The 115,343-nt window shown below is 63.8% G+C and carries 91 protein-coding genes, 1 tRNA gene and 1 riboswitch (1 of these 93 running past the window's edge); of the genes, 55 read left to right on the forward strand and 37 right to left on the reverse strand.

Annotated elements, in window-relative coordinates; all coding sequences use genetic code 11:
• Both CKJ84_RS08305 and CKJ84_RS08310 read right to left on the reverse strand, forming a co-directional pair.
• A partial coding sequence (locus tag CKJ84_RS08305; protein ID WP_143340345.1) for an alpha-(1->3)-arabinofuranosyltransferase family protein occupies positions 1-498 on the reverse strand: 498 nt, incomplete at its 3' end.
• Between the two features lie 3 nt (positions 499-501).
• Positions 502-711: a DUF2613 family protein gene (locus CKJ84_RS08310; RefSeq protein WP_095275761.1), complete on the reverse strand. Its 210-nt coding sequence runs from the start codon at positions 709-711 to the stop codon at positions 502-504.
• A 71-nt stretch (positions 712-782) separates the two neighbouring features.
• Here CKJ84_RS08310 and CKJ84_RS08315 point away from each other — a divergent pair, with 71 nt between their 5' ends.
• The gene (locus CKJ84_RS08315) at positions 783-1,994 is read left to right on the forward strand and encodes a glycoside hydrolase family 3 N-terminal domain-containing protein (protein ID WP_095546752.1); all 1,212 of its coding nucleotides are present in this window, start codon (positions 783-785) and stop codon (positions 1,992-1,994) included.
• 67 nt (positions 1,995-2,061) lie between these two features.
• Complete coding sequence (locus CKJ84_RS08320; protein ID WP_369801177.1) at positions 2,062-3,765, forward strand: VanW family protein; 1,704 nt, start codon at positions 2,062-2,064, stop codon at positions 3,763-3,765.
• Positions 3,766-3,772: 7 nt separating this feature from the next.
• Here the strand turns inward: CKJ84_RS08320 and CKJ84_RS08325 are convergent, their stop codons facing one another.
• Complete coding sequence (locus CKJ84_RS08325; RefSeq protein ID WP_233125619.1) at positions 3,773-4,600, reverse strand: serine aminopeptidase domain-containing protein; 828 nt, start codon at positions 4,598-4,600, stop codon at positions 3,773-3,775.
• A 115-nt stretch (positions 4,601-4,715) separates the two neighbouring features.
• A riboswitch (SAM riboswitch) is annotated at positions 4,716-4,827 on the forward strand.
• Positions 4,828-4,843: 16 nt separating this feature from the next.
• Between CKJ84_RS08325 and CKJ84_RS08330 the strand changes: the two genes are divergently transcribed.
• Entirely contained in the window at positions 4,844-5,389 is a 546-nt protein-coding gene (locus CKJ84_RS08330) for a hypothetical protein (RefSeq protein ID WP_095546629.1), read from the forward strand.
• 816 nt (positions 5,390-6,205) lie between these two features.
• Here the strand turns inward: CKJ84_RS08330 and CKJ84_RS08335 are convergent.
• Positions 6,206-6,279, reverse strand: a tRNA-Gly gene (locus CKJ84_RS08335).
• A 90-nt stretch (positions 6,280-6,369) separates the two neighbouring features.
• Between CKJ84_RS08335 and dcd the strand changes: the two genes are divergently transcribed.
• Positions 6,370-6,933: a dCTP deaminase gene (dcd, locus tag CKJ84_RS08340; RefSeq protein ID WP_095536034.1), complete on the forward strand. Its 564-nt coding sequence runs from the start codon at positions 6,370-6,372 to the stop codon at positions 6,931-6,933.
• A gap of 34 nt (positions 6,934-6,967) precedes the next feature.
• On the opposite strand, the gene CKJ84_RS08345 is transcribed toward dcd, so the two are convergent.
• Complete coding sequence (locus CKJ84_RS08345) at positions 6,968-8,173, reverse strand: Fic family protein (RefSeq protein ID WP_095537480.1); 1,206 nt, start codon at positions 8,171-8,173, stop codon at positions 6,968-6,970.
• A 201-nt stretch (positions 8,174-8,374) separates the two neighbouring features.
• Here CKJ84_RS08345 and CKJ84_RS08350 point away from each other — a divergent pair, with 201 nt between their 5' ends.
• Both CKJ84_RS08350 and CKJ84_RS08355 read left to right on the forward strand, forming a co-directional pair.
• On the forward strand, positions 8,375-9,694 hold the full coding sequence (locus CKJ84_RS08350; protein WP_095537481.1) for a UDP-glucose/GDP-mannose dehydrogenase family protein: 1,320 nt from the start codon (positions 8,375-8,377) through the stop codon (positions 9,692-9,694).
• A gap of 32 nt (positions 9,695-9,726) precedes the next feature.
• Entirely contained in the window at positions 9,727-11,262 is a 1,536-nt protein-coding gene (locus CKJ84_RS08355; RefSeq protein WP_095275696.1) for an FMN-binding glutamate synthase family protein, read from the forward strand.
• Between the two features lie 91 nt (positions 11,263-11,353).
• Here the strand turns inward: CKJ84_RS08355 and CKJ84_RS08360 are convergent, their stop codons facing one another.
• The 10 genes from CKJ84_RS08360 to CKJ84_RS08405 all read right to left on the reverse strand — a co-directional run bounded on the left by CKJ84_RS08360 (position 11,354) and on the right by CKJ84_RS08405 (position 23,082).
• Positions 11,354-12,877 carry an ABC-F family ATP-binding cassette domain-containing protein gene (locus tag CKJ84_RS08360; RefSeq protein WP_095275695.1) on the reverse strand — a complete coding sequence of 508 codons (1,524 nt, stop codon included), beginning with the start codon at positions 12,875-12,877 and terminating at the stop codon, positions 11,354-11,356.
• A 230-nt stretch (positions 12,878-13,107) separates the two neighbouring features.
• On the reverse strand, positions 13,108-14,406 hold the full coding sequence (locus tag CKJ84_RS08365; protein WP_095546630.1) for a pyridoxal phosphate-dependent aminotransferase: 1,299 nt from the start codon (positions 14,404-14,406) through the stop codon (positions 13,108-13,110).
• A 9-nt stretch (positions 14,407-14,415) separates the two neighbouring features.
• The gene (locus CKJ84_RS08370) at positions 14,416-15,051 is read right to left on the reverse strand and encodes a DUF1707 domain-containing protein (protein ID WP_095546631.1); all 636 of its coding nucleotides are present in this window, start codon (positions 15,049-15,051) and stop codon (positions 14,416-14,418) included.
• A 66-nt stretch (positions 15,052-15,117) separates the two neighbouring features.
• Positions 15,118-16,068: a substrate-binding domain-containing protein gene (locus CKJ84_RS08375; RefSeq protein WP_095546632.1), complete on the reverse strand. Its 951-nt coding sequence runs from the start codon at positions 16,066-16,068 to the stop codon at positions 15,118-15,120.
• 16 nt (positions 16,069-16,084) lie between these two features.
• Positions 16,085-16,381, reverse strand: coding sequence for a hypothetical protein (locus CKJ84_RS08380; RefSeq protein WP_095546633.1), 297 nt, complete (start codon positions 16,379-16,381; stop codon positions 16,085-16,087).
• Positions 16,382-16,391: 10 nt separating this feature from the next.
• A complete protein-coding gene (locus CKJ84_RS08385; RefSeq protein ID WP_095546634.1) occupies positions 16,392-17,687 on the reverse strand; it encodes a Na/Pi symporter in 1,296 nt (431 codons plus the stop codon).
• Between the two features lie 111 nt (positions 17,688-17,798).
• Positions 17,799-19,679: an ABC transporter ATP-binding protein gene (locus CKJ84_RS08390; RefSeq protein ID WP_095546635.1), complete on the reverse strand. Its 1,881-nt coding sequence runs from the start codon at positions 19,677-19,679 to the stop codon at positions 17,799-17,801.
• The gene (locus CKJ84_RS08395; RefSeq protein WP_095546636.1) at positions 19,676-21,379 is read right to left on the reverse strand and encodes an ABC transporter ATP-binding protein; all 1,704 of its coding nucleotides are present in this window, start codon (positions 21,377-21,379) and stop codon (positions 19,676-19,678) included. The genes CKJ84_RS08390 and CKJ84_RS08395 overlap by 4 nt, the downstream gene beginning before the upstream one ends.
• A gap of 28 nt (positions 21,380-21,407) precedes the next feature.
• Entirely contained in the window at positions 21,408-22,202 is a 795-nt protein-coding gene (locus CKJ84_RS08400; RefSeq protein ID WP_038592731.1) for an ABC transporter permease, read from the reverse strand.
• Positions 22,183-23,082: an ABC transporter ATP-binding protein gene (locus tag CKJ84_RS08405; RefSeq protein WP_095537489.1), complete on the reverse strand. Its 900-nt coding sequence runs from the start codon at positions 23,080-23,082 to the stop codon at positions 22,183-22,185. The genes CKJ84_RS08400 and CKJ84_RS08405 overlap by 20 nt, the downstream gene beginning before the upstream one ends.
• A gap of 178 nt (positions 23,083-23,260) precedes the next feature.
• Between CKJ84_RS08405 and CKJ84_RS08410 the strand changes: the two genes are divergently transcribed.
• Positions 23,261-24,724, forward strand: coding sequence for an integrase core domain-containing protein (locus tag CKJ84_RS08410; protein ID WP_095546637.1), 1,464 nt, complete (start codon positions 23,261-23,263; stop codon positions 24,722-24,724).
• A gap of 94 nt (positions 24,725-24,818) precedes the next feature.
• Here CKJ84_RS08410 and CKJ84_RS08415 read toward each other — a convergent pair whose 3' ends face one another.
• From CKJ84_RS08415 to CKJ84_RS08425, 3 genes are read right to left on the reverse strand one after another with little or no spacing between them, the layout of a single operon-like run.
• Complete coding sequence (locus CKJ84_RS08415; RefSeq protein WP_133064030.1) at positions 24,819-25,283, reverse strand: hypothetical protein; 465 nt, start codon at positions 25,281-25,283, stop codon at positions 24,819-24,821.
• Positions 25,280-25,705 carry a hypothetical protein gene (locus CKJ84_RS08420; RefSeq protein WP_095537491.1) on the reverse strand — a complete coding sequence of 142 codons (426 nt, stop codon included), beginning with the start codon at positions 25,703-25,705 and terminating at the stop codon, positions 25,280-25,282. The genes CKJ84_RS08415 and CKJ84_RS08420 overlap by 4 nt, the downstream gene beginning before the upstream one ends.
• 11 nt (positions 25,706-25,716) lie before the next feature.
• Positions 25,717-26,115: a hypothetical protein gene (locus tag CKJ84_RS08425; protein WP_095537492.1), complete on the reverse strand. Its 399-nt coding sequence runs from the start codon at positions 26,113-26,115 to the stop codon at positions 25,717-25,719.
• Positions 26,116-26,507: 392 nt separating this feature from the next.
• Between CKJ84_RS08425 and CKJ84_RS08430 the strand changes: the two genes are divergently transcribed.
• Together CKJ84_RS08430 and CKJ84_RS08435 are read left to right on the forward strand one after the other, a co-directional pair.
• Positions 26,508-27,524: a sensor histidine kinase gene (locus CKJ84_RS08430; protein WP_133064823.1), complete on the forward strand. Its 1,017-nt coding sequence runs from the start codon at positions 26,508-26,510 to the stop codon at positions 27,522-27,524.
• A 12-nt stretch (positions 27,525-27,536) separates the two neighbouring features.
• A complete protein-coding gene (locus tag CKJ84_RS08435) occupies positions 27,537-28,187 on the forward strand; it encodes a response regulator transcription factor (RefSeq protein ID WP_095546638.1) in 651 nt (216 codons plus the stop codon).
• Positions 28,188-28,477: 290 nt separating this feature from the next.
• Here CKJ84_RS08435 and CKJ84_RS08440 read toward each other — a convergent pair whose 3' ends face one another.
• Positions 28,478-29,854, reverse strand: a complete 1,377-nt coding sequence (locus CKJ84_RS08440) for an FAD-dependent oxidoreductase (RefSeq protein WP_095537495.1) — start codon at positions 29,852-29,854, stop codon at positions 28,478-28,480.
• A 283-nt stretch (positions 29,855-30,137) separates the two neighbouring features.
• On the opposite strand from CKJ84_RS08440, the gene CKJ84_RS08445 reads away from it, so the two are divergent.
• From CKJ84_RS08445 to CKJ84_RS08475, 7 genes are read left to right on the forward strand one after another with little or no spacing between them, the layout of a single operon-like run.
• Positions 30,138-31,811 (forward strand): nitrite/sulfite reductase, encoded by a 1,674-nt coding sequence (locus tag CKJ84_RS08445; RefSeq protein ID WP_095546639.1) that lies wholly within the window; start codon positions 30,138-30,140, stop codon positions 31,809-31,811.
• On the forward strand, positions 31,808-32,074 hold the full coding sequence (locus CKJ84_RS08450; RefSeq protein WP_095546640.1) for a hypothetical protein: 267 nt from the start codon (positions 31,808-31,810) through the stop codon (positions 32,072-32,074). The genes CKJ84_RS08445 and CKJ84_RS08450 overlap by 4 nt, the downstream gene beginning before the upstream one ends.
• Positions 32,071-32,853, forward strand: coding sequence for a phosphoadenylyl-sulfate reductase (locus CKJ84_RS08455; protein ID WP_095546641.1), 783 nt, complete (start codon positions 32,071-32,073; stop codon positions 32,851-32,853). Before CKJ84_RS08450 ends, CKJ84_RS08455 begins: the two co-directional genes overlap by 4 nt.
• A gap of 36 nt (positions 32,854-32,889) precedes the next feature.
• Positions 32,890-33,822 (forward strand): sulfate adenylyltransferase subunit CysD, encoded by a 933-nt coding sequence (gene cysD, locus CKJ84_RS08460; protein WP_095546642.1) that lies wholly within the window; start codon positions 32,890-32,892, stop codon positions 33,820-33,822.
• Positions 33,822-35,111, forward strand: coding sequence for a sulfate adenylyltransferase subunit 1 (locus tag CKJ84_RS08465; RefSeq protein ID WP_095546643.1), 1,290 nt, complete (start codon positions 33,822-33,824; stop codon positions 35,109-35,111). The genes cysD and CKJ84_RS08465 overlap by 1 nt, the downstream gene beginning before the upstream one ends.
• 12 nt (positions 35,112-35,123) lie before the next feature.
• Positions 35,124-35,813, forward strand: a complete 690-nt coding sequence (locus CKJ84_RS08470; protein WP_095546644.1) for a sirohydrochlorin chelatase — start codon at positions 35,124-35,126, stop codon at positions 35,811-35,813.
• Positions 35,806-36,747, forward strand: a complete 942-nt coding sequence (locus CKJ84_RS08475) for a sulfite exporter TauE/SafE family protein (protein WP_095546645.1) — start codon at positions 35,806-35,808, stop codon at positions 36,745-36,747. The genes CKJ84_RS08470 and CKJ84_RS08475 overlap by 8 nt, the downstream gene beginning before the upstream one ends.
• A 3-nt stretch (positions 36,748-36,750) precedes the next feature.
• Here the strand turns inward: CKJ84_RS08475 and CKJ84_RS08480 are convergent, their stop codons facing one another.
• Positions 36,751-37,275, reverse strand: a complete 525-nt coding sequence (locus CKJ84_RS08480; protein ID WP_095546646.1) for a type 1 glutamine amidotransferase domain-containing protein — start codon at positions 37,273-37,275, stop codon at positions 36,751-36,753.
• Between the two features lie 70 nt (positions 37,276-37,345).
• The gene (locus CKJ84_RS08485) at positions 37,346-38,710 is read right to left on the reverse strand and encodes an AI-2E family transporter (RefSeq protein ID WP_369801178.1); all 1,365 of its coding nucleotides are present in this window, start codon (positions 38,708-38,710) and stop codon (positions 37,346-37,348) included.
• 244 nt (positions 38,711-38,954) lie between these two features.
• On the opposite strand from CKJ84_RS08485, the gene CKJ84_RS08490 reads away from it, so the two are divergent.
• The 7 genes from CKJ84_RS08490 to CKJ84_RS08520 all read left to right on the forward strand — a co-directional run bounded on the left by CKJ84_RS08490 (position 38,955) and on the right by CKJ84_RS08520 (position 47,655).
• Entirely contained in the window at positions 38,955-40,682 is a 1,728-nt protein-coding gene (locus tag CKJ84_RS08490) for a DUF5635 domain-containing protein (RefSeq protein ID WP_095546647.1), read from the forward strand.
• Positions 40,683-40,784: 102 nt separating this feature from the next.
• Complete coding sequence (locus CKJ84_RS08495; RefSeq protein WP_095546648.1) at positions 40,785-42,305, forward strand: aldehyde dehydrogenase family protein; 1,521 nt, start codon at positions 40,785-40,787, stop codon at positions 42,303-42,305.
• An 87-nt stretch (positions 42,306-42,392) separates the two neighbouring features.
• Positions 42,393-43,193, forward strand: coding sequence for a hypothetical protein (locus CKJ84_RS08500; protein WP_095546649.1), 801 nt, complete (start codon positions 42,393-42,395; stop codon positions 43,191-43,193).
• Positions 43,194-43,384: 191 nt separating this feature from the next.
• On the forward strand, positions 43,385-45,232 hold the full coding sequence (gene dnaK / locus CKJ84_RS08505) for a molecular chaperone DnaK (RefSeq protein ID WP_095536061.1): 1,848 nt from the start codon (positions 43,385-43,387) through the stop codon (positions 45,230-45,232).
• Between the two features lie 18 nt (positions 45,233-45,250).
• Complete coding sequence (gene grpE, locus CKJ84_RS08510; protein ID WP_095546650.1) at positions 45,251-45,907, forward strand: nucleotide exchange factor GrpE; 657 nt, start codon at positions 45,251-45,253, stop codon at positions 45,905-45,907.
• 137 nt (positions 45,908-46,044) lie between these two features.
• The gene (gene dnaJ / locus CKJ84_RS08515) at positions 46,045-47,229 is read left to right on the forward strand and encodes a molecular chaperone DnaJ (protein WP_095546651.1); all 1,185 of its coding nucleotides are present in this window, start codon (positions 46,045-46,047) and stop codon (positions 47,227-47,229) included.
• Between the two features lie 15 nt (positions 47,230-47,244).
• Positions 47,245-47,655, forward strand: coding sequence for a heat shock protein transcriptional repressor HspR (locus CKJ84_RS08520; protein WP_095275666.1), 411 nt, complete (start codon positions 47,245-47,247; stop codon positions 47,653-47,655).
• A gap of 63 nt (positions 47,656-47,718) precedes the next feature.
• On the opposite strand, the gene CKJ84_RS08525 is transcribed toward CKJ84_RS08520, so the two are convergent.
• Together CKJ84_RS08525 and CKJ84_RS08530 are read right to left on the reverse strand one after the other, a co-directional pair.
• Positions 47,719-49,488 (reverse strand): pyruvate dehydrogenase, encoded by a 1,770-nt coding sequence (locus tag CKJ84_RS08525; protein ID WP_095546652.1) that lies wholly within the window; start codon positions 49,486-49,488, stop codon positions 47,719-47,721.
• 48 nt (positions 49,489-49,536) lie between these two features.
• Positions 49,537-50,700, reverse strand: a complete 1,164-nt coding sequence (locus CKJ84_RS08530) for an alpha/beta hydrolase (RefSeq protein WP_095546653.1) — start codon at positions 50,698-50,700, stop codon at positions 49,537-49,539.
• Positions 50,701-51,021: 321 nt separating this feature from the next.
• Here CKJ84_RS08530 and CKJ84_RS08535 point away from each other — a divergent pair, with 321 nt between their 5' ends.
• Entirely contained in the window at positions 51,022-51,852 is an 831-nt protein-coding gene (locus CKJ84_RS08535; protein WP_095546756.1) for a carbon-nitrogen hydrolase family protein, read from the forward strand.
• Between the two features lie 414 nt (positions 51,853-52,266).
• The gene (locus CKJ84_RS08540) at positions 52,267-53,424 is read left to right on the forward strand and encodes an HNH endonuclease signature motif containing protein (RefSeq protein WP_158221687.1); all 1,158 of its coding nucleotides are present in this window, start codon (positions 52,267-52,269) and stop codon (positions 53,422-53,424) included.
• Here the strand turns inward: CKJ84_RS08540 and CKJ84_RS08545 are convergent.
• Positions 53,421-54,629 carry a hypothetical protein gene (locus CKJ84_RS08545; RefSeq protein WP_143340346.1) on the reverse strand — a complete coding sequence of 403 codons (1,209 nt, stop codon included), beginning with the start codon at positions 54,627-54,629 and terminating at the stop codon, positions 53,421-53,423. The genes CKJ84_RS08540 and CKJ84_RS08545 overlap by 4 nt on opposite strands.
• A 52-nt stretch (positions 54,630-54,681) precedes the next feature.
• Here CKJ84_RS08545 and CKJ84_RS08550 point away from each other — a divergent pair, with 52 nt between their 5' ends.
• The 5 genes from CKJ84_RS08550 to panC all read left to right on the forward strand — a co-directional run bounded on the left by CKJ84_RS08550 (position 54,682) and on the right by panC (position 61,391).
• Positions 54,682-56,007: a sodium/glutamate symporter gene (locus CKJ84_RS08550; protein ID WP_095536069.1), complete on the forward strand. Its 1,326-nt coding sequence runs from the start codon at positions 54,682-54,684 to the stop codon at positions 56,005-56,007.
• Positions 56,008-56,128: 121 nt separating this feature from the next.
• Positions 56,129-58,684 carry an ATP-dependent chaperone ClpB gene (gene clpB / locus CKJ84_RS08555; RefSeq protein ID WP_095275747.1) on the forward strand — a complete coding sequence of 852 codons (2,556 nt, stop codon included), beginning with the start codon at positions 56,129-56,131 and terminating at the stop codon, positions 58,682-58,684.
• A gap of 232 nt (positions 58,685-58,916) precedes the next feature.
• Positions 58,917-60,071 (forward strand): ImmA/IrrE family metallo-endopeptidase, encoded by a 1,155-nt coding sequence (locus tag CKJ84_RS08560; protein ID WP_095546656.1) that lies wholly within the window; start codon positions 58,917-58,919, stop codon positions 60,069-60,071.
• On the forward strand, positions 60,071-60,565 hold the full coding sequence (locus CKJ84_RS08565) for a DUF4411 family protein (RefSeq protein ID WP_095536071.1): 495 nt from the start codon (positions 60,071-60,073) through the stop codon (positions 60,563-60,565). The genes CKJ84_RS08560 and CKJ84_RS08565 overlap by 1 nt, the downstream gene beginning before the upstream one ends.
• A 28-nt stretch (positions 60,566-60,593) precedes the next feature.
• Entirely contained in the window at positions 60,594-61,391 is a 798-nt protein-coding gene (gene panC / locus CKJ84_RS08570; RefSeq protein ID WP_095546657.1) for a pantoate--beta-alanine ligase, read from the forward strand.
• A 3-nt stretch (positions 61,392-61,394) separates the two neighbouring features.
• Here the strand turns inward: panC and panB are convergent, their stop codons facing one another.
• Together panB and adhP are read right to left on the reverse strand one after the other, a co-directional pair.
• Positions 61,395-62,216, reverse strand: coding sequence for a 3-methyl-2-oxobutanoate hydroxymethyltransferase (gene panB, locus CKJ84_RS08575; RefSeq protein ID WP_095546658.1), 822 nt, complete (start codon positions 62,214-62,216; stop codon positions 61,395-61,397).
• Positions 62,217-62,286: 70 nt separating this feature from the next.
• On the reverse strand, positions 62,287-63,318 hold the full coding sequence (gene adhP / locus CKJ84_RS08580) for an alcohol dehydrogenase AdhP (RefSeq protein ID WP_095546659.1): 1,032 nt from the start codon (positions 63,316-63,318) through the stop codon (positions 62,287-62,289).
• Between the two features lie 150 nt (positions 63,319-63,468).
• On the opposite strand from adhP, the gene CKJ84_RS08585 reads away from it, so the two are divergent.
• From CKJ84_RS08585 to CKJ84_RS08620, 8 genes are all read left to right on the forward strand, one after another.
• On the forward strand, positions 63,469-63,882 hold the full coding sequence (locus CKJ84_RS08585; RefSeq protein ID WP_095546660.1) for a DUF4265 domain-containing protein: 414 nt from the start codon (positions 63,469-63,471) through the stop codon (positions 63,880-63,882).
• A 48-nt stretch (positions 63,883-63,930) separates the two neighbouring features.
• On the forward strand, positions 63,931-64,773 hold the full coding sequence (locus tag CKJ84_RS08590) for a sulfurtransferase (protein WP_095546661.1): 843 nt from the start codon (positions 63,931-63,933) through the stop codon (positions 64,771-64,773).
• Between the two features lie 58 nt (positions 64,774-64,831).
• Entirely contained in the window at positions 64,832-66,085 is a 1,254-nt protein-coding gene (locus CKJ84_RS08595) for a hypothetical protein (protein WP_198949264.1), read from the forward strand.
• Positions 66,078-66,611 carry an orotate phosphoribosyltransferase gene (gene pyrE / locus CKJ84_RS08600; RefSeq protein ID WP_095536078.1) on the forward strand — a complete coding sequence of 178 codons (534 nt, stop codon included), beginning with the start codon at positions 66,078-66,080 and terminating at the stop codon, positions 66,609-66,611. Before CKJ84_RS08595 ends, pyrE begins: the two co-directional genes overlap by 8 nt.
• The gene (locus tag CKJ84_RS08605) at positions 66,604-67,284 is read left to right on the forward strand and encodes a TrmH family RNA methyltransferase (protein WP_095546662.1); all 681 of its coding nucleotides are present in this window, start codon (positions 66,604-66,606) and stop codon (positions 67,282-67,284) included. Before pyrE ends, CKJ84_RS08605 begins: the two co-directional genes overlap by 8 nt.
• Positions 67,285-67,457: 173 nt before the next feature.
• Positions 67,458-68,579, forward strand: a complete 1,122-nt coding sequence (locus CKJ84_RS08610; protein WP_095546663.1) for a glycoside hydrolase family 76 protein — start codon at positions 67,458-67,460, stop codon at positions 68,577-68,579.
• Between the two features lie 53 nt (positions 68,580-68,632).
• Positions 68,633-69,667, forward strand: coding sequence for a class II fructose-bisphosphate aldolase (fbaA, locus tag CKJ84_RS08615; RefSeq protein WP_095546664.1), 1,035 nt, complete (start codon positions 68,633-68,635; stop codon positions 69,665-69,667).
• Between the two features lie 97 nt (positions 69,668-69,764).
• Positions 69,765-70,958: an aromatic acid exporter family protein gene (locus tag CKJ84_RS08620; protein ID WP_095546665.1), complete on the forward strand. Its 1,194-nt coding sequence runs from the start codon at positions 69,765-69,767 to the stop codon at positions 70,956-70,958.
• A gap of 92 nt (positions 70,959-71,050) precedes the next feature.
• On the opposite strand, the gene CKJ84_RS08625 is transcribed toward CKJ84_RS08620, so the two are convergent.
• Both CKJ84_RS08625 and CKJ84_RS08630 read right to left on the reverse strand, forming a co-directional pair.
• On the reverse strand, positions 71,051-71,929 hold the full coding sequence (locus tag CKJ84_RS08625; protein WP_095546666.1) for a PRC and DUF2382 domain-containing protein: 879 nt from the start codon (positions 71,927-71,929) through the stop codon (positions 71,051-71,053).
• A gap of 381 nt (positions 71,930-72,310) precedes the next feature.
• Positions 72,311-73,234 carry a hypothetical protein gene (locus tag CKJ84_RS08630; protein WP_095546667.1) on the reverse strand — a complete coding sequence of 308 codons (924 nt, stop codon included), beginning with the start codon at positions 73,232-73,234 and terminating at the stop codon, positions 72,311-72,313.
• Between the two features lie 50 nt (positions 73,235-73,284).
• Here CKJ84_RS08630 and CKJ84_RS08635 point away from each other — a divergent pair, with 50 nt between their 5' ends.
• The 10 genes from CKJ84_RS08635 (at position 73,285) to CKJ84_RS08680 (ending at position 99,893) form a co-directional block, all read left to right on the forward strand.
• Positions 73,285-74,574 (forward strand): adenylosuccinate synthase, encoded by a 1,290-nt coding sequence (locus tag CKJ84_RS08635; protein WP_095537527.1) that lies wholly within the window; start codon positions 73,285-73,287, stop codon positions 74,572-74,574.
• A gap of 64 nt (positions 74,575-74,638) precedes the next feature.
• Entirely contained in the window at positions 74,639-75,721 is a 1,083-nt protein-coding gene (locus CKJ84_RS08640) for an ATP-grasp domain-containing protein (RefSeq protein WP_095546668.1), read from the forward strand.
• Between the two features lie 658 nt (positions 75,722-76,379).
• Positions 76,380-83,492, forward strand: a complete 7,113-nt coding sequence (locus CKJ84_RS08645) for a hypothetical protein (protein ID WP_143340347.1) — start codon at positions 76,380-76,382, stop codon at positions 83,490-83,492.
• Between the two features lie 28 nt (positions 83,493-83,520).
• The gene (locus tag CKJ84_RS08650; protein WP_095546670.1) at positions 83,521-85,080 is read left to right on the forward strand and encodes a hypothetical protein; all 1,560 of its coding nucleotides are present in this window, start codon (positions 83,521-83,523) and stop codon (positions 85,078-85,080) included.
• Between the two features lie 723 nt (positions 85,081-85,803).
• Positions 85,804-91,251, forward strand: coding sequence for a putative Ig domain-containing protein (locus CKJ84_RS08655; RefSeq protein WP_095546671.1), 5,448 nt, complete (start codon positions 85,804-85,806; stop codon positions 91,249-91,251).
• Positions 91,252-91,482: 231 nt separating this feature from the next.
• A complete protein-coding gene (gene pta / locus CKJ84_RS08660; protein WP_095546672.1) occupies positions 91,483-92,838 on the forward strand; it encodes a phosphate acetyltransferase in 1,356 nt (451 codons plus the stop codon).
• Positions 92,839-94,044 carry an acetate kinase gene (locus CKJ84_RS08665; protein ID WP_095546673.1) on the forward strand — a complete coding sequence of 402 codons (1,206 nt, stop codon included), beginning with the start codon at positions 92,839-92,841 and terminating at the stop codon, positions 94,042-94,044.
• A gap of 168 nt (positions 94,045-94,212) precedes the next feature.
• Positions 94,213-96,945 carry a YPDG domain-containing protein gene (locus CKJ84_RS08670; protein WP_095546674.1) on the forward strand — a complete coding sequence of 911 codons (2,733 nt, stop codon included), beginning with the start codon at positions 94,213-94,215 and terminating at the stop codon, positions 96,943-96,945.
• On the forward strand, positions 96,846-97,430 hold the full coding sequence (locus CKJ84_RS08675; RefSeq protein ID WP_095546675.1) for a Rib/alpha-like domain-containing protein: 585 nt from the start codon (positions 96,846-96,848) through the stop codon (positions 97,428-97,430). The genes CKJ84_RS08670 and CKJ84_RS08675 overlap by 100 nt, the downstream gene beginning before the upstream one ends.
• 36 nt (positions 97,431-97,466) lie before the next feature.
• Positions 97,467-99,893, forward strand: a complete 2,427-nt coding sequence (locus tag CKJ84_RS08680; protein ID WP_095546676.1) for a hypothetical protein — start codon at positions 97,467-97,469, stop codon at positions 99,891-99,893.
• A gap of 16 nt (positions 99,894-99,909) precedes the next feature.
• On the opposite strand, the gene CKJ84_RS08685 is transcribed toward CKJ84_RS08680, so the two are convergent.
• The 4 genes from CKJ84_RS08685 to CKJ84_RS08700 all read right to left on the reverse strand — a co-directional run bounded on the left by CKJ84_RS08685 (position 99,910) and on the right by CKJ84_RS08700 (position 106,002).
• Entirely contained in the window at positions 99,910-100,869 is a 960-nt protein-coding gene (locus CKJ84_RS08685) for an endonuclease domain-containing protein (protein ID WP_095546677.1), read from the reverse strand.
• 215 nt (positions 100,870-101,084) lie between these two features.
• Complete coding sequence (locus tag CKJ84_RS08690; protein WP_233125621.1) at positions 101,085-103,505, reverse strand: serine/threonine protein kinase; 2,421 nt, start codon at positions 103,503-103,505, stop codon at positions 101,085-101,087.
• Positions 103,502-104,500 (reverse strand): glutamate ABC transporter substrate-binding protein, encoded by a 999-nt coding sequence (locus tag CKJ84_RS08695; protein ID WP_095536330.1) that lies wholly within the window; start codon positions 104,498-104,500, stop codon positions 103,502-103,504. Before CKJ84_RS08695 ends, CKJ84_RS08690 begins: the two co-directional genes overlap by 4 nt.
• The gene (locus CKJ84_RS08700) at positions 104,497-106,002 is read right to left on the reverse strand and encodes a hypothetical protein (RefSeq protein WP_095546679.1); all 1,506 of its coding nucleotides are present in this window, start codon (positions 106,000-106,002) and stop codon (positions 104,497-104,499) included. The genes CKJ84_RS08695 and CKJ84_RS08700 overlap by 4 nt, the downstream gene beginning before the upstream one ends.
• Positions 106,003-106,037: 35 nt before the next feature.
• Here CKJ84_RS08700 and CKJ84_RS08705 point away from each other — a divergent pair, with 35 nt between their 5' ends.
• The 3 genes from CKJ84_RS08705 to CKJ84_RS08715 are packed head-to-tail and all read left to right on the forward strand — an operon-like array spanning position 106,038 to position 108,151.
• Positions 106,038-106,499: an NUDIX domain-containing protein gene (locus CKJ84_RS08705; protein ID WP_095546680.1), complete on the forward strand. Its 462-nt coding sequence runs from the start codon at positions 106,038-106,040 to the stop codon at positions 106,497-106,499.
• Positions 106,492-107,430, forward strand: coding sequence for an ABC transporter ATP-binding protein (locus CKJ84_RS08710; protein ID WP_095546681.1), 939 nt, complete (start codon positions 106,492-106,494; stop codon positions 107,428-107,430). The genes CKJ84_RS08705 and CKJ84_RS08710 overlap by 8 nt, the downstream gene beginning before the upstream one ends.
• A complete protein-coding gene (locus tag CKJ84_RS08715; RefSeq protein WP_158221688.1) occupies positions 107,423-108,151 on the forward strand; it encodes an ABC transporter permease in 729 nt (242 codons plus the stop codon). Before CKJ84_RS08710 ends, CKJ84_RS08715 begins: the two co-directional genes overlap by 8 nt.
• A gap of 333 nt (positions 108,152-108,484) precedes the next feature.
• Here the strand turns inward: CKJ84_RS08715 and cls are convergent, their stop codons facing one another.
• The 5 genes from cls to CKJ84_RS08740 are packed head-to-tail and all read right to left on the reverse strand — an operon-like array spanning position 108,485 to position 113,511.
• The gene (gene cls / locus CKJ84_RS08720; RefSeq protein WP_095546683.1) at positions 108,485-109,999 is read right to left on the reverse strand and encodes a cardiolipin synthase; all 1,515 of its coding nucleotides are present in this window, start codon (positions 109,997-109,999) and stop codon (positions 108,485-108,487) included.
• Positions 109,996-110,787: an exodeoxyribonuclease III gene (locus CKJ84_RS08725; protein WP_095546684.1), complete on the reverse strand. Its 792-nt coding sequence runs from the start codon at positions 110,785-110,787 to the stop codon at positions 109,996-109,998. The genes cls and CKJ84_RS08725 overlap by 4 nt, the downstream gene beginning before the upstream one ends.
• A 60-nt stretch (positions 110,788-110,847) precedes the next feature.
• Positions 110,848-111,825, reverse strand: a complete 978-nt coding sequence (locus CKJ84_RS08730) for a GNAT family N-acetyltransferase (RefSeq protein ID WP_095546685.1) — start codon at positions 111,823-111,825, stop codon at positions 110,848-110,850.
• Positions 111,825-112,919 (reverse strand): hypothetical protein, encoded by a 1,095-nt coding sequence (locus CKJ84_RS08735; RefSeq protein WP_095546686.1) that lies wholly within the window; start codon positions 112,917-112,919, stop codon positions 111,825-111,827. The genes CKJ84_RS08730 and CKJ84_RS08735 overlap by 1 nt, the downstream gene beginning before the upstream one ends.
• A 19-nt stretch (positions 112,920-112,938) precedes the next feature.
• Entirely contained in the window at positions 112,939-113,511 is a 573-nt protein-coding gene (locus tag CKJ84_RS08740) for a peptide deformylase (RefSeq protein ID WP_207758789.1), read from the reverse strand.
• Between the two features lie 16 nt (positions 113,512-113,527).
• Between CKJ84_RS08740 and CKJ84_RS08745 the strand changes: the two genes are divergently transcribed.
• The 4 genes from CKJ84_RS08745 to CKJ84_RS08755 all read left to right on the forward strand — a co-directional run.
• Complete coding sequence (locus tag CKJ84_RS08745; protein WP_233125623.1) at positions 113,528-113,755, forward strand: DUF3263 domain-containing protein; 228 nt, start codon at positions 113,528-113,530, stop codon at positions 113,753-113,755.
• 87 nt (positions 113,756-113,842) lie between these two features.
• A complete protein-coding gene (locus CKJ84_RS12080) occupies positions 113,843-114,307 on the forward strand; it encodes a hypothetical protein (RefSeq protein WP_143340348.1) in 465 nt (154 codons plus the stop codon).
• The gene (locus CKJ84_RS08750) at positions 114,219-114,923 is read left to right on the forward strand and encodes a LytR C-terminal domain-containing protein (protein ID WP_143340349.1); all 705 of its coding nucleotides are present in this window, start codon (positions 114,219-114,221) and stop codon (positions 114,921-114,923) included. The genes CKJ84_RS12080 and CKJ84_RS08750 overlap by 89 nt, the downstream gene beginning before the upstream one ends.
• A 74-nt stretch (positions 114,924-114,997) precedes the next feature.
• Positions 114,998-115,343 carry the 5' end (the start) of a glutamate--cysteine ligase gene (locus CKJ84_RS08755; protein ID WP_095546688.1) on the forward strand. It continues 791 nt past the right edge of the window, so 346 of the gene's 1,137 nt are visible here — the first part of the coding sequence; its start codon is at positions 114,998-115,000; its stop codon lies beyond the right edge, outside the window.

Consider the following 115,343-nt stretch of genomic DNA (forward strand, 5'->3'; position numbering starts at 1 on the left):
CGCGACCGCGAGCACCGCGCCGACGACGCGCGGGCGGGCCCGGGCGAGCGGGACCAGCGTCCACGGCACGAGCGCCACCGGCCACGCCTCCGAGGAGATCGCGGTGAGCGTGGTGAGGATGCGCGGCGACAACGCGTAGAGCAGCGCCGCCGTGACCTGCGGGAAGCGGCCGCGCACCCCGGTGCGGCGCGCCAGGATCAGTGCGCCCGAGTACGCCAGGCACACAAGCAGGGTCCACCAAGCACGCTGCGCCACCCACTCCGGCACCCCGGCGAAGTGCGTGAGCAGGAAGAACGGGCCCTGCGGGAAGAGGTAGCCGTAGGCCTGGTTCTGCACCTGGCCCAGCGGGAATTCGTCGGTGTAGGCGTGCGTGGCTCGGGCGAGGAAGCGCGCCGGGTCGACGGAGAGGTCCAGCTTGGTGTCGGCGGCGACCCGGCCGGGCGGCTGCAGCAGGACGGTGAGCGCCAGCAGCACCCAGCCGCCAATGTGTGCGCGCAACGGCTACTCCCGGGAGCCGTACTCCGGCCCGCCGAGTACGGCATCGTCCGCAGCCACGGCCCCGCCCTGGGGCACGGTGCTCTGCCCGGAGACAGAGGCGACGCCCAGCACGCCGACCACCCCGAGCACGGCGCCGACGACCGCGGAGGCGATCACCGGGTTGGCGGCACGGCGCGGCAACGATGCAGGCAGGCGCAGAACTTGGTGGGACATGCGCATGAGCCTACCAGCACGACTACACTAGTAGCGTTTCTTCCAACTCGAAGGGGGCGGGCGTGTCCAAGATGCCGCAGCGGAACCGGGCGGTCGCCGTGTGCGTCGGCGGCGTGCTCGCCGTGGCGCTGCTTGTCGCCGCCCTCACCGCGTGCTCCGAGCACGACGACACGGCCCCGCAAGAACCCACGCAGACTGCACAGGGAGGGGATCCAGCCGACGAACCCGCCGCCGTCGTCCCGCCCGCCCCGCAGCCGGCCCCGAGCGCGCCGCAAAGCCCGGCGCAGCAGCGCGTCCCCGCGGACTTGCGCGCGCGGGTGGCGTCGCTGATGGTGGTCGGCGTGACCAACGAGGCGCAGGCCCGCGCGGCGCTCGACCAGGGCGTCGGTGGCCTGATCATCCCCAGCTGGGCCGACCCCGCGCTGCTCACCGCGGAGGGCCACAACATTGAGGCGCTGCGCGCGCAGTACCACCACCCGTTCTCCGTGGCCATCGACTTCGAGGGCGGCCGCGTCCAGCGCCACACCGACGTGATGGGCAGCTTCATGGCCCCGCGCGAGCTGGCCGCCCGCCCGCCCGAGGTCATCCAGGGCACCGGCTACGACATCGGCCGTTCCCTGCGCGGGCGCGGCGTCAACGTGGATTACGCCCCGCTCCTGGACCTTGACGTTTCCGGCCTGGACATCGTCGGCGACCGCGCGTTCAGCGGCCACCCGGACGAGGTCGTGCGCGTTGGCACGCTGTTTGCGCAGGGGCTTATCGACGCCAACGTCACCCCCACCTTCAAACACTTCCCCGGCCACGGCCGCGCCTCCGGCGACACGCACCACCAGCTCGCCGTGACGCCGCCGCTGGACCAGGTACGCGAGCTGGACATGCGCCCGTTCGGCCCGCTCCTGCAGCGCTTCCCGCGCTCGAGCGTGATGATGGGCCACATGATCGTCCCCGGCATGGGACCGGAAGGCGTGCCCAGCTCCCTGAACCCGGAGGCGTACCGCATCCTGCGCGACGGCGACTACCCGGGCGGCGTCCCGTTCGAGGGCGTCGTGGTCACCGACGACCTCTCCGGCATGCGCGGCATCCTGGACTACGCACCGACGCCGGAGGCGGTCAAGCGCGCGATCGCGGCGGGCGCGGACCAGGCGCTTTGGTCCTCGGGCGCGGACGTGCCGCAGGTGATCGACGGGGTCGTCGCCGCCGTGCAGTCGGGCGAGCTGCCCGAGGCGCGCGTGAACGAAGCCGCGGCGCGCGCCCAGCAGCAGCTGATCAACACCGGCCTGTAAGTCAGCGGCCAGCCACGCATGCGAATTCGTTGCTACATCTACTACCCCATCTACTACCCTGTGGCAGGTGACTACTTCCCACAGGCAAACTTCGTCGCACCGCCGCGCCGGGTCGTCCGGTAAGGCGGGCAAGATCGCGCTCGGCGCCGTCCTTGGCCTGCTCGCCGTCGTCCTGGCCGTATACCTGGCGGATCTGGCGCTCAACCGCGGCAACGTCCCCCGCGGCACCACGGTCGGCGGCGTGGCCATCGGCGGCATGTCGCCGGACGAGGCGCGCGAGCGCCTGCAGGGGGAGCTTGGCGACGTCACCGAGCAACCCGTCGAGGTCATGGCGGCAGACAAGCGCGCCCAACTCGTGCCGGCGGCGGCGGGGCTGGGGATCGACTGGCAGGCGACTGTCGACGCGGCGGGGATCCAGTCCGCAAACCCGATCCCGCGGCTGACGGGCCTGTTTACGCAGCACGAGGTGGACGTGCAGGGGAGCGTCGATAAGCACAAGCTCGACCCAGAACTGGCACGGGTGAAGGACGAGCTGTACGTGGCGCCGGTAGACGGCGCGATCCACGTCGACGGCGGCAAGGCGAATGTGACCGACCCGAAGCTGGGGCAGGAGGTGAACCCGGCAGACCTCGAGGCTGCGGTGACGGACGGCTGGCTCGACCCGGAGGGCGTGGACGTGGAGCCGCAGCCCGTGGAGCCCGCGATCAATGACGCGGTGATTACGCAGGCGATGGACGGCCCGATCAAGGCTGCGCTGGGCGGGCCGCTGACCGTCAACGGCCGCGACGGCGTGACGGCGACCATTCCGCAGGAGCGGATGGGCGAGGTCGTGCAGTTCAACAACGTGGAGGGGCGCATCCAGCCCGACGTGCACCGCGACGTGGCGGGCGCGATCCTTGGTGAGGCGCTCGGCGGGACGCAGACCGAGATGCGCAACGCGCGCGTGCTCGAGGGCGGCGGGGTCGAGCCCTCACAAGACGGCACCGAGGTGGACTGGGACGCGACCTTCGACGGATTCGAGGACCGCCTCCTTGGCGATGGGGAGCGTACCTGGGACGCCGCGTACCGCCCGGTCGAGGCCGACTTCACCACCGAAGACGCGCAGAACGCCACGTTCAACGAGGAGGTCGGGTCCTTCACCACCGGCGGCTTCTCGGGGCCGTCCGGCACCAATATTGCGCTGGTGGCGCAGACCGTCAACGGTGCGATTGTGAACCCGGGCGAGACCTTCTCGCTCAACGGCTACACCGGGCCGCGCGGCACGGCCCAGGGCTACGTGGAGTCCGGCATCATCCTCAACGGCCACTCCGACATGGCCGTGGGCGGAGGCATCTCCCAGTTCGCGACAACGCTCTACAACGCCGCGTACTTCGCGGGCATGACTGACATCGCGCACACGCCGCACTCCTACTACATCTCCCGCTACCCGGCGGGCCGCGAGGCCACCGTCTACGAGGGCGCGATCGACCTGCAGTTCCGCAACGACTCGAACCACCCCGTGCGCATCCAGACCGGTGTGAGCGGCGGCGAGCTCACCGTGAGCCTCATGGGAGTGAAGACGGTGCGCGTCGAGTCCGCCAACGGCGGGCGCTGGGCGCAGACCCAGCCGAACACGATGAACCTTTCGGGCGCGACGTGCAGCCCCTCCAGCGGCTCGCCCGGGTTCACCACCTCGGACACCCGGAGCATTTACGACCTCTCCGGCAACCTCATCGACCAGGAGACCCAGACCACGGTCTACGACCCCGAGCCGATTGTGAAGTGCGGCTAGGTCCCGTTTATGCCCACGGGATGCGCGGCGGGGTGTGCTCCCCGCGCTTGCGGGTGAGCCCCCACAGCGTGAGCTCGGTGAAGACGGGGTCGCGCTCCATCAACGCGTGCCGCGGGGCGTAGCCGTCATAAGCGTCGGCGACGTTGATGTTCACCACGTCCGCCCCGTCGACGGCGGCCAGCATGGACGTCGCATTGGGTGTGACCAGCACGTCCGCGGGCGAGTACAGCGACGTGTACACGATACCCGGCACCGTATCGGGCACGTTGAGGCGCGTTTGCACCCACGGCGAGTCCGCGAGCTGCTGGATCACGCCTGGCGACGCCAACGCCGACGCCGTCCGCGGGTGTCGCGTAATGAACGGAGTGAAGCGGGGAGCGCGGCCGCGCACGTCGGTGCCGTGGAAGTTCGCTCCCATGGCGACCACGCGTCGCACCTTCGGCGCGCCCCCGTTGGCGATGAACAGCTTGGTCATGAGCCCACCCTGCGAGTGCGCCACGATGTCTAACTTCGCAGCCCCGGTCTGCTCCAGGACGTGGTCCACGTTCGCGTGCACGTCCTCGATGATGCTGTCCAGGTTGCCCATGCCGTAGAAGCCGGGGGCAAGCATGTCGCCGTAGTCGGCGCCCCACACCCAGAAGCCCTCGTCGCGCAGGCGCTCCGCGTTGGGGCGGAACGCCCGGGCGCGGCTGGTTACGCCGTGGATGTACATGACTGGGGTGGTGTACGAGGGCGAGAAGTCCGGGTCGTTGAAGGGCAGCGGTGGTCGGTTGCGCGCGGCGTTGGCCGCGCCGAGTGCGGCCGAGCCGGCGACGATCATGGTGGCGAGCTTCATGCGTATCCAGCATATGTGGTTGCGCGCTTCCTTGACCGGGAGTTTTCGCTCCGATACGCTGGTCGACGGATCAAGAAGTCCGACGCGCTCTTTCTAGTGACTGCTGTTGCAGTGTGATTTGAGCAAGGCCTCCCGGCCCGTCGGCTGGCAACCGCGCAGATCGCGCACGGTGCCCCCGGGAGAAGATCTGTCGGCGTTTGCAACACCGCGCGCCGAAAGTGCGACCTTCCAAGGAGAGCCCTCATGGCTTTGACGTCCTGGCTTCCCGCCACTTTGGACAACATCAACCAGACCGTACTGGCCTTTTCCGCTGGTGGTGAGCTGCACGTCCGCGTGTTTGGCACCCAGCTCGCGGCCTTCGACGTGGTTCAGCGGGTGGGTACGAACTTTGAGTACTCGCCGGAGCGCAACCGTCTGCGCGCGGCCGCTGCGGAGGGAGGCGTCCCCGGCGAGGAGGTCCCGCTGCCGCCCGCCCGCGATTACGCAGCGGTGGATCACACCCGCTGCGGGCTCGTTGCCGATGGCCACCGCCCGCACTGGATCCCGGTCACCCGCGCCGCGAGCTCCCGCGACGGCAAGGCCGGCGGGTGGACACGGGTGGAGATCCTGCAGGTCGAGGGCACGCGCGTGACGTTCGCTACCGACGACGGCGTGGTCCAAGGCTGGTTCCACAACCCCGACGTGCTGGCCACCGGGTGGCGCTACCACCCGAAGTGGCGGGTGCTGGAGGCCGCGTCGGGCGAGGTCGCCGTGCTCGCCGCCCAGCCGATCGGGGCGTGCTGGGCGTAAGCTGACGGAGCTCTGGCGGTTGGGCGCCTCCTTCTGAGTACCTACATGACGAAGGCAGGGTGACGAGGATGCGACAAAAAGGGACCGCGGACAAATAGTTGGAGTGTCCCCGGGGGCGGAGAGGGTTTCTGATGTCCGCGCATTTTCCCCGTGAGATCCGGGAGCAAGCAGTTGATAAGTTTCTTGAAGGCATGCCGTACAAGCGCATCGGCGATTGGCTGGAAGAAAGCTATGGGAGAGTGTCCGATTGTTTGTGTGCGGGGGCTTGGTTTACAAGTAGTCCGCGAATCGGTCGGGGTAAGCCACGGCTAGTTGGTTGATGGCTTGTTTCCACCCGGTGGCTTTCGCTCCTTCAATATAGCCGTTGCGCTCAATGTCGCGCTTCGCTTTCTTCGNCTGCACACCCAGCACCACGATGACCCGCTGGCACTAGCAATCGAGCAAAACTTCGGCCACGTCGGCTACGCACGCGCCCGCCAGGCACACATGCGCCAACGCGACCAAGCCAACTCACCCGACGGCCGGCCGAAAGTCTACGACACCGGCATCGACACCGACTTCAACCCCTCCTGGGCCATCCGACACGGCTGGGCAGGACGAACATAACCCCAGCACAACACACCCAAAAACCACCCATCCCACCCCCAAAAAAGCACACATTTTGTCGCTTAAGTCGACACGCCGAGAAAAGCACACATTTTGTCGCTTAACCCTCAAACAGGCCAAACCAGCCCCCAACCCACGTCCCGAGCCAAACTCACCGCACACAAAAAGCCCGCCTCCCGGTACGAAGCGGGGAAGCGGGCCTGACCAACGTGGAGCCGGCGACGAGAATCGAACTCGCACTCTCAGCTTGGGAAGCTGATGTTCTACCACTAAACTACGCCGGCATTCTGCCGCGCCGAATCAGCGCGACAATGGCAATACTTTAGCACCGTCCCGCGCTGAAACGGAAAACGAGCCTGCCGTATGCTTGTGGCGTGCTTCTTTCAGACCATGACATTCGCGACGCTATCGACTCCGGCAAGCTCGGCATCGACCCCTACGATGCCGCCCTGGTGCAGCCGAGCTCGATCGACGTGCGCATGGACAAGTTCTTCCGCGTCTTCAACAACTCGAAGTACACACACATCGACCCGAAGCTGGAGATGCCCGACCTCACTACGGCTGTCGAGGTCCCGGAGGGCGAGGCCTTCGTCCTCCACCCCGGCGAGTTCGTCCTCGCGTCCACGCTCGAGTGCTTCACGCTTCCCGCGGACCTGGCCGGCCGCCTGGAAGGCAAGAGCTCGCTCGGACGCCTCGGCCTGCTCACGCACTCCACCGCGGGCTTCATCGACCCGGGCTTTTCCGGCCACATCACCCTCGAACTGTCCAACGTGGCCAACCTGCCCATCACGCTCTGGCCCGGCATGAAGGTGGGCCAGCTCGCGATCTTCAACATGTCGTCGCCGGCCGAGGTCCCGTACGGTTCGGGCGCGCTGGGGTCGAAGTATCAGGGCCAGCGCGGGCCGACGCCGTCGCGCGCGTACCTAAATTTCCAGTAGGGCTTTTCGCTTTTCGACGCCCACCGTGCAGGAGTTACATCAGATCCAGGTGCCTTCTGCCTAGTTCCGTCAGCTCAAGGGTGAGTGGGCGCTTTGATACTGAGTGCAGCAGTCCCTCAGATTCGAGTTTGTCTGCAACGGGGCGGAGGGTGTTCCAAGACCTTTCCATGGCGGCTGCTGCCTCCTTCAGTGGAATGGGGAGGTCTGGTCCAAAAAGCAGTGCTTGCGCCGCTAGGAATAGGAGACCGCGTTCATACTGATCACGCTTTAACGCCGATAGAGTGTCTTGCAAACTCCTCAGTTGGGCGTGTTTTTGGTCAAGAGATGATTCTAAGTCTTCTTGGGCATCGACCAGCATTTCGAGCATTGCCTTGAGAAAGAATGTCGCTTCTCCAAAGTTCATACTATTTTCTGCATCTATGAAGGCCGCGTAGTACTTCTTCCGTTGCAGCGAGAACTGATGAGACAGGGACATTGAAGTGGGTGGGGAGAGAATCTCGAGCGCCTTGAACGCAAGCAAAAATCGCCCCATGCGTCCGTTTCCGTCGTAGAACGGGTGAGTGTACTCGAATATGAAATGACCGATGAGCGCATTCACGAGGACATGCGTTTCACGGAACTGAGAGTCGAGGAAGGTTTGCATCCGCGTTTCAATGTCGTGTTCGCTGCGCGGGGCCCTGTGCACCTCTCTTACGCCGTCGTGGATTTCTACGGAGTCGGCTCGGAAGAGCTCGCCATCGGGTAGGTCGTCGCTGCTGATCTCCTTCGAGAGCAGTTTGTCGTACTCTGCGCGCAGTGCCTCCGACGAATCTGGAAAAGCCGGGCGTTCGTTGGGGTCCAACAGTGATTTGTAGAAGGCAACCATTTCCCGGAAACGCTTGTGGGGTCCGCTCTTAGGGCTGGTAAGGGCATCGACGATTTCCTTGCGCGTCGAGTAAACACCTTCGATTTGGTTCGTAGCTTTAATTTCTCCAATGAGAAGGCCGGTAAGGTAGTGACTACGTGCTACGCCGGGAAGCGTCACCCACTTGTGAGCTATTTGGAGCTCAGTGCGCCAAACTTGTTCGAGGAGCGACTGGATCTCACCGGTAAGCACCACGAACAGTTCGTGTTCACCAACCTGGAAGTTCCAATGGAGGGTTGCAGGGGATTTAAACCTGGATGTGTACTCCGCTTGAGCAGCACGGCGGCCGTCTGAAGACATGTGAAACAGCGTCTTCAGTGATTTGTAATCGCTCACTTCGGCCGTCCTTTGCGGTTCGTTTTTTGCAATTCTGCAAGCGTAGCAAAGATCTGCGTGGTCTATTTTTCAAAAACAGGGGTTTTTGCAAAATAGGATCGCGTCGTGCGCTGCTTCTTCGCAAATTTGAAAGAATAGCAGCCGCGTCCCGCGTCCCCCTCACCCTGCCCCGTCTCACAGGAACGGGCATAATAGGCAGTTATGCGGATGACAGTAATTGGCACCGGCTACCTCGGTGCAACCCACGCGGCATGCATGGCTGAGCTTGGCCATGAGGTGCTTGGCGTAGACGTAGACGAAGCAAAAATCGATCGACTCAAGGCAGGAAAGGTCCCGTTCTACGAGCCGGGCTTGCCCGAGGTCCTTGAGCGCAACATGGCGGCCGATCGCCTGGACTTCACCACCTCGTACGAGGAGGCAGCGGCGTTTGGCAACGTACACTTCATCGGCGTGGGCACCCCGCAGCAGCGTGGTTCCTACGCGGCGGATACCCGTTACGTCGAGGCCGTGATCGATTCGTTGGTGCCGCACCTGGAAGGCGAGCACGTCATCCTGGGGAAGTCGACGGTGCCGGTGGGCACGGCCGCGGAGCTGCAGGCCCGCGCCGATGCGCTGGCCGCGCCGGGCACGTCGGTGGAGATCGCGTGGAACCCGGAGTTCCTCCGCGAGGGCTACGCGGTGAAGGACACGATCGAGCCGGACCGCATCGTGCTGGGCGTTCGCCCGGAGCACTCCCAGGCGGAGGCTATCGCGCGCGAGGTCTACGCCACCCCGCTGTCCAAGGACACGCCGTTCATCGTCACCGACCTGCAGACCGCTGAGCTGGTGAAGGTGAGTGCCAACGCGTTCCTGGCCACCAAGATCTCCTTTATCAACGCGGTGAGCGAGGTCTGCGAGATCGTCGGCGCCGACGTCACCAAGCTCGCCGACGCCATCGGCTACGACGACCGCATCGGCCGCAAGTTCCTGGGCGCCGGCCTTGGCTTCGGCGGCGGCTGCCTGCCCAAGGACATCCGCGCGTTCATGGCGCGCGCCGGCGAGCTGGGCGCCGACCAGGCGCTCACGTTCCTGCGCGAGGTGGACGCGGTGAACATGCGTCGCCGCGAGCGCGTGGTGGACATGGCGCGCGAGGAGCTCGGCAGCCTGATCGGCCGCCGCATCACCGTCCTCGGCGCGGCGTTCAAGCCGAACTCTGACGACGTGCGCGATTCGCCCGCGCTCGCCGTCGCCGGCCAGCTCTCGCTCGCGGGCGCCGCGGTGCGCGTCTTCGACCCGGAGGCGATGGACAACGCCCGCCGCGTCTTCCCCACCCTCGACTACGCCGACACCCTCGATGACGCGCTGACCGGCGCTGAGCTGGTCATCCTCGCCACCGAGTGGAAGCAGTTCAAGGAGATGGATCCGGTCGCCTCGGCCAAGCTCGTGGAGCAGCGAGTGCTTATCGACGGCCGCAACGTCCTCCCCGTCCCCGCGTGGCAGCAGGCGGGCTGGACGATCCGGGCGTTGGGACGCAGCTTGTAGAACTCGCCACGAAACGGGGGCATGATGGAGGTATGCCTAATAAGAAGTCTCCACACCTTGTTCAGAGCGCCCTCGGTGCCGCTGCGGCGGCCCTCGGCGGGGTCGCCGTCCACGATCTGAAGCAACAAAAGTACCCGGTACTGCGGAACTATCCAGTGCTGGGGCACATGCGCTACCTGCTCACGGATATTGGCCCAGAGCTGCGCCAATACTTCATTGAGCGGGACTGGGACGGCCGACCCTTCAACCGGGACCAGCGCAACGCTATCTACGAGCGCGCAAAGGGTATCCAAAGTGAGACCGCTTTCGGCACGGTGCAAGACGTGCGCGAGCCGGGCCACGAGTACCTCGTGCACTCGGTCGCACCCGTCGCGCAGCCAGATGAGCCACCGCGCACGCTCATTGGGGGCAAGGACTGCGCGAAGCCCTATTCGATGTCGCTGCTCAACGTATCCGCGATGAGCTTCGGCTCGCTGTCGCGTAACGCGATCCGATCGCTGAACAAGGGCGCGGAACTCGGCGGGTTCGCCCACGATACTGGCGAGGGCGGGCTGAGCCCGTACCACATGGAAAATAACGGTGACCTGATCTGGGAGCTGGGCACCGGCTACTTCTGCGCACGCACTCCGGACGGCGACTTCGATCCCGCACAATTCCGAGAAAAGGCTGCGGATGACCAGGTCAAGATGGTGGAGCTCAAGCTGAGTCAGGGTGCGAAGCCAGGCATTGGCGGGGTGCTGCCGGCGGACAAGATCACCGAAGAAGTCTCGCAGATCCGTGGGGTTCCGCGTGGCCAGGATTGCATAAGCCCGGCCAGGCACCGCGTCTTTTCCACGCCGACGGAGCTGATCGAATTTATTGCGCAGATGCGCGAGCTGTCCGGCGGCAAACCCGCAGGCTTCAAGCTGTGCGTGGGCAGCCGTCGAGAAGTGCTCGCGATCTGCAAAGCGATGCGGGAGGTGGGCACTACCCCGGACTTCATCGTGGTCGACGGCTCCGAGGGCGGTACGGGTGCGGCACCCATCGACTTTGAGGACCACGTGGGCATGCCGCTTACCGACGGGCTGATGACGGTGCACAACGCGCTTGTCGGCACAGGCCTGCGCGACCAGGTCAAACTCGGCGCATCCGGCAAGGTCGCCGGCGGTGCGGATATTGTGATGCGCATGATTCAGGGTGCCGACTTTACCAACGCCGCTCGCGCCATGATGATGGCGCTTGGCTGCATCCAGGCGCAGCGCTGCCATACCGGCAAGTGCCCCTCGGGTGTGGCGACGCAGGATCCGCGCCGCACTCGTGCGGTCGTGGTGGAGGAGAAGTCGCGGGCCGTCTACAACTTCCAGAAGGCGACGGTGCAGCAGGCGGTGCGGCTCATGGCATCGATGGGTGTCAGCGACCCGGCCGAGCTGAACCCGGCGATGCTGCGTCGCAACGTCTCGCCGACCGAGGCCCGCTCGTATGCGGAGCTCTACGAGTGGCTCGCGCCCGGCCAGCTGCTCGACGACGCCCCGCAGGGCTGGGCCGAGGACTGGCAGGCGGCTTCGGCGGACACCTTCCGGCCGGTGTAGGGCCGCAACGCCCGAGGTAGGCGGGAGTTGCAAAATAGTTCCCGGGTTCGCCTTGAAACCGGGAACTATTTTCGGGAAGAGGCCCATAACATCAGGTCAAATCATCGATGGAAACTTCCCTGTCAAGGTTCATACGCTCACAGAAGTCTTCGTCGTGGCTGACGAGAAGAAGCGCACCTGCATAACTCTCAAGAGCGGAGACAAGCCAGTTCACGGTTGAGATATCGATGTTGTTGGTGGGCTCGTCGAGAAGCAATAGCTGCGGAGCAGGCGACGAAAGAAGAACACGGGCAAATTCAACGCGGAAACGCTCACCACCCGAAAGCGTTCCGATAGGCGCGTGCACAGTCTCATTCTGAAACAACAATTGCGCGAGTTGGTCCCGAATATACTGCGGATCAGCAGACGCGTTGGCCTCCGAGACCAACTCCAAAACTGACCGGTTGGGATCAAGAACAATGCGCTGCCGGAGGTACCCCACATTCCTAATCGCGTACCCCGCGTCTCCGTCTGCAACAGAGTTGAGCAGGGTCGTCTTTCCGCTGCCGTTCGGTCCAGTGATCCGGACACGCTCGGGGCCCACAACAGTGAGTCCTGGGATCTCCACAACGCGGGTTCCGTTCGGAAGCGCCGTACCGGGAAGCTCAATGTACACGTGTTGGTCGTCGCGTACCTTGTCTTGCGCGTGACGATACTCAGCGAGAGACGACTCCACAGACTCGGCATGAGCCGAACCACGCCGAGCAGCAGTCTTCTCAGACCGATCCTTGTCCAGCCCCATCGCCATGCCAGGTTTACGATTGTTAGCAGCGAACTTCTTTCCGCGACGAGCGTCCCGAGCAATGCGAGTTTGCATTGCCTCACGCTCTCGAACCTGCCTACTGTGAATCGTCTTCTTGTCCCGCACCTCCCGCATCGCTGCTTCCTGTTCATTGGCCAGAGCTTCACGGTAGACGGAGTAGTTACCGGGGAAAAGACGAAGCTTCCCGTCGTGAAGTTCTGCAATTCCGTCCACGGAATCCAACAAGTCGCGATCGTGGCTCACCACAATCGCAGGAACAGTGGATTTGGAAAGAGAGCGGATTAGCTGGGCTTTCGCTTCCGCATCGAGGTTGTTCGTGGGCTCGTCCATGACAATGAAATCGGGGTTGTCAGCCATGAGCGCAGCTAGTGCAACACGAACAGCCTCTCCACCGGACAGGGTAGACAGCGGCCTAGCCAGGTTAAGCTCGAGTCCATGAGCTGACAACACAGCCCGAGTCTCTTCGGCAGCATCCCACCGGTCACCGATGAGCTCGAACAATTCGGGATTGAACTGGCCACCTTCGATGGCGTTGATTGCCTCGATGATTTCGGTGATCCCAAAGACGTCTGAAACTGTAGTGTCCGGTTGCAGTCCAAGATCCTGAGGCAGGTAAGCGATTTTCGACGGGCGCTCGACCGAACCAGTGCTCGGTTGCAGCTCGCCGAGGATGACCCTGATCAGACTCGTTTTTCCGGAACCGTTATCGCCGATCAGGCCGGTCAGGTGACTTGAAAAAGTGGCGTTCAAGTCCGAGAAGCAGGGGGATCCGTTAGGCCACTCGAGGGAGACGTTATTCAGGGAAATAGGCATGCTCATTCAACTTTCTGTTTCGTGTTAGGCGGAAACACGGAACTTGAGCACGGCCTATTCCTTCCTTCGGGGACAGTTCCTCGTCGATACTATGACAGTGTCCGTCGGGGGTCAAGGGTTTGCGCTGCTGTAAGTCGGGATAGGTGATGGTTTGAAGGTGGACCGCGGCTGACAGATTGCGGCGGAAGCGGAAGGACCGGCAGCGGCACCCAACCACCAACAAACGACCCCTAGTGCTGGTGGTAGTCGGCGAGGAAGTTCCCCAGCCGCTCTAGGGCGTTTTCCAGCTGCGATGCCCACGGCAGCGTGACCACGCGGAAGTGGTCTGGGGTGGGGTAGTTGAAGCCGCGGCCCTGGACCATGAGGATCTTCTCGGACTTGAGCAGGTCGAGCATGAAGCGCTCGTCGTCGTGGATGCCGTACATCTCCGCGTCGATCTTGGGGAAGCAGTACAGCGCGCCTTTCGGCTCGACGACGGAAACGCCAGGGATCTCGCGGAGCTTCCGCACGGCGACGTCGCGCTGCTTGTGCAGGCGGCCGCCCTCGGCGGTCAGCGAGTAGATGGACTGGCGGCCGCCGAGCGCCACCTGGATGGCGTGCTGACCAGGCACATTGGCGCACAGGCGCGTGCCGGAGAGCAGGTCGATGCCCTCGATGAAGCCCTTCGCGCGGCGGCGCGGTCCGGTGATGACCATCCACCCGGCGCGGTAGCCGCAGACGCGGTACGCCTTGGACAGTCCGTTGAAGGTGATGGTGATGACGTCGGGGGCGACCTCGGCCATGCAGGTGTGCTGGGCGCCGTCGTAAAGGATGCGGTCGTAGATCTCGTCGGCGAAGATCATCAGCTCGTGCTCGCGGGCAATGTCAGCGATGCCCTCGAGGGTCTCGCGGGAGTAGACGGCGCCCGTCGGGTTGTTGGGGTTGATCACCACGATGGCCTTCGTTTTGTCGGTGACCTTAGAGCGGATGTCCTCCAGCGACGGGTTCCAGTCGTCCTCTTCGTCGCACAGGTAGTGCACGACCTTGCCGCCGGCGAGGGTGGAGGCCGCCGTCCACAGCGGGTAGTCCGGGGCGGGGATGAGGATCTCGTCGCCGTCGTTGAGCGCGGCTTGCGTGACCATGCTGATCAGCTCGGAGACGCCGTTGCCCAAATACACGTCGTCGATGTCGCAGGGCGGGAAGCCGTCGATAAGCTCATAGCGCGTGACCACGGCTCGGCGGGCGGAAGTGATGCCCTTGGAGGTGGTGTAGCCCTGGGAGGTGGGCAGGTTGGCGATCATGTCGCGCATGATCACGTCCGGCGCCTCGAAGCCGAACACGGCGGGGTTGCCGGTGTTCAGCTTGAGGATGGTGTGGCCGTCGCGCTCCATCTCCTCCGCGGTCGCGGAGACGGGCCCGCGGATGTCGTAGAAGACGTTCTTGAGCTTGTCGGCCTGGTCGAAGTGGCGGTGGGGGCGCTTGGTGCGTGTCGACGCCACCGTCTCGGGAATGGCTGGCTGGTCTGGGGTTTTGGGATGTTTCTTGGACATAGGGCCATATTAGTCGCGGCGGCGGAACCTGTTGAGGGATTCTTGAGCAAAGTTGAGGGTATCGCCGGTGAGTTGGTCGATCTGCTCGCGGCGCTCCGCCTTCCTGTGCGCCCTGTCATAGGCGCGGTCCGCCTCCAGCTCCAGCTGCTTGGCGCGCACGAGGCGGCGCTTGGAGCGCTCCATGTCGCGCAGCGACGGCGAGTACCAGGAGTCCGGCCCCACCTTCATCACGTAGAGCAGGATGAACAGCACCGGGATGACCGCGAGCACGGCGGGGTGCGAGGCCGCCGTCCCGGCGAGGGTGATGCTGCCGATGGTGCCCAGCAAGAAGATGCCGGCGCGGGTGCGGCGGCCGGAGCGGCGCGCCTCGACAAGCTCGCGGGCGGTGAAGACGGGCACGTCGTGCTGGGCCGCCGGCATGCCGGCGCTGGAGCCCATGACGGGTGCCTGGGGGATGTCGGCGAACAGCGGCACGAGGTCCGCACGGGTCTGCGCCTGGGTGCAGCACTGGCAGCGCTCGTCGTACTCCCCGAGGGTGAGGCGGCCCTCGCTCAGCGCCTCCCCGAGAGCGGACATTGCCTCGGTGCGGTCCGCGTCAGAAAGCCGGATGTGCTCCGGCTGGGAGGGCTGGAAAGCGCTGCTCATCGGGGAAATGCTCCTTACAGTTCACAGAGAGAGTAACGGCCCCATCATAGCACCGTAGGTGGTGCTTTAGGTGTTCCAGCGTTCGTCGGCGCCGGTGACGCGTTCGTCGAAGCGCGTGCGGGCGGCGTCGTAGTCCTGCTCGGGCAGCTGGTAGAAGTACACGCGCGGCAGTACTCCCTCGACGCGGTCGAGGTAGGTGCCCATGAAGTCCGCGAGCGCGTCGTTGCCGTCGAGGGCCTCGGCGCTGACGTAGACGAACAGCGGCCTGGACAGCGGGTACTCGCCCTCCTGCGTGGCTTCGCGGGAGGGGGAGACGCCGTCGACGAGGACGTTGTCGATCAGGTCGCGGGTTTCGCCGTCGGTGGCCAAGTAGTTGCCAACGCCCATGAAGCCGATGCCGTTGGGGTCGTCGGCGATCCAGCCGGACAGCTCGTCGATGTCGTCGGTGGCCTCGTAGTCGTCGCGGATCGTGTCGCCGTCCAGCACCTTGTCCTTGAACACCTCGAGGGTGCCTGAGCCGTCCGGGCGACCGTAGAGTGCGATCTCCTCGTCCGGCCAGGACGGGTCGATGTCGGACCATTTGCTCACGGAGGAGTCCTTCGACCAAATGTCGTGGAGCTGCTCGGTGGTGAGGTCCTGGGCCCAGGTGTTGTCGGCGTGCTTCACAATGGTCACTGCGTCGAGCGCGATGGGCAGCTCGATGAACTCGATACCATTGTCGCTGCACTGCTGCTGGAACTCCGCCGGGATGGCCACGGAGGAGTCGTTGAGGTCGGACTTGCCGTCGCAGAACGCCTCGAACCCGTCGGTGGAGCCGTCGGCGGAGATGCGCACGTCGTGGTCGGTGCGGTCCGCGATGAAGGAGGTGATCGGCTCGACGGTGGCGGAACCGGTGACGCGGATCGCGCCGCCGGAGACCGTGTCGTTGCCGCTCTCGGCGTCGCTGCCCGCGCAGGCGGTCAGGCCGGTCGCCGCGAGGGAGAGCGCGGCGGTCAGTGCGATGAATTGCTGCTTCATACGTGCTGTGCCTGCCTTACTGGTGCTTCTTGTTGGCTTCGTTGCGGAACTCACGGAAGAAGGTGAGCACGTCGCGCCAGCGCGGGCGGGTCATCTCCAGGTACTCCGGGATGCGGTTAAGCTCCTCCAGCTGTTCCGGCGTGAGGCGCTCGTGGTCCGTCTTGCGGCGCATCTCGAGCTCGGCGCGCAGGACGCTCGTGGTCTCTTCGAGTTCGTCGATGAGCTGCTGGAGTTCGTTGTTTGGCGCGTCGGCGTCGATAAGCTTCTGGGCGCGCTGGCCGGACTTGGACTGGGCGTTGTCGGGGGTGGTCATGGTGGGTTCCTTAGAAGAAGACGTTGGTGATCAGGACGGCGAGCAGCGGGAGGGCGAAGAAGACGCCGCCAACCCAGATGAAGACGTACCACTTGTTCTTGTCGGCCAGGGTGGCCAACCAGTCCGCGCCCTTCGGTGGCAACGCGCGTAGGAACGGCAGGGACATGATGACGAGTGCGCCGAAGACGTTGAACATGGTGTGCACCAGCGCGCCCTGCATCGCGGACTCTGCCTCCACGCCGGAGGCGGAGAACGCGGCGATGAGGCCGGTGATGGTGGTACCGATGTTGGCGCCGACCACGAACGGGAACAGCTCCTTGACCTTGAACTTGCCGGAGGCAGCGAGCGGGACGGTCAGGGAGGTGGTGGTGGAAGAGGACTGGACGGCGGTGGTGATCACGGCACCGGAGAGGATGCCGGTGACCGGGCCGCGGCCCAGCGCAGCGTGCAGCATTTCCTGGGCGCGGCCGACCAGCAGTGCGGAGAGCATCTTGCCGATGAAGCCGATGACCACCAGGATCAGGGCCACGCCGCCGACGGCGAGGACGATGCCGCCCCACACGTCGCCCAGCGGGCTGACGATGAGCTTGGCCAGGTTGACCAGCGGCTCGGTGATCGCGTCGACACCGTTGCCGATCGCGTCGAAGATGCCGGCGAGCACGCCGTCGCCCTCACCCGAGAGAGAGCCGGCGAACACACCGGAGACCTTGGACAGGAAGCCGGTGAAGATTTCCAGCGGGAAGAAGATGGCCAGCGCGAGCAGGTTGTAAAAGTCGTGCACCGTGGCCATGGAGAAGGCGCGGTGGAACTGCTGCTTGTTGCCGGACAGGCCGAGTGCCACCAGCGTGGAGGTGACGGTGGTGCCGATGTTGGCACCGAAGAGCATGGGCACCGCCACCTCCAGCGGCAGGCCACCGGCGATCATGCCGACCGTAATAGAGGTGGTGGTGGAGGAGGACTGCATGATGGCGGTGGCGAGAATACCGACCGCCAGGCCCACGAACGGGTTCTCGGCGAAGGAGAACAGTTCCTTCGCCTGGTCGCCCGCGGCCATCTTGAAGCCGGCGCCGATCATGCCAACGGCGTTGAGGAGCAGCCAAATCGCCAGGATGACGGAGATCCACTCTGCGGCCTTCTTGGCGGTGCCGCTCAGCGGCAGCCAGCCGAGCGGGTCGGCGGTCGGCTCGTCGTCCGCGTTCTTTGGCGCGTCCGCTTCCGCGTCGGGTTTCGTCTTGGTGGCAAGGGCGGTGCTGCCGGTTGCCGCCTCGCGCGCGCCGGTCTCGGCGTGCTTGGCATCTCTGCTCATGTGCGCTCTCAATCAACGTCGTATGGACTTGGTCGAGAGTGCACCTTAGGAGCAAGAAGCGGAATTGCTGTGTATTTCTGGTTAACTTCCGGGGAATTGTATAAAGGTAGTCTAGCTATGTGAGAACTGGCTCTGGTACAGCTCGTAGTACGCGCCCTTGCGTTCGAGCAGCTCCACGTGCGTGCCCTGCTCCACGATCCGCCCGGCCTGCATCACCAGGATCATGTCCGCGTCCCGGACGGTGGACAGGCGGTGCGCGATGACAAAGGATGTGCGCTGGGCCCGCAGTGCGTTCATCGCCCGCTGCACCAGCACCTCGGTTCGCGTATCCACCGACGAGGTTGCCTCGTCCAGGATGAGGATGTCCGGCTGCGAGAGGAACGCGCGCGCAATGGTGATCAGCTGCCGCTCGCCCGCGGAGATGGAGCCGCCGTCCTGGTCCACGATGGTGTCGTAGCCGTCGGGCAGCGCGTGCACGAAGCGGTCCACGTAGGTCGCCTTCGCGGCCTCGATGACCTCCTCGTCCGTCGCGTCGAGGCGGCCGTAGCGGATGTTTTCCATGATCGTGCCCTTGAACAGGACCGCGTCTTGCAGCACCATACCGATCTGGCTGCGCAGGTGGGGGCGCGTGAAATCGCGGATGTCGTGGCCGTCGATAAGGATTGCCCCCTCGTCCACGTCATAGAACCGCATGATGAGGTTGACCAGCGTCGTCTTGCCCGCGCCGGTCGGCCCCACGATCGCGGCGGTCTGCCCCGGCGCGACGCGCAGCGAGAGGTCCTGGATCAGCGGCTCGTCGGTGTAGGAGAAGGACACATCGCGGAACTCCACCAGGCCTTCGGGCCGCGCGCTTGTCGACGCCCCCTCGACATCCGCCACCTCTTCCTCAGCGTCGAGCAGCTCGAAGATGCGCTCCGCCGACGCGACGCCGGACTGGACCATCTGCATCATGCCGGCGATCTGGCCGAGCGGCTGGTTGAACTGGCGGGAGTACTGGATGAACGCGGTGGCGTCGCCAAGCGTCATGTGTCCGTTGGCCACGCGCAGGCCGCCGAAGACGGCGATGGCCACGTAGGAGAGGTAGGACACGAACTGCATGATGGGCTGCATCGAGTTGGACAGGAACTGCGCCTTCTGCGCGGCGCCGGTGAGCTCCTCGTTGCGCGCGTCGAAGGTGCGGCGCAGCTCCTCGGTGCGGCCGAAGATGAGCGCGACGTCGTGGCCGGAGAAAGCCTCCTCAACCTGGCCGTTCACGGCGCCGGTGGCCTTCCACTGTGCGGCGAACTGCTTCTGCGAGCGGGTCCCCACCACGCCCATCGCCACCGCGGTGAGCGGGATGGCCAGCAGCGCGAGCAGGGCGAGCTGCCAGGACAGCCAGAACATCATGACGATGATGCCCACCAGGGTGATCACCGCATTGAACATCTGCGACAGCGCCTGCTGCAGCGCCTGCTGGACGTTGTCCACGTCGTTGGTGGTGCGGCTCATCACGTCGCCGCGCTGGCGGGAGTCGAAGTAGTTGAGCGGCAGCCGGTTCAGCTTCGTCTCGACCCGCTCGCGTAGGTCGTAGACGGTGCGCATGGTCAGGCGGTTGAGCAGCGCGCCCTGCGCCCACATGAGGACGGAGGAGCACAGGTACAGGGCGAGGATGACAATGATCAGCTCGCGCAGGTGGTCAAAGTCGATGCCCTCGCCGGGCCGCAGGTCCATCGCCTCCGCCATGTCGGCGAAGCGGTCCTCGCCGGCGGCGCGCATGCCCTCCACCGCCTGCTCCTTGGTCACCCCGCCCGGCATGCGGGCGGAGATCGCGCCGGAGAAGATCACGTCCATCGCCCGGCCCATCACGCGGGGCGCGTACACCGACAGCACGACCGATGCGGCGTTCATCACAAAGACCGCGATCAGCGCGATCTTGAACGGCGCCAGCAACCCGATCAGCCGCTTCGCCGAGGGCCAAAACTGTTTCGCCTTCCGAGGCTCTTGCTCACTCATGCCTGCACCGCCTTCTGGCTCTGCTCAATTTCCCGATACGTCTGGCTGCTTTCCAGCAGCTCTTCGTGGGTGCCGCGTGCCACGATCTCGCCGGCTTCCATCACGAGGATCTGGTCGGCACCGCTAATCGACGCCACCCGTTGCCCCACCACAATCACAACCTTGCCCGCGGTGTACTCGGTCATCGCGGCGCGCACGCGCGCGTCCGTGGACGCGTCGAGCGCGGAGAAGGAATCATCAAACAGGAACACGTCCGGCTGCGCCACCAGCATGCGCGCGATGGAGAGGCGCTGGCGCTGCCCGCCGGAGACGTTCGTGCCGCCCTGCGAGATCTCCATGTCCAGGTCGTCGACGAAGTCGGCCTGCGCCGCGCGCAGCGCGTTCCACAGCTCCTCGTCCGTCGCGTCCGGGTTGCCCATCCGCAGGTTCGAGGCGACGGTGCCGCTGAACAGCCAGGGCTTCTCCGGGACCATGGAGACACGCTCGACGATGTCGGGGCGGGCCAGGTTGTCGATGGGGGTGGCGTCGAGAAGCACTTGCCCCTCGGTGGCCACATGCAGGCGCGGGATGAGGCTGAGCAGCGTCGTCTTGCCCGAGCCGGTGGCGCCGATGATCGCCGTGGTCGTGCCCGGGCGGGCGGTGAAGCTCACGCGCTTGAGAACGGGTGCGTCGGCGCCGGGGTAGGTGAAGGTGACGTCGCGGAACTCCACCTCACCGGTGCGGGCGGTGGGGGAAGTAGGGCGCGCCGGCTCGACGATCTGCGGGGCGTGGCCCAACACCTCCGCCACGCGGCGGGCGCACACGATCGCGCGCGGCAGCATCATCAGCATGAACACGCCCATCATCACCGCCATGAGGATCTGCATGAGGTACTGCATAAACGCGGTGAGCGCGCCCACCTCTACCAGGCCCTCGTCCACGCGGTGGCCGCCGAACCAGAGCACCGCTGCTGTCGCCAGGTTCAGGATGAGCATGATGACCGGGAACATGGTCACGAATACCCGGCCGATATTCAGGCTGAGTTTAGTGATCTGCTGATTCGCGTCTGTGAACCGCTCGGTCTCGTAGTCCTCGCGGGCGAACGCGCGGACCACGCGGATGCCGGCGATCTGCTCGCGCAGCAGGACGTTGATTGCGTCCAGCCGCTTCTGCATCTGCTTGAACAGCGGCATAAGAATCGCCACGATGACGCCCACCACGACGGCGAGCACGACCACCGCCGTGACAACGAGCCAGGACATCCCCGCATCCTGGCGCAGGGCCATGATGATGCCGCCGATGGCCATGATGGGTGCGGCGACCATGAAGTTCATGAACAGCAGGAATGTCATTTGCACCTGCTGGACGTCGTTGGTGCCGCGGGTGACTAGGGTGGCGGTGCCGAAGCGGGCCATGTCCTCGCTGGTGAAGCCCGATACTCGGTCGTAGACGGCGGCCCTGATGTCCCGGCCGGTCTTCATGGCCACCTGGGAGGCGAACCACACCGCGCCGATGGCCGCCACGATCTGGATGAGTGCGACGATGAGCATGCGCAGGCCCACGTTCCAGATGTAGGGCACGTCTGCGCGCGCGACACCGTTATCAATAATGTCTGCGTTGAGGTCCGGTAGGTACAGCGTGGCGAGGGTGGTAACCAGCTGGAGTATGAGCACCGCGAAAATCTCACGACGATAGCGAGCGAGTCGGCGGAACAGATCCATCTAGTCTCCTGAATTCACAGAAACGGTCTTACCTCGCAGCTCGATCACGCTGCGTGCCAACCACGGCAGTGACCAGAGCCAAAAGCGCCAGAACCATAGTTGGGAAAGCGAATCGTCTCTCGGGCTCAAGGTCCACCCACTTTCCAAGCGAAACGTGAGGCAACCAGTTCGAAGCACGTTCGGACAGCATTGAGGCTAGCAGGGGTTCTGCAACAACGAAGTAAGCTACGAGTGCAACCAAAACGACGACCCACCGTCTTAGCAGTGTTGCTGCCGCAAATGCGATCACGGCAACGGTGGCGTAGAGAATGGATCCGCCCAGGATGACGGTACCAAGGGGCGCTTCGGGGGTGAGGCTTGGTACTTCGGCTTGCCTCAAACCTGTCGTCAACCCGGCGATCGATAATGCGGTTAGGATTGCTCCGGTTATTAACGACAAAAGTACCAGAGATAGCGCCCGAACGGCGAAGATCGTTCTCAAACGCCGCGCCGCGACCGCAATATTGAGCAGAGCGCCCGATGAGAGCTCGCTTCCAGCGAAAAGAACGCCGTGGAGTGAAGCGGCAAGTGGCGCTAGTAGATAGATCGAGGTTGCGGCGAGATCCAGCTTCTCCGGATCTTCTGAGTCGGGCCCGAGTGCTGCCGTGGTGTCGATCGAGACCGCACCGGCATCTGAGGAGGCCCCGCTTGATGCCATGACTGCGGCGTATGACAACAGTGCGGTTAGTAACGGCACAACTACGAGTAGAGCAAAGACTCCCGGATGAAGTATCCACCTTCTGGTTTCGACTTTGACCACCGTCTTACGGTCTGCCGTGTGCATGAAACTGATCCTCCAAAGTGTGCTTCTTCGTCTCCAGATTCAAGACCGGAATGGAGTGCTCCTCCATTAGGGTCCGTAGGGTTTCGACATTCTGATCGTCCACCTCCAGCACGCCAGGGCTGTGCGAGCCAGTTCGGACACGCCGATGATCAATGATGGAACTGATCGCCTCACTCAGTTCCGGCGGATAATGTACTAAGAAAGTTTTCGCTTCCCCCACGTAGCTAGCGAGCTCACCAGCAAAAATCATTCTTCCGCGTTCTAGGTGGATGATGTGGGAGCAAAGGGTTTGAATTTCATTGAGGTCGTGGCTTGAGATTAAGACAGTGCGTTCGTCAGTTGGTAACTGCTCTATGAGGTTTCGCATAAGCAGGCGCCCCTGGGGATCTAAACCGTTCATTGGTTCGTCAAGAATGGTCAGGAGTGAACCATTAATCAAAGCAGCACCAATTTGCACCCGTTGACGGTTTCCAAACGATAGCGTCCGAACTTTTCTCGACGAATACTCACCCAACGACAGGGATTTAATCACGTCCTTGACTTCCTCGTCCGTTCGCCCAGTCAGTTGACCAAGGTATGTCAAAGTTCGTTTGACTGACCAGCGCGGCCAAAGCGCCATTGCGTCGATTGCAGCTCCAGTCCCGCTCCCTATAGTTTCGCTGGAGGCGAGGTTTTTCCCGAAGAACTCGATTTCCCCGTGGGAAGGGCGTTCGACTCCGGCAATAAGGCGTAGAAGTGTGGACTTTCCGCTACCGTTCGACCCCACAAGACCCACTACTGTCCCTGCGGGGACCTCTACATTGATGTCATCGAGTGCGAGAGTCGAACCATACCTCTTGCTAAGATTAGAAAGTTTTACAGCGACTTGAGGTGTTTTCATCTAAGTACCATTCGTAGGCAAGTAGCCCCGCTTGTAATCGGGGCTACTTCGTAGGTGGTTAGGGCGCAACTTTAGCTAGTTGTGTCATGTCTAGGGACTTTTTGGACAAGGAGTCCAGGAAGTTTTTGGACAGGATGTCTAGTAGCTTTTTGGACGCCTGCAGCGGTGGAATAGCCGGATGGCTATTCCACTACACAAGCGCAGAAAGGTCGCAGATTTCGATCCTGCTCGTGACGGCAAAACGATCACACAGTTTTGCAAAGAACTGGGCATCTCGCGGCAGACGTACCACAACATCAAAGACCGGATAGCGCAAAAGGGGCGATCCGGCATTGTGCCGGATTCGACTGCCCCGAAGCACCCGGCCGGAAAGTTTGGAGACCACGACAAGATCGCCGTCGTCCACGCCAGGCAAAAGCTGATGGAACAGGGCTTGGATTACGGGCCTTGGTCGATCTACTACTTCTTGTTCGACTCCGTCGGTGCCGATCGCACCCCTTCACGTTCCACAATCGCCTCATGGCTCCATGAGCTGGGGTTTGTCGACGTTAATGCCCGCAAACGGCCGAGGAGTTCCTATAGACGCTTCGCCCGTGACTTCGTCGGTGAACTCTGGCAGATCGATGGACTGGTCTACCGCCTCTTCGACCATGCTCACACGCTCGTGACGATTTACCAGGTCATCGACGACGCCAGCAGATTCGACGTCGGAACCAAAGCGTTCGCGTTACCGGAAAACGGTACTGATGCGCGCACCGTGCTTGCCGAAGCGTTCGCCACCTACGGCAAACCCCAAGAGATCCTTTCTGATAACGGCGACGCGTTTGCCACCTACCACCGCGGATACCTCACAGCGACTGAAACATGGCTCGCCAGCGAAGGCGTGCTCGCCATTGCTGGATTCGCGCCGACAACCCAAGGCAAAGACGAACGCTCCCACCGCACATTGACCCAGTTTCTCGACGCTCGCCACCCAGTAAGCCTTGCCGAGGTCAACACATACCTCGCTGAGTATCGGCACGTGTACAACGAACGACGACGGCACCAATCACTGCTGGTCGGCAAGATGCACATCACTCCACGCCAGGCTTTCGAGACCTTCCCCAAAGCACCTTCGCCCACGCAGCCGCTTGATCCAGATCAAGTCTGGGCCCGCGTACTTGCCTACAACAAGGCGCACAACCCGCAGGCAGCAAACGAAGTGAGAAACGGCCCCGGGGAAGCGGCAACTTCACCCGAGACCAGCACCGATGACATGGCAGCTTCACACGGCATACCTGGCACCGATACCCCAACACTAACGGTGCCGACAACACAATCAACAAACGATTGGGGTATCCCAGATACGCTCCGCGTGAGCAAAGACGGTGTCGTTCGTGTGTGTAGCTACGGGCTCTACATCGGCCTAAGATTCAAAAACCGCGAGCTCTACGCCACGGTCACCAACGACGATATCGCGGAGTTCTTCACGGCCCACGACGGTGAATTCCTCTTCAGCGTGCCACTGCCAGTCACACTGAGCCACAGGCCACCAGGCGGGCAGATCAACATCAACCTCGTTGAAGGAATGAAGCACCGCAAGCCGCCACGGATGAACCCGAAACTCGCCAAGCCCCGACCGAAACGCAGACCACAAATATGACCCGCTAGAAACTGTCCAAGAACTCCATGGATTCCGTGTCCAAAAAGTCATTGGACTCCTTGTCCAAAAACTCTATGGACATAACAAACTTTAGCTAGTTGCCGTAGCTGGCGCAGACGTAGAAACCGATGCTGATGCAGCCTCCCATTCGCGGATCAAGTTCCGGTCGAACCTTGAGCAGGGGACCCTCAGCCTCACGACCATCTTCGGGTAGCTCGAATTCGCGCGTTGTGAATCGCAGTCCGTCAGGAACTGGCACTCCGCGCTCTCGCAAAGTCTCGAGATTGGCGGTCTTTGCAGTAAGCTCCTTCCTTTTCGCATGGGTGGGGAGCTGAGCGACATCGTTGATGTAGCCGATGAACCCATCAGAAGCGATAACTTCGATGAAGTCATCGATTTGCTTCGTGATCGTTTCCTTGTTGATGCGAAGCTCTACCTCGGCGATCTCGCTGTCGATCTTGTTGAACGTGGTATTTACGGACATGGTGAAGTATTTACGGACATGGTGAATCCTTTCTGGTATTGCAATGATTTGCTTGGGGTGAACAAAGGGAGTCATCCGATGTTGGCGAACGAGCGAATTTTCTCGAGCCAGGACTTATTGTCGTTAGTTCCACTGACGAGTCTGAAGTTCACTAGAAGTGAGATTCTGTCTCCGTTAGTGAGATAGAGGTTCAGGGGCTTACCAAGATCCCTAACGAATCCGAGAGAGGGAAATCCGCCTCGGCTACCGCCCGCTGTGAAGCGCCCATACTCGGGTGTGAACTCGACGTCAACATCCTGGATATCAGTGGGCCACAGAGTCAGCCAGTCACCAAGGACCAATTTCTTCTCGTTGAGAAAGATTTCGCCTTGGTGCGGAAAAAGAGCCGCCTGATTCGCAAGCCCGAACAGTCGTCGACCAGCATCATTCGACTCGAGCTCAGTTTTAGTTGCGCCGTGAAAACTGGCTCTATCCGTGAATTTCTTAGTCACTTCCACAGGTGCACCTCTTAAGCTAGTGCCGCGTCGCTGTCGAACGTGTAGGTCACTTTCCTGACCCCGTCTGACAAGAGTTTCGCCACGCAAAACAGAGTGGGTCGGCCGTCGCCAAACCGCGAACGTTGGATCTTCAGGCCCTCAGGCACATGGATACCTCGATCTTCTAACTCATCTTCGTCGAGGATCGTGCCTCGAACGAACTCGTCGCGTTCCTGAACCGGTAGCGCATACAGTTCTTGCAGCATCGCGACAAACTCGTCCCCGGTCACAAAATCTCTGATCTCGAGAAGCCCCTGCTTTGCTTCCTGTCGGACCATCTCCTGGCTCAATGGGGGCATTGGAGCGTCTTCCTCGATTACCGGGTAGTCGATCCGCTCCATTTCGAACGGGGCAACGTTTTCCTTGTCCAACGTGTACTCCTTTCTATTTCCGATGACTTCAGTGGGGAGGGCGACCGTTTGACCGCCATCCTCAGTTTAAATTACCGGGTCCGATCCGGGTATCGGCCAACTGGACATTTAAAAATTTGGCCAAGTAGCTATGAATCCTCAGTTGCCCGAGTGTGTGTTGACGAGCTAGAATTGCGCAATGTTCCGCCTGTTTCTTGCTGGTCAAGGATCTTTGCGACTAAAAGGGGGCGTCACTTTGGAGCGCGTAGTCTCAGATTCGGGTGACGGTCCCTTTTGGGGGTCAGACGTGGAGCGACCTCATCTACCTTGCGTCAATCTGCTTGATCGGTTTCGTCTCACTGAGCGGAGCTAGCGAGCAAAGTCGGGTGGCGTTAATAGCGCTAATCGCATTGATGATCGCGCTGCAATTTCAACGCAAACGACATCCCTTTCTGGTTCTTTTTCCGCCAGCAGTTTGTGCTCTTTTTGCAACTAACGTCTTCTTTCTTCCGACCGTGTTCAACTTGGCACTGCGTAAGCGAGGATGGGGCAGTTTCGCGGCTGTGGTCGCTGCCTTCGTCCTCTGCCGAGTCGGGTGGTCGGAGAAGGAAACGATCGTCACTGTTCAGGCGGGTGAGAAGGAAACCAATGATCCAACTATTGCCTGGCTGGTTGAAGGCACGGTTCTCGTCATTGTGCCGTTCCTGGCTGGGCTGGTTATTTCCTACAATAGAAATCTGGTTGAGTCGTACCGGGTGATTGCGCAGCATAAAGAGCTAGAGCGGCAAAGGGTGGCTACAGAGGCCGTCCTCAGGGAGCGAGCCCGGATCGCCAATGAAGCGCACGATCATGTTGGCCATAAGCTAGCGTTGTTGTCACTGCAAGCGGGTGGCCTCGAGGTCAACTCCGAAGCTGGCCCCGACGTGATCAAGGAGAACGCTCAATTGATACGAGAGACCGCGGTAGAGACGTTAGCGGACCTCAGAGTTCTTATTGACCGCTTGGACGATGCGTCGGCTTTCCAGGCCCCCGAAGATTTAGCTGCGATCGTGGCTGAAAATCGGAGAAGCGGGGCCGACATTACGCTGAACACTAGATCGCTTCGCCAGGTGGATGAAATGCCACGGGAAATGCGCCAGCTCGTCTCGCAAGTAGTTCGAGAGGCTCTAGCCAATGCTAGTGTTCATGCTCCACAAAGCCCGATTTCTGTTGAACTGAGTGGCAGTGAAGGAGGCGAATTACAAATCTATATCCAGAACTCCGTGCGTGAGGTTGAATCGGGAGATCTAGTTAAGAAGCGCCGTGGGACGGGTTTGAAACGGGTAGAACGGCGAGTAAGCAAGTTCGGTGGCGTTGTGCGGTTTGGAGAACGGTCCGGTCGCTTTGAACTACACGTTATAGTCCCTTGGCCCAAATCGGTGATCGCGTAGGGAAACCATCGGATGATACGTGTGTACCTAGTGGATGATGATCCGATGGTTCGCCGGGGCTTGAAGTTCATACTCCAAGCGACCGACGATATCGAAGTTGTCGGCGAAGCAGGAAGCGGTGCTGAGGCTATTGATCAGCTTCTGAGTCTGCGTCCCGACGTGGTTGTTCTGGACGTCCGGATGCCAAACGTTGCAGGCCTTCAAGTTGCCGAATCGATTCTCAAGACTGGGCATAGCCAAGCAATATTGATGATGACTGCATTCGATAACGAATCGACCGTCATGGAGGTCCTTGAGGCCGGTGCTATCGGGTTCCTATTGAAAGACGCGCCTCCTGAATCCGTAATCCAAGCAATTAGGGACACCTCCGCTGGCAAGGTCACTCTTTCCCCTCGTCATACTCGCATCCTGCTTGACGCGTACACCCGGGACGGCCAGGTTAATCGGCGGGTTCAAGCTCAACAGGCCCTAGCGGGCCTTAGCGAAAGGGAAACGGAAATAGCGATCTTAGTTGCACAGAGCTTAACTAATCAGGAGATAGCGAGAGCGATGTTGTTATCAACCGCTACGGTCAAAACCCACTTGACGAAGATTTTTGATGAACTCGGAATCAATAACCGCGTTCAACTGGCACTCTTGGTGAGGGAAGCTGAGCTTATCTGAAGTGCGGCCCTATCCACATTCCTCGGCCTCTGGACTTCTGCTACTTTGTGCAGATCCCCCAGGTTGGGTATTCGCAGCTGACCTCGGGTTTGAGATCCGAAACCGATCCTGAGAAGGGCGCGGCCGGCCAGTACTGCTTGGAATACCTGCCGAGCAGACGGATGAGAAGCATTTGGGCCCCTTGCGCGCGGAAACGACAACGGCGAATAGAAACGGTGCAATGCTAGCACCGGATCAGGCGGGGCCTTGTACCTCAAGGGGCCGGCACTCGCCGGCCCTCCCAGAGATACCTAGGGCACCTGCGGCACGTTGCGGGCGTGCTCGACCATTTCCTCCCACTCGACGATCTTCTTGCGCTCGCGCGGCAGGGCAGACTGCTCGCCCAGTTTGCGCTCGGCCTCGTCCAGTCGGTACCAGCCGTCCCAGGTGGTGTAGGGGATGTTGCGCTCGTCGAGCAGCTCGAGGATCTCGTCCGGGCCGGTGTGCGACGGGGTGGCCAGCTTGCCGGCGTCCGCGTCGGCGATGAGCATGTCGGTGGTTTCCTTCGCGTCGGACTTGGTGTTGCCGATCAGGCCGATCGGGCCGCGCTTGATCCAGCCGGTGACGTAGAGCTTGTCCTCAAAGCCGGCGCCGTCCTCGATGGTCTCCAGGACGTGGCCGCCGTCGTTCGGGATGACGTTGCGCTCCACGTCGAAGGGCACGCCGTCGACGGGCTCGGAGCGGTAGCCCACCGCGTGGTAGACCTGCTGGACTGGCCAGTCGGTGAACTTGCCGGTGCCCGTGATGCCGCCATTGCCGTCCAGCTCCTGGCGCTCGGTGCGGAGGCCGGTGATGGCGCCGGAGTCGTCGGTAAGCACCTCGACCGGCTCCTCGAAGAAGTGGATGTAGATCTTGTGCGGCGCGTCGTCCGGCTCGCGCATGGCGTACTGCTCCAGGACCTGGCAGTTCAGGTCGACGGACTTGTCGGCGCGGCGGACTTCTTCGCTGGTGGCGTCATAATCAATGTCCTCCGGGTCGACGAGCACCTGGATGGTGTCGGAGAGGTCCATCTCGCGCAGCTCCTTCGGGGTGAACTTGGCCTGCGCGGGGCCACGGCGGCCGAACATGTGGACCGTCTCCGCCTTGTTGTTCTTCAGGGACTCGTACACGTTGTCCGGGATCTCGGTGACCAGGAGCTCGTCGCCGGTCTTGGCCAGGATGCGGGAGATGTCGAGTGCGACGTTGCCCACGCCGATGACGGCGACCTCGCGGGCGTCCAGGTTCCAGTCGCGCTCGAAGCGGGGGTTGCCGTCGTAGAAGCCGACGAACTCGCCGGCGCCGATGGACTTCTCGCCGCCCGGGATGCGCAGCTCGCGATCGCGCACGGCGCCGGTGGAGATCACGACGGCGTCGTAGTAGTCGCGCAGCTCATCAATGGTGATGTCGCGGCCGATGGTGATGTTACCCAGCAGGCGCAGGTGCGGCTTGTCCAGCACCTTGTGCAGGGACTTCACAATGCCCTTGATACGCGGGTGGTCGGGCGCGACGCCGTAACGGATCAGCCCGAAGGGGGCGGGCATCTGCTCGAAGAGGTCGACGTGGATGTCGTGCTCATCGTTGCGGAGGAGGAGGTCGGAGGCGTAAATGCCGGCGGGGCCGGCGCCGACGACGGCGACGCGCAAACTCATTGAGGGTGTCCTTTCAAGGTAGGGAACCGTTAATATTGGACCAATATAGCGTATAGACAGCTTGGTCTAAAAATGGGTTGGTGTCAAGGGGTGCGGGGGCGGCGTGGCGTCGATAAGCGAACCGCTCGGTGCGATTTGGAAAACATTCAGGCAAAAACCTCTGGATGAGATGGCAAAAGGAAATAGTACTTGCCGTAGACCGCTCAGTACGGCAAACTCGACCGCACGGAAATTTAGTGCCGCACACCATAGACCGTTCGGTCTGTGCAGTAAGGAGGAAGGCATGCCAGCATCGACGGCGACCCGCGCCGAGAAGGAGCGCACGAAGAAGCCAGAGGGGCAGTGGCTTATCGACGGCACCGAGCCCCTCAACCACGACGAGGAGCTCAAGCAGCGCGAACCCGTCCTGGAGGTCAAGCAGCGCGTCATTGACACCTACGCCAAGGGCGGGTTTGACTCGATCGACCGCGAGGACCTGTACCCGCGCTTCAAGTGGCTCGGCCTGTACACGCAGCGCAAGCAGAACCTCGGCGGCGAGCACACCGGCGAGGACAACTCGGTGCTGGAGGACAAGTACTTCATGATGCGCATCCGCTTCGACGGCGGCATCTGCTCCACCGAGCAGGCCCGCGTGGTCGGCGAGATCTCGCGCGACTACGCGCGCTCCACCGTGGACCTCACCGATCGGCAGAACATCCAGCTGCACTGGGTGCGCATCGAGGACGTGCCCACCATCTGGGAGAAGCTTGAGTCCGTCGGCCTGAACACGTGGGACGCCTGCGGCGACGTGCCGCGCGTGGTCCTGGGGTCCCCGGTCGCGGGCATTGCCAAGGATGAGATCATCGACGCCACCCCGGCGATCCGCAAGATCCAGGAGATCGTCACCAACGAGGAGTTCCAGAACCTCCCGCGCAAGTTCAAGACCGCCATCTCCGGCAACGCGCGCCAGGACGTCGTCCACGAGATCAACGACGTCGCCTTCATCGGCGTCGAGCACCCGGAGCTCGGCCCCGGCTTCGAGTGCTACGTCGGCGGCGGCCTGTCCACCAACCCGATGCTCGCGCAGTCCCTCGGCGCCTTTGTCGCCCTCGAGCAGGTCCCCGAGGTGTGGGCCGGCGTGGTGCGCATCTTCCGTGATTACGGCTACCGACGCCTCCGCAACCGCGCCCGCCTGAAGTTCCTGGTGGCCAAGTGGGGCGTGTCCAAGTTCCGCGAGGTCCTGGAGAACGAGTACCTGGGCTACGCGCTTCCCGACGGGCCGAAGGCGCCCACCAACCTCATCGACCGCGACCACATCGGCGTGCACGAGCAGCGCGACGGCAACGTCTACGTCGGCGTCAAGCCCACCCTGGGCCACATGTCCGGCGAGCAGCTCATCGAGGTCGCCGAGCTGGTCGAGCGCTACGGCTCCACCTCCATGCGCTTCACCCCGTTCAAGGAGCTGCTGATCCTTGACATCGCCCCGGGTAAGGCCGAGGCGCTGCAGGCGGACCTGGAGAACCTGGGCCTGTACTCCAAACCCAGCGAGTTCCGCCGCGGCCTGCTCTCCTGCACCGGGCTCGAGTATTGCAAGCTCGCGCACGTGACCACCAAGTCCCGCGCCATCGAGCTTGCAGACGAGCTGGAGGAGCGCTTCGGCGACCTGGACAGCCCGATCACCATCTCGCTCAACGGCTGCCCAAACGCCTGCGCCCGCCACCACGTCTCCGACATTGGTCTGAAGGGCCAGACGGTGACCAACGCGGACGGCGAGCGCGTCGAGGGCTTCCAGGTGCACCTGGGCGGCACCGTCGGCGAGGGCGCGAACTTTGGCCGCAAGCTGCGCGGCCACAAGGTGGCGTCGACCGAGCTCACCGAGTACGTCACCCGCGTCGTGCAGAACTACGTGGACAACCGCGAAGAGGGCGAACTCTTCCGCGAGTACCTGTTGCGGGCCGACGAGGAGCAGCTGCGATGAGCTTTCGCCGCCAGCCGAACCCGAACCGCAACCACCCGACCTTCTGCCCATATTGCTCGGGCGAGGGGCTGTGGCCGGATGAGGAGACCGAGTTCGCATGGAAGTGCGATGCCTGCCTGCGTATCTTCGAGGTGAAGTTCTACGGGCAGGACGACCCGGACCACGCCCCCGCGCCCGCGCCGTCCACCCCGCAGGCACTGCAAGATTCACTCGCTCGCCACGGGCACACCGCGGTGGCGCGCAACACTGGAGGCACGAAATGATCAACCTTTTGCAGGGCGACAGCTCGCAGTACAAAAACCCCGAGGTCAGCCCCGACGGCCCGACCACGACCGCACCGCTCGACGAGGCTACCGCCGCGCGCAACGCCGAGCTCGTGGACAAGTACGCCGCATCGCTTTACGACGCCACCGCGGCCGACATCCTCACCTGGGCCCACGAACACGCGCCGGGCCCGCTCGTGGTCACGCTGTCCATGGAGAACACGGTTCTGGCGGAGCTGTCCAAGCAGTTCCTGCCGGGCGCCGACTTCCTCTTCCTGGACACCGAGTACCACTTCGCGGAGACCCTCGAAGTGGCGGACAAGGTGGAGCAGCGTTATCCGGACAACCGCCTGGTCCGCGCGACCGCGCAGCTGAGCCGCTCCGAGCAGGACGAGGTGTACGGGCCGAACCTGTACCGCCGGAACCCCACCGCCTGCTGCCGGATGCGCAAGGTGGAGCCGCTGGCGGTGCACATGAGCCCCTACGTCGGCTGGATCACCGGCGTGCGCCGCGACGACGGCCCGACCCGCGCCGAGGCGCCCGCGCTGAGCCTGGACAAGACGGGCCGGCTGAAGATTTCGCCGCTGGTGACCTGGACGCTGGAGGACACCGACGCCTACATCGCGGACAATGACCTGATTATCCACCCGCTGACCACTCAGGGCTACCCCTCGATCGGCTGCGAGACCTGTACGCTCCCGGTGGCCGAGGGCGAGGACCCCCGCTCGGGACGCTGGGCGTTTGCGCAGAAGACCGAGTGCGGCCTGCACACCGACTAGATCGCTGGAACCTGGGACAAGGAGTAGAAGGACCACATGACTGTTGCAACGAACGGGGAGCGCGCCGGCAGCGGTGCGCTCTCGCCGCACCTGAAAGAGCTGGAAGACGAGTCGATCCACATCCTGCGGGAGGTCGCTGGCCAATTCGACAAGGTTGGCCTGCTGTTCTCCGGCGGCAAGGACTCCTGCGTTGTCCTGGAGCTGGCGCTGCGTGCCTTCGCGCCGGCGACGGCGCCGATCGAGCTGCTGCACGTGGACACGGGCCACAACTTCCCGGAGGTGCTGGAGTTCCGTGACAGGGTCGTCGAAAAGCATGGGCTCCGCCTGCGCGTGGCCGAGGTGCAGGACTGGATCGACCGCGGTGACCTGCAGGAGCGCCCCGACGGGACGCGCAACCCGCTGCAGACCGTGCCGCTGGTAGAGACGATCGCCGAGGTGGGCTACAACGCCGTGCTCGGCGGCGCGCGCCGCGACGAGGAGCGCGCCCGCGCGAAGGAGCGCGTCTTCTCCGTGCGCGACTCCTTCGGCGGCTGGGACCCGCGCCGCCAGCGCCCCGAGCTGTGGGATCTGTACAACGGTGCGATCCTGCCCGGCGAAAACGTGCGCGTGTTCCCCATCTCCAACTGGACTGAGGCGGACGTGTGGGAGTACATCGGCGCGCGTGGCATCGAGCTGCCGCCGATCTACTTCGCGCACGACCGCGAGGTGTTCAACCGCGACGGCATGTGGCTCACCGCCGGCGAGTGGGGCGGGCCCCGCGAGGGCGAGACGCTTGAGACGCGCCGCGTGCGCTACCGCACCGTCGGCGACATGAGCTGCACCGGCGCCGTTGACTCCGACGCAACCACGATCGACGAGGTCCTCGCCGAGATCGCCAATTCCACCCTCACCGAGCGCGGCGCAACGCGTGCCGACGACCGCCTGTCCGAGTCCGCCATGGAGGACCGCAAGAAGGAAGGTTACTTCTGATGACTGCCGCAACCCCGACCACCGCCACCGACCTTCTGGCCTCGCGCCAGACGCTCCGCCTGTGCACGGCCGGCTCCGTCGACGACGGCAAGTCCACCTTCGTCGGCCGCCTCCTGCACGACACGAAGTCCGTGCTCGCCGACCAGCTCGCCTCCGTTGAGCAGAGCTCAGCGGACCGCGGCTTCGAGGGCCTGGACCTGAGCCTGCTCGTGGACGGCCTCCGCGCCGAGCGCGAGCAGGGCATCACCATCGACGTGGCCTACCGCTACTTTGCCACCGACAAGCGCACCTTCATCCTCGCCGACACCCCCGGCCACGTGCAGTACACCCGTAACACGGTGACCGGCATGTCCACCTCCCAGGTGGTCGTCCTGCTTGTCGACGCGCGCAACGGCGTCGTCGAGCAAACGATTCGCCACCTCACCGTGGCGAAGCTCCTGGGCGTGCGCACCGTGATCCTCGCGGTGAACAAGATCGACCTGGTCAACTACTCCGAGGACACGTTCACCCAGATCAAGGACACCTTCGAAACGAAGGCGCACGAGCTGGGCATCGAGCAACCCATCGTGGTGCCGATCTCCGCGCTCAAGGGCGACAACGTGGCCGAGCGCTCCACCAACATGGACTGGTACACCGGCCCGACGGTGCTCGAGGTGCTCGAGGACGTGCCGGTGAACTCCGGCCGCGCCCTTGACCTGGACTTCCGCTTCAACATCCAGTACGTGCTGCGCGAGCACGCCAGCGACTACCGCGCGTACGCGGGCCGCATCAACGCCGGCACCATCCACGTCGGCGACACGGTGACCGCGCCGCACGGCCGCACCACCACCGTCGCGGGCATCGACACCGCCGACGGCGAGGTGGAGTCCGCCCGCGCGGGCGAGTCCGTCGCGCTGCGGCTTACCGACGAGATCGACCTGGTCCGCGGCGACCTCCTCGCAGCCGGGACCCGCCCGGAGCCGGTGCGTGAGTTCACCGCCACCGTGGTCGGCCTCTCGGAGAAGGACGTCACCCCGGGCAAGGCCGTGAAGCTGCGCTACGGCACGGCGCTCGAGCGCGCCCGCGTGGTCAGCGTGGACCGCGTGCTGGACCTGGACTCCGCGGACAAGGATGTCCTCGACCCGGACGCGGTGCGCCTCAACGACATCGCGCACGTGACCATCCAGACCGCCGCCGAGCTCCCGGTGGAGGACTACGCCGCCCGCGGCGCGGTGGGCAACTTCCTGCTCATCGACAAGTCCTCCGGCAACACGCTCGCCGCGGGCCTGGTGGGCGCGCGCCTGCGCTAGATCGGTGTCGCCATGGTCGCCCTGCTCACGCTCTCGCACGGTTCTCGCCACCCGCGGGCCCGCGACGGCGTGCGCGCGCTGACCATGGCGGCCGCCGACCGGCTCGGCGTCACCAGCGCGGACGCCCACCTCGAGTTCGACGAGCCCGACCTGGAGGGCGCCGCGCGGCACCTTGCGTCGCTTGGCCAGGACCGTGCCATCGTGGTCCCGCTCCTATTCACCGACGCCTTCCACGCCCGCAACGACGTCCCCGCGCACATGCGGGCCGCCGCCGAGTCCCTTCCGCTCACCCGCGCCTCCAGCATCGGGCTGGGGGAGGACCTCGTCGGGGTGCTCGCCGAGCAAGCGCTTGCCGACGCCCCACCCCACGCCCACCTCGTCATCTACCCAGTCGGCACGTCCGACGCGGAGCAGGCGGCGCGGTACGAGGGGGTGCGCGGTGGCGTCGAAAAGCGAACTGGGCGCCCAACGTCCCTCATCGCCGCGACGCGCGGCGGGCCGGACATCCTGGCCGAGCGCGCGGCGCAGACCCCCATCCACCTACTCCCGCTCTTCGTCTCGGACGGCCTGCTCCTGGACCAGGCGCGGGCCGCCCTGCACCCGTTCCCCGAGGCCACGGCCTCGCAGCCCCTAACCACGGCGCTCGCGGACATTGTGGCCGACCGCTACCGCGCGGCGCTGGAAGGAGAACCCCATGTATAAATTCAGCACGCTGCTGCTCATCGCGGTCGCCGGCCTGGCGGCGCAGCTTGTAGACGGCGGCCTGGGCATGGGCTTCGGCGCGACCTCCACCACCATGCTGGTCATGCTTGCCGGGCTCGGGCCCGCCGGCGCGTCCGCGGTGGTGCACACCGCAGAGCTGGGGACCACCCTGGCGGCGGGCGTGGCGCATTGGCGCTTTGGCAACGTGGACTGGAAGGTCGTGGCGTCGATCGGCGTGCCGGGCGCGGTCGGCGCGTTCATCGGCGCGACCGTGCTCTCCAACCTGTCCGCCAACGCCGCGCAGCCGGTGATGTCGCTCATCCTGGCGCTCATCGGCCTGAACCTGATGATCCGCTTCTCCCGCGGGATCACGCAGCGAAAGCTTTCCGCGAAACCGCACTCGGTGCCGTTCCTCGGCGGGCTGGGCGTGTTCGGCGGGTTCGTGGACGCGACCGGTGGCGGCGGCTGGGGGCCAGTGACCACCTCTACGCTGCTCGCCGCCGGGCGCAGTGAACCACGCCGCATCGTGGGCACCGTCAACACCGCGGAGTTTCTGGTCACCGCCGTCGCGACCGCAGGCTTTGCCATCGGTATGTGGGACGACCTGGTAGCCAACCTCGCGGCCGTAGGTGCGCTGCTCGTCGGTGGGGTGATCGCCGCACCCATCGGGGCGTGGCTGGTCTCGCGCTTGAACCCGATCCTGCTCGGAGGGGTCGTGGGCACGCTCATCGTGGTGTTGAACCTCCCGAGGGTGCTCGCCGCGTTCGACACACCCGACTGGGGTCTCTGGGTCGCGCGCATTGCGGTGCTCGCGGCGGGGGCGGCACTGTCGTGGCGCGGCGCGCGACGGGCGGGGGCGGCGAAAAACAATGAAGCGGGCGCGCCGGTTCCCGTTGAGAAACCGGCAGCGCCCGCTACCGTGCATGCGGCCTAAGGACTACTTGGCAAACTCCTCGACCAGTGCCGCGTTGAATGCCTCGAGGTCGGCCGGGGTGCGCGAGGAGATGAAGCCGGAGTCGACGACGACCTCCTCGTCGACCCAGTTTGCGCCCGCGTTGACCAGGTCGGTCTTCACGTTTGCCACCGAGGTGAGCTTGACGCCCTTGAGCAGGTCGGCGTCGGTAAGAATCCAGCCACCGTGGCAGATCACGCCGATTGCCTTGTCCGCGGCCTTAAGTTCCTTCACCAGTGCGACGGCCGGGGCGTCGACGCGGATCTGGTCGGCGTTGCCGGTACCGCCAGGGAGGATCAGCGCGTCGTAATCGGAGGCGTTGGCCTCGGCGGTGGTGATGTCTACCTTCACGGTCGTGCCGTTCTTGCCGGTAATTTCGCCGGTCTCCGGTGCGATCACGGTGGTGGTCGCGCCGGCGGCCTCGACGGCCTCCTTCGGCGAGGTCAGCTCGGAATCCTCGAAATCGTTGGTTGAGATGATTGCGATGTTCTTGCCGTTCAGGTCAGCCATGTTCATCCTTTGTGTCTTGGAATCGTTTGCGCGACCGAGGGTAGGAGCAGATGCGTGATCTGTCGACCTTTTAGTCGGAGTCCTTCGACGGGGCGTCGTCAAGCGGGACCTTGGTCGAGCCAAGCGAGGCCTCACCAACTGGCTTTTTCTCGCGCTTCGCGATGCGCATCATGTGGTCGCGGACCGCGAGGAACGCGGACTTGGAGTCCAGGGTTTCGCTCTGCGTGGTGGATATTTGGATGTCGTCGGCGGTGATTTCGCCGGTTCGTAGCGAGACCATCTCGGCCCAGTAGCGGAACCACACGGCGACGACCGCCGCGACCGGCACCGCGAGGAACGCGCCGACGATGCCGAAGATGGTGCCGCCGAGTGCGACAGCGAGCAGGACGATCGCCGCGTGCAGGCCCATCGCCTGGGACTGCAGGATCGGCTGGAGGACGTTGCCCTCGATCTGCTGCACTGCGATGATGAGGATGAGTACGAAGACCGCGTTCATGAACCCGTTGGACACCAGCGCGATGATCACGGCCAGGGCACCCGCGGTAAACGCGCCGACGATCGGGATGAAGCCGGCGAAGAAGGTGACCACGGCGAGGACCGGCCACAGCGGCACGCCGAGCACAAGCAAGCCGATACCGATAAAGATGGCGTCCACGCCCGACACGATTGCCTGCGTGCGGATGAATCCGGAGAGCGTGTTCCACGAGCGCATGCAGACCTCGGTGAGGTGCCAGCCGGCCTTCACGCCGACGTACTTGCGTAGCCAGGGGAGGAAGCCGTCGCCGTCTTTGAGGAAGAAGAAGGTGAGGATCAGCGTGAGCACCAGGGTGGTGCCCACGGAGGCGATCGCGCCGATGCCGGAGAAGACGCCGGAAGCGATATTCGACGCCTGCCCGCGCAGCGCGTCGGTCACCTGCGAGATCTGCTCACGGATCTTGTTCGGGTCAATGATGGAGGGGTCGACGCGCTCGTTGACCCAGGCGATGATCTGGTAGACGCCCTGTCCGGCCTGGTCGTAGAGCTGCGTGCCCTGCTTCTTCACGGTCGGGCCCATCGCAGCGAAGATGCCGCCGATGATGCCGAAGAAGCCGATGATCACCGTGAAGGTGGCGAGGGCCGCGGGGAACTTCTTGGAGCGCAGCCAGCGCACCGGCGGCCAGAGGACCGTGGACACGATGAGGGCGAGGAAGATGGGCAGCAGGCCCATCCACACGAACTTGAGCAGGTAGAGCACCAGTGCGGTGGCGGCGACGATGATGATGAAGCGCAGCGCCCATGCGGCGGCGGTGCGACCATCTGCGGCGATGACCTCGCCGCGGTCGGTGGGCTCTTGGGAGAGCTCCTGGGCGGCGTCGGCCGGGGTGGGCTTCATGTCGACGTCGTGGGCCTCTGTATCGAGCGCGCCGACGAAGTCGTGGGAATTCTTCTTGTTCACCCCGTTGATTCTGCCAGATATACGCGGAAACGCATGAGTCGGCCGGGCTGGGCGCGGCGTCGAGTTGAACGCAGAATCATCCGGAGTCTCTTGGAATGACGATTCATTGTGAGATTAAGGGGGTGCCTAATCTGTCAGCGTTTTGTCATTTGGCGAATTATTGACAGATTAAGGGGGTGTCTAATCTATCAATCTTTTGCTATTTTGGCGATTGTTGTGAGATTCGCACACGAGGAGGATGGACATGGCAGTGATCGGCGGAATGGAACACCGCGCATTCTTGCTGCGCGAGGTTGCCCAGATTCTCGATTCGGTAGAAGATGGCTGTCTCAGGGGGACAAAAGAAACCCAGGCGATCGATTTTAAGGAAGAAGCTGGACGTAGGCAGGGGCGCGAGCTGTTGCCGGGGCGGCCTGAGAATCCGGATGCTGCCACCAAGCTTGCCGATGAAGTGGCGTGCATGGCGAATTCTCCCGGCGGTGGTGCCCTGATCGTAGGTGTGGAAGACGGCACAGGGCGCTTACTCGGCACAGAGCTGAGCATTGATTGGCTGAGGCAGGAGATTAACTCACGGGTCGGGGTGGCTCCGGATATTTCGGCGCGTCAAGTCGAGGGGTTTCGGTTGTTGGTTATCCTTGTCAGCCAGGCTCCGGCACCTGTTGAGGATACGTCTGATCGTTTGCGCTGGCGTGTAGGTGATTCGTGTCAGCCGGTTGATCGCTCGGAGTGGTGGCAGCATCGTGCGTCGATGCAGTCTTTCGACCTAACGGCAATTGCTTCCGAGCGCACTGCTGCCGACGCACGACCAGAGGCGCTTTCGATCCTGCGAAAGTGGCGACAGGCAGAACCATGGGAGCAGACCGATGAGGAGCTCCTCCGCTCTCTTGGGGCGCTCCGCAGTGATGGTCGACTTTCTGCTGCTGCAGCGATGTTGGTAACTAGCCTGGGAACCGTTGGCCTAGAGCTCACGCAGTTCGATGTCCCAAGTGGAAGCGTGCGCAACCGAGTGGCGCCGGTGCCGGAACAGTCGTTGGCGGAGCAAATCTATCAAGTAGAAACCGCACTGGATGTGCTCAACTCTCAGGTCACGGTGGAACACGGTTTTAGCCACGTGCCGATCCGGCAGTTACCGCGCAGTGCGGTGCGTGAAGCGGTCCTCAACGGTGTTATTCACCGAGATTGGAACAGGTCCGGGCCGACGGAGGTGCGGTGGACTGATTCGGACGCGATGCTGGAAGTCCACAGTCCGGGCGGATTCGTAGGACATGTAAATGCGTCAAACATTCTCACGCAGCGTGAAGCGAGGTACCCGGCGCTTGCGGACTTGTTCCGCGCGACCGGGCTTGTGGATAAGCAGGGGGTCGGCATTGACCGTATGTACCGGGCGATGATCGCGCTCGGGCACAACCCGCCGCAGATTGAAGAGGTAAGTGGTGTTTCCGTTGAAGTCACGTTGCGTGGCGGCATGCCTTCCACACCCGTGCTGGAGGTTATGAACGCTTTGCGGCCTGCGGAGCGCAAGGAGGATTATCGCCTGAGCATTTTGCTTTACCACCTTCTTTATCACCCGTTTATCACTCCGTCTCAGCTCGCGGAGCAGCTCCAGGCTTCTGTGGAGTCTGCACAGGCAGCGCTCGATGTGGCGAAGCAGACGCTTGTCGACGCCACCCCGATCGTTGCCAAGTACAACGATGTGTGGGTGCTCGGGGAGACCACGGTGGACCGAATTGAGCGGCATCGCAACGAAGATCCGGTGCGCGAGTTGCTGCCGTACCGAACCACTGACCCGTTGGAGGCGACGTGCACTGTCGAGCGTTGGCTGAGCGTCCACGAAGCGATCACTACTGGTGATTTTATGCGTCTTACCGGCGTCGCTCGGGGGACGTCGAAGCGCCTCTTGGATGGGATAGCGGACAGGGGCGACATAGTCCCGAAGGGGCAGGGGCGTGCATCCCGTTTTGAGCAGGTGTGAGGGGTTGGCGGGGCGTCGATAGGCGCTATGCCCTAGCTCTCGTCTGTCCTGTGGTGTAGGGTGGGTCACATTCCATCCCTAAACCGCGAAAGGAAACAGACCGTGACTGTCTACCCCAACCCCGGCACCGCCGGCTCCAGCGTGAAGTTCCGCGAGCAGTACGACAACTACATTGGCGGCGACTGGGTCGCGCCGGTGGACGGCGAGTACTTTGACAACATCACCCCGGTCACCGGTGAGACCTTCTGCCGCGTCGCTCGCGGCAAGGAGGCGGACATCAACCTGGCGCTGGACGCCGCGCACAAGGCGGCGCCCGCGTTCGGGAAGACCTCGGTGGCGGAGCGTGCGCTCATGCTGCACCGCATCGCGGACCGCATGGAGGAGCACCTCGAGGACATCGCGGTGGCCGAGACCTGGGAGAACGGCAAGGCCGTGCGCGAGACGCTCGCCGCCGACATCCCGCTGGCAATTGACCACTTCCGCTACTTTGCGGGCGCGATCCGCGCCCAGGAGGGCCGCCTCAGCCAGATCGATGACAACATGGTCGCCTACCACTTCAACGAGCCCCTCGGCGTGGTCGGCCAGATCATCCCGTGGAACTTCCCGCTGCTCATGGCGGTGTGGAAGCTCGCCCCGGCGCTGGCCGCGGGTAACGCAGTGGTGATGAAGCCGGCGGAGCAGACCCCGGCCTCCATCCTCTACCTGATGGACCTGGTGGGCGACCTCATCCCGGCTGGCGTGGTCAACGTGGTCAACGGCTTCGGCGACGAGGCGGGTGCGGCGCTCAGCGGCTCCGACCGCATTGCCAAAATCGCGTTCACCGGCTCGACCCAGGTGGGCAAGATCATCAACAAGGCGGCCGCGGACAAGATCATCCCGGTCACCCTGGAGCTGGGTGGTAAGTCCCCGTCCCTGTTTTTTGAGGACGTGCTCGCGCGCGACGACAGCTTCAAGCAGAAGGCCATCGAGGGCTTCGCCATGTTCGCCCTGAACCAGGGCGAGGTCTGCACCTGTCCGTCGCGCGCCCTGATCCACGAGTCCATCGCGGACGAGTTCCTCGAGCTTGGCGTGCAGCGCGTGAAGCAGATCAAGGTGGGCAACCCGCTGGATACGGACGTGCAGATGGGCGCCCAGGCGTCGCAGGAGCAGATGGACAAGATCACCAGCTACCTGGAGCTCGGCCCGAAGGAGGGTGCGGAGACGCTCACCGGCGGCCACGTGAACAAGCTCGAGGGGCTGGAGAACGGCTTCTACATTGAGCCGACCGTGTTCAAGGGCACCAATGACATGAAGATCTTCCAGGACGAGATCTTCGGCCCGGTCATGTCCGTGACCACCTTCAAGGACTACGACGAGGCGATCCGCATTGCCAACGACACGATCTACGGTCTCGGTGCCGGCGTGTGGTCCCGCAGCCAGAACACAATCTACCGCGCCGGCCGCGCCATTCAGGCTGGTCGCGTGTGGGTAAACCAGTACCACTCCTACCCGGCCCACGCGGCGTTCGGCGGCTACAAGCAGTCCGGCATCGGCCGCGAGAACCACCTCATGATGCTGGGCCACTACCAGCAGACCAAGAACTTGCTCGTCTCCTACGACGAGAACGAGACCGGGCTGTTCTAAGGGCCCTTCGCTTATCGACGCCCCGCCGTCCCGCTCCCCATGCGCGGACCGCGGGGCCAACCTGCATGCAAGAAAAGAGCACTCTACGTGAACTACACCACCAGGCGCTGCGCCGGCGCCGCCCTCGCCGCTGCGCTTTCTGCCTCGGCGCTCGTCGCCCCGCACGCGAACGCCTACGAAACCACTTACGACTCCGACAAAGACCAGTGCACCATCACTTTTACGGACACGGACACCGAGCGCGTCAACGGTGCCTACTCCGCGCTGTTCACCCGGCTGGGCGAGCAGGTCCGCGACAGTGTTGAGGGTGACGACGCCCGGGCGCAAGCCGAAATCGTCTGGGAATACGGCGTGCGAAAGGGCGTGGCAAGCGCCAGCGACCTGCCCGTCCCCGCGGACAAGAAGGTCTCCGCCGCGCAGGCGGCGCTCGCGCTGGGGACGCAAAAGGATAAGTACTGGCGCATGGTCGGATTCCTCAACGCCGCCAAGAAGGACGTGATTACGGACCAAACGATCACGATCACTCCGGCCAAGGCGCGCGAGGAGGGGCCGCTCCACGGCGTGGACTTCGGTCCCGTGGTCGGCGGGACCGTCGGCGGCCTCCTGTTTGGCACGAGCCTTGTGGACATCCGCGACGGAATCATCGACGCCGCCAAGACTCACGCGCCCGAGTTCGCCGCGCCGATCCTGTCCTACAGTCAGGCGTTTTCGGACTGCGCTGACGGCAGGACGCGCGGCAGCTCGGTCCTGCCAGCAAGCTCCATGACGTCGAGCCAGACCACCGGGCTCGGCATCACGGGCATCGTGCTCGGTCTGTTCGCGCTCGTCGGCCTGGGCTACGCGGCGCGACCGTTTGTTGACGACGCCTTGGCGCAATTCCAGCCGTGAAAAAAGTCTACTGACCTGCCGCAACATAAAAAGTTGAGTCGAGCGGGAACAACTTTGTGCCGAGTGCCGTTGTAAGGATTGAGTGCGACGGACTCAAGAGCGGCAGATCATCTGTTACAGTGGTTGCCGTGAAGTTGAGTCACAGCACATCAACTTATTGATAAACCCCACGTTTACAGGAGGAATGCAACATGGCACGCGCAGTAGGTATTGACCTTGGCACCACGAACTCGGTCGTCTCCGTCCTGGAGGGCGGCGAGCCGGTCGTTATCGCGAACGCCGAGGGTTCCCGCACCACCCCGTCCGTTGTCGCGTTTGCGAAGAACGGCGAGGTGCTGGTTGGTCAGTCCGCAAAGAACCAGGCGGTGACCAACGTTGACCGTACGATCCGCTCCGTCAAGCGCCACATGGGCGATGACTGGACCATCAACATTGATGATAAGGACTACACCCCGCAGGAGATCTCCGCTCGTACGCTGATGAAGCTGAAGCGCGACGCGGAGGCGTACCTGGGCGACGAGGTGACTGACGCGGTCATTACTGTCCCGGCATACTTCGAGGACGCACAGCGCCAGGCCACCAAGGAGGCCGGCCAGATTGCGGGCCTGAACGTCCTGCGTATTGTCAACGAGCCGACCGCGGCTGCGCTGGCGTACGGCCTGGAGAAGAACGACTCCGAGCAGACCATCCTGGTCTTCGACTTGGGCGGCGGCACCTTCGACGTCTCCCTGCTGGAGATCGGCGACGGCGTCGTTGAGGTCCTCGCTACCGCCGGCGACAACGAGCTGGGCGGCGATGACTGGGACAACCGCATCGTTGAGTGGCTGGTAGACAAGTTCAAGTCCGCACAGGGAGTGGACCTGTCCAAGGACAAGATGGCAATGCAGCGTCTGCGCGAGGCTGCGGAGAAGGCAAAGATCGAGCTGTCCTCCTCCCAGCAGGCCTCCATCAACCTGCCGTACATCACCGTTGACTCCGAGAAGAACCCGCTTTTCCTGGACGAGACCCTGACCCGCACCGAGTTCCAGAAGATCACCTCTGACCTGCTGGACCGCACCAAGTCCCCGTTCAACCAGGTGATCAAGGACGCTGGCCTCTCGGTCGGCGACATCAACCACGTCGTCCTGGTCGGTGGCTCCACCCGTATGCCGGCCGTGACTGACCTGGTCAAGGAGCTGACCGGCAAGGACCCGAACAAGTCCGTGAACCCGGACGAGGTTGTGGCCCTCGGCGCAGCCCTGCAGGCTGGCGTGCTCCGTGGCGACGTCAAGGACGTGCTGCTTCTCGACGTCACCCCGCTCTCCCTCGGTATCGAGACCAAGGGCGGCGTGATGACCAAGCTGATCGAGCGCAACACCACCATCCCGACGAAGCGTTCCGAGACCTTCACCACCGCTGAGGACAACCAGCCCAGCGTGCAGATCCAGGTCTTCCAGGGCGAGCGCGAGATGGCGTCTGCGAACAAGCTGCTCGGCTCCTTCGAGCTGGCAGGCATCGCTCCGGCGCCGCGCGGTGTGCCGCAGATCGAGGTCACCTTCGACATCGACGCAAACGGCATCGTCTCCGTGTCCGCGAAGGACAAGGCCACCGGCAAGGAGAACACGATCAAGATCCAGGACGGCTCCGGCCTGTCCCAGGAGGAGATCGACCGCATGGTCAAGGACGCCGAGCAGCACGCGGAGGAGGACAAGAAGCGCCGCGAGGAGCAGGAGACCCGCAACAACGCGGAGACCGCCGCTTACCAGACGCGCAAGTTTATGGATGAGAACTCCGACAAGCTGCCGGAGGACCTGAAGACCCGCGTCACCGAGGCTGCGGATGCCGTGGACGAGGCGCTCAAGGGCGACGACCTCGAGGCCGTGAAGTCCGCCGTGGAGAAGCTGAACACCGAGTCCCAGGAGCTGGGCAAGGTCCTCTACGAGGCACAGGCCAACGAGGGCGCAACCCAGGCCGACGCCGCCGCAGGCGACGACAACGTTGTTGACGCCGAGGTTGTCGAGGACGACGCTGAGGAGTCCAACGACTCCGACAACAAGTAAGTCAGGAGTGGTCAGGTTATGACGAACCCGAACCCGCAGATGCCGGAAGATCCGGGCGCACCGGAGAACACCGACGAGCAGTTCGTCACCCCCGACGAGGCTGAAGCGGCCGCGGAAGAAGCCGCGGGCGCCCAGAGCGTCGACGAGGAACTAGCCGACATTGAGGCCAGCCTCGACGGCGAAGCCGCCGAGGAGGTTGTCGAGGAGGGCGACTCCGTCGAAAAGCAACTGGCCGAGCGCACCGAGGACCTGCAGCGAGTGAGCGCCGAGTACGCGAACTACCGCCGCCGGACCGATCGCGAGCGCGGCCAGATCGCGGACCACGCGAAGGCGAAGTTTGCCAGCGAGCTGCTGCCGCTGCTGGATGACCTTGACCTGGCCGACCAGCACGGCGACCTGAACGAAGGGCCGCTGAAGTCTTTTGCCGACAAGTTCCGCGGCGTGCTGGCCAACCAAAAAGTCGAGGCCTTCGGTGCGGAGGGCGAGCCCTTCAACCCGGAGATCCACGAGGCGGTGCAGGACTTGTCGTCCGGCGGCGAGCAGGTCGTCGGGACGGTGCTGCGCAAGGGCTACCGCGTCGGCGAGCGCCTGATCCGCAACGCGATGGTGATCATCGCGGACCCTGCGGAAAACGCTGAGGGCGACGCAGCAGATAACGCAGCAGATAACGCCTAGGGCCACGATCGGCCCAACGGCTCGAGGCCGGGGAACGAGGAAGCGACAACGAAGCGGACTCTTCCCCGGCCCTTTTCGTAGAACAACAGAATGACTCGAGAGCAACGCACTAACATTGCGTGAAAGGAGGGTGCGAGATGGCAATGCAACAGGAATGGGCAGGCAAGGACTACTACGGTGACCTCGGGGTCTCCTCAAGCGCCTCGGCTGCAGACATTAAGAAGGCGTACCGCAAACTCGCACGCGAAAACCACCCAGATTCCCACCCCGGCGACAAAGCTGCGGAGGAGAAGTTCAAGCGCGTGGCGGAGGCGTACGACGTCCTCGGCGACGAGCACCGACGCAAGGAATACGACCAGTTCAAGTCCATGATGGGTGCTGGGCGCTTCGGGGGAGGTGGTACCGGGTTTCCCGGCGGGTTTCGCACGACGCAGACGGACTTCTCGGACTACTCCGGATTCTCCGACATCTTCGGAAACGCCGGTGCTGGACAAGCTGGAGACGGCGGCATTGGTGATCTCTTCGGTGGCCTCTTTAACCGCGGCGGCGGTGCTGGCAGGAACGCTCGGCCGTCGCGGGGGGCCGACGTCGAAACGGAAATAACGCTCGACTTCCGCGAGGCGGCGAAGGGCACCACCTTCCCCGTCGAGCTGACTGGCGACGCGCCGTGCACCACCTGCCACGGCTCCGGCTCCAAGGACGGAAAAACCCACCGGTGCAGCCGCTGCTCCGGCTCGGGCTACATCCGGGAGAACAACGGCGCGTTCGGCATGGCCCGGCCGTGCCCGGAGTGCCAGGGCACGGGCGAGATCATCGAGGACCCCTGCACCACCTGCCGCGGCACCGGCACCGTGCGTCGGGCCCGCACGATCACGGTGCGGATCCCCGCCGGCGTGGTCGACGGGCAGAAGGTGCGCCTGGCCGGCCAGGGCGAGGCCGGGCCGAACGGCACGCCAGCGGGCGACCTGTTTGTCAGCGTGCACGTGCGTGACGACGCCGTCTTCACCCGCTCCGGCGACGACCTTGAAGTCACGGTTCCGGTGTCCTTCGGCGAGCTCGCCCTCGGCGGCACCGTGACGGTGCCGACGTTGGAGAAGCGCGTCCGCGTGAAGATCCCCGCAGGTACCCCGAATGGGCGCACCCTGCGCGTGAAGGGCCGCGGCGTGCCGAAGAAGTCCGGCAAGGCCGGCGACCTGCTGGTCACCGTCGAGGTAAAGGTGCCCGACGACCTGGATGCGGCCGCAACCAGCGCGCTGCGCACCTACCACCAGGCGGAGCGAGACTCCGGCTTTGACCCGCGCGCCGGGTGGGCCGGCGCGTAGTAGGAGGTGAGCCACGTGTCGAAGGAAACAGAGCAGTACTTCGTGATCTCCGTTGCCGCGGAGCTCACCGGCATGCACGCCCAGACGCTGCGCACCTACGACAGGATGGGCCTGGTCACCCCGATGCGCACGCGCGGCGGCGGGCGCCGCTACTCGCGCCGCGACATCTCGTTGCTGCGCCGGATCCAGCAGCTGTCCCAGGAGGACGGCGTGAACCTGGCCGGCATCAAGACGATTATCCAGCTCACCGAGCAGATCGATGAGTTGCAGGAGGAGCTGGCCGCGAAGCACGAGGAGAACACCCAGCTGCGCAAGCGCCTCGAGTCCCGCCCCGCCCGCGGCGGCGAGCTCGTGCACGTGCCGCGCTCGACAGCGGTGGTGACGTGGGAGCCCGCAGCTTCTCGACGCCGCCGCGCACAACCCTAACCGCGACAGCAAAAGAGGGGACGCAGTCGATCTGACTGCGTCCCCTTCTTTCGTGCGTCCGGACTAGCCGCCGAACTCGATGGCCGCTGCGCCGCCGATGTGGCGCAGGTTGGACTTGGCCAGGTCAAACAGTCGGCCGACGCCGCCCTCGAGGAAGGCGGTGCGGGCGCCGGACTTGGTGAAGCCCTTCATCATGTCCCAGGTGATCCCCGGCGGCAGGGAGAGCGCGTTCGGGTCCGTGACAATGTCAACGAGGGCCGGGCCGTCGTACTCCAGGGCCTCCTTGATTACCGGCTTGAGGTCGTCCGGGTCCTCCACACGGAAGGACTTGATGCCAACGCCCTTGGCAATCTCGGCGTAGTTGGCTTCCTCGTGGTCGGTGCCGAAGTACGGCATGCCCTGAACCATCATCTCGAGCTTGACCATGCCGAGGGAGGAGTTGTTGAAGCACATGACCTTCACCGGCAGCTGGTGCAGCTTGATGGTGAGCAGCTCGCCCATGAGCATGCCCAGGCCGCCGTCGCCGGACCAGGAGATGACCTGGCGGTCCGGGAAGGCTGCCTGCACGCCGATGGCCATCGGCAGTGCGTTGGCCATGGTGCCGTGGAGGAAGGACGCGGCCTCGTCGCGCTTGCCATTCGGGGTGAGGTAGCGCGAGGACCAGACGTTGCACATGCCGGTGTCGACGGTGAAGTAGGCGTCGTCGTCAGCCAGCTCGTCCAGCACGGAGGCAGCCAGCTCCGGGTGGATCGGCTTCGTGGACTCGGCTGCCTTCTTGGTGTAGTTGTTCACCACGTGCTCGAGCAGCTGGTAGTGGCGCTTGAGCATCTTGTCCAGGAACTTGCGGTCCTTGTTCTCCTCGATGTGCGGGAGAATGTTTTCAATGACGCTCTTCACGTCACCGACGACCGGGTATTCGACCTTGGTGCGGCGGCCGATGTGGCTGCCGTCGATGTCAATCTGCGCGACGTTCTCGTCCGGCAGCCAGTCGGAGTACGGGAAGTCGGTGCCGACCATGATGAACAGGTCGGACTCGTCCATGGCGTCCAGGCACGCGCCGTAACCGAGCAGACCGGACATGCCGACGTCGTACGGGTTGTCGTGCTCGAAGTACATCTTGCCGCGGAAGGAGTGGCCGATGGGCGCCTTGATCTTCTCCGCCAGGGCGAAGACTTCGTCGCGGGCGTCACGAGCGCCCCAGCCGGCGAAGATAGTGACCTTCTCGGCGTTGTTGATGGCCTCGACGAGGCGAGCGGCCTCGTGCGGATCCGGGAACACGCGCTTCTTGGCGCCGGTGGCGTAGACGGAGTCTGCGGTGTGCGGGCCGTCGGTGACGTCGGCGGCGAAGACGTCGCCGGGCACGACCATCACGGACACGCCGTTGCCGGCCAGGGTGTTCTGCACTGCGTTGTGGAACACGCGCATGCCCTGGTCCGGGTTGTGGACGACCTCGCAGTAGGAGGAGCACTCCTGGAAGAGCAGCTCGGGGTGGGTCTCCTGGAAGAAGGAGGAGCCGATCTCCATGGTCGGGATGTGGGAGGCGATTGCCAGGACCTTGGAGCCGTTGCGGTGCGACTCGTACAGGCCCTGCACGAAGTGGGTGTTGCCCGGGCCGCAGGAAGCGCCGCAGACGGCGAGCTCATCGGCGGCGAGCGAGTCAGCGCCAGCGGCGAATGCGGCGGCCTCCTCGTTGCGGACGTGGACCCATTCGATGTCGCTCTGGCGCACTGCATCCGACAGTGGATTCAGCGAGTCGCCGACCAGCCCGTAGATGCGCTTGATGCCGAGTTCTTCGAGCCTAGCTACGACGTTTTCTGCAAAATTTTGTGCCATGGATTCCCTCCTATTGGGTGATGAATCACTAAACGCAAAACATGATACCTAAAAACGCCCGTATTGTCCGCCTTCTTGTGCTAAGGCGGACAGGAACGCCGGATCTGTGAAATAGTCCGTGTGGCTCCCGGTCACGCCCTCGATAGGGGTGGCGCCATAGCTTGGCGACGACGGCGAGGCCCCCAGCGCAGCTTCCGGACCCGAACGTAGGGTGAGGATGATGTCGTCGGGCGAGTCCACAACGAACACGGCGGAGTCCGGCCCCGCGAGCGCCAAGTCGTCCACGCTGCCGCCAGCAACCCCGGCGCTGCCGAGGAGCCACAGGTCGTCGACAAGCAATCCATGCTCGGCGGCGGCAAGTGTGGGGACGAGCGTGCCGTAGCTATGCGCGACGATCGTCTTTTGGGCGCTGGGGAAGCGAGATTCGAGGGCGGCTTGGAACTGCGCGAGGTTGTCCGCGCCGCGCACGGCGTTGATCTGCGCGCCCGCGTCGGGGATGTTGGCGGGCGGGCCGTAGCCCTGCCAGACGACGACGGACGCGCCGGTGCGCGCGGCGATGCGTTGTGCCTTGTCGAGCTCGCCGCCCAAGTCCTCCGGCTTGCCGGTGTGCGTGCCGGCGACCATGGTGATCACCCGCTCGGGCGCGACGGTGTTACCAATCATCACGGTGGTGCTCGCCGGACCGGCTTCCAAGATGGTGCCGCCGCTGGCTTCGACGGTCTGCAGTGTCGCGGCGGGGACGGTTGCGGCGTGCCGCGCGTGGACCTGCTCGAGGGAGTCGTCGGGGTGGGCGAAGAGTCCGTCAATAGTATGGAGCGGCACGTTCGTGCGCAGCGCATCCGCGGTTTCGCGGTCGAGCGCCTGGGATCGGCGGTTGAGCCACTGGATGAGTTGGTGGTGCCCCGCCCGAATTGCCACCTCCGCCACCGCGTCCAAGCAGGCGTGTGCCAACGCGGCAACCTGCAGAATTGCACGAACCCGCTCGAGGTCCGCCCGTTGCGTTTCCAGCTCGGCCGCGTACGCGTTGAGGGTCGCATTCGATGCGTTCGCCGCAGGGCCTTCGAAGCCGGATCGAACCAAAGCTTCGCTGGCCTGGCGCGCATTGAGCAGTTGCCTATCGACGCCACACAGCCCCTCCCACACCTCATCCGCCGCCCGGCGCAACTCGTCGGGGAAGAGTGTGGGCTGGTAGATAGCGCTATCGGTGCGCATCGAGCCTCCCCGCGATGGTGCTGTCGAGGTCACAGACGTGGTCGGCAAAGCGGGCAACCTGCTCGAGGTGTGTGTGGATCCCGCCGGTGGTGTGCTGCATGGCTAACGTATGGTGCGAACACACTGTGGATAACGCGTTTGCGGTGGATGAGGGGGAAAGGTGCGGGTCATAATGAGTGAGGTCCGGCGGGGTGTGAGCGCGGGCGGTGGAAGCTGTGGATTGCGTAAGGTGTAAAAAGTTCATGGTGTAACCCTATACAAACGTAACAGCCGAATCAATGGGTGCGGCAAACAAACTTGAAAATGTTTAGCATTGGGTGCATGAAACTTGCTTGCATTCAAACCACCACCGGCCCTGACGTGCGCGAAAACCTGGCCAAGGTGTCGCCGCTCATTCGAAACGCGGCCGAGCAGGGGGCGAGCCTGATTGTGTTGCCGGAGGCGACGAGCCAGGCCTTCGGGCAGGGGCGCTTGGATAAGCAGGCCGAGGGGCTGGATGGCGAGTTCGCCACCGCGCTCCGGCAGCTCGCGACGGACGCTGGGGTAACCATTGTGGCGGGGATGTTTCGGCCTGCGGATTCCCGCGAGGTGAACGGGAGGACGATCAACCGGGTCTACAACACGGCGCTCATTACGGGTGCAGGCGTGCACCTGGGTTACGACAAGATTCATACCTACGACGCGTTCGACTATCGCGAATCTGACACCGTCAAAGCGGGGGACCGGCTCGTGACTTTCGAGTGCGATGGCGTACGCGTAGGGGTAGCTATCTGCTTTGATATTCGTTTCCCGGAGCAGTTCCGCGAGCTGGCCCGCCGCGGCGCCGAGGTGATCGTCGTACCAACGAGCTGGGCGGATGGGGGCGGCAAGCTCGAGCAGTGGCGCTTGCTCACCCGTGCGCGCGCACTTGATTCGGGCGTATTCCTCGCCGCGGCGGGACAGGCCCGTCCCAACTTCGAGCGAGAGGCTGGGCGGGAGTCGGGGCCGACCGGGATCGGGCACTCGGTGGTCGTCGCGCCGGATGGCGTCGTGGTTGCAGAGGCGGGATACGGACCGGAAATTCTCGTCGCGGACCTTGATCTCGACACCGTTGGCGCAACCCGCCGCGCGCTTCCGGTGGTGGATATTGAGGCATCGACGCCAATGTCGTAGGGCCCGCCGCCAGAGAAAAGTCCGCAATGCGGACTCCGTTCAGTCACGTTGGAATGGGTGTGCGCGAAATCGATGTTGTTCGAACGTAGAATGCTGAGAAAAGTCCGCAATGCGGACTTCCTTCAGTCGTTGGTTACCGCGACTCAACGCGCTAGCGAACGTCAACGTTGTTAACGTACTTAACTTGATAAAAGGGCAGGTCAGGTCGATGTTCGGTGGGGGTGCTATCTTCATTGCCAACACCCCGACAACCCATGAACGGAGCCACGCATCATGACCGAATCACCAAAGCATCCCAGTCCTGAAAATATCGAAAATGCTATCGCTGATGATGGTGCTGTCGAACAGGATCCACCTACTGGCTCCTGCGCAATCACGCAATTAGCAGACCGGATTGCATCGACCTTCGGGCGAATGACTCGGCAGAAGGCGGCGCTACTGCGCGACATCGGCATCTTTGACAAGCTGCGACTCGCGCGTCGCCTCGGCGCAACAACGACGGCTCAGTGGCTCATTCGGCGGCTAGGTATTTCAAAATCCACCGCGCACGAATACGTCTCCATCGCGCGTGATCTCATGTGCTACTCGCTCCTCGCGGAGGCGTTCAACGAGGGAGACGTGAACTACTCCAAAGTGCGGCTACTCCTGCCGTATCTCAAGCACAATGATGAGGCCGAGCTCGTCGAGTTGGCCATCAAGCTCGGCTACCACGAGCTTGAAGCCGAGCTCGCGTGGCGCCAGCGTGAGGGCGAGGAGGGAGAGAGCAAACCCTCCTCGTACGTCCGCATTGTGGAGCGGAAGAACGGCAGATTCGGATTGTGGGCGGACCTCAGCCCCCTGGAAGGCGCGAAGGTCGCCGCGGCCCTCAAGATCGGCGAACTGTCCTACTACGACGTCGACCTCGCGGAGGTGGTGGAACGGGACGGCGTCGACGAGGCCCTGAAGGAGATGACCAACCAATCCGGCTTCGGCCTGCCAGTGGGGAAAGCCATGCTCGCGGCGTTTATGGGCATGGTCAATGTGGTGCGCAGCAAGCCGAAGAACCCACTGCGCGCGCCGGGAGCGCACGTGAATATCGTGACGACGACGGATGGGCGGGCCTATATGCCGAATGGGGTGGGAGAGGCGTCGATAAGCATTGCCCACGCCGTGTCGAACGCCATCGTGCGGGTGAACGAGGTGAATGACCAGGGGCTGATCATCAACACGTCGAAGTCGGCGCGGCTTGCCAGCGACGCCCAGCTCAACGCGCTCATGACAATGTGGGGTAGCGAATGCGCGGTGCCGGGGTGCACCCATACCAGGTTCATCGAGATTCACCACGTGGAGGACTGGGCGCTGGGCGGCGAAACGACGATGGAAAACCTGTTGCCGCTGTGCTCTGCGTGTCATTCGCTGGTGACGGAAGGGCACACGCGGATTATCAAAGACGCCGACGACGTGCACTTCGTCTTCCCGGACGGCACGCGGTTTATCTCGCCCTCGTACCAGCGGCCGTACCGCGACGACAACGTGATGACGATGAGGGAGTACGAGGACCTGTGGATTGAGGAATACGAGAGGCTCGGCTAGTGCTCGTTAAACCAATCGGCTTCCTCGTCCATGGCAACCACGGTCGGTGCTGGCGCGCCAGCTTCCTTCATGGCGTCCGTGATCAGGGTGCAACGGGCGACGCTGCCGCAGACCACGACGTCGCGGCCCCACCAAGTGCCCGTCGCCGATGCGAGCCGTTCGACGCCGATCCACACGCGGCGCAGCCCCTCCACAATCGCGGGCGACTCCGGGTCCTCCGGGTCTATCACCTGCTCCGCAACACAGGTGATGGTGAGCCAATTGTGCACCTCGGAGCTCGAGGTCAGCGAAGCAAACGTGTGCAGGTCATAGAACTCGTCCTCGTGCTCCACGCCGATCATCAGCTCAACCTCGGGGCGCTCGTCGCGCTCCATCAGGTCGAACACCATCGCCTTCGCCGCCGCCAGGCCCGTGCCGTCGGCGACAATGAGGAGCCCGTGGTCAGGACGCTTATCGACGCCACGCAGCGGAGCAGTCCCGTAAGCTGCGCCCAGCGTGACGTAGTCGCCCACTTCCACGTCCAACTCCTCGCGGACGTGGAACTCCAGCTGGCCGAGCTCGTTGTACGGCAACGCTGGCGCCAGGTCGTGCCACACACCCTGGCGGTTCGTCTGCAGCACCGGCACCACTTGCCCGGGCTCGTACGGAATGGGCGTGCTGGTTTCCAGGCGCACGATGCGGGTGCGCGCTGCGGCGGGAGCGCCCTCGAAGGACGAGGCCGCGATGACCGAGGTGACCTGGGCGGCGGAGGCCGCCGGAATGCCCTTTTGGTCAGCCTGCTCGGCCGCGCTGCGCATGACCTCGCCGAACGCCTCCAGCGTGCGGGCGACTCGCTCGTCGAGCTCGTGGCCGAGCATGGAAGCGATCAGGTCCTGGTACAGCTTTGCCGCGCGCGGGTACTCGGCGGAGGGAAAGCCGGTCCTGCGCATGTGCAAGGCCCAATCCCGCAGACCCGCCTCGACGGCTGGGTTGAGCGCGGCGGGGTCCAACGTCTCGTTGTCCGGCGCGGTGTCAGCGACACGCAGCAGTGCCCTCCCCGGCACGCACACCATGGAGTGCGTTGCTTCCGTCACGCCGGCCGGGAGAAGACCGGTTGCCTCAGGGAATTCAGCAACGAAGTAGGTCCAGAGTGTGGATCGGGACAGCGATTCGTCGTTAAGCAAAACTTGGGCTGCTTCGCGGGAGGCGGTGCGGAAAGAGCTCATGCGTTACAGGGTAATGTGACATCTAAAACAATGGGAAAGGTAGGTGGCAGCAATGGAATTTACGCCGTACACAATGCTGACTGATATTGGCTGGATCTCGGTGCTTCTGATCATTGGCAACGTACTCCGCAACCGGCTGAAAGTATTACAGGCGTTGCTGCTGCCTGCGCCGATCACTGCGGGGCTGATCGGTCTTGTCCTCGGGCAGGAAGTGCTCGGGGTGATCAGCTGGTCCGACAGCGTGGGCACATACACGACACTTTTGATCGCCGTGGTGTTCGCGTCAATGGCGTACTCGATGGAGCTCGGCGGCTCCGTGGCCGCGGGTGCGCGCAACATGTGGGCGTATACGACCTCGATGTTCATGGGGCAGTGGGGTCTGTTCATCCTGCTGGGCCTGTACCTGTTTGCGCCGCTGTTTGGCACGGAGCCCTGGTTCGGTATGATGCTGCCGGTCGGCTTCGTCGGCGGGTTCGGCACCGCGGCGGCGGTCGGTTCCGCGCTGGAGGGGGTCGGGGTGGAAAACGCCTCGTCCATCGGCTTTACGTCCGCGACCGTGGGCACACTGGTGGCCATCGTTGGCGGCGTGATCGTGGCAAACTGGGGCATCCGCAAGGGCAAGGCGGCTGAGCTGAGCGGCGACCTGCCCCGCGAGCTGCGCACTGGCTATATTGACGACGAATCTGAGCGCCCCTCCATCGGCAAGGCGACTACCAACCCGTCCTCCATCGAGCCGCTGGCGCTGCACGGTGGTTTCGTGGTGTTTACCGTGCTCATCGCGTACATGCTGAACCAGCTGGTGAAGTCGCAGTGGGAAAACGTGTCCATCCCCCTGTTCGCGATGGCGTGCGTGGTGGGCCTGATTGGCCGCGGCCTGCTGAAGGCTGTCGGGCGGCCGAACTACCTGGACCGCGACACCATTAGCTCCATCTCCGGCGCAGCCACCGACTACATGATTGCCTTCGGTATCGCGTCGATCGTGCCCGCGGCGCTCGCCGGGTACTGGCAGGCGCTCCTGCTCCTGTTCGTCCTGGGCACCGTGTTCTGCGTGGTGTGGATGCTGTGGGCGGGCCCGCTGTTCTTTGGCACCAACTGGCTCGAGCGTGGCCTGTTCGGCTGGGGTTGGGCGACCGCGGCAGTGGCCACCGGTATCGCACTGCTCAAGATGGTCGACCCGAAGCTGAAGTCCGGCACGCTCAACGAGTACGGCGTGGCGTACGTCGGCTTCGCCCCGTTTGAGATCGGCATGACCATCCTCGCGCCCATCGCGGTGATCGCCGGCTTTGTCACGGGCTTAGGCTGGATCGCCTTCGCGGTGGCCGTGGGCGTGGTGATTCTGTCCTTTGCGTCGAAGTGGGTGCCGGCAAAGCGGGAGTAAACACCAAAACAGGGTTGAGTGGAACAGACTCAACTTCCGGTGCGTTATATCAAGTGACCCGAGTAAAACGGGAGATAAAACACGACGAAATTAGACGCACACGGAAAGGACGATGTTGACCATGGCATCCTTTACCCCCACAACAAAGACGCAGGAGGCCATCCAGCAGGCGCTGCAGAAGGCCTCCGCGGCAGGGAACCCGGATATTCGCCCGGCGCACCTGCTGCAGGCAATCCTCACGCAGGAGGACGGCATCGCCGCCCCCGTCCTCAAAGCGACGGGCGTTGACCCCGCGACGGTGGCGCGCGAGGCGGGCGAGCTGGTCGCCGGTTACCCCAAGGCGGAGGGCCAGAACATGGCCAACCCCAACTTCAACCGCGATGCGCTCAACGCGCTTAATGCGTCGCAAGAGCTCGCCGGGGAGCTTGGCGACGAATACGTGTCCACCGAGGTACTTCTCGCCGGCATCGCCCGCGGTACAGATGAGGCCGCGGAGCTGCTGACCAAGCGCGGCGCTACCTACGATGCGATTAAGGCAGCCTTCCAGTCCGTGCGTGGCAACAAGAAGGTCACCACCGAGGCGCCGGAGGACCAGTTCCAGGCGCTGGAGAAGTACTCCACCGACCTGACCGCACGCGCCCGCGAGGGCAAGATTGACCCGGTGATCGGCCGCGATTCGGAGATCCGCCGCGTGGTCCAGGTACTGAGCCGCCGCACGAAGAATAACCCGGTCCTGATTGGCGAACCCGGCGTGGGCAAGACCGCGATCGTGGAGGGCCTCGCCCGCCGCATCGTCGCGGGCGACGTCCCGGAGTCGCTGAAGGGCAAGACGCTGATCTCCCTGGACCTGGGGTCTATGGTCGCGGGCGCGAAGTACCGCGGCGAGTTCGAGGAGCGGCTGAAGGCCGTGCTGGACGAGATCACGTCGGCAGACGGCGAGATCATCACCTTCATCGACGAGCTGCACACCATTGTTGGCGCCGGCGCGAGCGGCGAGGGCGCGATGGACGCGGGCAACATGATTAAGCCGATGCTGGCCCGCGGCGAGCTGCGACTCGTCGGCGCGACCACGCTGAACGAGTACCGCCAGCACATTGAGAAGGACGCCGCCCTGGAGCGCCGCTTCCAGCAAGTGTACGTGGGCGAGCCGACCGTGGAGGACACGATTGGCATCCTGCGTGGCCTGAAGGAGCGCTACGAGGTGCACCACGGCGTGCGCATCCAGGACTCCGCGCTGGTCTCGGCCGCCGAGCTGTCCAACCGCTACATCACCAACCGTTTCCTGCCGGACAAGGCGATCGACCTGGTGGATGAGGCTGGTTCGCGCCTGCGCATGGAGATCGACTCCTCGCCGCAGGAGATCGATGAGCTCGAGCGCGTGGTCCGCCGCCTGGAGATCGAGGAGATCGCGCTGCAGAAGGAGTCGGACGCAGCCTCGCAGCAGCGCCTGGCGGACCTGCGCCAGGAGCTCGCTGACCAGCGTGAAAAGCTGAACGAGCTGAAAACTCGCTGGTCCAACGAGAAGGCGGAGATCGATTCGGTCCAGTCCGCGAAGGAGGAGCTGGAGCGGCTGCGCAACGAGTCCGAGATTGCGGAGCGCGACGGCGACTACGCCAAGGTCTCCGAGCTACGCTACGGCCGCATCCCCGAGCTGGAGAAGCAGCTCGCGGACGCGGAGGCGAGCGCTAGCGAGACCCAGAAGACGATGCTCACCGAGGAGGTCACCCCGGACGTGATCGCGGAGGTCGTGTCCTCCTGGACCGGCATCCCGGCGGGCAAGATGATGCAGGGCGAGACCGAGAAGCTCCTGCATATGGAGGAGCTGCTGGCCGGGCGCGTGGTCGGCCAGAAGGACGCGGTCAACGCGGTGTCCGACGCGGTGCGCCGCTCGCGCGCGGGCGTGGCTGACCCGAACCGCCCGATCGGTTCCTTCCTCTTCCTCGGCCCCACCGGCGTGGGCAAGACCGAGTTGGCGAAGGCGCTGGCTGAGTTCCTCTTCGACGACGATTCCGCGATGGTCCGCATCGACATGTCCGAGTACGGCGAGAAGCACTCCGTCTCCCGCCTGGTCGGCGCTCCTCCGGGGTACGTCGGCTACGATGCTGGCGGCCAGCTCACCGAGGCTGTTCGTCGCCGTCCGTACTCGCTCGTGCTTTTCGACGAGGTGGAGAAGGCCCACCAGGACGTCTTTGACATCCTCCTGCAGGTCCTCGACGAAGGCCGCCTCACCGACGGCCAGGGGCGCACGGTGGACTTCCGCAACACGGTGGTCATCCTCACCTCCAACCTGGGCGCCGGCGGCAGCCACGACCAGATCATGGACGCGGTGAAGCACCACTTCAAGCCCGAGTTCATTAACCGCCTCGACGACGTTGTCGTCTTCGACGCCCTGTCGTCCGAGCAGCTCGTCGGCATTGTGGACATCCAGCTCGGCTCGCTCGCGGAGCGTCTCGCTTCCAGGCGCCTCACGCTCAACGTCTCCGACGCCGCGAAGGCCTGGCTGGCGGAGCGCGGCTACGACCCGGCCTACGGTGCCCGCCCGCTGCGCCGCCTGATCCAGCAGGCCATCGGCGACCGCCTGGCGAAGGCGCTGCTCGCCGGCTACGTCCGCGACGGCGACACCGTCAACGTGGACGTCGCAGAGGGTGGGGAGCACCTCACTGTCGACGCGGCGTAAGTCGGTGTAGGCGGCGGGGCCGAGCAGGCTTCCGGGCCGTAGTCCCGCAGTCGTCTATAAGGAGCTAGCTCCATTTGCATGCTGCGCCAGTGCAAAACCGCAGGTCGCGGTTTGGCTGGTCGGCCAAATGGAGCTAGCTCCATTTAGGAGCCTGCGGCCCCTGTGCGGACGTCAAAGAAACGTATGATGATGCCTACGTAGTCGATCCACAAAGTCGGTGGAGGTGAGTGGAATGGTAGTGAGGGTGGATGTTGCCCCAGAGGTTCTTCGTTGGGCTGTTCGGCGGAGTGGTTGGGATGAGGACACTACTGTTCGTCGTGCTCCGAAGCTTGACTTATGGCTCTCTCAAGAAGAACGCCCCACACTCAAACAATTAAAGAAGTTTGCAAACGCTACGCATACGCCTTTGGGTTTGCTTTTTCTTCCGGAACCGCCGGTAGAGGCGATTCCAATCCCGGATATGAGGACGTTGGGCAACTTTGGGGTTCAGCAACCCTCGGCAGATCTCCTTGACACGATCTACCAGTGTCAGCAGCGTCAAGACTGGTATCGCGAACATGCCTTGATGAACGATTTCGACGAAGTCTCCTTTGTTGGTGCTGCCACGTTGAATTCGCCAGTTGAAAAAGTCGCGAGCCAGATTCGGAACGCGTTAGATTTTGGTCTTGATGCACGCGCCACCTTCCCCAATTGGGAACAGGCTTTGCGTCAGTTGATTGACCGGATCGAGGGAGTCGGCGTCTTGGTCATGGTAAGTGGTGTCGTTGGTTCCGATCCGCACCGGAGACTGGATCCTAGTGAGTTCCGAGGATTTGCTTTAGCGGACTCCCTCGCCCCACTGATCTTTGTCAACGGAGCGGACACCAAAGCAGCCCAAATCTTTACGCTGATTCACGAGCTGGCACACATTTGGTTAGGTGGCAGCGCACTCTCGGAAGCCGCCATGACAGCTAAGGATGGTCCTAAGGCTGAGCTCTGGTGCAACCAAGTCGCTGCAGAGGTGCTTGTGCCGATGCATGCTTTGATTGAGGAATTTCAGGGCGTCGTGAACGTAGAGGAGTTGGAACGCCTTGCTAGGACCTATCGCGTCAGTACGCTGGTGATCCTTAAACGTCTTTATGATGCCAAGGTGCTTCCTTGGAATGAATACACCAAGGCGTATGAAGTAGAGAAGCGGCGTGTCATGTCTTTTTTTGATACGCGACGCAGCGATGGCGGCGGCAACTATTACTACACCCAGCCACTGCGCCTCAGTCGCAGTTTCTCTCGAGCGGTGATCGCGAGCGCTTTGGAAGGCTCCACTGCGTACCGGGACGCGTACCAGTTGCTTGGTGCGAAAAAACATGCAACGTTTGAGAATCTTGCGGAAGAATTGGGGGTTGCCTGATGTTCCTGATCGACGCCAACATCCTCATTGAGGCGAAGAACCGGTATTACGCTTTCGACCTCGCGCCGGGATTCTGGGATTGGCTCGAAGGCGCGTATCGGCAAGATTTGGTGTGCAGTATCGAAGCCGTCCGGGATGAACTCCTACAGGGCAATGATGAGCTCGCTGAGTGGACGCGTACAAATCCTGGTTTGTTCAGGGCGATTGATCAGCCAACGACGAAGCACTTCCAGCCGCTTTCTCAGTGGGCTGTTTCAGGAGCGTACCGGGAGGAAGCCATCAACGCTTTTGTAGGAAATCACGCCGATTATCTTCTCGTTGCTTACGCTCGTGAGCATCAACATACGGTCGTAACCCATGAGCGCTCACAACCGCACTCACGGAAAAGGATTCTTATTCCGGATGCCTGTTTGGCGATGGGTGTCGATACAGCAGACACATTTGAGATGATGCGCGAGACGGGCGTCACCTTGCACCTGCAGAAATCCCCGTAATTGCTTGGCACGTTCCATAAACAGTACCATGACACACCTCGTTCACACCCCTGAGTCCCTCACCGACGCCATCGGCCACGGCCCCGTTTCCCTGGTCCCCACGATGGGTGCGCTCCACGATGGCCACCTCGCTCTGGTCAGGCAAGCAAAAACGCTGGGCAACCCTGTCGTGGTGAGCATCTTTGTCAACCCGCTGCAGTTCGCGCCGGGCGAGGACCTGGACGCGTACCCGCGCACGCTCGCCGAGGATGTGGCCAAGCTGGAGGCGGAGGGCGTCGAGGCGGTGTTCGCGCCTTCGGCTGAGACGATGTACCCCCACGGCCCGCGCACGACGATCCAGCCGGGTCCCCTCGGCGAGGTGCTGGAGGGCGCGACCCGCCCGACACACTTCGCGGGCGTGCTCACGGTGGTGGCGAAGCTGTTCGCGCTCACGGGAGCTAGCGACGCGTTCTTCGGCGAGAAGGATTACCAGCAGCTCGCGCTGATCCGCCAGATGGTGGATGATCTGCATCTCCCGGTCCGCGTCCACGGATGTCCGATTGTGCGCGATGCCGATGGTCTCGCCCTGTCGTCGCGCAACCGTTACCTCAGCGCCGCCGAGCGCGAGGTCGCCCTCACCATCCCCAGGGCAATCGCCACCGGCAGCGTCGATGCCGCTCGCTCGCTTCTCGACGCCACGCCCGACCTCCACCTCGACTACCTCGTCGCCACCACGCCAGACCTCGCCGAGCTCCCGGCCGGATTTACCGGCGAGGCCCGCCTGCTGATCGCGGCCAAGGTCGGCTCGACGCGCCTGCTCGACAACGCGCCGATCCAGATCGGCTAACAGCTACTCGAAGGTGTGCTCCTCGGCGGGGAACTCGCCGGTGTGTACCGCGCGCTTGTACTCAGCGGCCGCGTCCGTGAGGTCGGCGCCGATCGTGCCGAAGCGACGGACGAAGCGGGCCCGGTGATCGCCTGCGGGCAGATCGGCCATGTCGTGCCAGACCAGAACCTGCGCATCCGTGTCCGGGCCGGCCCCGATGCCGACGGTGGGGATCGGACACTCGCGCGTGATGCGAGCAGCGAGTGCGGCGGGAACCATTTCGAAGACGACGAGGTCGGCGCCTGCGTCGACGATTGCGCGGACGTCGTCAAGCAAAAGCTCCGCCCCCGCATCGCGACCCTGAACCTTGAAGCCGCTGAGGCTGTCGACGGATTGCGGGGTGAATCCGACGTGTGCGCATACCGCGAGGCCCGCGTTTTTGAGCGCGCGGATGCGCGGGGCGATGCGCACGCCACCCTCGAGCTTGACTACGTGCGCGCCGGTGCGGCGCACCATGTCGGTGGCGGTGCGCACGCACTGTTCGTCGCTCGCCTCGTAGGTGCCGAAGGGCAGGTCGAGCACGACGAGCGCGTTGCCCGCCCCGCGCACCACTGCGGCGCCGAGGTGGACCATCTCGTCAACGCTGATCTGGTTGGTGGTGTCGTAGCCGTACACCACGTTCGCGGCTGAGTCGCCGACCAGGAAACACTCAATGCCGGCCTGGGCGAACGCGCGGGCGGTGGAGTAGTCGTAGGCGGTGGGCATCGCCCACTTCTCGCCGGACGCCTTCTTCTGCGCAAGGTCGGCGACCCGGACCTTTTTCGTGGGAGCAAGATAACCAGTCACGGGCTCGAGTCTAAGTGAGTGACACTTAGTTACTGGCTGAAGCCCCGTAGGGCCTCAGCCAGCGGCGCACCTAGTACTTAATCGCCATGCGCCCGTCGATCTTGCCCTGGCGCATGTGCTCGAAGACATCGTTGACGTCGTCAAGCTCGCAGGCGGTCACATGCGGCGCCACCTTGCCGCGCGCGTAGAAGTCCAGCGCCTCGGCCATATCCTGGCGGGTGCCAACCAGGGAGCCGCGGATCGTGATGCCGCGCAGCACGATGTCGAAGATGGGGGCGGGGAAGTCTCCCGGCGGCAGGCCGTTGAAGACGATGGTGCCGCCGGAGCGGCACATGCCGATGGCCTGACCGAAGGCGGCCGGGTGGACGGCGGTCACCACGATCCCGTGCGAGCCACCTTCGGTGTATGCCTGCACCGCTTCGGCGGGGTCTTGCTCCTTCGCGTTGACCGCAAACTCTGCGCCCAGCTTCTTTGCTAGCTCCAGTTTGTCGTCGGCAATGTCGACAGCGATCACGCGCATGCCCATCGCGGCGGCGTACTGCACTGCAACGTGGCCGAGTCCGCCGATGCCGGAGATCACCACGAACTGGCCGGGCTTGGTCTCAGTGACCTTGAGCGCCTTGTAGACGGTCACACCCGCGCACAGGATCGGCGCGACTTCGACGGGGTCTGCGCCGTCGGGGATGCGCGGGGCGTAGCGGGTGTCTACCAGCATGTACTGGCCGAAGGAGCCGTCGACGGTGTAGCCGCCGTATTCGGCTTTGGCGCAGTAGGTTTCACGTCCGGTGCGGCAGAATTCGCACTCCCCGCACGAAGACCAGAGCCAAGCGTTGCCGACCATGTCACCGACTTGGACGGGGTGCTCGCCCGGTCCGAGCTCGACAACCTCGCCGACGCCTTCGTGGCCGGGGACGAACGGCGGCGCGGGCTTCACCGGCCAGTCGCCTTCCGCTGCGTGCAGGTCGGTGTGGCAGATGCCAGAGGCGTGCAGTTTCACCAGTGCTTGGAAGGGGCCCGGGGTGGGAAGGGCGACGTCTTCTACGTGCAACTTGGGGCCAAATTCCTTGACCACGGCGGCGCGCATGGAAGTGGCGGTTGTCATGAGGGTCTGCCTCCTCAGGATTGGGGAATGGATGTGACGCGAACCATTGTACGGATAAATATGTGTCGGGGGTAACGGTTTGCCCCCCCCCGGTGCCCGCTCGTTCCAAAACGTACTCACGCATTTGACGCGGACGGTAGGCTGCGAGACATGCAGTATCCAACGAAGATCCTCGCCCGCGTTGCCATGCCGGGTGTGGAAAACGAGCAGTTGGCCGCGCACAGTTTGGGCGGGAACCACTTCGTTGTGGCGAGTGTGCCGTTTGTGGATACGTCGCTGGCGGTGGGCGACATTGTTGAGTGCGTTCGAGTGGGTGGCAATTGGCACGTGGACCGCGTGCTGGTGCGCGGTGGGGCGTCGACAATGCGCATCCTGCCCGAGACCCAGCAGCCGCACGAGATTGCGGAGACGCTGCTCGCGTTTGGGTGCCGCGTCGAGCTTGGCCCCGGCGGCATGCTCGCCGCGAGCATCGGCCCGGACTGCCCGCGCGAGGGGATCCGCGAGTGGCTCGACGGGCTCGAGGCGGAGGGCGCGATCCAACAAGCGCCGGGCTACATGGCCTAACACCCTTACGCGCTGTGTGCCTCGCGTCCCGGCGCTACACTGGCGCCCATGAGCGTATTTGTCTCCGCCGACGCCCTTCGGCAACGAATCCAGACCGGCAAGAAGTGCACCATCTTGGCGTCCTTGTGGGAACCGCAGGAGGGGAAGGCGCTGTCGAAGTACTTCTCCGAGCATATCCCGACCTCGCAGTTCTGCGATCCGGCTGCGCAACTCGCGGGCATGCCGGGCAGCCGCCAAGGTCGCAACCCACTGCCCAAGCCGGAGGTGGCGGAGCACGCGATCCACAGCTGGGGCATCGAGGATGGCCGCCCCGTCTTCATCTACGACCAGGGCATTGGCCTCTACGCAGCCCGCGCCTGGTGGATCCTGCGCTGGATGGGCGTCGAGGACGTCCACATCGTCGACGGTGGCTTCGCTGCCTGGGACCGCAACGGCTTCGACTCGCTCGCCGGCCCGGGCAGCCCCGTGGTCAAGCGCAGCAAGGCAGTCCAGCCGGGCAACCTCCCCACCGCGTCCATGCAGGAAGTCCGCGATTTTGAGGGCTTGCTTATCGACGCCCGCGGGGCCGACCGCTTCGACGGCCGCAGGGAAATCCTGGACCTCCGCGCCGGTCACATCCCGGGTGCCATCAACCTGCCCGTCTATGACCTCTTTGACAAGGGGTCGCAGACGCTGCTGCCGGAGGACCTGATCCGCGATCGTTTCGCGCAGGTGGGCCTGACCCAGAACACGGATCCTGCGCAGGTCATCGCCTACTCCGGTTCCGGCAACCACTCGGCCCTCCTGCTCGCCGTGATGGAGCACGTGGGCCTGCCGGTGGTCACCCACTACGTCGGCGGCTGGTCGCAGTGGAGCGCTAACAAGACCAATCCGGTGGCCACGGACCTGTAGGCCGCGCCGTCCCCTCAACCGCCCGGATGTTGGGCCGACGCAGTAATATCGTGACGCGATGGCACCTTTACTTTTTGTTCTCGCGTTGATCGCGCTCGCAGCCGGCGGCTACCTCATGTTCGCCGACTCCCGCGATTCCAGCGATCGCGGAAGCGCCGCAGCACCCGCCCCGGCTCCCGCGCACGAGCGCCCCGAACCGGCGGAGCCAGCTGAACCGGTGGAGCCAGCCGAGCCTGCCTCGGAGCGCTGGGTTCCGCTCCACGAGGAAGAATCGCGCGAGGAGCCCGCGCCGGAGCCTAAGCCGGCGCCAGAACCCGAGTCCGCACCGGTACCGGAACCAGAACCGGACCCCGAGCCCGAACCAGAACCAGAACCAGCGCCTGAACCAGAACCCGCACCGCAGCCCGCGCGCCGGGCGCACCGGAAGTCTGGCCTGCAGTTCCCCGGGGCGTCGAGGCGCGAGCGCCGCGCGTGGGCCGAGGGACACGGCTTCGACTTTGTCAAACACTCCGACGAGCTGGCAGGGGAGTGGCAGCGTGGTGCGGCGTCGGCAGGCGCGGTGCCCAAGGACATCGCCTCTGGCGCGATCTACGGCCATACCGTGCACGTCATGGACCTGGGCGGCGTGACCGTCATCGCGATGGACACCGGCCGCGTCAGCGATGTCGTAGTGGACATGCGCCGCGAAGGCTTCCACGCGGATTCCTCCGCTGACCTAGTGGAAGTGACACACACCGAGGGCTTTACGGTGCTGGGTACCCACGAGGGCCCGGTCGAGCGGTTCATGGACGTCCGCGTGCGCACAGCGCTGTCCAAGCTGCCGCAGAGCGTCACCGCCGCCTGGTTCGAGTCGGATTGGGTGCTCGCGGAGATGGATCGCGCCTCCGCGGCCGACGAGTGGGACGAAACGCTCGCTCCGCTCGCGCTGCTTGCCGACGCCGCGCGCACCCTCCCGCCCGAATCCGCCGAACCCCTCAGCTTCGGCTACCCCACCCGCGACATGCCGGCTCCCGCGCCGGCGTTGGTGGAGGAGGCGTCGCCAAGCGCGGAGACCATGCAGCGGCCGGACGAGCCGCTGGAGATGCCCACCCGCATTACCGGGGCGCGCCGCGGCGACATTGACTACAGCGACTTGGGCGGCGACGAGGTAGCGCCCATCGCGGACGGCCACCCCGCCGACGGCGACGCGCCGGCGGACCTCACCCGGGTGCGTCGCGAGCAGCGGCCGCCGTCTATCTTTGACGACTCGCGCCCGAGCACCAGGCCGGACACAGACCCTGAACAGCACATGGAAAGGAACACTGATGAGTGACAAAGCAAGGCTGGCAGAACTGGTTAAGGAACTGGCCGTCGTCCACGGCAAAGTGACGCTGTCCTCCGGCAAGGAAGCCGACTACTACGTGGACCTGCGCCGCGCAACCCTGCACCACGAGGCGTCCCGCCTCATCGGCGCGCAGCTGCGCGAGCTGACCAAGGACCTGGAATTCGACGCCGTCGGCGGCCTCACCCTGGGCGCGGACCCGGTCGCCACCGCCATCATGCACGCGGACGGGCGAGACATCGACGCCTTCGTGGTGCGCAAGGAGGCGAAGAAGCACGGTATGCAGCGCCGCATTGAGGGCCCGAGCATCGTGGGCAAGAAGGTGCTTGTGGTCGAGGACACGACCACCACCGGCAATTCCCCGCTCACCGCGGTGCAGGCCTGCCGCGAGGAGGGCGCCGAGGTCGTCGCTGTCGCCACCGTGGTGGACCGCGCGACGGGCGCGGACGCCGTGCTCAAGGAAGCCGGCCTGGAGTACCGCTTCCTCCTCGGCCTCGAGGACCTCGGCCTTGCCTGAGCCCGCAGACACTGAGCCCGCGGACACTGAGCCCGCGAAGGGGCCCACCGAGTGGAATGAGGGCCGCCACGGCGTCGGGCCGTGGGAGGGGCCCGTGCCTGACGACGCCCGCCTGGACCCAGAGCTCCTGGCCAATGGTGACCGCCGCAACGTGGTCGACGCCTACCGCTACTGGTCCATGGAGGCGATCGTCGCGGACCTCGACCGCAAGCGGCACCCGTTCCACGTGGCGATCGAGAACTTCGAAAACGACATGAACATCGGCACCGTGGTGCGCACCGCGAACGCCTTCCTGGCCAAGGAGGTGCACATCATTGGCCGCAAGCGCTGGAACCGCCGCGGCGCGATGGTGACGGACCGCTACCAGCACATCCACCACCACGCGACAGTGGAGGACTTTGCCGCGTGGGCGCGCGCGGAGGACATCCCGGTCGTGGCCATCGACAACACCCCCGGATGCGTCCCGCTGGAAACGGCGGAGCTGCCCGAGCGCTGCGTCCTCGTCTTCGGGCAGGAAGGCCCCGGCATTACGGAGGAGACGGCGCACGCGGCCAGCATGACCTGTTCGATTGCGCAGTTTGGCTCGACGCGCTCCATCAACGCGGGCGTGGCCGCAGGCATCGCGATGCACGCGTGGGTGCGCCAGCACGCGGACCTGAGCCAGGCGTGGTAGGTATTCTCCGATTCTCCTGAAACGCTTCTGGGTGCTCTGGCAATATATAGGGAGTACGAGCTAGTCGCGTGTGATGGGAGCAGTAGGTGTCAGAATCCGGGTCAGTGTGGCCGCATCGGGCCGACCTGGCGGAGCAGGCCATTCACAGGCGCCACTCACAGAAGCTGTGGGGCATGCCCGGCACCAACCTCGCCGTCGTGACCTGGCCGCCGGGAGTGAAGGACCGCCTGTACTGGCACTGGCACTTCTGGTGGCAGGCACACTACATCGACTGCCAGGTTGATGCGGCGCTGCGCCAGCCGTCGCTGGAGCGCCGCCACCGCCTGCAGGACACACTGCGCGCGATGAGCGTGCGCTCAGCGTGGCGGCTCACCGCCAACAAGTACTACGACGACAAGGCGTGGCTGGCCCTCGCCTGGAACCGCGCGCTCCAGCTCGACGGCATTCACCGGCCGAAGGCGCTGGACAAGCTCGAGTTCGACCTGCTCGAGGGCATCGACCCGGTCACCGGTGTCCTGCCGTGGCGCCGCGCCGAGACCTTCTACAACGTGCCGTCCAACGGCCCGGCAGCGATCCTGTTCGCGCGCACCGGCCGGCTGGACAAGGCGCGGGAGATCCTGGACTGGATTTTTGACAACTTGGTGCGCGAGAACGGCCTGCTTGAGGACGGGATCCGCATGCGCATGCACGGCCCCGAGGTCGTGGAGAAGATTTACACCTACAACCAGGGCACGGTGCTCGGTGCCAGCCTCGAGGTCGCCCTTGCGCTTCGCGACGATGTGGGGCTGGACCACGACGAACCGATCGATTCCTTTGCCAACTCGGAGCGCGCCGACGCCTCCGTGTTCTACATCACGCACATCCGCGCGATCGTGCAGGCCATCGCCCTGCACCTGGCCACCCCGCAGGGCGTGATCATCAGCCCGAAGTACGAGTCGGGCGACGGCGACGGCGGCCTGTTCAAGGGGATCCTCGCCCGCTACCTGGCGGAGGTGGCGGTGCGCCTGCCGCGGGACAGCCGGGAGAACATTGCGACGAGGAAGATCGCCGCGCGGCTGGTCCGCGCTTCGGCGGAATCGCTGTGGCAGCACCGGCTGGAAGTCGATGGCCTGCCCGTGTTCGCCGCGGAGTGGACAGAGGATGCGCTGCTGCCGCATAACTATGGGTTTGGTCCGGCGTCGATAAGCGAGGCAGTGGGCTTAGTGCGTATCGACGAACGCGATCTCTCCGTGCAACTGTCGGGATGGATGCTGCTCGAGGCGGCCGCGAGAATTTCTCGTGCAACCGGACTGTAAAAGGTGCATACTGGGCTACGTACTACCAAGAGCAACAAGGGAGGACATTCCCCATGCCAATCGCAACCCCCGAGATCTACAACCAGATGCTGGACGGTGCCAAGAAGGGCGGGTACGCATTCCCGGCCATCAACTGCACCTCCTCCGAGACCATCAACGCAGCCATCAAGGGTTTTGCCGAGGCTGAGTCCGACGGCATCATCCAGTTCTCCACCGGCGGTGCTGAGTTCGGCTCCGGTCTGGGCGTGAAGAACAAGGTCGCGGGTGCGCAGGCGCTGGCAGCTTTCGCATACGAGATTGCGAAGCACTACGACGTGAACATCGCGCTGCACACTGACCACTGCCAGAAGGAAGTGCTGGACGAGTACGTCCGTCCGCTGATTGCCATCTCGCAGGAGCGCGTCGACCGCGGCGAGCTGCCGCTGTTCCAGTCCCACATGTGGGACGGCTCCGCCATCCCGATCGATGAGAACCTGGAGATCGCGCAGGAGCTGCTGGAGAAGGCACACAACGCCAACATCATCCTCGAGGTGGAGATCGGCGTCGTCGGCGGCGAGGAGGACGGCGTGCAGGCAAAGCACGGTGCAAACCTCTACACCTCCCCGGAGGACTTTGAGAAGACCATCGATGCCCTGGGCACCGGCGAGAAGGGCCGCTACCTGCTGGCCGCTACCTTTGGCAACGTCCACGGCGTGTACAAGCCGGGCAACGTCGAGCTGCGCCCCGAGGTCCTGGACGAGGGCCAGAAGGTTGCCGCGAAGAAGCTGGGCCAGGATGCTGGCTCCAAGCCGTTCGACTTCGTCTTCCACGGTGGCTCCGGCTCCGAGAAGGAGAAGATCGAGCAGGCGCTGGGCTACGGCGTTGTGAAGATGAACGTTGACACCGACACCCAGTACGCGTTCACCCGCCCGGTCGCGTCGCACATGTTTGAGAACTACGACGGCGTCCTGAAGATCGACGGCGAGGTGGGCAACAAGAAGGTCTACGACCCGCGCTCCTACATGAAGAAGGCAGAGGCTGCGATGACCCAGCGTGTCATCGAGTCTTGCCAGGACCTGCGCTCCGTGGGCCACACCGTGTCCAAGTAAGGCTTTCGCAGGCCAGTAGCGCCGTCCCCCGCTGATTCGTCGCGGTGGGGCGGCGTTTTCTCGTGCGCGCGCCCGCCCGGTGGCTAATGTAGGCACCATGGAGGAACTAAAGGACGCCGGGAGCGCGAAGCACCGGCTGACTACGAAGGAACGGCTGAAACAGGTCGACCAGTCGGTGCAGTCGCGCCTGCTGCGTGTGCGGAAGCGCTTGCTGCCCATCCTGCAGATCGGCATCGCGTCGGGCCTCGCGTACTGGATTGCCAAGGATCTGCTCGGCCACCAGCGCCCGTTCTTCGCCCCGATTTCCGTGATCATCATGATCGGCATGACGGGCGGAGAGCGTCTCTCCAAGGCATGGGACCTGGCTATCGGCGGCACGATTGGTGTGCTGGTGGGGGACCTTCTTTTCTACCGGCTGGGCGAGGGCGGTTGGCAGATCGCGCTGATCGTCTCCGGATCGCTCGCGATCGCGTCGTTCTTTACCAAGTCGCAGCTGGCGATTAACCAGGTCGCGATCGGTTCGGTCCTCATTGCCACGATCATGCCGCCGGGCGCGGAGGTCACCGGCATTGATAGGACGCTCGACGCGATCGTCGGCGTCGTGGTCTCGATGGTGACGCTGGCGCTGCTTCCGCAGGCGCCGATGCAGAGCGCGAGGTCAGAGATCTCGAAGGTGATGGGCATTTTGTGCGCGGTGCTTAACGACGTTGCGAACGGGCTGCGCGAGCGCGATCCCGAGATCATCGACGAAGCCTTCGAGGCCATCCGTAGCTCGCAGACGGATATTGACCAGATGGCGTCGGCGGTGAAGTCCGGCAAGGAGTCGATCCGCATTTCCCCGTTCCTGTGGAGCGTGCGCCGCTACATCAATTCGCTCTCGCTGGTCATCCCGCCGGTGGATAACGCGGTCCGCACGACCCGCGTGCTGGCGCGCCGCGCGCACGTGCTGTGCGAGGACGGGGATGCGGTGACGGAGCAGCAGGTGGAGCTCATCGACACGCTCTCGCACATCTGCATGGAGTTCTCCGAGGTCTACGGGGTTGATTCGCGCCGCGCGCAGGCGATTGCCATCCCCCGCATCGTCAACGAGCTGCGCGTGGCGGGCCAGCGCGCGTCGATGGACGCGGTGCCGGAGGATGCCGTGCTCTCGGCGTACGCCATCCTGGCGCAGACGCGCTCGCTCATCGTCGATCTGCTCGAAGTCAGCGGCATGTCCCACGAGTCCGCGGCATCGGTGCTCGCGCCGACGTCCTCCTCGCCCAAGTACCCGCCTGAGCTTTACGACGAATAGCGTCCAACCGAAGACGTGCGAGAGCCCGGTGGGGAGTGGTACCCACCGGGCTCTCGTGAAAGGGTGTGCCGGTTACCTACCGGCGGAGGGGCTTACTTCTTGGTGTCCTTGCCGTCGACGACGCCCTCGACACCATCGGTGTCGAAGCGCTCCTTGCGCAGCTCCTCGGAGACGCGCTCGGTGTCCTGAACGGTGTCCTTCTCCAGGGAAACCTTCTCCACCGGGACGGAATCCTTGGAGACGTTGACGCGCTCCTCGTGCAGGGTGACGGAAGCTTCCTGCTCGCCGATCTTGCCGTCGTAGTTGGCGCGGTCAGCGTCGGTGATCGGCTCGCGGACAACGCGAACCTCTTCACGCTCAACCGGGACCTCGACGGTCTCGGTCTCGTTCACGACGTACTTGCGCAGGCGGACCTGGCCGGACTCAACGCGGTCCTTCTGCACGTTCAGCTGCTCCTCGGAGCGGATGATCGCGTCCTTGTCGGTGTCAGCGACGTTCTCGCGGGTGCCGGCAGCAGCGTTTGCGCGAGCGGTCTCGTCGGTGGTCACCTCGCGCTCACCAGCGGCAGCGCCGGCGCCTGCGACGCCTGCAGCGCCAGCAGCGGCGCCGGTGCCAGCAGCGGCGTGGCGGCCGGTGTCGTAGGTGGTGACGTCCTTGGTGTCGGTCAGGCCGTAGTGGCGGTAGAACGCATCCTGGTCCTCGGTGGTGAGGTGGCCGTTCTCGTCCAGATCCGGAGCGTCCTCGATGCGGCCCTTCGGGAATGCGAGGTGCAGCTCGCCGTCACGCAGGGTGTGGCCGCGCAGCGGGACGATGGAGGTGCCGGCGCCGAACAGGCCGTGGTTCACGGACACGAAGTCCGGCTGGCCGGAGGTGTCGTTGACGTAGACGTCCTTGACGCCGCCGATCTTGTCGCCGTCAACGTCGTATGCGGTGGCGTTTGCCAGATCTTCGATGCGGTTGGTGTTAGCCATGGTGCTGAAAAGCTCCTTCGTGATTCGAGTTCGTTCAGGGGTCTATCTAACTCAGCCCATTGTGCGGACTGTCTCGCTTAGCGACGAAGCCTGCGAGCACTTGGCTCGCGCTTCGCTGCGTTGCGAACAAGAACGAATGTAGGGCGGATTTGAGATTCTCGCTTGAACGGCCATCTTAGTCCGGCCCGATTGAAGCATATCGAACAAATGAACTAATGACGGATTCGTGGACCGCCGGTACAATCCCCTGGCAGCTGGCGGTGACCTGCAAGAACGTGACGTTTGGATGACTTGAGGTGCTGTGTGCGCGCTGGGCAAACGTCTCGAAGTGATAACGGCCACCTCAGTATGGGCGTAAAGAAATCGCCTATGTGAGATGCGTCACATCCCAGAATTTGCCCCCATTTTGACGCTCTGGATGTCGCGGAGGTGCCGATAAAAGGTCACCCGCTCCACCGTGCGGGGGCGTACCACCCCGTCGAGCTCGACGGTGATAGCGTCGCCACCGGACTGCAGCGCGCGGCCGGTGAGGACGCGCGAGGAATCCGTCTGACCGGGCGCAACGCCCGCGTTGCGGGTGAGTCCGCGGAGGAGGGGGAGGCGGTGCAACCGCTCGAGTTGCGCCGGTGAGCGCCTGGAGACAGGCCCGGTGGGGACCAGCGGAGTTGTCAGGGCGGCGGATGCAATTCCCGGGGCGCCGGGGGTAGGTACCAGGCGCGCGCCAAACTGCCCGTAGAAGCGCGCGGAGGGTTCGGAGCCGCTGCGGTAGAGGAGCCGCTCCGAGTCGACGACGATCTCGCCGACGTACTCGCTTGCGCCGTCGTCGTGGTAGATCGCGGCTGCCCCCGCGACCACTTCGCCGGTGTCGGTGCGCACGCACGGCGACGGCACGATGGGCCCAGAGGTGGCAAGGGAGATGAGAGCGTCGCGGTCGAGCCCGCTCAATCCCCACGCCACCGCTGCGGGCGAGGAGGGGTTGACGGGGAGGTAAGCGATCTCCGCCCATAGGTAGTCGCCACGCATCATCCGGGTGAGGACGGCGGCGAGCGCTTTGTCGGTGCCGGAGACGACGATGCGCAAGCGCTGGTCGGGCTGCTGCGGCGCAGGCGTCGGCTGGCCAAGGTGCGCGACGTTGGGGGAGGCCTGGATCTCCGCGAGCGACGGAGTGGGGTCTTCCGGCAGGACCTCCTTGGCCGCGGCGTCGAGGAAGCGCAGGTCCTTGCGCGTCGGCACCTCGGGGAGCTGGTGGTGCTCGGCACCGGGGATTGAAGTGGTGGTTGCGCACGCGCAATGGATCAGCCGCATAGGGGTCACGCTACAATAAGCGCGGATTACTGCCTATATAAGGAGTGAAAATGTCCGCCATCGTCATTGTGGGCGCCCAGTGGGGCGACGAGGGCAAGGGGAAGGCCACCGACATTCTCGGCGGCAAGGTTGACTACGTGGTCAAGCCAAACGGCGGCAATAACGCCGGACACACCGTCGTCGTTGGCGGCGAGAAGTACGAGCTGAAACTGCTGCCCGCCGGCGTGCTGAGCGAGAACGCCACCCCGATCCTTGGCAACGGCGTGGTGGTCAACCTCCAGGCGCTGTTTGAGGAGATCGACGGCTTGGAGGCCCGGGGCGCGAACGCCTCGCGCCTGCGTATTTCCGGCAACGCCCACATGGTTGCGCCGTACCATCAGACGCTGGACCGCGTGCAGGAGCGCTTCCTGGGCAAGCGTGCCATCGGCACCACTGGCCGCGGCATCGGCCCCACCTACGCCGACAAGGTGGCGCGCGTGGGCCTGCGCGTGCAGGACATCTTTGATGAGTCGATCCTGCGCCAGAAGATCGAGTCCGCGCTGGACGTGAAAAACCAGATGCTGGTGAAGATGTACAACCGCAAGGCCATCGAGGCGGACGAAATCTTCGAGTACTTCATGTCCTACGCCGAGCGCCTTAAGCCGATGGTGATTGACGCCGAGTACACCCTGAACAAGGCACTGGACGAGGGCAAGCACGTGCTCATGGAGGGCGGCCAGGCCACCATGCTGGACGTGGACCACGGCACGTACCCGTTTGTCACTTCCTCCAACCCCACTGCCGGCGGCGCGTGTGTGGGTGCGGGCATCGGCCCGACCAAGATCACGGCGTCGCTGGGCATTGTGAAGGCGTACACCACCCGCGTGGGTGCGGGCCCGTTCCCCACGGAGCTGTTTGACAAGTGGGGCGACTACCTGCAGGAAGTCGGCGGTGAGGTCGGCGTGAACACCGGCCGTAAGCGCCGTTGCGGCTGGTACGACTCGGTGGTGGCCCGCTATGCTGCCCGCGTCAACGGCTTCACGGACTTCTTCCTGACCAAGCTGGACGTGCTCACCGGCATCGGCGAGATCCCGATCTGCGTGGCCTACGACGTCGACGGTGAGCGTTTCGACGAGATGCCGCTGACCCAGTCCCAGTTCCACCACGCGGAGCCCATCTTCGAGACCATGCCCGCGTGGGACGAGGACATCACCGGCTGCACCACGTTCGACGAGCTGCCGCAGAAGGCGAAGGATTACGTGCTGCGCCTGGAGGAGCTCTCCGGTGCGCCGATGAGCTACATCGGTGTTGGCCCGGGCCGCGACCAGACGATCGTGCGCAACGACGTCATGGAGCGGTAACTCGTCACCGTTCCCCAGCGCGCCTGTTTGCCCAGGGCAGTGCCGGGACATAAAGTAGGCGCCTATGAATACGGCGAAGCGCTCGAAGGTGCTCATCCTTGGCACGTCCGCGGTGGAGGAGGAGCTTGCAACCTCTTTCCGCCGCTTAGGCTACGAGGTGCAGGTGGGCACGTTTGAGCAGGGCGCGCCGGGTGCGATGACCCCGGACATTACCGTGGCGGGGGAGGGCACGGACTTGACCAAGCTGCGTGAGCTGGTGGATACCTCGGGCTGCGAGCTGTTCCCCACGGTGGAGGCGTGCCGGATGACCCGCAACCGCGAGGGCGTGCGCCGCACCGCGGCCGAGGAGCTTGGCTTGCCGACGATGGCGTACAAGTTCGTCGACACCGTGGAAGAGCTCGAGGCGTGCGCGGAGCAGGTGGGCTACCCGCTGGTGGTCAAGCCGGGCCGTTCCACCGCCGGCGAAGGACAGTCCGTGGTGCGCGAGTCGAAGGAGCTGCGCGCCGCGTTTTCCAAGGCGCAGAGCGTTTCCGAATCGAAGTCGGGTGAGCGCGAGCCGGTAGCGGTGGAGCAGTACATCGACTTTGACTACGAGGTCACGATCCTCACCGTCCGCTCGATCGACCCGGCCACGGGCGCTATGGCCACGTGGTTCTGCGAGCCGATCGGTACCCGTCACGAGCACGGCAAGCTTGTAGAGACGTGGCAGCCGGCGGCGTTGTCCCAGGCCGCTGCCGACAACGCCCGCTCGATTGCAGCGCGTATCAGCGGTGCGATCGCAGGGCGTGGCGTGTACTCCATCGAGCTCTTTGTCGACGGCGACGAAGTCTACTTCTCCCAGGCCACGCCCCGCCCTGACGCGGATGGCCTGCTCACTCGGGGCACCCAGCGTGTGGACCAGTTCGATCTGCATGCGCGCGCGACCGCAGGTTTGCCTATCGACGTCACGCTCACCTCACCCGGCGCTGCCGCTTTCCTCCACGGTGTGAACCCCACCACCGAACAGATCGCGCAGGCGATGGCCGTCGACGAGGTGACGGTCGAGGTCCACGGAGACACCGTGATGGTGCTCGCCACCGCGGACACGATCGACGAGGCCCACGAGCGCGCCGCAGAGGCAGCGAAGCAGTTGATTGTGGAGCGGTAGCTCGCGCCGTTTTGAGGTGTTCCACGAGGAGCGGTGGCACTCAATTCCGGCGTTATCCCCCCCCCTAAATGGGGTAATCCAAATGGCTAAGTCAAAAATTCTTGTCAACATTTAAGTTCGACTAGTCTTCGAGTATTGAACGTTCGTGCAGAAAATGTGGTAATGCTACATCTGCGTGTCTATGGGGTCTGAGGTTGCCCGCTCCAGTGGGCAATAGTGACAATTAAGCTGGTGATATAGAGAGCGCCAAGGCCGGCTATATTTTTCTTTCTGGTGAACGAGAGGGTTTACACAGTCGAACAATACAGTAATGCTTGCTGAGCGGTTTGCTGAGTTTTTTTAGGGGTACTCGACCTTGGTAATAGCCGAAAGGGATCTTGCTCGTGGACCTTTGGTAAAGCCGTGTCCCTGCCTCAAAATGCAGCTCAGTGGTGAATGTTGCCCTTTTGTAGGTAATTGAACGTCCAAATAGTTGTACCTTAGAGCCTGGGCGTCCGGTGGGGCACGTTTAGACCTAGCGCGGGTGTTTTTTACTAGATTGACAGGTGTGAAAGTCTGCGTGGCGTTTTCCGCTGTCAGCTGACGCGGCCGTTTGGTCTACGCGCTCTCTGGCTTTCTCGTTGTTCAGAACATCTTCGTGGAAGGAAGATTTCATAGCATGAAGAAGCACAATGTTGCCCGCCGCCGCGGGACGTCGATCGCGGCAGCAGCACTTTCGCTTGCGCTTGTCGCTCCATTCGCGCAGCCGATCGCTGCACCGACTACCGTTCGGGTGGCTCAGGCTGCTGAAATTACCGACGCCGACGGTAACTACATTCCGGCGGATGCTGGGCGAATCAATGACAATGGACAATCAGAGGGCCTCCGATACGCTGGTCTCATTCCAGAGTTCGTGGACGCGCAGCAAAATAACCCGCAGTACGTCTTCCAAGTTCCTCATAGGCATACGGTTGATTGGAATGGTGGGAAAGCTCCCGAGGGGGACCTTGACACGAGCAGCCAGTTCATCCGTTTCCGCGACGAGAACCTCTACTCCCAGATCGACCGCATCGAATTGGTTGGTTACAATGGCGACCCACAGGGGTCATTTACCAAGCGTGACCCCAACGGCTCAGAGTGGGGCTTGAAGTTTGCTGATACCCCCAATTTCCCGGGCGCTGCAGGACGTGTGTACGCCTCGTATATTCAGATTTTCCTGAAGGACGGCAAGGCGATTTCCGAACTCGACTTGCCGAGTGAAGGTTCGCAGGTTGACTACTACTGGATCCGCGAAGATGGTCGAATTTTCAACACCTCCGTCCAGCACGTGAATATGATTGATCCGAAGCGGCTTGCTCAGGAAGCTGGTGTCCCTTCCAAAACCTTTGAAGGCGACAATGCGGACGTTTTCAAACGAGGTATAGCTAAGCAGCTGAAGTACGATCAGGACAACCGATCCATTAAGTCCACCACTACGGCATCGTTTATGGACGGCGGATATTCCGCAAACGGTTATTGGAACTGGATTTTTAACGAGAAGATCAGTCCCGATGTTGCTAAATACGTCACTGACGTGACGATCTACAAGTCTGACCAGGAAGGCAATCCACTTCAGGGTGCGACGAAGTGGAAGGTGGACTTCGATAAGGAAACTGGTTTCGCGACCACCGCCAATCGCCGTGAACTGTCCTATCTCCCACACGAGCCCGGAATTGACGCGGAAACTAAAGACGCTGTGTGGAGGGGTGTGAACAACACCTTCGGATTTGGTATGAATGCTTTCGGAAGCTATACGATCGAGTACCAGCTTGAAGAGGGCGCAGAGAATCTCGCCAACTCGCCGGACGGCAAGCGCATCGACACCATCTCCTGGATCTCGGTGGACTTTACGGATAAGTGGCCTAAGGCTTTCCCAGGCCCTAAAAAGGAAGACGGCGGTGCTGAGCCGACGCTGCTGAAGAACACACTGAAGTCCGACTTCCTTAACATCGCTGATTCCGACGGCGACGGTCTTACCGACGACTACGAGCGTGATCTCGGAACCGATTCCTCGAAGGCCGATACCGATGGCGACGGCGTACGCGATGATGTCGAGGTCCTTACCGATGACACCGATCCGGTAGACGCGAAGTCCTTCAAGCCCGCTGCTCCGCAGCCGGCTAAGAAGGAAGTTCCTCTCAAGCCCGAATCTTTGTCTGGCACCATTACCCGCGAGCAGGATAAGGACCTCCAAGGCAAGGACATCCCGCTGCTTGATGTCACCAATGCGGAAGCAGCGCCGGTCAAGATTGTCGCTGTGCCGACTAATAAGCTGAACGAAGATGCAGACGGCAACCTGAACTATGACGCTGAAGACGCTGTCGACGTTGCATCGCTTGACGACGTCGCAGCAATCCAGGAGGGCAAATTCAAATCAGGCGAGCTTACGCTTGAAAAGGACACGGAGTACACCATCGTGGCGGAGTCTCCGAATGGCGAGCGCACCAAGGGTGGCGCTTTCAAGGCAACCTCTGATGTTTCTGATAAGACTTCGGTTGATGTTTCTGGTGTGAAGCCGGTTGAGCCGACTGGTGACAAGCAGGGCACTGGTGTGAAGGTCACTAACTCGGGTGCGGACACCAAGGTTTCTGCGAAGGATGAGGACGGCAACAAGGTCCCGGCTGAGATTGATGGCAACGGTAACGTTGTTGTTACTCCGGGTGAGGGTGTTGATGGTCCGATTGAGGTGACGGTTGAGGATCCGGATCTGGATGGTGGCAAGGCCACCGTTGAGGTTCCGGTTAACGGTCACGAGAAGGACCGTGATGACAACGATACTGCGACGACGGCGGGCGATGATGCTGGGGCTAAGGCTGATGAGGCGACGCAGGACAAGCCGGGTGCTGGTGTGTCGACTGCGAACTCGGGTGGTGACACGACGGTTGCTGCGAGGGATGAGGACGGCGAGAATGTCCCGGCCGGGGTGGACGACAACGGTATCGTTGAGGTTACTCCGGGTGAGGGTGTTGATGGTCCGATTGAGGTGACGGTTGAGGATCCGGATCTGGATGGTGGCAAGGCCACCGTTGAGGTTCCGGTTAACGGTCACGAGAAGGACCGTGATGACAACGGTTCTGATAAGACTTCGGTTGATGTTTCTGGTGTGAAGCCGGTTGAGCCGACTGGTGACAAGCAGGGCACTGGTGTGAAGGTCACTAACTCGGGTGCGGACACCAAGGTTTCTGCGAAGGATGAGGACGGCAACAAGGTCCCGGCTGAGATTGATGGCAACGGTAACGTTGTTGTTACTCCGGGTGAGGGTGTTGATGGTCCGATTGAGGTGACGGTTGAGGATCCGGATCTGGATGGTGGCAAGGCCACCGTTGAGGTTCCGGTTAACGGTCACGAGAAGGACCGTGATGACAACGGTTCTGATAAGACTTCGGTTGATGTTTCTGGTGTGAAGCCGGTTGAGCCGACTGGTGACAAGCAGGGCACTGGTGTGAAGGGCACCAATCCGGGTAAGGACACGAAGGGGTCTGCGACCGATGAGGGTGGCAAGGAGCTTCCGGCGTCTATTTATTACAACGGCAATGTTGTTGTCACCCCGGGTGAGGATGGTGATGGTCCGATCACGGTGACGGTTGAGGATCCGGATCTGGATGGTGGCAAGGCCACCGTTGAGGTTCCGGTTAACGGTCACGAGAAGGACCGTGATGACAACGGTTCTGATAAGACTTCGGTTGATGTTTCTGGTGTGAAGCCGGTTGAGCCGACTGGTGACAAGCAGGGCACTGGTGTGAAGGTCACTAACTCGGGTGCGGACACCAAGGTTTCTGCGAAGGATGAGGACGGCAACAAGGTCCCGGCTGAGATTGATGGCAACGGTAACGTTGTTGTTACTCCGGGTGAGGGTGTTGATGGTCCGATTGAGGTGACGGTTGAGGATCCGGATCTGGATGGTGGCAAGGCCACCGTTGAGGTTCCGGTTAACGGTCACGAGAAGGACCGTGATGACAACGGTTCTGATAAGACTTCGGTTGATGTTTCTGGTGTGAAGCCGGTTGAGCCGACTGGTGACAAGCAGGGCACTGGTGTGAAGGTCACTAACTCGGGTGCGGACACCAAGGTTTCTGCGAAGGATGAGGACGGCAACAAGGTCCCGGCTGAGATTGATGGCAACGGTAACGTTGTTGTTACTCCGGGTGAGGGTGTTGATGGTCCGATTGAGGTGACGGTTGAGGATCCGGATCTGGATGGTGGCAAGGCCACCGTTGAGGTTCCGGTTAACGGTCACGAGAAGGACCGTGATGACAACGGTTCTGATAAGACTTCGGTTGATGTTTCTGGTGTGAAGCCGGTTGAGCCGACTGGTGACAAGCAGGGCACTGGTGTGAAGGTCACTAACTCGGGTGCGGACACCAAGGTTTCTGCGAAGGATGAGGACGGCAACAAGGTCCCGGCTGAGATTGATGGCAACGGTAACGTTGTTGTTACTCCGGGTGAGGGTGTTGATGGTCCGATTGAGGTGACGGTTGAGGATCCGGATCTGGATGGTGGCAAGGCCACCGTTGAGGTTCCGGTTAACGGTCACGAGAAGGACCGTGATGACAACGGTTCTGATAAGACTTCGGTTGATGTTTCTGGTGTGAAGCCGGTTGAGCCGACTGGTGACAAGCAGGGCACTGGTGTGAAGGTCACTAACTCGGGTGCGGACACCAAGGTTTCTGCGAAGGATGAGGACGGCAACAAGGTCCCGGCTGAGATTGATGGCAACGGTAACGTTGTTGTTACTCCGGGTGAGGGTGTTGATGGTCCGATTGAGGTGACGGTTGAGGATCCGGATCTGGATGGTGGCAAGGCCACCGTTGAGGTTCCGGTTAACGGTCACGAGAAGGACCGTGATGACAACGGTTCTGATAAGACTTCGGTTGATGTTTCTGGTGTGAAGCCGGTTGAGCCGACTGGTGACAAGCAGGGCACTGGTGTGAAGGTCACTAACTCGGGTGCGGACACCAAGGTTTCTGCGAAGGATGAGGACGGCAACAAGGTCCCGGCTGAGATTGATGGCAACGGTAACGTTGTTGTTACTCCGGGTGAGGGTGTTGATGGTCCGATTGAGGTGACGGTTGAGGATCCGGATCTGGATGGTGGCAAGGCCACCGTTGAGGTTCCGGTTAACGGTCACGAGAAGGACCGTGATGACAACGGTTCTGATAAGACTTCGGTTGATGTTTCTGGTGTGAAGCCGGTTGAGCCGACTGGTGACAAGCAGGGCACTGGTGTGAAGGTCACTAACTCGGGTGCGGACACCAAGGTTTCTGCGAAGGATGAGGACGGCAACAAGGTCCCGGCTGAGATTGATGGCAACGGTAACGTTGTTGTTACTCCGGGTGAGGGTGTTGATGGTCCGATTGAGGTGACGGTTGAGGATCCGGATCTGGATGGTGGCAAGGCCACCGTTGAGGTTCCGGTTAACGGTCACGAGAAGGACCGTGATGACAACGGTTCTGATAAGACTTCGGTTGATGTTTCTGGTGTGAAGCCGGTTGAGCCGACTGGTGACAAGCAGGGCACTGGTGTGAAGGTCACTAACTCGGGTGCGGACACCAAGGTTTCTGCGAAGGATGAGGACGGCAACAAGGTCCCGGCTGAGATTGATGGCAACGGTAACGTTGTTGTTACTCCGGGTGAGGGTGTTGATGGTCCGATTGAGGTGACGGTTGAGGATCCGGATCTGGATGGTGGCAAGGCCACCGTTGAGGTTCCGGTTAACGGTCACGAGAAGGACCGTGATGACAACGGTTCTGATAAGACTTCGGTTGATGTTTCTGGTGTGAAGCCGGTTGAGCCGACTGGTGACAAGCAGGGCACTGGTGTGAAGGTCACTAACTCGGGTGCGGACACCAAGGTTTCTGCGAAGGATGAGGACGGCAACAAGGTCCCGGCTGAGATTGATGGCAACGGTAACGTTGTTGTTACTCCGGGTGAGGGTGTTGATGGTCCGATTGAGGTGACGGTTGAGGATCCGGATCTGGATGGTGGCAAGGCCACCGTTGAGGTTCCGGTTAACGGTCACGAGAAGGACCGTGATGACAACGGTTCTGATAAGACTTCGGTTGATGTTTCTGGTGTGAAGCCGGTTGAGCCGACTGGTGACAAGCAGGGCACTGGTGTGAAGGTCACTAACTCGGGTGCGGACACCAAGGTTTCTGCGAAGGATGAGGACGGCAACAAGGTCCCGGCTGAGATTGATGGCAACGGTAACGTTGTTGTTACTCCGGGTGAGGGTGTTGATGGTCCGATTGAGGTGACGGTTGAGGATCCGGATCTGGATGGTGGCAAGGCCACCGTTGAGGTTCCGGTTAACGGTCACGAGAAGGACCGTGATGACAACGGTTCTGATAAGACTTCGGTTGATGTTTCTGGTGTGAAGCCGGTTGAGCCGACTGGTGACAAGCAGGGCACTGGTGTGAAGGTCACTAACTCGGGTGCGGACACCAAGGTTTCTGCGAAGGATGAGGACGGCAACAAGGTCCCGGCTGAGATTGATGGCAACGGTAACGTTGTTGTTACTCCGGGTGAGGGTGTTGATGGTCCGATTGAGGTGACGGTTGAGGATCCGGATCTGGATGGTGGCAAGGCCACCGTTGAGGTTCCGGTTAACGGTCACGAGAAGGACCGTGATGACAACGGTTCTGATAAGACTTCGGTTGATGTTTCTGGTGTGAAGCCGGTTGAGCCGACTGGTGACAAGCAGGGCACTGGTGTGAAGGTCACTAACTCGGGTGCGGACACCAAGGTTTCTGCGAAGGATGAGGACGGCAACAAGGTCCCGGCTGAGATTGATGGCAACGGTAACGTTGTTGTTACTCCGGGTGAGGGTGTTGATGGTCCGATTGAGGTGACGGTTGAGGATCCGGATCTGGATGGTGGCAAGGCCACCGTTGAGGTTCCGGTTAACGGTCACGAGAAGGACCGTGATGACAACGGTTCTGATAAGACTTCGGTTGATGTTTCTGGTGTGAAGCCGGTTGAGCCGACTGGTGACAAGCAGGGCACTGGTGTGAAGGTCACTAACTCGGGTGCGGACACCAAGGTTTCTGCGAAGGATGAGGACGGCAACAAGGTCCCGGCTGAGATTGATGGCAACGGTAACGTTGTTGTTACTCCGGGTGAGGGTGTTGATGGTCCGATTGAGGTGACGGTTGAGGATCCGGATCTGGATGGTGGCAAGGCCACCGTTGAGGTTCCGGTTAACGGTCACGAGAAGGACCGTGATGACAACGGTTCTGATAAGACTTCGGTTGATGTTTCTGGTGTGAAGCCGGTTGAGCCGACTGGTGACAAGCAGGGCACTGGTGTGAAGGTCACTAACTCGGGTGCGGACACCAAGGTTTCTGCGAAGGATGAGGACGGCAACAAGGTCCCGGCTGAGATTGATGGCAACGGTAACGTTGTTGTTACTCCGGGTGAGGGTGTTGATGGTCCGATTGAGGTGACGGTTGAGGATCCGGATCTGGATGGTGGCAAGGCCACCGTTGAGGTTCCGGTTAACGGTCACGAGAAGGACCGTGATGACAACGGTTCTGATAAGACTTCGGTTGATGTTTCTGGTGTGAAGCCGGTTGAGCCGACTGGTGACAAGCAGGGCACTGGTGTGAAGGTCACTAACTCGGGTGCGGACACCAAGGTTTCTGCGAAGGATGAGGACGGCAACAAGGTCCCGGCTGAGATTGATGGCAACGGTAACGTTGTTGTTACTCCGGGTGGAGTGTGTGGGTGGTCAGGTTGGGGTGGGGGTGGAGTATGATGGTTAATAGGGGGAAAGGGCACCTGTTGTGGTTCCGGTTAACGGTCACGAGAAGGACCGTGATGACAACGGTTCTGATAAGACTTCGGTTGATGTTTCTGGTGTGAAGCCGGTTGAGCCGACTGGTGACAAGCAGGGCACTGGTGTGAAGGTCACTAACTCGGGTGCGGACACCAAGGTTTCTGCGAAGGATGAGGACGGCAACAAGGTCCCGGCTGAGATTGATGGCAACGGTAACGTTGTTGTTACTCCGGGTGAGGGTGTTGATGGTCCGATTGAGGTGACGGTTGAGGATCCGGATCTGGATGGTGGCAAGGCCACCGTTGAGGTTCCGGTTGATGGCCACACCAAGGGTGAGGACGACAACAACAAGACGACCACGGCAAGCGTTGAGGATCCGTCTTACGGTGATGCTGCGAAGCAGGTCATGCCGGGTGAGTCCGTATCGACTGAGAAGCCGTTTGGTGACAAGCCGGTTCCGGACGGTACCAAGATCACGGTGAATGCTCCGGCCGGTGCGTCCGATTGGGAGTTCACTGCGGACGAGGACGGTACCGTGACTGCGCAGGCTCCGTCCAATGAGGATCTGGCGAAGCAGTTCGAGCAGCTTGGTGAGACTGGTTGGGACAAGCTGGTTGAGGCGCTGACTCCGGTTGCTGAGCCGAATGTTGGTGTTGACTTCGTGTACGCGGATGGGTCGAAGGACTCTGCTGATGCGAAGTTTGAGCTGGTTGGTAAGGATGGCAAGTCCATCCTGGACCCGAACGGTGACGCTGACGGCGACGGTGTTTCCAACAAGGATGAGGTCGATAAGGGTTCGAACCCGTTCGATGAGAAGTCCAAGCCGAAGGAGGATCCGGCTGAGGAGCCTTCTGGTGAGACGACTCCGCCGACTGTGGCTCCGAATGTCGATCTTCCGGATTGGGGCATCTCGGATGAGTCGGAGGAGATTACTCCTGGCGGTTCCGTGAACCTGCCGAACAGTGGTGGCGAGGTGCCGGCTGGTACCGCCGTTGAGGTCAAGGGTCCGGGCAAGGCTGAGCTTGATGGCAAGGGCAACCTGGTCATTACTGCCAATGATGATGCGAAGCCGGGTGAGAAGATCACGGTGACCATCAAGGATAAGGATGGCAAGGTCATCGATACCGTCACTACGACGGTTGAGGCGAAGGGTGGCGTAACCGACCCGACCGGTACTCCGGCCCCGCAGGAGCCGGCGATTGATAAGGGCAAGTGTGCGGCTTCTGCTGTGGGCTTCGGTCTGCCGCTGCTGGCGCTGATTCCGGTTGGTCTGGCAACGCAGATGTCTATCCCGGGTGTCTCCGAGTTCGTCGAGAACACCTCGAAGGAGATCGAGCGTGCGAATGCGCAGATCCAGCAGAACCTGGGTATGTTCAACCCGCAGACTGCGCAGGCACTGTCGCAGATGAATGAGGAGCTGCGTAAGGCAGGCTTCGACCTGGCCACCGTCGGCGCAGGCTTTGCAGTGATCGTCGCAGGCATCATTGCTGGCACGATCATCTACGACAATTGTGCTCCCGGTGGCCTTGGCGGCAGCTCCGTCAAGCTGGATGGCTCCTCTAAGTAGCCATCCCGAACGCGGATAACACCGCGTAAGCGCCGCGCCCGCTCTGCTCCCCGTACGGGGATCGGGGCGGGCGCTTTCGCGTTCCCTCACGCCTCGCGCGCAGTATAACTTGAACGCCCTCGCTAGTTTTCTGTGAGCCGTCCACCCGTTTCGGGGGTGCAAAATAGCTCATGAGCAAACTCTTAGTAAGAATTAATTGGCACTCAATCGCTCGAGAATCTTGTACGCTCGTGAAAACGATCTGGTATCGATACTGCTATCACTTCCATTGCCTGGGAAAATGGCCTTGATAAATGTTTTGCAAGTGCTCATCCCCGATTGTCTGTTCCTTCCTTGGGTGTCGGTCAGCACCAGCGCATCGGGTTCCGATACACAAAGGTACCGGCCTAACGCTCCCGTCGTGACTTCTTACGTATAGATCGAGTTTCATGGCTGTACTTCGCGTTTTCAACCATCCTTCATGCCTCAAAAGCTCGCAAACGCGCAGGCCAATGCCTATCGACGCCACGCCTTTCCAGTCGAACGCCCAATTTCCTTGTTTCTTATCAGGATTGGAGTGCGCTGAAAACGTTGCGGCGAGTGACAGGCGAGCGTCACTAGATTGACAAGTGTGAAAGTCGGCGTGGACGTCCCTGCTATCGCTTTAGGCAGGTGCTGACAGCCACGCACCTCCGGGCTTTCCCTTTTGTCCAGAACATCTTCGCGGAAGGAAGATTTCATCTTATGAAGAAGCACAACTTCTCCCGCCGTCGCGGGACTTCAATCGCGGCAGCTGCGTTGTCGGTGGCGCTGGTCGCTCCGTTCGCGCAGCCGATTGCGGCGCCGAATGCTGCAAATGTGGCGCAGGCAGCTCCGGGTCAGATCACTGACTCTGCAGGCAATTATCTGCCTGCAGATAATGGTCGTGTCTACGATGACGGCGCTAAGGATAATGTTCGCTACGTCGGTTTGGTGCCTGAATACGCTGATGCCCAGGCTAAAGGCACCGCGTTTGTGTTTAAGGTACCGCACTGGATTCAATCGGCAGCCTTCAAGGACAATTCCGACATTCCGGCAAGTGATCCGGACGCGAATGCGCAATATATCCGTTTTCGTGACGAGGAGCTGTACTCGAAGATTACTCGTGTTGAGCTCGTAGGCACGGAAGGTGATCCGCAGGGTACTTTCACTAAGCGTGATCCGAAGGGGTCAGAGTGGACCCTGTCTTTCCCAGATGCCAACCCGAACTTCCCTGGTGCACCAGGTGCGGCGTATGCCTCCTACATTCAGGTGTACTTGGAGAATGGTCAGCAGCTGACTGATCTCAATGCGCCCGAGAGTGGATTTGCTGCCGACTACTACTGGGTCCGCCATGATGGGCGAATCGCACGTAACTCGGTGCAAAACGCCGTGATGCTCAGCCCGGAAGAAGCAGCACAGAAATCTGGTGCGGCATCTGAAGCCTATGAAGGCGCAGGCGACGACAACCTGCCGTCGGGTGTGTCGAAGAACATTAACTATGATCAGGAGAACAATGTTCTGAAGTCGACGACGACAGCTCGCTTCGTACAGAACTACCTTCAGGGATCGTATGCCTGGTCCTGGTTGTTCAACGAGAAGCTGGATCCGAAGATTGCGCCGTATGTCAAGGAAGTGACTATCTACAATTCGGATGTAGATGGTAATAAGTCCGAGAATCGAAAGACGTTTACGGTCGGGTTTGACAAAGATACTGGTCTCGCGTCGTCCGCATCGAACCCTGAGATTTCGTGGGCTGAAGACGGGGCCGACATTACGTCTCAACGCTTCAATGAAGTTCGAGGGAACATCAATGATATTTTGTGGGGCACTCTTGGCCAGTCGCGGTCGTGGACGATGGAGTACAAACTTGATCCGGCGTTTATTGAGTTGACGAACCAGCCGGAGGGTGAGTACCTCGAGGCTCTGTCGTGGGTAGAAATCGACATGATCGACAAGTTTGTTGCTGGTGCGGGCGCTGGTGCAGACAACGGTGCGCCTTCGAAGCGTCTTAAGGGCTCTGTTGCTACTGATTACGTCAATGTTGTTGATACTGATGGTGATGGGTTGACGGATCAGTATGAGCGTGAGATTGGTACAGATTCGACGCAGGCTGATTCTGATGGTGATGGTGTGCCGGATGGTCAGGAGGTGTTGACTGATAAGACTGATCCGACGTTGCCGGGTTCGTATGCGCCGGCTGTGCCGACTGCTGCGCAGGATAAGGTCAATATCAATGATTCGGATATTGATGTTCGTGCGCTGCGTACCGAGTACACGGATCCGAAGACTGATCGTTTGATTGGTGTTTCGAACAATGGTGTTGCGCCGATGACGGTGTGGGTGTTGCCGACGTCGAAGTTGACGGAGGATGACAACGGTAAGGTCTCGTTTGATCAGGCTGATGCTGTTGGGCATAACTCGATGGGCGATCGCCGTGAGTACGAGAATGGTGCGTTGAACATTCCGAACCTTGATGGTTTGAAGGCTGGCGAGAATTACACGCTGGTTGCGATTTCGCCGAATGGTGAGACGACCAAGGGCTCGAACTTTACGGTGACGGATCAGGTGCTTGATAAGTCTGAGACGCCGACTATTGATCCGGTGACGACGAGTGATCGTACCGTGACGGTGAAGGCTCCGTCGGGCAGTGACGTTGCAGTGACGTTGCCGTCGGGTGCGGTGGTTGTTGCGTCGGAGGATAAGGATAATCCGGGCACGTTTACCGCTGCGGTCCCGAAGTCGAATCTTCCGCTGAGTGAAGGCGACAAGATCAAGGCTGTGGCGACTGAGTCTGGCAAGGAGCCGTCTGATCCTGTTGAGACGACGGTGACTGCGCCGACGGTGGCGGATTCCTACGGTGTGGATTATCCGAAGCTGCAGACGGTGGATGCAGACGGTAAGACTACCGTTTCGCCGACGCTGACCAAGAACGGTGAGCCGGTTGACACGCTGCCGGCTGATTCTGAGTTCAAGGCGGATACGGCGAATGCACCGCAGGGTACTGAGGTGTCCTTCGATGAGAATGGTAAGGCAACGATTTCGGTGCCGAAGCCTGCTGCGGATGCGCCGGCGCAGACTTTTGAGTTGCCGATCACCGCGACGGTTGATGGTAAGGAAATCAACGACACGATTGTGGTGCAGGTGCCGGCTGGTGAGCCGACTCCGGCTGCTGGTGATCTGGTTGTTGACAAGATCAAGGGCCAGGAGGCGTGGTCTGATGAGGCTATTGAGCCGATCCAGGTTTCCGCGAAGACTGCTGATGGTGAAGAGCTGACGGACCCGACGTACGCGTTGGAGAATGCCCCTGCTGGCATTGAGATCGATCCGGCAACTGGTGAGATTACTGGTACTCCGGCGTATGACACGGATGCCGCTGACATTGTGACTAAGGATGGCAATGCGGTCTTTAACGTCACGGTGAAGGTCACCGATGGTGACTCGACTGGGACCCGAACTTTCCCGCTGGTGGTCAAGGACGCTACCGCTGATACTGACGGTGATGGCCTGACGAATAAGGAAGAAGCTGAGAAGGGTACTGACCCGACGAAGGCTGATACTGACGGTGATGGGCTAACCGATAAGGAAGAGCTTGACGGCTCGAAGAACAACGGTGAGTCGACGGATCCGAACAATGCAGACACCGATGGCGATGGTGCATCCGATAAGGATGAGATTGATGCGGGCACTGACCCGAACGATCCGAACAGCAAGCCGGAGGACACTACAGATCCAGAGACGCCTGCTGATGATGCGGTCAAGCTTGACGAGTCTGGCAAGCAGGCCGTGAAGCCGACTGCTGATGAGCAGTCGACTGGTATCAAGGTTGAAAACAAGACCGATGAGACCACGGTGGCAGCCAAGGACGAGGATGGTGCGATCATCCCGGCGAAGCTGGATGACAATTGCAATGTTGTTGTCACGCCGGGTGAGGATGTTGATGGTCCGATCACGGTGACGGTTGATGATCCTTCGTTGGATGCGCCGTTGGTGACTGATGTTGATGTTGACGGCCACTCGCAGGGCGAGGACGATAACGACAATGGCATGCCGGGGAGCGACCCGACTGTGCCGGCGAAGACTTCGGTTGAGGGCGCAGACAATCCGAAGACGGTCAAGCCGACTGGTGAGTCGCAGGATACTGGTGTGAAGGTCACCAATCCGGGTAAGGACACGAAGGTGTCTGCGACCGATGAGGATGGCAAGGAGCTTCCGGCGTCTATTGATGACAACGGCAATGTTGTTGTCACCCCGGGTGAGGATGTTGATGGTCCGATCACGGTGACGGTTGAGGATCCGGATCTTGATGAGCCGGTGACTGCCGAGGTTCCGGTTGAGGGCCACAACAAGGGTGACAATGACAACGCGACGAGCGTTGATGGTGTTGATAATCCGAACACTGTGAAGCCGACTGATGAGTCGCAGCAGACTGGTGTGAAGGTGAATAAGCCTGATGCGGAGACGAAGGTCACCGCTTCTGATGAGGACGGCAATGAGGTTGCGGTCGAGGTTGATGAGGATGGCAACATCTCTGTCACCCCGGGCGAGGACGTTGATGGTCCGATCACGGTGACGGTTGAGGATCCGGATCTTGATGAGCCGGTGACTGCCGAGGTTCCGGTTGAGGGCCACACCAAGGGCCAGGATGACAATGGTGATGGCAAGCCTGCTGGTGAGTCTGATGGCAAGACCACGGTTGAGGTCCCGGAAAACCCGAAGACGGTCCAGGCGACTGATGAGAAGCAGTCGACTGGTGTGAAGGTCACCAACCCGGGTGAGGACACCACGGTGTCTGCTACCGATGAGGATGGCAAGGACATCCCGGTCGAGATTGATCCGGAAACCGGTGATGTTGTGGTCACTCCGGGTGAGGATGTTGATGGTCCGATTACGGTGACCATTGAGGATCCGGATCTGGATGGTGGTAAGACCACCGTTGAGGTTCCGGTTAAGGGCCACACCAAGGGCGAAAACGACAACGACAAGACCACCACGGCAAGCGTTGAGGATCCGTCCTACGGCGATGCCGCGAAGCAGGTTAAGCCGAATGAGTCTGTGACGACTGAGAAGCCGTTTGGTGACAAGCCGGTTCCGGACGGCACCAAGATCACGGTGAATGCTCCGGCCGGCGCGACCGATTGGGAGTTCACTGCGGACGAGGACGGCACCGTGACTGCGCAGGCTCCGTCCAACGAGGATCTGGCGAATCAGTTCGAGCAGCTTGGTCAGACTGATTGGGACAAGCTGGTTGAGGCGCTGACTCCGGTTGCTGAGCCGAATGTGGGCGTTGACTTCGAGTACGAGGATGGGTCGACAGACTCCGCTGATGCGAAGTTTGAGCTGGTTGGTAAGGATGGCAAGTCCATCCTGGACCCGAACGGTGACGCTGACGGCGACGGTGTTTCCAACAAGGATGAGGCTGATAAGGGCTCGAACCCGTTTGATGAGACGTCTAAGCCGAAGGATGGCTCTGGTGAGCCGTCGACGCCGGTTGAGAATCCGGATTGGGAGACCGACGGTAAGACTGACGCCGTTGTTCCGGGCGGTTCCGTGACTGTTCCGAACACGGGTGGCGAGGTGCCGGCTGGTACCACCGTTGAGGTCAAGGGTCCGGGCAAGGCTGAGCTTGATGGCAAGGGCAACCTGGTCATTACTGCCAATGATGATGCGAAGCCGGGTGAGAAGATCACGGTGACCATCAAGGATAAGGATGGCAAGGTCATCGATACCGTCACTACGACGGTTGAGGCGAAGGGTGGCGTAACCGACCCGACTACCACGACGCCGGCCCCGCAGGCGCCGGCGATTGATAAGGGTAAGTGTGCGGCTTCTGCTGTGGGCTTTGGTCTGCCGCTGCTGGCGCTGATTCCGGTTGGTCTGGCAACGCAGATGTCTATCCCGGGTGTCTCCGAGTTCGTCGAGAACACCTCGAAGGAGATCGAGCGTGCGAATGCGCAGATTCAGCAGAATCTGGGTATGTTCAACCCGCAGACTGCGCAGGCGCTGTCTCAGATGAATGAGCAGCTGCGTAAGGCAGGCTTCGACCTGGCCACTGTCGGTGCTGGTATCGCGGTGATTGCTGCTGGCATCATTGCTGGCACGATCATTTACGACAACTGTGCTCCTGGTGGTCTTGGTGGTAGCTCCGTCAAGCTGGATGGTTCCTCGAAGTAGCCATTCCGAACGCGTGTAACACCGCGTAAGCACCGCACCGGCGCAACGCCCCCACGAGTAGGGGTGTTGCGCCGGTGCTTTTGCGTCTGCAAGGGAGGGGGAGTGCTCGCAACCACACTCAAACGCGGGTAGCTCGGGGCCAACTAGTCTTACCTTTACCGGTACAATGGATCGCGTTTACTGGCATCTCGAACCAGGCCGTGAAACGCCTGGACACGAAAGGCGGAACCCATGGCTCAAGGCCACTCCCTGCTTCTTACCGCGGCCAACTGCACGCTGGACGACGTCGACGTTGACGCGCTCGCGGCTCAGTTGAATGTGCGCCCCGCGCGCGTCGAGGGCGAGACCCTCGCCGAGGCGTACGCGCAGGAGCTGCTCGCGGACGGCGACGCGCTCATCCTGGGTAGCGGCGACTACACCTTCGACGCGGAGGTCGCCGCAGCGTACGGTGTGCCGGTCGTGCTGGTCACCCCGACGCCGGAGAAGACCGGGCACGTTGAGGTTGTGCTGGGTGAGAAGGGGGCGGTGCTCGCGGGCGTCGTGAAGCAAGGAGCCCTTGACGCGGACTCCCTGAAGGTGGACGCGGCGGCTGAGCCCGTGATGAGCGCCGAGGTGTTTGAGTCTTGGCTGATTGGTCGCGCAAAGGAGAAGCAGGCGCACATCGTGCTGCCCGAGGGCGACGATGACCGCATCCTGCAGGCCGCGCACCAGCTGCTGGCCAAGGATGTGGCGAAGCTGACCATCCTGGGTGACCCGGCGGACATTGAGCGCCGCGCAAACGAGCAGGGCCTGGACCTGTCCAAGGCGCAGGTGATCAACCACCTCGAGTCCGAGCTGCGCGAGGAATTCGCGGCTGATTTTGCGGAGCTGCGCAAGAAGAAGGGCATCACGCTCGAGCAGGCTCGGGAGACGATGGAGGACATCTCTTACTTCGCCACGATGATGGTGCACAAGGGCATGGCGGACGGCATGGTTTCCGGTGCCGCGCACACCACGGCGCACACCATTAAGCCGTCCTTCCAGATCATCAAGACCGCACCGGGCGCATCCGTGGTCTCCTCCATCTTCCTGATGGTCATGCGTGGCCGCCTTTGGGCATTCGGCGACTGCGCCGTGAACCCGAACCCGACCGCGGAGCAGATTGGCGAGATCGCCGCGGTCTCCGCGAAGACTGCTTCGCAGTTTGGCATCGACCCGAAGGTCGCGCTGCTGTCCTACTCCACCGGCACCTCCGGCTCGGGCCCGGACGTGGACCGCGCCGTCGCCGCGCTCGAGGCTGCCAAGGCAGCGGACGCGGACCTGGTCGTGGACGGCCCGCTGCAGTTCGACGCAGCGTGCGACCCAGGCGTGGGCAAGAAGAAGGCGCCGGACTCCCCGGTCGCGGGCCAGGCAAACGTGTTCATCTTCCCCGACCTGGAGGCGGGCAACGCGGGTTACAAGATCGCGCAGCGCACCGGCGGCGCCCTGGCCGTCGGCCCCGTGCTGCAGGGTCTGAACAAGCCGGTCAACGACCTGTCCCGCGGCGCGACCGTGCCGGACATTGTCAACACCGTCGCAATCACCGCTATCCAGGCAGGAGCAAAGTAAATGGCATACGCACTGGTTATTAACTCTGGCTCGTCCTCCATCAAGTTCCAGGTCGTGGACCCGGAATCCAGCGCCTCGGACGACCCGTTCGTGTCCGGCCTGGTCGAGCAGATCGGCGAGCCGCAGGGCCGCATCACCATCAAGCACAACGGCCAGAAGTACGTGGTGCAGCGCGCCATCCCCAACCACAAGGTGGGCCTGGAAGAGAGCTTCGGCCTGCTGGAGAAGAAGGGCATCGGCCCGACCCAGATTGACATCCGGGCTGTCGGCCACCGTGTTGTCCACGGCGGCATGGTCTTCTCCCAGCCGGAGCTGATCGTGGACCAGGTCGTGGAGATGATCCGAGACCTCATCCCGCTCGCCCCGCTGCACAACCCCGCGAATATCGACGGCATCGAGGTCGCCCGCGAGCTGCTGCCGGACATCCCGCACGTGGCCGTGTTTGATACCGGCTTCTTCCGCAACCTGCCGCCGGCCGCCGCGCTGTACGCCATCAACGCGGAGATTGCAGAGAGGAACCAGATCCGCCGCTACGGCTTCCACGGCACCTCGCACGAGTTCGTTTCCGAGCAGGTTCCCGCCCTGATCGAGCGCGACCCGCTGCACACCCGCCAGATCGTCCTGCACCTGGGCAACGGCGCGTCCTGCTCCGCAGTGGAGAACGGCCACGCGATCGACACGTCGATGGGCCTTACCCCGCTGGCCGGCCTGGTCATGGGCACCCGCTCCGGCGACATCGACCCGGGCATCATCTTCCACCTGGTCCGCCAGGGCAACATGAGCATCGATGAGATTGACAACCTGCTCAACCGCCAGTCCGGTGTGAAGGGCCTGTCGGGCGTGAACGACTTCCGCGAGCTGCGCACGATGATCGACGAGGAGAACGGCGACGCCTGGCTGGCGTACAACGTGTATATCCACCAGCTGCGCCGCTACATCGGCTCCTACATGATCGCCCTCGGCCGCGTCGACGCGATCACGTTCACCGCCGGCGTGGGCGAGAACGACCAGCACGTCCGCATGGACGCCCTGGACAACATGGAGATGTACGGCATCAAGGTCGACCCGGAGCGCAACGCGCAGCCTAACGACGGCCCGCGCATCATCTCTACCGACGACTCCAAGGTGAAGGTCCTGGTGGTCCCCACCAACGAGGAGCTGGCGATCGCGCAGAAGGCATCCGCGATTGCGAAGCAGATGGCGTAAATCGCCCCTCCACTGAAGCCGCGGCCCCGTGTTGGGTCGCGGCTTCTTGCATCGCAAAACCCTGCCGGTAAAGTAAAGGGCACGTAGGCTTTTCCTGGAACATCCATAACGTTTTCCAGGAAAGCGGTCGGTCCCCGCCGTGCGCGGGCAAACACAGGAGGAGCGGCCATGGGCACGCACAGCTCGTCACGTCGTCGGGGCGCCTCGCTCGCCGCGTGCGCATTCGGACTCACACTCGCGCTCTCGGGCGTCCAACCCATCGCCGCGCAGCACACACTCCCCGTCGCCCACGCTGCGCCCCGCACGACCGTGCACTGGGACACGCTGCGTCCCGCATTCGGCGAGTCCGCCACCGCACCCGCCTCCGTGCGCGCACTCGGCCTGTTCGGCCGCCCGGCCGAGCCCACATCCTGGGCACTCAGCGAGGGGTTCGAGGCCCCCGAGGGCTGGAGCATTGAGCTTGACGACGCCGGCGCGATCACCGTCCAACCACCCACCCCATTCACCGAGGGCGCGACCGACGAGTTCGACGTCCCCGTCCAGGTGACGTTTGCGGACGGCACCTCCGGCGGATTTTCCGCACACGTGGAATTGGCCGACGAGCCCTACCTCATCGCCCCCGGCGACAAGACCTACTGGTCCGGACGCCTCATCCTGCCCCTCTACCTGCGAGCGGTGAACGTGCCGCTCGGCTCCAAGCTGGTGCTCGACGGGCTTCCCGACGGTCTGTGGACCACCATCCAGGCCCCCGGCCTCAAGCGCAGCCAGTACTTCTACGTCAACGGCCGCCCGGAGGGCACGGGCGAGTACCCGGTGACCCTGCGCGTGGTCGACCTCCACGGCGAGCCGGTGGAAAACGCCGCCGGCCCGCTGGAAACCGAGTTCACCATCACCTTCCGCGACCCGGCCGACCTGGAGCCGATTGAAGCTGAGTTGGCCGATGCACCGGCCGAACCGGTTGCCGCGGGCGATCCCATCCGCATCCCCGTCTCCACCGACAACGCCGCATCCGTCGAAGTCTCCGGCCTGCCTGACGGCGTGGAGTTCAACGGCGAGGACAGCGTCATCGAAGGCACCCCGGAGGAGCCGGGCACCTCGAGCGTGACCGTCGACCTGATCACGGAAGAAGGCGAGCGGCTCGTCGACACCTTCGACCTGGTCGTGGAGGGGGAGACGAGTGCGGAAAATTCCGCACAGGCGGAATCCTCTGCGCCGGAGTCTGCGGAGCCGACCGCCAAAAATTCCGCACAGGCGGAAGAATCTGCGGAGCCCAGCGCGACGACTGCTGGGGTGACGACTGCGGAAAGTTCCGCACAGACGGAAACTTCTGCGCCGGAGTCTGCGGAGCCGACCGCCAAAAATTCCGCACAGGCGGAAGAATCTGCGGAGCCCAGCGCGACGACTACTGGGGTGACGAGTGCGGAAAGTTCCGCACAGGCGGAAGAATCTGCGGAGCCCACCGTGACGACTGCCGGGGAGACTGGTGCGGAAGATTCCGCACAGGCGGAATCTTCGACGCCGGAGTCTGCGGAACCGACTGCAAAAACTTCCGCACAGGCGGAAACTTCTGCGCCAGAGTCCGCCAAACCGACGACCAAAAAATCCGCACAGGCGGAAGAATCCGCGGAGCCCAGCGCGACGACTGCCGGGGTGACGAGTGCGGAAAATTCCGCACAGGCGGAAAAGCCCACCGCCCCCGTCGACCCCGCGGGCCCGGAGGAGATCGACCAGTTCGAGTGGGACGAGTTCACCGTCGCCGCCGGCGCGGAAAACGCGGTCGATCCGGTGCGCAGCGAGCGATCCGCCGTGGTCACCGCGGAGGCAGGCGCCCCGGACTGGGTGACCGTCTTCCGCGGCGGCCAGGTGTACGCGAGCCCGTCGCGCGACGTTGCGCCCGGCGAGTACCCGGTGCGGGTGCGCACGAGCAACGGGGAGGCGGACACCATCCATGTCCGGGTTGTGGAGGCGGCGAACGACGCCGAGCGCTACACGCCCACCTACGCCGTTGCCTACGCCCGCGCCGGTGGCAGTGTGCAGTCGCTGCCGCCGCGAGCCACCTTTACGGTCCGCTCCTCCGAATTTGATAACCAGCCGTTGCCGGAGGGGACGAGGTTTGAGGTTGAGGGGGATGGGGTGAGCGTCGATAGGCATGGTGCAATTACGTACGCTCCGCCGCTGGACGCGCAGGTGGGCAAGGCGAAGCTGGTGCCCGTGAAGGTGGTGTACCCCGACGGGTCGAGCGAGGGGACCGTGGCGCGCTTCGAGGTGCTCAAGGCGCGCGACGCGGAGATGTACACCCCTGCCTACCAGGCGGAACGCGCGGCGGGTGCGGGGGAGACCGCCATCGTGGCGCAGACCGCGCGGGACCTGCCGGCGGAGACGGAGTTCAGCCTGGACCCCGCCGCGGACCTGCACGGGTGGGACGTGCGCGTGGACGCGCGGACCGGCCGCGTCGAGGCCACCGCTCCCGAGGCGCCGGCTGACCTGGACGTGAACGTGCATGTGTCGTACGCGGACGGGTCGGAGGAGACCGTGCCCGTGCACGTCGCGGCGCGGCGCACCGCCTCGATGGCGCAGGCCACGGAGCTGCGTTACGACGACGCCTACGCGGCCGCCGACGGCACCATCACCATCGCCCCGCGCGGCGCGGTGCCAGAGGGCGTGGATCGCGGCGCTGCGGGCGCGGCGCCGCCCCCGGCGGCCACGCCCCACGACCGACCGCACCACCAGCCACCTGGACGCGCCGCTCGTGCTTTTCGGCATCGCGATGGTCCTGGAGATCGGGCCCGGAGTTCCGCTGCATGCGCCCCACCCGCGCCGACTCCGCGACCGGCGCGCTCACCGTCGCCGCCCCGAAGGGCGCGAACGCGGGCGACGGCGCCGAGGTCCCGGTCGTGGTGACGTTCCCGGATGGCTCGCAGCGTCTCGTGGCGGTCCGCGCGACCGCGGTCGATGCGATGGCGGGCGCGCAGCCCACCGAGTACGGCGCCGCGGAGGTCCGCCCCGGCGACTCCGTGACGGGCAGCCCCGCGTTCGAGGCAGCACAGTTCTCCCTGGTTGAGAAGGTCGAGGGGCTCTCCACGCGTATCGACGCCACGTCAGGCGCCCTCACCGCCACCGCCACCAACGACGCGACCCCGGGCCCGCGCCGCGTCCCGGTGCGCGTGACCTTCGCCGACTCCACGCAGGCCACGGCTTACGCCACCGTCACGGTGCTTCCGGCGGACGTGACGGCGCAGGCGCAAGCCCAGGGCGAGGGTGCTTCCGCGGTTGGGAAGCTCGTCGCGCTTGCGCTGGGTATCCTCGCCAGCACGGGTGCTGTCGGGTTCGGCCTGTACGAGAACCGCGAGTTCTTCCGCACCTTCCTGGCCTTCCCACTCCGCTAGACCGCCGCTCCGGCTTCCGCACAGAAAGGGGAACCGATGCGCCTCAGGCCCGCCCGCGCCACCGTCGCCGCGCTGACCGCCGTCGCGCTCGCATGCGCCGGCACCCCCGGCCCGGCAGCCGCGGACATCACGCAGAGCCGGTTTGCCGTCCAGCTCACCACGGGCGCGCCGATCGGGTTCCACACCGTGGACGTGAATAAGGGGCGCGTGTCCTGGCTTACCTTCAACCACCCCAACCAAACGGTGCACGTGCTGCAGGATGCGCTGTCTATCGACGCCACCGCCGCCGGCACCCATGTCTCGTACGCCGGCGACGACACCGAGGTCACCGAAGGCGCCGGTGGCTCTGCCGAGACCGTCACGCTTACCCACCGCGACGACCGCGCCCAGGTGGAGATGGTGCGCACCTTCCGCGTCTCGGCGGACTCGGTGGAGGTGGACGTGCAGCTGCGTAACCTGGCGCAGGGCCCGCGCGAGCTGAGCGTGGACTTGGCCCACGGCACCCTGGACAGCGACTTCGCCGTCACCGCCGACCGCGAGGGCGACGCGCTGGACCTGCACATCGGCGAGGCCTACCAGCTGCGCCTGGACCTGGCGGGGGCGCAGCGCATCGGCACCGGCGCCGACCGTGATGCCGCACTGGCGGCCCTCGCCGGCTCGGAAAGCCCGGAAGGCCCGGAAAGCACAGACGCCCGCTACCAGGCCGGCCGCTTCGCCGGCACCGTCGCCCCCGGCGAGTCGCTGCACGCCCGCGCCACGCTCACCGGCACCGCGGACGACCGCCTTAACGACACGGACGGCGACGGCTTCCCCGACGTCTTCGAGGCGCAGGGCTTCACCACCGCCGACGGCACCGAGTTCCCCCTCAACGCGTGGGGCCTGGACCCCAACCGGCCCGACCTGCTCCTCCAGCTCAACTGGATGAAGTCCGAGTGGGAGACGCTCGGCTGCGCAACCCGCCGCACCTATGCGCCCACCCCGGCCGACTTCGCCGCCTTCACCGCCTGCTCGCGCGCGAACACGAACACCTACCGGCCTTCGCGAGCCACCCTGAACCAGCTCGTCGAGGTGTTTGACCGCCAGGGCATCAATTTGCTTGTCGACGCCGGCGCCTACTACACCAACATCCCCGCCTACACCGACTTTCACGGTGGCCCCACTGAGGACTACGCGGAGTACTACTTCGGAGGGGCGTCGACAAGCATGCCCTACGCGGCGAAACTCCTGGTCGAACGCGACCGGCTGCTGGGGGACCGCGCGGGCGTGTTCCGCGTCGGCGTGATCGGCGGGCAGCAGGCGCCCGGTGACCTCTCCTCCGGGACCGGGCTGGTGCGCGACGGCGCGTTCTTCGTGTCCAAAAACGAGCTGATGACGTCGCAGGAGCAGCTGCGCAACAGCATCCTGCACGAATACGGCCATAACCTGGGGCTCACGCACTCGGGCGCGTACAACGTGGCGCACCCGGATTCGGACTACGTGCCCAACTACAGGTCCGTGATGAACTACCTCTACCAGTTCGCCTACTTCGACTACTCGGACACCGAGGCGCGCCCCGACGCCGCCGCGCCGCTGCCGCGCGCCTGTACCGACGGTTCCGTGACCTGCTACGACGGCGACTACGACATTGCGCCGGACTGGGACCACATCGAGCTGGTCAACGGGCGCATCGGCACCACGCAGGGCACCGCCGGCACGAGCACGGCGGGCGGGGAAGAGACGTCGCACCGCGCCGACGTGACCGTGCGCGACCTGGAGAAGCACGCCGCCGAGCACAATAACGGCAAGGCCGGCTTCCGCGTGATCAACGACCCGGACGCGCCCAACGTCATCGTGGCCAACCGCAGCGACTCCACCGTGCGCGTCGAGCTGTCCAACCTGGGCAGTGCGCCGCACCGCTTCCGCGTGCAGGCGTCCTACCCGGGCGGGGAGTGGTCCGACACCGTGCAGGTCGCCTCCGCCCTGTCGAGCGACTCCAAGCGCACCGTCACCGTCCCCATCGCCCAGACCGCCGGTTACCGCGACGCCACCATGCCCATCCAGTTCCGCGTCTACAACGAGGACGGCCGCCTCGTCGCCGACGAGACCCAGGACTTTTCCGTGCTCACCTACACGAAGGCGCAGATGCAGTCGCTTATCGACGAACTCCAGCGCACCCGGTCCCCACTGCTCGCCGACCAGGTCGAGCGCGTGCTTGCCCGCTACCCGGAGGGGATCAACACGTTCAAGGTCAAGGTCGCGGAGAAGGGGCAGTCGCTTGCCGACGACACCGCCCTGCCCACCCCGACCCGCGCGCCGGGCGTCACCGACCTGGCGCCGGCGTCGCCTGTTGAGCCGGCTCCGGCGGCTACTGCTTCGCCTGCGGGCGGTTCGAGCTCGACCGGCATCGCGATCGGCGTGGTCCTTGCGCTGCTCGCGGCGCTGGGGATTGGCGCGGGCGTCGCGGCGCAGGCCGGGCTGCTGTAGCGGTCGGCTGTAGCGCCTACCCCGCCTTGCGCCGCCGCCAGTCCACGCCCGCTTGGGGCCGGGACGAGGTGGCGGGGGTGAGTGGGGCGTCGAGAAGCGACGAATGCTCCTTGAGCTCCAGGATCTGCTGCACGACGCCTGCCTCATCGCGCAGCAGCTCGCGCGGAGTCACGCGCACGACCTCGTAGTGCTGCAGCCGGAGCCAGTTCTCGCGCTCGAGCTGCTCGAGCGCCGCGACCTGGCCGTTCGCCGCGAACTTTGCGTCGCCGTCGACCTCGATGATCAGCTGTCCCCACAGCAGGTCCGGCCGCACGAACTGCCCAATCCACATTTGCTCCGCCACCTCGATCCCGCGCTCGCGTAGCACGACCCGCAGCAGCGACTCGTACGGCGACTGCGACTTCCTCGAGCACCAGGCCAGGGCCTTGCGCGCGTGGGCGATGCCTTGCTTACCGACGAGCCTGTCCACCACCTCCTCCAACTCCGCCAACACCCGGTGGTGGTCCTTGCGTTCCACCTGGTAGAAGAGGGAATCCATCGCCACCACCCCGTGCCGAACCCCGTGGAACCGCGCGATGTCCACCGCCGTCCGCGCCGCTGTGGTGACCTGGACGGTGTCGCGCTCCAAGGTGAAGGCGTAGCGGTCCGCCTCCGGGATGCGCAGGCGCCGATACTGCACCCCTTTCGGCCACGACGCCTTCCCCGGCACCGCCTGCTCCGGGTAGGACAACGTGACAGGCGCGTGCCGGTCGGGCAGGACCCAGATGCCGCTCACCACGGCGGCTGAGCGCCCCACCAGCACGGCAGTCTGCGCCGCCGCGCCAATCGCGTACGTGCGGAGAAACTCCTGTTCGTGGGGCTTGAGCTGCTGCCACACCGATGTGGCGATGAACTTGGTTGCGGACAGCTTCGTGCAGGCGAGCTCGTCTGCACTTCCAGGCCGGATGAGATGGCCGATGAGCGCACGTTTATCCATTGGTGTTCCCCCGATCTGTTGGCGCGATCCCCCCGATCGCCACTAGCTGCCAATGTAGCAGCCGCCGGCTGGCGTGGTGTGGAAACGTGCGGGCTGCGGCCTAGATGACGAAATCACGATGGCGAGGATGCGACGAAACTCTCGTACCCTCGTCACCCTGATCTCGTCAAGTGGCAAGGAAGAGGGGCACCCGGCCCCGCCCGCACCCGGCCCGCCTAGAACCAGGTCGCGGGCCGGACCTTGTTGGCCATGTCCACCAGGGCGAACCGGTGCCGGGCGTAGGGGGCGACGCGGGCCTGTTCCCGCAGCGTGATCGCCAGGCCGCGGCGGAGTCCGCGGAGGCTGAACGTGTACTCGAAGAGCGGCATCGTGGAGTCGGCGCGGCGCAGGTTGTTGGCGCGGAGGTAGGTCAGCGCGGCGCGGAGGACAAACACCTTGATCTGCAGGAAGCGCGGCTCGGTGTTGGGGATCTGGTCCAGGCGGCGGGCGGCGCGGCGGATGCGGGACTCGGTCAGGTCGCGGGAGACGAGGCAGAGGATGGCGGTGAGCTGGGCCATCCGGTTGTGGCGCGACGAGTTGGGCACCTTGTCCAGGGCGGCGACGGCGAGTTCGACCTCGCCTTCGTTCATGAGCTGGCGGGCTAGGCCGAAGGCGGAGGACACCGTGGTCGGGTTGGTCACCCAGACCAGGGCGTAGAGGCGCATGGAGTGGAAGCGCAGCATGGCGGGGTCGTTGGTGATCAGGCCCCACTCCCGGTCCAGGAGGCCGCGGTCGTGGAGGTCCTCGAAGAAGGATTGGTCCACGTCGTCGAGTTTGGAGCGGAGGCCGGCGGAGGCGCGCGCGAGGGCGTCGTTAAGCAATGGCTCCTCGTGGAGGCCGAGGTGTTGGAGCATGAGCTCGTTGACGGCGGCGATGGCGAGCTTGGGGGCGGCCTCGCCGGGGAGGAAGGCGAGGACGCGGGCGAAGTCGCGCTGGGCTGCGGCGTAGTCGCCGAGCAGGGTGTTGACCACGCCGAAGTACCAGTAGAAACGCCAGTTGCCGGCGAGGCGGGAGCTCATGCTGGCCAGCCACGTTTGGGCCTGCTGGGTCAGGCCGAGGTCCAACATGGAGCGGACGACGCCGAACGGGATTTCCAGCGACTGCTGGTACTGGTCCGTCTGCATCGCCTGGCGCAGCGTTTCCAGGGTTTCCTGCGGCTCGGTGTAGGAGGAGCCCTGGAGCATGCCGGCGCCGACGTCGTCGCGGTTGATCAGCGGGGTCGGCAGCGCGGAGACGACTTCCTGGGGCGTGATTTCGACGGTGCGGGTAATGCCGTCGATGAGCTGGTCGGTGCGGAAAACCAGGTGCTTCGTGCCGAAGGTGGTACGTTGCGGCGAGAACTGGGATTGCTGGGCGGGGAAGGTGCGGCCGTCGCGAATTGCCAGGATCTCGCGCAGCACGCCGAGCAACTGCGCCTGCAGCTCTTGGACGGAGCTGTAGCGCTTCGCCGGCTCGGGTTCGCAGCAGCGCATGATCACGCGGTAGAGCGAGATGTAGCGGCGGAACAACGGCTCCTCGGTGGGGGTGGGGATGTGGCGCTTGTACACGCCGTCGACCTGCGGCAACTCCACGACCAGCGCGGCGAGCGTGCGCCCGATGGTGTAGATGTCGGAGTGGACGGACGGCCCCTCCGAGGCCACCTCGGGCGCCTGGAAGCCGCGCGTGCCGTAGATGAAGCCGTAGGCGCCGATGCCGGAGACCGCGCCCAGGTCGATGAGCTTGACCTGATCCTCCGTGACGATGATGTTGTCCGGCTTCAGGTCGTTGTACACCACGCCGCGCGAGTGCAGGTACCCCAGCGCCGGCAGCACCTCGAGCATGTAGCCGATCGCCACGTCGGGCGGCAGCTTGTGGTCGGGCTGCTCGTTGCAGCGCGCGCGGAGCGACGGCCCGCCCACGTACTCCATCACGATGAAGCCGCTGGTCACGCGGGGGTCGTCGATGAAGTTGAAGATCTTCACAATCCCCGGGTGCGTGATGTCCGCCAGGAACTCGCGTTCGGCCTCGGCGGCCGCCGCCTCATCAGCGCTTTTCGACGAGTGCAGCCCCTTCAGCACGACCACCCGCTCCGCCACGTTGTGGTCTTGGGCCAGGTAGATCCAGCCCATGCCGCCGTGGGCAATCACGCCCATGATCTCGTACTGGCCGGCGACGATGTCGCCCGGGTGCAGGGCCGGGGCGGGGATGCCCTTCTCCACCTCCGCGGTGCGCGGGTCTTTGAGCGCCTTCTGCGGCTCGGTCGGCTCGACCCAGGGCAGCTTCACCATGCCGTCAGCGACGGTGCGATCGTCGCGCCGGGTGCCGCGCAGCTCGCGGAATGTGTCCAGCGCCAGCTTGCGCGAGCGCGACGAGGTCTCCTCCTTCACCGATCCTTTGCGCAGGTCGTCGAGGTCTTTGAGCAGGCCGGCCATCTCGCCGAGCCCGGAGAAGTCTGCCTCGTCTTCGTCCTCGTCGTCGGCGAACGGGTCGAACGCCACGGCCTCGGTGCCGGGGTCGGTGTCGTCGGCGAAGGGGTCGAAGGCGACGGCTTCGGTCGCAGGGCCGGCGTCGGTAGGCGGGGCGTCCTCGGGGTCGCGTTTGGGGGTCGGGTCGCTCACTGCTCCTCCTCTTCGCGGTACATCAGGGGCGGCGGAGTGGGCTCGGCCAGCGAGCCGCCGAGCCAGCGGTGGTGCATCGCCGACCACGTGCCGTTGGCGCGGATGCGCTCGATGGTGTGGTTCACGGCCCGGACCAGGTCGTCGTGGCCCTTCTGCACGCCGACGGCGTAGAGCTGCCGGGCCAGCGACTCCGAGACGATCTCGGCGTGGGGGTCCTGAGCGGCCATGCCGGCGAGGATGGCATCGTCGGCAAGCACTGCGTCCGCCTGGAACTGCTGGGTGGCCATGAGGCAGTCCGACCACGATCGGGTGCGCAGGACCTCGGACTCCGGGGCGACGGTGCGCGCGAGGTTGAGCAGGTTGGTGCCGTCGACAATGCAGACGCGCATGCCCGCGAGGTCGTCCAGGCTCTCGATGCCGCGGTCGCGAGGGGCGAGCAGGCGCACGTACGAGATCATGTACGGGGTGGAGAAGGAAACCTTTTGCGTGCGTTCCTTGGTGATGGACATGGTGCGGATCACCACATCCACTGCACCGGATTGCAGCATCTCCGAGCGCGAGGCGGACTCCACGAAGCGGAAGTCGACCTTCTCCGGGTCGCCCAGAATATCGGCCGCGATCTCGCGGGCGAGGTCGACCTCGAAGCCTCGCAAGTCGCCCGCCGACGTATCGCGGTAGGACAGCAGGTACTGCGATTGGTCAATGCCCACGATGAGGCGGTCGCGGTTGCGGATCTGCTCCAGCGAGCCGCCGATGCCGTCCTCCTCGTCGTGGGGACGCAGCGAGCCCTGCCAGTCGAAGTCCGCGGTGGCGAACTCGCCCTCCGGCGCGATCCCGGGCGGGTCCAGGATGGCGCCCGGCGGCAGCGGGAGGCCCTCGTACGTGGGCTCCGGGTCGCTCGGCGGGGTCGGGGAGGGCTTGGGCGCGGGGGCGCAAGCGGACAGGGCGAGCGCGGCGGCGGTGGCGGCGGCGGTGACGCGGCGGGAAGTGTTCACAGGAATTCTCCGATCCTGCGGCGGATACCAATCCAGATGCAGATCACCGCGAGCAGCGACAGGAGCGCGACCGCGCCCGAGACCAGACGGGTCGCGTCGAGGGATGCGGTGATGTACTCGCGCGTGGACACGCGCGACAGCGTGATCAGGTCCTGCAGATCCGCGTCCAGGTCGCGGTACGCCGACGCGCCGACGTCGCCGGCCTTCTCGGCCCCCGGCTCCGTGCCGGTGAGGAGAACCACGGCCTCCTGGTACTGGCCGGCGTCGATAGCGGCGAGGAGGGCGTCGTGGTTGGAGGACCACTCGTTGAGGGACTCGTGGGCGGAGGCGATCGTTTCCTCGGCCGCGACCGGGCCGTCCTGCGCTTCCACGCCCCGCGCGTTGCGCAGCGCGGGCGTGTCGCGCGCGTCCAGCGCGTTCTCCGCGGCGCCGAGCGCGTCCTTCACCCGCTGGTGCGTCGAGTCAAAGGAGCGCGAGGACTGTGCCACGGACTGCCGCCGCAGCAGCGCGAACGTTTCGTCGGTGCGGGCCTCTTGGGCGTCGATACGCGCGGCCGTCAGCTGCTCCCACGGTTCCGCCGCCCGCGCGAAGCCGACCACGCCCGCCTGCCACAGCTGCAGGTTGGACACGACCACCCACAGGATCGCCACCACCATGGACGCGGTGGCGACGAGGAAGCCGCGGTTGAGGCGGCGCCGGAACGTGCGCCACAGCCACCACTGCGCCAGGAGCAGGAAGAACAGGGCTGCGAAAAGCCCCGACAGCGGCACGAGCTGGGGCGCGGACAGCCGGGCCATCTCGCGGGCGACCTGGCGTTGCGTGAGTTTGTAGAGGCGGTCGGCGTCGCTAAGCATGTGCTCGCGCATGATGCCTGAGGCCTCGGACATGTACGCGACGCCCACCGGGTTGCCCATCCGCTGGTTCACCAGCGCGCGCTCCATCAGCGCGGAGTAGAGGGGGATCTGGCGCTGGATGGAGGTGACCAGGCGCTCGATCTCCGCGCCGTCCTGCCCGTTCTCCGTCTCCACCGAGCCGCGGAAGACGTCGTTGGAGGCGGAGACCGCGCGGTCCAGCGAGCCCAGGTACAGGTCCATTTCCTCTTGCGTGAGCATGCCCGGCTGAACAAAGCCGGTGGTGGCGACGGTGTCTGCCTGCGACAGCGAGGTGAACAGCAGGTGCGCCGAGTTACTCATCGGCTCCGTGGCCGTGACCAGGGTGTCCAGCGAGTCCTGCCGCTTGGACATGGAGCTACTCATCGCCGCGCCGGCCGCCAGTAGGGCGAGCGTGAGCACCAGCATCATCGCGATGAGCTTGCCGGGCGTGGTGGCGAGGAAGCTCGCGCTGCGCCGGGCCATGCGTGCCGGGCCGGTGGCGTAGTCGCGCACGATCGCGCCGAACGTGCGGCGGGTGGGGACGCGCTCGAGCTCGTCCAGCCACGCGTCATCAGACGTCGGCGCGGCCCCGTCCTGGGCCGTGCCGGGCAGCTGCACGTTGTGGCTCATTCCCCAAGAATAACGTGTCTGTCTACAGTGGGGGCATGCTTGGCGACGGAAACGGATGGGTCATCGGACCCCACGGTGAAAAGTACTGGGGCAAATTCGGGGCGGCTGGCCTCTTCCTGCAGGCAGGCGACGCAATCCTGATGCAGCACCGTGCCGCATGGACCGCGCAGGGCGACACGTGGGGCATCCCCGGTGGCGCGCGCGATTCGCACGAAACCGCCAGCGAGGCCGCGCTGCGCGAAACGGTGGAGGAGTGCGGCATCGACCCGGACCGCGTGCGCCCGCTCGAGGAAGTGGTCACGTTCGAGGTCCCCGGCTGGGCGTACACCACCGTCATCGCGCGCACCGACGACGGCGCCCAGCTGCCGGTCACGGCGAACGAGGAGAGCGAGGAGCTGCGCTGGGTTCCGCTGGGCGCGCTGCGCGAGCTGCCCCTCCACCCGGGGTTCGCTGCCGCGCTGGATCGCCTTATCGGGCATACTGAACCGCATGATTAAAGTACAGGGACTGACCAAGCATTACGGTCCGGTCCGGGCCGTCGATGACCTCACCTTCACCGTCAAACCTGGCGTGGTCACCGGCTTTCTCGGCCCAAACGGATCGGGCAAGTCGACGACGATGCGGATGATCCTCGGCCTGGACACGCCGACCGCGGGCAGTGCGCTTATCGACGACACGTTGTACCAGCACCTCCCCAACCCCACCCACCGCGTGGGCGCTTTGCTGGACGCGAAGGGCATCCACCCGAACCGCTCGGCGCGCAACGCGCTGTTCTGGCAGGCGCAGGCGGCGGGGCTGTCGAAGCAGCGCGTCGACGAGGTCCTCGGACTGGTCGGCCTGACCGACGTGGCGGACAAGAAGGTCCGCGGCTTCTCGCTCGGCATGGGCCAGCGCCTGGGCATCGCGGCCGCACTGCTGGGCGACCCCGAGTACCTCATCCTTGACGAGCCGGTCAACGGCCTCGACCCCGAAGGCATCCGCTGGGTCCGCAGCCTGCTGCGCCGGCTTGCCGACGAGGGGCGCACCATCCTCGTGTCCTCGCACATCCTGTCCGAAATGGCGCAGACCGCCGACAACCTGGTGGTCATCGGCCGCGGCCGGCTGGTGGCGGACACGTCGGTGCACGAGTTCATCGCGTCGAACTCCAACGTCACCACCGTCGTGCGCACCGCCACCGTCGCGGACATGAAGGGCCTGAGCGCCGCAATCGGCCAGGCCGGTGCGCGGGTGCAGCGTGGCGCGGATAGTGCGCAGCGCGAAGTGCTGGAAATCCCCGACCTGACCAGCGACGAGGTCGGCCGCATCGCCCACGAGGCGGGCGTGCAGCTGGCGGAGCTGACGCAGCGCCACGCCTCGCTGGAGGACGCGTACATGCACTCGACCATGGACAAGGCCCAATACGTCGCACCGGAGGGAAATCGTGCTTAATCTGATCAACGCCGAATGGACCAAGCTGCGCACCACCGCGTCGTTCTACGCGTGCACGATCGTGGCGCTCGTGCTCTCGCTGCTCAACGCCGCGCTCACCGGCTGGATCTACAACACGATGTCGTTCCCGAAGCCATTGACGACGGCAGCCGTCATCACCGTCGTACTCTCCATGTACACGCTGGTGCAGACCTCAATGATGGTGACCACGGAATACCGGTTCGGCATGGCCGCCACCAACTTCCGGGTCGCGCCGAAGCGCTGGCAGCTCGCCCTGGCCAAGCTGATTCTTGGCGCGGTGCTCGTCGCCGTGGTGTCGTTGGTGAGCCTCGTCCTCGGCTTCGCGGTGGCGGACCTGGTGGACAACAACCCGGTCGGCTGGGCCAGCAACTCGTTCGTGCACCGGGCGCTGTGGGCTGTCCCGCTTGGCGAGGCACTCCTCGCCGTCCTCGTCCAAGGCGTCGGCTGGCTGCTCCGCAACACTGCGGTCACGGTCTGCGCCGGGCTGCTCATGATGCTGCTTGTGGAGCGAGTCCTGCCCGTCATCCCCAAGATCGGCGAGCACGTCGACCGGTTCCTGCCGTTCAAGGACCTCAACGCGTTCATGCTCAACCAAAAGGCGCCGAACGACGACCCACTCGTCTCCCTCGGCATCTTCGTCGTCTGGGCCCTCGTCGCCTGGGTGGCCGGCGTGGTGCTGCTGCACAAGCGCGACGCGTAAACGTTTGGTTTTTGTGCCCCTGGGCAGCCGGTTGCGGCTGGTCGGGGGCTTTTTTGGTGAGGTCTTGCGGGGTGGGCGTGAGAGATTTCTGCGCTGCGTGGTTGGGGCGTGGCGTTTCCCCAGGCCAGGGCGGTTTAGATAGGCAAGCTATGGGAAATTTTGCGCATTCTCGTCATCCTGGGGCGTGAGTTGCTGCAGCTGAGGTGGCGATTCGGGGGTCGAGTGAGAGATTTCCCCGGGCCGAGGCATGGGAGCGACGTTTCCCCAGGTCGCGACGAATTGGGTAGGCGGCTAGCTGGAAATTTTACGCATTCTCGTCATCCAGCGCCCCGCCTACTGCAGCGCGGAGGTCAGCTTCATCACGTTGTCCACGTAGCGGCGGTACCAGGGCCGGCGGTTCCAGCGCTCCGGGGTGAGTTCGCTGGAGACGGACAGGTAGGTGTCGGCAAGACGGTGCAGGTCGCGGAGGAGGGTGCCCTCGGCGACGAAGAGGCTGGACTCGTAGTTGAGGGAGAAGGAGCGGATGTCCATGTTGGAGGAACCAACGATGGCCACCGGCCGCCCACCCCCAGAACCAGACCCACCCCCAGAACCAGACCCAACCCCCGGATCCGCCAGCGCGAATTTGGTGTGCAAGACATAAGGGGCGGGGAACTCCCAGATGTGCACGCCGGCGTCTAGAAGCTGCTCGTAGTAGGAGGATTGGGCGTGGTTGACCATGAACTGGTCGGCCTTTTCGCCGACGAGGAGGTCGACGCGGATGCCTCGATAGCAGGCGGTGGTTACCGCTTCTAGGAGGGATTCGTCGGGGACGAAGTAGGGGGAGCAGAGGATGAGGCGCTCGCTGGCGTGGTGGATGAGGGAGTTGAAGCTGCGCAGGTTGGGCTCGGTCTGGTAGCCGGGGCCGGAGGGGAGGAGCTGCACTAGGTTGACGTCCTCGCCGTGGGGGCTGGGGAGGGCCGCGGCGGTGTGGAGGTCGATGAGCTCGCCGGATTCGGTGTACCAGTCGACGGCGAAGAGTGACTCCATGGAGGCGACGATGGGCCCCTCGAGCTCGATGAAGGTGTCCACCCACTGGCGTCCGGCGCGGCGGTGGTTGGGCATGAGGTAGCCGCGGTCGATGAGGTTGAGGGAGCCGATGAAGCCGACGCGGCCGTCGATGACCAGGAGCTTGCGGTGGTTGCGCAGGTCGGGGCGCCGGAAGCGGCCGCGCAGCAGGTTGAGGGGCAGCATGAGGTGCCAGTCGATGCCTGCGTTGGTGAGCCGGCGCTTCAGGGTCCGGAAGTGCGGGTACTTCATGGAGCCGATGTGGTCGAACAGGAGGCGGACGTGGACGCCGCGCTGCACGGCCCGCTCCATCGCCTCGAAGACGGGGCCGGTGGTCTGGTCCCACGCCACGGCGTAGATTTCGACGTCGACGTAGGAGGTGGCGGCGTCGATAAGCGTTGCAAGGCGGCGCATGACTAATTCGTAGTCGGTCCAGGTGTGGCGGACGCGGCTGTATTCGGCGGGAAAGCCAGTGAGCTCGCGGTTGAGTCGGATCATTGATGCCACGTCGGGGGCCAGGCGAGCGTCGACGGGGTGGTCGGGCGTGCGCGTGTAGATGTCGTTGAGCGCGGCGGTGGCGCGCTGCTGGATGCGGTGGCGGCGGCGCGAGACCAATGTCGAGCCCATCAGCAGGTAGAGGGGCAGGCCGACGATGGGCAGCAGGAGGATGAGCAGCAGCCACGCGTTGGCGGACGCCGGGCGCCGGTTCTCCGGCACGATGCCGATCATGACGAACTTGATCGCGTAGTCAATGGTCATGGCAACGAGCTGCCAGACCGATAGGTCGAACGAGAACGTCATCGCACTTGGTCGATGTCCAGGCCGTGCGTGTCGTAATCCACGATCACGGGCGCGTGGTCCGAGGCACCGGTGCCGCGGCGCTCGTCCACGTCCACCCAGGCGCGGGTCGCCTTCGCCGCGAGCGGCGCGGTGGCCAGCTGGAAGTCAATGAGCATCCCCTCGTTGCGCGGGAAGCGGCCGGACTTGTAGTCCCAGAACGAGTAGAGGTCGTCGTGCGTGATCTGGGTCAGCCCCGTCTCCTCCAGCATCTGGAACGCGGCGCGCTCCGGCTCCGTGACGTGCGTTTTGCCGTCGAACCAGTCGATGTCCCACACGTTTTCGTCGCGGGGCGCGATGTTGAAGTCGCCGGTGAGTACCTGCAGGTCGCCGGGCCGCACCGTGTCCTGCAGCGAGTAGAGGAACTGCAGCTTGTAGTCGTAGTGCGGGTCGCCGATTTCGCGGCCGTTCGGCACGTACAGGCTCCACACCTCGACGCCGCCGCAGTCCGCGCCGACGGCCCGCGCCTCCAGCTCCGGCTCGCCCTTCTTGGCAAAGCGGGGCTGCCGCTCGAAGTGGTCGCGCACGTGCTCGAGCCCGATCCGCGAGGCGATCGCCACCCCGTTCCACTGGTTGTGCCCCACGTGCGCGACCTCGTAGCCCGCCGCCTGAAACGTGGAGTAGGGGAACTTGGCGTCCGCTGTCTTCGTCTCCTGCATGGTCAGCACGTCCACGTCCTGCCGCTCGAGGAATGCAGCGATGCGATCGGCGCGCGTCCGCACCGAGTTGACGTTCCAAGTGGCAATTCGCATGCTCACCACCTTAGCGTTTTCGGGGCAGTGCTTATCGACGCCACGTCACCCCCACCCGACTCACCCCAACAACCGGGCGTACCGGTGCCGGTGGTGTTCCAGGAACCCCAGCTTGTGGTACATCGCCAGCGCAGCCGTGTTGCTCACGCGGGCCTGCAGGTAGGCGCGCTCGGCGCCCTGTTGCGCGCCCCACGCGAGCAGCTGCCGGGTGAGCTGGGTGCCCAGGCCCTGGCGGCGGCAGTCCTCGGCGACCTCCACGGCGGAGTAGCCGAGCCAGGTGCGCCCGTCGTCGGACTCCGTAAGCGTCGCGCGGGTGACGGCGACGGTTCGCCCGCCCCGCTCGAGCCGGGCGAAGGCGATGCGGCCCTCGATGTGCGACGCCAGGTCGAGCACCGCGTCCTCCGGCAGCGCGGCGCCCCGGAAGTGGTACATGGCGAGCCAGTCGGCGTCGGGCGTGTCGTCGACGCGGAAGTCAGCGCCCGCGGGTTCGGCGGGGTCGTCCTCGCACGGCGCCGTCATGACCAGGATTTCCTCGCCAAGCTCCCACCGGTCCGGGTGTCCCTCGATGAGGCGCAGCGCCGGTTTGCCGATGCGCTCCGGCACCAGCAGCTGCACCGGCATGTCACGCTCGGCGTAGAACTCGCGGAGCGCGTCGAGCGGGACCGGCTGCAGGGAGGCGGAGTGGCCGATGGGGGCGGCGGAGTTGGACCGCTCGGCGATTTCGGCTCCGGAGCGGGCGAGCCAGCCGTCGATAAGCTGCTGCTCTTGGCCCGGAAATGCGCGCGCGGTGGCGGTTTCGATCGCGCGGATGTCGGAGTTGCGGACGGTGCGCGGCGACAGTTTCTTGATGATGTGGACGTCCCGAATCTCCACCGCGTCCTTGAACGACGGGAAACCGCCGACCTCCTGCGGGCGGATGACCAGCGGGGTGAGGCTGAGGACGTGGCCGATGACGTCGCTGGCCATCTCGCCGCGGCGCTGGCGCACGACCACGCGGTCGCCGACGGCCACCTCGTCGGAGCGGAAGATGCGCGACATTACGCCGGACGGCGCACGAGGAACACGCCACCTGCCGTGAGCAGCAGTGCCAGCACGATCAGGTTGAGCATCGGCGTGCCGGTCTCGGCGAGGTCGCCCTCGCGCTCGTCCTCCTCGGTGGTGGTGGAGGAGGAGCGGGTGCTGCTGGTCGTGCGCGTGGTGGTCGACGACTTGGTGGACGAGCTCGCCGACGTCGTGCGGTTGTGCAGGATCGCGGTCGCCGAGGTGCTCTCGGATGTGCTGCTCGAGGAGCTCGTTGTGCTCGACGCGGTCCCCGTGGTCGTCTCCGCCGGCGAGCTGGTGGAGGTGCTGGTGGACGTGCTGGTGGTGCTCGACTCGTTGGAGGTGGAGGACGAGGTCGTCTCGTCGTCCTCTTCGTCGCTGTCCGCGAGCACGTTCGCGCGGTACCGCACGTTGGGCTCCCCGGTCGCTTCGGTCGCTTCCGGCTCTTTCGGCTCAGCGCTCACGCTTGTCGACGCTTCCGTCGACCCCGCTACCGTCGTCGGCTCCTCCGCGCGTTTCACCTCGGTGGTGGCGTGGGCGGATTCCGGCGCACAGTCGAAAGCGATGCGCTTGTCGCCCTGCTCGGAGCGCTCGACCGCGTCCATGGCGGTCGTGCCCAGCAGGCCGCCCAGGCCGGTGTCGCCGGCGACGAGGCCGGGGAGGCAGACCGCTTCGTCGTCGCCGAGCACCTCGGTGCGTAGCTCGCGGACCGTCTTGCGGTCCTCCTTGATGGCGTCCGCCGCCTCGGTGAAGGCTTCTTTGTCTTCCTTGCTCAGGGGCGTGCCGGACTCCTCGGCCTCCTGCTCTGCGTCCTGGCGCAGTTCGCGCAGGTCATCGGCGGCGTCGATGAGGTCGGTGCGCCACTCCTTCAGGGTCGCGCGGTAGGCGTCCTGGGCCTCGACCAGCGCTTCGTCGTCACCGGATTCCTTGGCGGCGTCGATGTCCTCCTGCTGGGTCTCGAGGGTTTCGGAGTGGGAGTTGTGGGACGCGGTGACGTCGATAAGCAACTGCTCCAGCGGCTCCTCGGCCGATGCGAACGGCGCGGCGGCGAGCACAATCGTGCCTGCGGCGATGGCGGCGGTGGTACGCATAAGTTCCTTCCCTCTTGGGCTAGTGGCCGAACGGGTCCTCGTCGGTGCCCGGCAGCCACGTGTTGCCCGGTTCGGTCCAACCATTGGCCTTGATCGCGCGCTTGGCCTCGCGCTTGTAGCGGCCGGTCAGTACGTCGGTGTACACCTTACCGTCAAGGTGGCCCACCTCGTGCTGCAAACAGCGGGCGAAGAACCCGGTGCCCTCAATCGCAATCTCGTTGCCGTGCTCGTCCAGGCCCGTGACCTTGGCCCAGTCCGCGCGGCCGGTGGGGAAGCCCTCGCCGGGGACGGAGAGGCAGCCCTCGTCATCTTCGCCGTCGTCGCGCGGCATGGTCTTGGGGATCTCGCTGGTCTCCAACACCGGGTTGATCACTGTGCCGCGGCGCATCTCGTCGCCGTCCGGGCAGTGGTACACAAACAGGCGCAGGTCAACGCCTACCTGGTTCGCGGCCAGGCCGACGCCGTGCGCGGCGTCCATCGTCTCGTGCATATCGGCGATGAGCTCCTGCAGCTCCTCCACGGGCTGCTCCACCTTGCGGGTCGGGTTGTGCAGGACAGGGTCGCCGTAAATCACGATGGGTCGAATCGTCATGCCTACTATATTAAGCATGCTCTCGACGCTTTCCGATTCCGACCGCGAACTCCTCGACTTCGAAGCTCACGCGCCCCGCAGCCTGGGCGCGAAGGAGGAAGCGATCCGGCGAGAGCTCGGGCTGAATCCCACCCGGTACTACCAGCGGTTGAACCTGCTGTTGGAGTCGCCCGAGGCGCTCGCGTACGCGCCGCAGCTGGTCCGGAGGCTGCGCGCGGTGCGGGAGGCGCGCGAGATTGGGTAGCGTTTTGCGCTTGACGACGATCAGCGTTCGGCGTGTCACACGCGCACCTCTGCCTCAAGTATGGCTTGAGGGTTTAGAGTGGCGCATGTGAATACTGTGAACCCTGGTGATGGACATCGCGGACGAGACGAGTTCCCGCGCGAACGTGACGACTACCGTGGCGCCCACCGGCGCGCCGACGAGCCGGAAGAATACGGTGACGGCTACGCCGACGACAGGTACGTAGACGACCGCTACGCCGACGACAGGTACTACGACACAGCGTACGAGGATGCGGAGTACGTAGAGGCGGAGCCGGTCGAGGCCGAGCTGGTTGACGAGGAAGAGGAGCGCCGCGGGGCGCTGGGCGGATCCACCGTGGCCACGGCCGGCGCTGCGGGCGCAGCTGGTGCGGGTGCAGCTGGTTCGCGCGACTGGTTCGCGCGACGCCGCGGCAGCGGGGCTCCCGAAGCGCGGCCTCGGCATGATCCTGCTTGCAGTCGGCGTGCTGCTCGCGCTGTGGGCCGTGTTTGCGCTGAACAAGGGCGACGACTCCCCGAGCAACACCGCTGAAGAGACCCAGAGCAGCCAGGCGAGCGACGCCGCGCAGCCCAACGGCGCGGGCGAGAACGGTGCCAACAACGGCGCGGCCGCACCGGCGCCGGGCCAGGAAAACGCGGGCCAGGACGGCGACGCGCAGAACCCGGACACCAACAACTCGGATGCGCAGAACCCGGACTTCAACAACCCGGACACCAACAACCCGGACGCCAACGCGAATGGCGATGCCGGCGAGGCCGCCCCCGCTGCGCCCGCTGCTCCCGCTAACAACCCGGCCACCCCGGGCCTGACGGCGCAGGACGCGCAGGTCTACGTCTTTAACAACTCGGGCGTGCCGGAGCTGGCCAACAAGACGGCCGGCGAGCTGGGCGGCCAGTACCACGTGGCCAACCAGTCGCAGGACCCGGCGGCGATGAATATGCCGGAGCAGACGTTCGGCGTGTTCCCGGAGACGTACGTGTTCTATAACCCGCAGGTGGCGGGGGCGGACCAGGTGGCGGCCGATGTGGCGCAGCGCGTCGGCGGCACGCCGCGTGCGAACAACGACCTGCCGGATGGGGAGACCCAGCTGCCGTCGGAGGCCATCCAGAACCGCAACGCGATTACGGTTGTGCTTGCGGGGCGGTAACGGGGGCGTCGATAAGCAATTGCCCTGAAACAAATTGACGAAGTTTCGGGGCACCCCGACTTACACTTGACCACATGGATCCTTATCGCGATTTTGCTCGATCCGCGGAGCCCACGCTGGGCGTGGAGTGGGAGATTTGCGTCGTCGACCCCGAGACGCGCGACCTCGTTCCGCAAGCCGAAAAGGTCATTGAGCAGGTGGAACGCGAGCACCCGGGGACCCGGCTGGAGCGCGAGTTCCTGCAAAACACCATCGAGCTGGTCACCCCGATCTGCCGCAATACTCGCGAGGCGATGGGCGCGCTCAACGCCGACCTGGGCAAGGTCCGCAGCGCCGCGGAGCAGCAGGGCCTCCGGCTGTGGGCCAGCGGCGGCCACCCGTTCTCGGACTTCCGCGAGCAGCCGCTCAGCCCCAAGCTGA

The organism is Corynebacterium sp. NML 120412 (assembly GCF_002285155.1).
In the GTDB taxonomy this organism is placed as follows: Bacteria; Actinomycetota; Actinomycetes; order Mycobacteriales; family Mycobacteriaceae; genus Corynebacterium; species Corynebacterium gottingense.

What these genes read in the sequence shown, in the direction of transcription:
- CKJ84_RS08535 (WP_095546756.1), top strand. Translation starts at nt 51,022, where the DNA reads ATGAAACTTGCTTGCATTCAAACCACCACCGGCCCTGACGTGCGCGAA.
- CKJ84_RS08645 (WP_143340347.1), top strand. Translation starts at nt 76,380, where the DNA reads ATGAAGAAGCACAATGTTGCCCGCCGCCGCGGGACGTCGATCGCGGCA.
- CKJ84_RS08400 (WP_038592731.1), bottom strand. Translation starts at nt 22,202, where the DNA reads ATGCACACGGCAGACCGTAAGACGGTGGTCAAAGTCGAAACCAGAAGG.
- CKJ84_RS08680 (WP_095546676.1), top strand. Translation starts at nt 97,467, where the DNA reads ATGCGCCTCAGGCCCGCCCGCGCCACCGTCGCCGCGCTGACCGCCGTC.
- panC (WP_095546657.1), top strand. Translation starts at nt 60,594, where the DNA reads ATGACACACCTCGTTCACACCCCTGAGTCCCTCACCGACGCCATCGGC.
- CKJ84_RS08530 (WP_095546653.1), bottom strand. Translation starts at nt 50,700, where the DNA reads ATGCGCACCGATAGCGCTATCTACCAGCCCACACTCTTCCCCGACGAG.
- CKJ84_RS08725 (WP_095546684.1), bottom strand. Translation starts at nt 110,787, where the DNA reads ATGCGAATTGCCACTTGGAACGTCAACTCGGTGCGGACGCGCGCCGAT.
- CKJ84_RS08565 (WP_095536071.1), top strand. Translation starts at nt 60,071, where the DNA reads ATGTTCCTGATCGACGCCAACATCCTCATTGAGGCGAAGAACCGGTAT.
- CKJ84_RS08745 (WP_233125623.1), top strand. Translation starts at nt 113,528, where the DNA reads ATGCTCTCGACGCTTTCCGATTCCGACCGCGAACTCCTCGACTTCGAA.
- CKJ84_RS08315 (WP_095546752.1), top strand. Translation starts at nt 783, where the DNA reads ATGCCGCAGCGGAACCGGGCGGTCGCCGTGTGCGTCGGCGGCGTGCTC.
- CKJ84_RS08350 (WP_095537481.1), top strand. Translation starts at nt 8,375, where the DNA reads ATGCGGATGACAGTAATTGGCACCGGCTACCTCGGTGCAACCCACGCG.
- CKJ84_RS08390 (WP_095546635.1), bottom strand. Translation starts at nt 19,679, where the DNA reads ATGAGTGAGCAAGAGCCTCGGAAGGCGAAACAGTTTTGGCCCTCGGCG.
- CKJ84_RS08440 (WP_095537495.1), bottom strand. Translation starts at nt 29,854, where the DNA reads ATGAGTTTGCGCGTCGCCGTCGTCGGCGCCGGCCCCGCCGGCATTTAC.
- CKJ84_RS08360 (WP_095275695.1), bottom strand. Translation starts at nt 12,877, where the DNA reads ATGCCTATTTCCCTGAATAACGTCTCCCTCGAGTGGCCTAACGGATCC.
- CKJ84_RS08330 (WP_095546629.1), top strand. Translation starts at nt 4,844, where the DNA reads ATGGCTTTGACGTCCTGGCTTCCCGCCACTTTGGACAACATCAACCAG.
- CKJ84_RS08375 (WP_095546632.1), bottom strand. Translation starts at nt 16,068, where the DNA reads ATGAAGCAGCAATTCATCGCACTGACCGCCGCGCTCTCCCTCGCGGCG.
- CKJ84_RS08735 (WP_095546686.1), bottom strand. Translation starts at nt 112,919, where the DNA reads ATGCGTACCACCGCCGCCATCGCCGCAGGCACGATTGTGCTCGCCGCC.
- CKJ84_RS08470 (WP_095546644.1), top strand. Translation starts at nt 35,124, where the DNA reads ATGGTCGCCCTGCTCACGCTCTCGCACGGTTCTCGCCACCCGCGGGCC.
- CKJ84_RS08670 (WP_095546674.1), top strand. Translation starts at nt 94,213, where the DNA reads ATGGGCACGCACAGCTCGTCACGTCGTCGGGGCGCCTCGCTCGCCGCG.
- CKJ84_RS08620 (WP_095546665.1), top strand. Translation starts at nt 69,765, where the DNA reads ATGGAGGAACTAAAGGACGCCGGGAGCGCGAAGCACCGGCTGACTACG.
- dnaK (WP_095536061.1), top strand. Translation starts at nt 43,385, where the DNA reads ATGGCACGCGCAGTAGGTATTGACCTTGGCACCACGAACTCGGTCGTC.
- CKJ84_RS08610 (WP_095546663.1), top strand. Translation starts at nt 67,458, where the DNA reads ATGCCCGGCACCAACCTCGCCGTCGTGACCTGGCCGCCGGGAGTGAAG.
- CKJ84_RS08730 (WP_095546685.1), bottom strand. Translation starts at nt 111,825, where the DNA reads ATGTCGCGCATCTTCCGCTCCGACGAGGTGGCCGTCGGCGACCGCGTG.
- CKJ84_RS08490 (WP_095546647.1), top strand. Translation starts at nt 38,955, where the DNA reads ATGGCAGTGATCGGCGGAATGGAACACCGCGCATTCTTGCTGCGCGAG.
- pta (WP_095546672.1), top strand. Translation starts at nt 91,483, where the DNA reads ATGGCTCAAGGCCACTCCCTGCTTCTTACCGCGGCCAACTGCACGCTG.
- CKJ84_RS08700 (WP_095546679.1), bottom strand. Translation starts at nt 106,002, where the DNA reads ATGAGCCACAACGTGCAGCTGCCCGGCACGGCCCAGGACGGGGCCGCG.
- cysD (WP_095546642.1), top strand. Translation starts at nt 32,890, where the DNA reads ATGACTGTTGCAACGAACGGGGAGCGCGCCGGCAGCGGTGCGCTCTCG.
- CKJ84_RS08540 (WP_158221687.1), top strand. Translation starts at nt 52,267, where the DNA reads ATGACTCGGCAGAAGGCGGCGCTACTGCGCGACATCGGCATCTTTGAC.
- CKJ84_RS08325 (WP_233125619.1), bottom strand. Translation starts at nt 4,600, where the DNA reads ATGAAGCTCGCCACCATGATCGTCGCCGGCTCGGCCGCACTCGGCGCG.
- CKJ84_RS08560 (WP_095546656.1), top strand. Translation starts at nt 58,917, where the DNA reads ATGGTAGTGAGGGTGGATGTTGCCCCAGAGGTTCTTCGTTGGGCTGTT.
- CKJ84_RS08635 (WP_095537527.1), top strand. Translation starts at nt 73,285, where the DNA reads ATGTCCGCCATCGTCATTGTGGGCGCCCAGTGGGGCGACGAGGGCAAG.
- CKJ84_RS08365 (WP_095546630.1), bottom strand. Translation starts at nt 14,406, where the DNA reads ATGTCCAAGAAACATCCCAAAACCCCAGACCAGCCAGCCATTCCCGAG.
- adhP (WP_095546659.1), bottom strand. Translation starts at nt 63,318, where the DNA reads ATGACAACCGCCACTTCCATGCGCGCCGCCGTGGTCAAGGAATTTGGC.
- CKJ84_RS08705 (WP_095546680.1), top strand. Translation starts at nt 106,038, where the DNA reads ATGCTTGGCGACGGAAACGGATGGGTCATCGGACCCCACGGTGAAAAG.
- CKJ84_RS08625 (WP_095546666.1), bottom strand. Translation starts at nt 71,929, where the DNA reads ATGGCTAACACCAACCGCATCGAAGATCTGGCAAACGCCACCGCATAC.
- CKJ84_RS08545 (WP_143340346.1), bottom strand. Translation starts at nt 54,629, where the DNA reads ATGAGCTCTTTCCGCACCGCCTCCCGCGAAGCAGCCCAAGTTTTGCTT.
- CKJ84_RS08405 (WP_095537489.1), bottom strand. Translation starts at nt 23,082, where the DNA reads ATGAAAACACCTCAAGTCGCTGTAAAACTTTCTAATCTTAGCAAGAGG.
- dnaJ (WP_095546651.1), top strand. Translation starts at nt 46,045, where the DNA reads ATGGCAATGCAACAGGAATGGGCAGGCAAGGACTACTACGGTGACCTC.
- CKJ84_RS08415 (WP_133064030.1), bottom strand. Translation starts at nt 25,283, where the DNA reads ATGACTCCCTTTGTTCACCCCAAGCAAATCATTGCAATACCAGAAAGG.
- cls (WP_095546683.1), bottom strand. Translation starts at nt 109,999, where the DNA reads ATGACGTTCTCGTTCGACCTATCGGTCTGGCAGCTCGTTGCCATGACC.
- CKJ84_RS08595 (WP_198949264.1), top strand. Translation starts at nt 64,832, where the DNA reads ATGGCACCTTTACTTTTTGTTCTCGCGTTGATCGCGCTCGCAGCCGGC.
- CKJ84_RS08450 (WP_095546640.1), top strand. Translation starts at nt 31,808, where the DNA reads ATGAGCTTTCGCCGCCAGCCGAACCCGAACCGCAACCACCCGACCTTC.
- CKJ84_RS08685 (WP_095546677.1), bottom strand. Translation starts at nt 100,869, where the DNA reads ATGGATAAACGTGCGCTCATCGGCCATCTCATCCGGCCTGGAAGTGCA.
- CKJ84_RS08370 (WP_095546631.1), bottom strand. Translation starts at nt 15,051, where the DNA reads ATGAGCAGCGCTTTCCAGCCCTCCCAGCCGGAGCACATCCGGCTTTCT.
- CKJ84_RS08385 (WP_095546634.1), bottom strand. Translation starts at nt 17,687, where the DNA reads ATGAGCAGAGATGCCAAGCACGCCGAGACCGGCGCGCGCGAGGCGGCA.
- CKJ84_RS08675 (WP_095546675.1), top strand. Translation starts at nt 96,846, where the DNA reads ATGCGCCCCACCCGCGCCGACTCCGCGACCGGCGCGCTCACCGTCGCC.
- CKJ84_RS08410 (WP_095546637.1), top strand. Translation starts at nt 23,261, where the DNA reads ATGGCTATTCCACTACACAAGCGCAGAAAGGTCGCAGATTTCGATCCT.
- CKJ84_RS08585 (WP_095546660.1), top strand. Translation starts at nt 63,469, where the DNA reads ATGCAGTATCCAACGAAGATCCTCGCCCGCGTTGCCATGCCGGGTGTG.
- CKJ84_RS08475 (WP_095546645.1), top strand. Translation starts at nt 35,806, where the DNA reads ATGTATAAATTCAGCACGCTGCTGCTCATCGCGGTCGCCGGCCTGGCG.
- CKJ84_RS08480 (WP_095546646.1), bottom strand. Translation starts at nt 37,275, where the DNA reads ATGGCTGACCTGAACGGCAAGAACATCGCAATCATCTCAACCAACGAT.
- CKJ84_RS08750 (WP_143340349.1), top strand. Translation starts at nt 114,219, where the DNA reads ATGATCCTGCTTGCAGTCGGCGTGCTGCTCGCGCTGTGGGCCGTGTTT.
- CKJ84_RS08590 (WP_095546661.1), top strand. Translation starts at nt 63,931, where the DNA reads ATGAGCGTATTTGTCTCCGCCGACGCCCTTCGGCAACGAATCCAGACC.
- grpE (WP_095546650.1), top strand. Translation starts at nt 45,251, where the DNA reads ATGACGAACCCGAACCCGCAGATGCCGGAAGATCCGGGCGCACCGGAG.
- CKJ84_RS08465 (WP_095546643.1), top strand. Translation starts at nt 33,822, where the DNA reads ATGACTGCCGCAACCCCGACCACCGCCACCGACCTTCTGGCCTCGCGC.
- CKJ84_RS08740 (WP_207758789.1), bottom strand. Translation starts at nt 113,511, where the DNA reads ATGACGATTCGACCCATCGTGATTTACGGCGACCCTGTCCTGCACAAC.
- CKJ84_RS08550 (WP_095536069.1), top strand. Translation starts at nt 54,682, where the DNA reads ATGGAATTTACGCCGTACACAATGCTGACTGATATTGGCTGGATCTCG.
- CKJ84_RS08395 (WP_095546636.1), bottom strand. Translation starts at nt 21,379, where the DNA reads ATGGATCTGTTCCGCCGACTCGCTCGCTATCGTCGTGAGATTTTCGCG.
- CKJ84_RS08355 (WP_095275696.1), top strand. Translation starts at nt 9,727, where the DNA reads ATGCCTAATAAGAAGTCTCCACACCTTGTTCAGAGCGCCCTCGGTGCC.
- CKJ84_RS08640 (WP_095546668.1), top strand. Translation starts at nt 74,639, where the DNA reads ATGAATACGGCGAAGCGCTCGAAGGTGCTCATCCTTGGCACGTCCGCG.
- CKJ84_RS08455 (WP_095546641.1), top strand. Translation starts at nt 32,071, where the DNA reads ATGATCAACCTTTTGCAGGGCGACAGCTCGCAGTACAAAAACCCCGAG.
- CKJ84_RS08525 (WP_095546652.1), bottom strand. Translation starts at nt 49,488, where the DNA reads ATGGCACAAAATTTTGCAGAAAACGTCGTAGCTAGGCTCGAAGAACTC.
- CKJ84_RS08710 (WP_095546681.1), top strand. Translation starts at nt 106,492, where the DNA reads ATGATTAAAGTACAGGGACTGACCAAGCATTACGGTCCGGTCCGGGCC.
- pyrE (WP_095536078.1), top strand. Translation starts at nt 66,078, where the DNA reads ATGAGTGACAAAGCAAGGCTGGCAGAACTGGTTAAGGAACTGGCCGTC.
- fbaA (WP_095546664.1), top strand. Translation starts at nt 68,633, where the DNA reads ATGCCAATCGCAACCCCCGAGATCTACAACCAGATGCTGGACGGTGCC.
- CKJ84_RS08630 (WP_095546667.1), bottom strand. Translation starts at nt 73,234, where the DNA reads ATGCGGCTGATCCATTGCGCGTGCGCAACCACCACTTCAATCCCCGGT.
- CKJ84_RS08655 (WP_095546671.1), top strand. Translation starts at nt 85,804, where the DNA reads ATGAAGAAGCACAACTTCTCCCGCCGTCGCGGGACTTCAATCGCGGCA.
- CKJ84_RS08310 (WP_095275761.1), bottom strand. Translation starts at nt 711, where the DNA reads ATGTCCCACCAAGTTCTGCGCCTGCCTGCATCGTTGCCGCGCCGTGCC.
- CKJ84_RS08380 (WP_095546633.1), bottom strand. Translation starts at nt 16,381, where the DNA reads ATGACCACCCCCGACAACGCCCAGTCCAAGTCCGGCCAGCGCGCCCAG.
- CKJ84_RS08435 (WP_095546638.1), top strand. Translation starts at nt 27,537, where the DNA reads ATGATACGTGTGTACCTAGTGGATGATGATCCGATGGTTCGCCGGGGC.
- CKJ84_RS08665 (WP_095546673.1), top strand. Translation starts at nt 92,839, where the DNA reads ATGGCATACGCACTGGTTATTAACTCTGGCTCGTCCTCCATCAAGTTC.
- CKJ84_RS08430 (WP_133064823.1), top strand. Translation starts at nt 26,508, where the DNA reads ATGATCGCGCTGCAATTTCAACGCAAACGACATCCCTTTCTGGTTCTT.
- clpB (WP_095275747.1), top strand. Translation starts at nt 56,129, where the DNA reads ATGGCATCCTTTACCCCCACAACAAAGACGCAGGAGGCCATCCAGCAG.
- CKJ84_RS08445 (WP_095546639.1), top strand. Translation starts at nt 30,138, where the DNA reads ATGCCAGCATCGACGGCGACCCGCGCCGAGAAGGAGCGCACGAAGAAG.